This is a genomic window from Sporosarcina sp. BI001-red (assembly GCF_003384035.1).
GTDB lineage: Bacteria > Bacillota > Bacilli > Bacillales_A > Planococcaceae > Sporosarcina.
Genome location: NZ_QQAK01000001.1, coordinates 1 through 95,851 on the forward strand (window position 1 = coordinate 1; position 95,851 = coordinate 95,851).

The 95,851-nt window shown below is 40.1% G+C and carries 89 protein-coding genes and 1 pseudogene; 63 read left to right on the top strand and 27 right to left on the bottom strand.

Features of this window, described 5'->3' with window-relative positions:
- Nucleotides 1-381: 381 nt before the first annotated feature.
- The 3 genes from DVB69_RS00005 (at nucleotide 382) to DVB69_RS00015 (ending at nucleotide 3,060) form a co-directional block, all read left to right on the top strand.
- Nucleotides 382-1,278, top strand: a complete 897-nt coding sequence (locus DVB69_RS00005) for an RCC1 domain-containing protein (RefSeq protein ID WP_116015322.1) — start codon at nucleotides 382-384, stop codon at nucleotides 1,276-1,278.
- Between the two features lie 233 nt (nucleotides 1,279-1,511).
- The gene (locus DVB69_RS00010) at nucleotides 1,512-2,285 is read left to right on the top strand and encodes a GNAT family N-acetyltransferase (protein WP_116015324.1); all 774 of its coding nucleotides are present in this window, start codon (nucleotides 1,512-1,514) and stop codon (nucleotides 2,283-2,285) included.
- Nucleotides 2,286-2,859: 574 nt separating this feature from the next.
- Nucleotides 2,860-3,060 (top strand): cold-shock protein, encoded by a 201-nt coding sequence (locus tag DVB69_RS00015; protein ID WP_025783429.1) that lies wholly within the window; start codon nucleotides 2,860-2,862, stop codon nucleotides 3,058-3,060.
- A 356-nt stretch (nucleotides 3,061-3,416) separates the two neighbouring features.
- Here DVB69_RS00015 and DVB69_RS00020 read toward each other — a convergent pair whose 3' ends face one another.
- Nucleotides 3,417-4,622 carry an MFS transporter gene (locus DVB69_RS00020; RefSeq protein WP_116015326.1) on the bottom strand — a complete coding sequence of 402 codons (1,206 nt, stop codon included), beginning with the start codon at nucleotides 4,620-4,622 and terminating at the stop codon, nucleotides 3,417-3,419.
- A 342-nt stretch (nucleotides 4,623-4,964) separates the two neighbouring features.
- Between DVB69_RS00020 and DVB69_RS00025 the strand changes: the two genes are divergently transcribed.
- The 3 genes from DVB69_RS00025 (at nucleotide 4,965) to DVB69_RS00035 (ending at nucleotide 6,755) form a co-directional block, all read left to right on the top strand.
- Nucleotides 4,965-5,414, top strand: a complete 450-nt coding sequence (locus DVB69_RS00025) for a DUF1569 domain-containing protein (RefSeq protein ID WP_116015484.1) — start codon at nucleotides 4,965-4,967, stop codon at nucleotides 5,412-5,414.
- Nucleotides 5,415-5,520: 106 nt separating this feature from the next.
- Entirely contained in the window at nucleotides 5,521-5,982 is a 462-nt protein-coding gene (locus DVB69_RS00030) for a GNAT family N-acetyltransferase (RefSeq protein ID WP_116015486.1), read from the top strand.
- Nucleotides 5,983-6,059: 77 nt separating this feature from the next.
- A complete protein-coding gene (locus DVB69_RS00035; protein WP_116015328.1) occupies nucleotides 6,060-6,755 on the top strand; it encodes a Type 1 glutamine amidotransferase-like domain-containing protein in 696 nt (231 codons plus the stop codon).
- A 480-nt stretch (nucleotides 6,756-7,235) separates the two neighbouring features.
- Here DVB69_RS00035 and DVB69_RS17740 read toward each other — a convergent pair whose 3' ends face one another.
- The 4 genes from DVB69_RS17740 to DVB69_RS00055 form a co-directional block, all read right to left on the bottom strand.
- On the bottom strand, nucleotides 7,236-8,690 hold the full coding sequence (locus DVB69_RS17740) for an autotransporter outer membrane beta-barrel domain-containing protein (protein ID WP_483315843.1): 1,455 nt from the start codon (nucleotides 8,688-8,690) through the stop codon (nucleotides 7,236-7,238).
- 900 nt (nucleotides 8,691-9,590) lie between these two features.
- A complete protein-coding gene (locus DVB69_RS00045) occupies nucleotides 9,591-10,289 on the bottom strand; it encodes a pseudouridine synthase (protein ID WP_116015330.1) in 699 nt (232 codons plus the stop codon).
- 363 nt (nucleotides 10,290-10,652) lie between these two features.
- Nucleotides 10,653-10,991: a Spo0E family sporulation regulatory protein-aspartic acid phosphatase gene (locus DVB69_RS17905; protein ID WP_370452899.1), complete on the bottom strand. Its 339-nt coding sequence runs from the start codon at nucleotides 10,989-10,991 to the stop codon at nucleotides 10,653-10,655.
- Between the two features lie 137 nt (nucleotides 10,992-11,128).
- Nucleotides 11,129-11,848: a toast rack family protein gene (locus DVB69_RS00055; protein ID WP_116015334.1), complete on the bottom strand. Its 720-nt coding sequence runs from the start codon at nucleotides 11,846-11,848 to the stop codon at nucleotides 11,129-11,131.
- A gap of 317 nt (nucleotides 11,849-12,165) precedes the next feature.
- Between DVB69_RS00055 and DVB69_RS00060 the strand changes: the two genes are divergently transcribed.
- On the top strand, nucleotides 12,166-13,098 hold the full coding sequence (locus tag DVB69_RS00060) for an HD-GYP domain-containing protein (RefSeq protein WP_116015336.1): 933 nt from the start codon (nucleotides 12,166-12,168) through the stop codon (nucleotides 13,096-13,098).
- A gap of 253 nt (nucleotides 13,099-13,351) precedes the next feature.
- On the opposite strand, the gene DVB69_RS00070 is transcribed toward DVB69_RS00060, so the two are convergent.
- Nucleotides 13,352-14,716: an FAD-binding oxidoreductase gene (locus DVB69_RS00070; RefSeq protein WP_116015340.1), complete on the bottom strand. Its 1,365-nt coding sequence runs from the start codon at nucleotides 14,714-14,716 to the stop codon at nucleotides 13,352-13,354.
- Nucleotides 14,717-14,972: 256 nt separating this feature from the next.
- On the opposite strand from DVB69_RS00070, the gene DVB69_RS00075 reads away from it, so the two are divergent.
- From DVB69_RS00075 to DVB69_RS00095, 5 genes are all read left to right on the top strand, one after another.
- On the top strand, nucleotides 14,973-15,893 hold the full coding sequence (locus DVB69_RS00075; RefSeq protein WP_116015342.1) for an HNH endonuclease: 921 nt from the start codon (nucleotides 14,973-14,975) through the stop codon (nucleotides 15,891-15,893).
- Nucleotides 15,894-16,174: 281 nt separating this feature from the next.
- A complete protein-coding gene (locus DVB69_RS00080) occupies nucleotides 16,175-16,483 on the top strand; it encodes a hypothetical protein (protein WP_116015344.1) in 309 nt (102 codons plus the stop codon).
- 160 nt (nucleotides 16,484-16,643) lie between these two features.
- Nucleotides 16,644-17,075: a hypothetical protein gene (locus DVB69_RS00085; protein ID WP_116015346.1), complete on the top strand. Its 432-nt coding sequence runs from the start codon at nucleotides 16,644-16,646 to the stop codon at nucleotides 17,073-17,075.
- Between the two features lie 99 nt (nucleotides 17,076-17,174).
- Nucleotides 17,175-17,771 carry a hypothetical protein gene (locus DVB69_RS00090; RefSeq protein ID WP_116015348.1) on the top strand — a complete coding sequence of 199 codons (597 nt, stop codon included), beginning with the start codon at nucleotides 17,175-17,177 and terminating at the stop codon, nucleotides 17,769-17,771.
- Between the two features lie 56 nt (nucleotides 17,772-17,827).
- On the top strand, nucleotides 17,828-18,280 hold the full coding sequence (locus DVB69_RS00095; RefSeq protein WP_116015350.1) for a GNAT family N-acetyltransferase: 453 nt from the start codon (nucleotides 17,828-17,830) through the stop codon (nucleotides 18,278-18,280).
- A gap of 82 nt (nucleotides 18,281-18,362) precedes the next feature.
- On the opposite strand, the gene DVB69_RS00100 is transcribed toward DVB69_RS00095, so the two are convergent.
- On the bottom strand, nucleotides 18,363-20,315 hold the full coding sequence (locus DVB69_RS00100; protein WP_158540997.1) for an alkaline phosphatase family protein: 1,953 nt from the start codon (nucleotides 20,313-20,315) through the stop codon (nucleotides 18,363-18,365).
- Between the two features lie 431 nt (nucleotides 20,316-20,746).
- Nucleotides 20,747-21,055, bottom strand: coding sequence for a hypothetical protein (locus DVB69_RS00110; protein WP_116015356.1), 309 nt, complete (start codon nucleotides 21,053-21,055; stop codon nucleotides 20,747-20,749).
- A gap of 156 nt (nucleotides 21,056-21,211) precedes the next feature.
- On the opposite strand from DVB69_RS00110, the gene DVB69_RS00115 reads away from it, so the two are divergent.
- The gene (locus DVB69_RS00115) at nucleotides 21,212-21,772 is read left to right on the top strand and encodes a hypothetical protein (protein WP_116015358.1); all 561 of its coding nucleotides are present in this window, start codon (nucleotides 21,212-21,214) and stop codon (nucleotides 21,770-21,772) included.
- A 20-nt stretch (nucleotides 21,773-21,792) separates the two neighbouring features.
- Nucleotides 21,793-22,371 carry a DUF3221 domain-containing protein gene (locus DVB69_RS00120; protein ID WP_116015360.1) on the top strand — a complete coding sequence of 193 codons (579 nt, stop codon included), beginning with the start codon at nucleotides 21,793-21,795 and terminating at the stop codon, nucleotides 22,369-22,371.
- A gap of 422 nt (nucleotides 22,372-22,793) precedes the next feature.
- Here DVB69_RS00120 and DVB69_RS00130 read toward each other — a convergent pair whose 3' ends face one another.
- Complete coding sequence (locus tag DVB69_RS00130; protein WP_116015362.1) at nucleotides 22,794-23,573, bottom strand: serine hydrolase; 780 nt, start codon at nucleotides 23,571-23,573, stop codon at nucleotides 22,794-22,796.
- A gap of 807 nt (nucleotides 23,574-24,380) precedes the next feature.
- Here DVB69_RS00130 and sstT point away from each other — a divergent pair.
- The 11 genes from sstT (at nucleotide 24,381) to DVB69_RS00185 (ending at nucleotide 38,653) form a co-directional block, all read left to right on the top strand.
- Nucleotides 24,381-25,610: a serine/threonine transporter SstT gene (gene sstT / locus DVB69_RS00135; protein ID WP_116015364.1), complete on the top strand. Its 1,230-nt coding sequence runs from the start codon at nucleotides 24,381-24,383 to the stop codon at nucleotides 25,608-25,610.
- A 315-nt stretch (nucleotides 25,611-25,925) separates the two neighbouring features.
- Nucleotides 25,926-26,147: a heavy-metal-associated domain-containing protein gene (locus tag DVB69_RS00140; RefSeq protein WP_116015366.1), complete on the top strand. Its 222-nt coding sequence runs from the start codon at nucleotides 25,926-25,928 to the stop codon at nucleotides 26,145-26,147.
- Between the two features lie 28 nt (nucleotides 26,148-26,175).
- Nucleotides 26,176-28,062 (top strand): heavy metal translocating P-type ATPase, encoded by a 1,887-nt coding sequence (locus DVB69_RS00145; protein WP_116015368.1) that lies wholly within the window; start codon nucleotides 26,176-26,178, stop codon nucleotides 28,060-28,062.
- Between the two features lie 13 nt (nucleotides 28,063-28,075).
- The gene (locus DVB69_RS00150; RefSeq protein ID WP_116015370.1) at nucleotides 28,076-28,783 is read left to right on the top strand and encodes a Crp/Fnr family transcriptional regulator; all 708 of its coding nucleotides are present in this window, start codon (nucleotides 28,076-28,078) and stop codon (nucleotides 28,781-28,783) included.
- Between the two features lie 248 nt (nucleotides 28,784-29,031).
- On the top strand, nucleotides 29,032-30,624 hold the full coding sequence (locus DVB69_RS00155; protein WP_116015372.1) for a type I restriction-modification system subunit M: 1,593 nt from the start codon (nucleotides 29,032-29,034) through the stop codon (nucleotides 30,622-30,624).
- The gene (locus DVB69_RS00160; RefSeq protein WP_116015374.1) at nucleotides 30,614-31,822 is read left to right on the top strand and encodes a restriction endonuclease subunit S; all 1,209 of its coding nucleotides are present in this window, start codon (nucleotides 30,614-30,616) and stop codon (nucleotides 31,820-31,822) included. Before DVB69_RS00155 ends, DVB69_RS00160 begins: the two co-directional genes overlap by 11 nt.
- 23 nt (nucleotides 31,823-31,845) lie before the next feature.
- A complete protein-coding gene (locus DVB69_RS00165; protein WP_116015376.1) occupies nucleotides 31,846-35,013 on the top strand; it encodes a type I restriction endonuclease subunit R in 3,168 nt (1,055 codons plus the stop codon).
- Nucleotides 35,014-35,276: 263 nt separating this feature from the next.
- Nucleotides 35,277-36,128: a hypothetical protein gene (locus DVB69_RS00170; protein WP_116015378.1), complete on the top strand. Its 852-nt coding sequence runs from the start codon at nucleotides 35,277-35,279 to the stop codon at nucleotides 36,126-36,128.
- A 330-nt stretch (nucleotides 36,129-36,458) separates the two neighbouring features.
- On the top strand, nucleotides 36,459-37,037 hold the full coding sequence (locus DVB69_RS00175) for a hypothetical protein (protein WP_116015380.1): 579 nt from the start codon (nucleotides 36,459-36,461) through the stop codon (nucleotides 37,035-37,037).
- A 240-nt stretch (nucleotides 37,038-37,277) separates the two neighbouring features.
- Nucleotides 37,278-37,562, top strand: a complete 285-nt coding sequence (locus DVB69_RS00180; RefSeq protein WP_116015382.1) for a hypothetical protein — start codon at nucleotides 37,278-37,280, stop codon at nucleotides 37,560-37,562.
- A gap of 254 nt (nucleotides 37,563-37,816) precedes the next feature.
- The gene (locus DVB69_RS00185) at nucleotides 37,817-38,653 is read left to right on the top strand and encodes a cell envelope integrity TolA family protein (protein ID WP_116015384.1); all 837 of its coding nucleotides are present in this window, start codon (nucleotides 37,817-37,819) and stop codon (nucleotides 38,651-38,653) included.
- Nucleotides 38,654-38,725: 72 nt separating this feature from the next.
- Here DVB69_RS00185 and DVB69_RS17870 read toward each other — a convergent pair whose 3' ends face one another.
- On the bottom strand, nucleotides 38,726-38,848 hold the full coding sequence (locus DVB69_RS17870) for a hypothetical protein (protein ID WP_255415287.1): 123 nt from the start codon (nucleotides 38,846-38,848) through the stop codon (nucleotides 38,726-38,728).
- Between the two features lie 33 nt (nucleotides 38,849-38,881).
- Nucleotides 38,882-39,190, bottom strand: coding sequence for an AbrB/MazE/SpoVT family DNA-binding domain-containing protein (locus DVB69_RS00190; RefSeq protein ID WP_116015386.1), 309 nt, complete (start codon nucleotides 39,188-39,190; stop codon nucleotides 38,882-38,884).
- 223 nt (nucleotides 39,191-39,413) lie between these two features.
- Between DVB69_RS00190 and DVB69_RS00195 the strand changes: the two genes are divergently transcribed.
- Both DVB69_RS00195 and DVB69_RS00200 read left to right on the top strand, forming a co-directional pair.
- Nucleotides 39,414-40,220 (top strand): aldo/keto reductase family protein, encoded by an 807-nt coding sequence (locus tag DVB69_RS00195; RefSeq protein WP_116015388.1) that lies wholly within the window; start codon nucleotides 39,414-39,416, stop codon nucleotides 40,218-40,220.
- A gap of 483 nt (nucleotides 40,221-40,703) precedes the next feature.
- A complete protein-coding gene (locus DVB69_RS00200) occupies nucleotides 40,704-40,904 on the top strand; it encodes a hypothetical protein (RefSeq protein ID WP_116015390.1) in 201 nt (66 codons plus the stop codon).
- Nucleotides 40,905-41,148: 244 nt separating this feature from the next.
- On the opposite strand, the gene DVB69_RS00205 is transcribed toward DVB69_RS00200, so the two are convergent.
- Entirely contained in the window at nucleotides 41,149-42,000 is an 852-nt protein-coding gene (locus DVB69_RS00205) for a DegV family protein (RefSeq protein ID WP_116015392.1), read from the bottom strand.
- A 308-nt stretch (nucleotides 42,001-42,308) separates the two neighbouring features.
- Here DVB69_RS00205 and DVB69_RS17745 point away from each other — a divergent pair, with 308 nt between their 5' ends.
- The 7 genes from DVB69_RS17745 to DVB69_RS17750 all read left to right on the top strand — a co-directional run bounded on the left by DVB69_RS17745 (nucleotide 42,309) and on the right by DVB69_RS17750 (nucleotide 49,932).
- A complete protein-coding gene (locus tag DVB69_RS17745; RefSeq protein WP_233505279.1) occupies nucleotides 42,309-42,467 on the top strand; it encodes a hypothetical protein in 159 nt (52 codons plus the stop codon).
- Between the two features lie 27 nt (nucleotides 42,468-42,494).
- A complete protein-coding gene (locus tag DVB69_RS00210) occupies nucleotides 42,495-43,070 on the top strand; it encodes an AIM24 family protein (RefSeq protein WP_255415288.1) in 576 nt (191 codons plus the stop codon).
- Between the two features lie 190 nt (nucleotides 43,071-43,260).
- Nucleotides 43,261-45,309 (top strand): transglycosylase domain-containing protein, encoded by a 2,049-nt coding sequence (locus DVB69_RS00215; RefSeq protein ID WP_116015394.1) that lies wholly within the window; start codon nucleotides 43,261-43,263, stop codon nucleotides 45,307-45,309.
- A gap of 219 nt (nucleotides 45,310-45,528) precedes the next feature.
- Complete coding sequence (locus tag DVB69_RS00220) at nucleotides 45,529-46,461, top strand: NADP-dependent oxidoreductase (RefSeq protein WP_116015396.1); 933 nt, start codon at nucleotides 45,529-45,531, stop codon at nucleotides 46,459-46,461.
- Nucleotides 46,462-46,888: 427 nt separating this feature from the next.
- Nucleotides 46,889-47,491 carry an ECF transporter S component gene (locus tag DVB69_RS00225; RefSeq protein WP_116015398.1) on the top strand — a complete coding sequence of 201 codons (603 nt, stop codon included), beginning with the start codon at nucleotides 46,889-46,891 and terminating at the stop codon, nucleotides 47,489-47,491.
- Between the two features lie 15 nt (nucleotides 47,492-47,506).
- Nucleotides 47,507-48,274, top strand: coding sequence for an energy-coupling factor transporter transmembrane component T family protein (locus DVB69_RS00230; RefSeq protein ID WP_116015400.1), 768 nt, complete (start codon nucleotides 47,507-47,509; stop codon nucleotides 48,272-48,274).
- Nucleotides 48,271-49,932 (top strand): ABC transporter ATP-binding protein, encoded by a 1,662-nt coding sequence (locus DVB69_RS17750; RefSeq protein ID WP_116015402.1) that lies wholly within the window; start codon nucleotides 48,271-48,273, stop codon nucleotides 49,930-49,932. Before DVB69_RS00230 ends, DVB69_RS17750 begins: the two co-directional genes overlap by 4 nt.
- A gap of 291 nt (nucleotides 49,933-50,223) precedes the next feature.
- Here the strand turns inward: DVB69_RS17750 and DVB69_RS00240 are convergent, their stop codons facing one another.
- Nucleotides 50,224-50,532 (bottom strand): hypothetical protein, encoded by a 309-nt coding sequence (locus DVB69_RS00240; RefSeq protein ID WP_116015404.1) that lies wholly within the window; start codon nucleotides 50,530-50,532, stop codon nucleotides 50,224-50,226.
- A 601-nt stretch (nucleotides 50,533-51,133) separates the two neighbouring features.
- On the opposite strand from DVB69_RS00240, the gene DVB69_RS00245 reads away from it, so the two are divergent.
- The 3 genes from DVB69_RS00245 to DVB69_RS00255 all read left to right on the top strand — a co-directional run bounded on the left by DVB69_RS00245 (nucleotide 51,134) and on the right by DVB69_RS00255 (nucleotide 53,027).
- A complete protein-coding gene (locus tag DVB69_RS00245) occupies nucleotides 51,134-51,376 on the top strand; it encodes an ATP-dependent Lon protease (RefSeq protein ID WP_116015406.1) in 243 nt (80 codons plus the stop codon).
- A 172-nt stretch (nucleotides 51,377-51,548) separates the two neighbouring features.
- Nucleotides 51,549-52,163, top strand: a complete 615-nt coding sequence (locus tag DVB69_RS00250) for a hypothetical protein (protein ID WP_116015408.1) — start codon at nucleotides 51,549-51,551, stop codon at nucleotides 52,161-52,163.
- Nucleotides 52,164-52,265: 102 nt separating this feature from the next.
- The gene (locus tag DVB69_RS00255) at nucleotides 52,266-53,027 is read left to right on the top strand and encodes an AAA family ATPase (RefSeq protein ID WP_116015410.1); all 762 of its coding nucleotides are present in this window, start codon (nucleotides 52,266-52,268) and stop codon (nucleotides 53,025-53,027) included.
- A 66-nt stretch (nucleotides 53,028-53,093) separates the two neighbouring features.
- Here the strand turns inward: DVB69_RS00255 and DVB69_RS00260 are convergent, their stop codons facing one another.
- Entirely contained in the window at nucleotides 53,094-53,396 is a 303-nt protein-coding gene (locus DVB69_RS00260) for a hypothetical protein (RefSeq protein ID WP_116015412.1), read from the bottom strand.
- A gap of 459 nt (nucleotides 53,397-53,855) precedes the next feature.
- Nucleotides 53,856-54,524 (bottom strand): 2OG-Fe(II) oxygenase, encoded by a 669-nt coding sequence (locus tag DVB69_RS00265; RefSeq protein WP_233505281.1) that lies wholly within the window; start codon nucleotides 54,522-54,524, stop codon nucleotides 53,856-53,858.
- Between the two features lie 420 nt (nucleotides 54,525-54,944).
- Here DVB69_RS00265 and DVB69_RS00270 point away from each other — a divergent pair, with 420 nt between their 5' ends.
- Nucleotides 54,945-55,457 (top strand): hypothetical protein, encoded by a 513-nt coding sequence (locus tag DVB69_RS00270; RefSeq protein ID WP_116015416.1) that lies wholly within the window; start codon nucleotides 54,945-54,947, stop codon nucleotides 55,455-55,457.
- 96 nt (nucleotides 55,458-55,553) lie between these two features.
- On the top strand, nucleotides 55,554-57,023 hold the full coding sequence (locus DVB69_RS00275) for a hypothetical protein (RefSeq protein ID WP_116015418.1): 1,470 nt from the start codon (nucleotides 55,554-55,556) through the stop codon (nucleotides 57,021-57,023).
- Nucleotides 57,024-57,240: 217 nt separating this feature from the next.
- Here the strand turns inward: DVB69_RS00275 and DVB69_RS00280 are convergent, their stop codons facing one another.
- Both DVB69_RS00280 and DVB69_RS00285 read right to left on the bottom strand, forming a co-directional pair.
- Nucleotides 57,241-57,891 carry a hypothetical protein gene (locus DVB69_RS00280; protein WP_116015420.1) on the bottom strand — a complete coding sequence of 217 codons (651 nt, stop codon included), beginning with the start codon at nucleotides 57,889-57,891 and terminating at the stop codon, nucleotides 57,241-57,243.
- 186 nt (nucleotides 57,892-58,077) lie between these two features.
- Nucleotides 58,078-59,160, bottom strand: coding sequence for a leucine-rich repeat domain-containing protein (locus DVB69_RS00285; protein ID WP_116015422.1), 1,083 nt, complete (start codon nucleotides 59,158-59,160; stop codon nucleotides 58,078-58,080).
- A 569-nt stretch (nucleotides 59,161-59,729) separates the two neighbouring features.
- Here DVB69_RS00285 and DVB69_RS00290 point away from each other — a divergent pair.
- From DVB69_RS00290 to DVB69_RS00315, 6 genes are all read left to right on the top strand, one after another.
- Complete coding sequence (locus DVB69_RS00290; RefSeq protein WP_116015424.1) at nucleotides 59,730-60,248, top strand: RNA polymerase sigma factor; 519 nt, start codon at nucleotides 59,730-59,732, stop codon at nucleotides 60,246-60,248.
- Nucleotides 60,226-60,843 carry a hypothetical protein gene (locus DVB69_RS00295; RefSeq protein ID WP_116015426.1) on the top strand — a complete coding sequence of 206 codons (618 nt, stop codon included), beginning with the start codon at nucleotides 60,226-60,228 and terminating at the stop codon, nucleotides 60,841-60,843. Before DVB69_RS00290 ends, DVB69_RS00295 begins: the two co-directional genes overlap by 23 nt.
- Nucleotides 60,844-61,284: 441 nt before the next feature.
- Nucleotides 61,285-61,974 carry a FadR/GntR family transcriptional regulator gene (locus DVB69_RS00300; RefSeq protein ID WP_116015428.1) on the top strand — a complete coding sequence of 230 codons (690 nt, stop codon included), beginning with the start codon at nucleotides 61,285-61,287 and terminating at the stop codon, nucleotides 61,972-61,974.
- 62 nt (nucleotides 61,975-62,036) lie between these two features.
- Nucleotides 62,037-63,209, top strand: coding sequence for a CynX/NimT family MFS transporter (locus DVB69_RS00305; protein WP_116015488.1), 1,173 nt, complete (start codon nucleotides 62,037-62,039; stop codon nucleotides 63,207-63,209).
- Nucleotides 63,210-63,997: 788 nt separating this feature from the next.
- A complete protein-coding gene (locus tag DVB69_RS00310) occupies nucleotides 63,998-64,690 on the top strand; it encodes a hypothetical protein (RefSeq protein ID WP_116015430.1) in 693 nt (230 codons plus the stop codon).
- A gap of 149 nt (nucleotides 64,691-64,839) precedes the next feature.
- Nucleotides 64,840-65,556: a dihydropteridine reductase gene (locus tag DVB69_RS00315; protein ID WP_116015432.1), complete on the top strand. Its 717-nt coding sequence runs from the start codon at nucleotides 64,840-64,842 to the stop codon at nucleotides 65,554-65,556.
- Nucleotides 65,557-65,791: 235 nt separating this feature from the next.
- On the opposite strand, the gene DVB69_RS00320 is transcribed toward DVB69_RS00315, so the two are convergent.
- Nucleotides 65,792-67,456: a sensor histidine kinase gene (locus tag DVB69_RS00320; protein ID WP_116015434.1), complete on the bottom strand. Its 1,665-nt coding sequence runs from the start codon at nucleotides 67,454-67,456 to the stop codon at nucleotides 65,792-65,794.
- Nucleotides 67,457-67,463: 7 nt separating this feature from the next.
- Nucleotides 67,464-68,162, bottom strand: coding sequence for a response regulator transcription factor (locus DVB69_RS00325; protein ID WP_116015436.1), 699 nt, complete (start codon nucleotides 68,160-68,162; stop codon nucleotides 67,464-67,466).
- Between the two features lie 93 nt (nucleotides 68,163-68,255).
- On the opposite strand from DVB69_RS00325, the gene DVB69_RS00330 reads away from it, so the two are divergent.
- From DVB69_RS00330 to DVB69_RS00340, 3 genes are all read left to right on the top strand, one after another.
- Nucleotides 68,256-68,966, top strand: coding sequence for an ABC transporter permease (locus DVB69_RS00330; protein ID WP_158540998.1), 711 nt, complete (start codon nucleotides 68,256-68,258; stop codon nucleotides 68,964-68,966).
- Nucleotides 68,966-69,859 (top strand): ABC transporter ATP-binding protein, encoded by an 894-nt coding sequence (locus DVB69_RS00335; protein WP_116015440.1) that lies wholly within the window; start codon nucleotides 68,966-68,968, stop codon nucleotides 69,857-69,859. Before DVB69_RS00330 ends, DVB69_RS00335 begins: the two co-directional genes overlap by 1 nt.
- A 65-nt stretch (nucleotides 69,860-69,924) precedes the next feature.
- On the top strand, nucleotides 69,925-71,067 hold the full coding sequence (locus DVB69_RS00340) for a DUF418 domain-containing protein (RefSeq protein WP_116015442.1): 1,143 nt from the start codon (nucleotides 69,925-69,927) through the stop codon (nucleotides 71,065-71,067).
- A gap of 176 nt (nucleotides 71,068-71,243) precedes the next feature.
- Here DVB69_RS00340 and DVB69_RS00345 read toward each other — a convergent pair whose 3' ends face one another.
- Both DVB69_RS00345 and DVB69_RS17480 read right to left on the bottom strand, forming a co-directional pair.
- Nucleotides 71,244-72,305, bottom strand: coding sequence for an aromatic acid exporter family protein (locus DVB69_RS00345; RefSeq protein ID WP_116015444.1), 1,062 nt, complete (start codon nucleotides 72,303-72,305; stop codon nucleotides 71,244-71,246).
- A gap of 181 nt (nucleotides 72,306-72,486) precedes the next feature.
- Nucleotides 72,487-72,648: a hypothetical protein gene (locus DVB69_RS17480; RefSeq protein WP_158540999.1), complete on the bottom strand. Its 162-nt coding sequence runs from the start codon at nucleotides 72,646-72,648 to the stop codon at nucleotides 72,487-72,489.
- 20 nt (nucleotides 72,649-72,668) lie between these two features.
- On the opposite strand from DVB69_RS17480, the pseudogene DVB69_RS00355 reads away from it, so the two are divergent.
- The 4 genes and pseudogenes from DVB69_RS00355 (at nucleotide 72,669) to DVB69_RS00370 (ending at nucleotide 76,249) form a co-directional block, all read left to right on the top strand.
- Nucleotides 72,669-74,123, top strand: a pseudogene (locus DVB69_RS00355) (IS1182 family transposase).
- Between the two features lie 492 nt (nucleotides 74,124-74,615).
- Nucleotides 74,616-75,164 carry a DUF2441 domain-containing protein gene (locus DVB69_RS00360; RefSeq protein ID WP_116015490.1) on the top strand — a complete coding sequence of 183 codons (549 nt, stop codon included), beginning with the start codon at nucleotides 74,616-74,618 and terminating at the stop codon, nucleotides 75,162-75,164.
- A gap of 116 nt (nucleotides 75,165-75,280) precedes the next feature.
- Entirely contained in the window at nucleotides 75,281-75,592 is a 312-nt protein-coding gene (locus tag DVB69_RS00365; RefSeq protein ID WP_116015492.1) for a YqhV family protein, read from the top strand.
- A gap of 333 nt (nucleotides 75,593-75,925) precedes the next feature.
- Nucleotides 75,926-76,249, top strand: a complete 324-nt coding sequence (locus tag DVB69_RS00370) for a hypothetical protein (RefSeq protein WP_116015448.1) — start codon at nucleotides 75,926-75,928, stop codon at nucleotides 76,247-76,249.
- 115 nt (nucleotides 76,250-76,364) lie between these two features.
- Here the strand turns inward: DVB69_RS00370 and DVB69_RS00375 are convergent, their stop codons facing one another.
- The 3 genes from DVB69_RS00375 to DVB69_RS00385 form a co-directional block, all read right to left on the bottom strand.
- On the bottom strand, nucleotides 76,365-77,789 hold the full coding sequence (locus DVB69_RS00375; protein ID WP_158541000.1) for a DHA2 family efflux MFS transporter permease subunit: 1,425 nt from the start codon (nucleotides 77,787-77,789) through the stop codon (nucleotides 76,365-76,367).
- A 153-nt stretch (nucleotides 77,790-77,942) separates the two neighbouring features.
- Nucleotides 77,943-78,416 (bottom strand): MarR family transcriptional regulator, encoded by a 474-nt coding sequence (locus DVB69_RS00380; RefSeq protein WP_116015452.1) that lies wholly within the window; start codon nucleotides 78,414-78,416, stop codon nucleotides 77,943-77,945.
- 119 nt (nucleotides 78,417-78,535) lie between these two features.
- Nucleotides 78,536-78,832 carry a hypothetical protein gene (locus DVB69_RS00385; RefSeq protein WP_116015454.1) on the bottom strand — a complete coding sequence of 99 codons (297 nt, stop codon included), beginning with the start codon at nucleotides 78,830-78,832 and terminating at the stop codon, nucleotides 78,536-78,538.
- A gap of 682 nt (nucleotides 78,833-79,514) precedes the next feature.
- On the opposite strand from DVB69_RS00385, the gene DVB69_RS00395 reads away from it, so the two are divergent.
- The 6 genes from DVB69_RS00395 to DVB69_RS00420 all read left to right on the top strand — a co-directional run bounded on the left by DVB69_RS00395 (nucleotide 79,515) and on the right by DVB69_RS00420 (nucleotide 87,569).
- Nucleotides 79,515-80,903, top strand: coding sequence for a TldD/PmbA family protein (locus DVB69_RS00395; RefSeq protein WP_116015458.1), 1,389 nt, complete (start codon nucleotides 79,515-79,517; stop codon nucleotides 80,901-80,903).
- 2 nt (nucleotides 80,904-80,905) lie between these two features.
- Nucleotides 80,906-82,249 carry a TldD/PmbA family protein gene (locus tag DVB69_RS00400; protein WP_116015460.1) on the top strand — a complete coding sequence of 448 codons (1,344 nt, stop codon included), beginning with the start codon at nucleotides 80,906-80,908 and terminating at the stop codon, nucleotides 82,247-82,249.
- 184 nt (nucleotides 82,250-82,433) lie between these two features.
- Complete coding sequence (locus tag DVB69_RS00405) at nucleotides 82,434-82,685, top strand: phage holin (protein ID WP_116015462.1); 252 nt, start codon at nucleotides 82,434-82,436, stop codon at nucleotides 82,683-82,685.
- 313 nt (nucleotides 82,686-82,998) lie between these two features.
- Nucleotides 82,999-83,511, top strand: coding sequence for an RNA polymerase sigma factor (locus tag DVB69_RS00410; RefSeq protein WP_116015464.1), 513 nt, complete (start codon nucleotides 82,999-83,001; stop codon nucleotides 83,509-83,511).
- Nucleotides 83,492-84,124: a hypothetical protein gene (locus DVB69_RS00415; RefSeq protein ID WP_116015466.1), complete on the top strand. Its 633-nt coding sequence runs from the start codon at nucleotides 83,492-83,494 to the stop codon at nucleotides 84,122-84,124. Before DVB69_RS00410 ends, DVB69_RS00415 begins: the two co-directional genes overlap by 20 nt.
- A 319-nt stretch (nucleotides 84,125-84,443) precedes the next feature.
- Nucleotides 84,444-87,569 carry a DEAD/DEAH box helicase gene (locus DVB69_RS00420; RefSeq protein WP_116015468.1) on the top strand — a complete coding sequence of 1,042 codons (3,126 nt, stop codon included), beginning with the start codon at nucleotides 84,444-84,446 and terminating at the stop codon, nucleotides 87,567-87,569.
- A gap of 101 nt (nucleotides 87,570-87,670) precedes the next feature.
- Here the strand turns inward: DVB69_RS00420 and DVB69_RS00425 are convergent, their stop codons facing one another.
- Entirely contained in the window at nucleotides 87,671-88,726 is a 1,056-nt protein-coding gene (locus tag DVB69_RS00425) for a M42 family metallopeptidase (protein WP_116015470.1), read from the bottom strand.
- A 297-nt stretch (nucleotides 88,727-89,023) separates the two neighbouring features.
- Between DVB69_RS00425 and DVB69_RS00430 the strand changes: the two genes are divergently transcribed.
- Nucleotides 89,024-89,500: a glutathione peroxidase gene (locus DVB69_RS00430; RefSeq protein WP_116015472.1), complete on the top strand. Its 477-nt coding sequence runs from the start codon at nucleotides 89,024-89,026 to the stop codon at nucleotides 89,498-89,500.
- Nucleotides 89,497-89,949, top strand: coding sequence for a MarR family winged helix-turn-helix transcriptional regulator (locus DVB69_RS00435; protein WP_233505282.1), 453 nt, complete (start codon nucleotides 89,497-89,499; stop codon nucleotides 89,947-89,949). Before DVB69_RS00430 ends, DVB69_RS00435 begins: the two co-directional genes overlap by 4 nt.
- 115 nt (nucleotides 89,950-90,064) lie before the next feature.
- Here the strand turns inward: DVB69_RS00435 and DVB69_RS00440 are convergent, their stop codons facing one another.
- Nucleotides 90,065-90,757 carry an LrgB family protein gene (locus DVB69_RS00440; protein WP_116015474.1) on the bottom strand — a complete coding sequence of 231 codons (693 nt, stop codon included), beginning with the start codon at nucleotides 90,755-90,757 and terminating at the stop codon, nucleotides 90,065-90,067.
- On the bottom strand, nucleotides 90,748-91,131 hold the full coding sequence (locus DVB69_RS00445; protein WP_116015476.1) for a CidA/LrgA family protein: 384 nt from the start codon (nucleotides 91,129-91,131) through the stop codon (nucleotides 90,748-90,750). Before DVB69_RS00445 ends, DVB69_RS00440 begins: the two co-directional genes overlap by 10 nt.
- 313 nt (nucleotides 91,132-91,444) lie before the next feature.
- On the opposite strand from DVB69_RS00445, the gene DVB69_RS00450 reads away from it, so the two are divergent.
- The 3 genes from DVB69_RS00450 to DVB69_RS00460 all read left to right on the top strand — a co-directional run bounded on the left by DVB69_RS00450 (nucleotide 91,445) and on the right by DVB69_RS00460 (nucleotide 95,540).
- The gene (locus DVB69_RS00450; protein WP_116015478.1) at nucleotides 91,445-93,565 is read left to right on the top strand and encodes an ATP-dependent Clp protease ATP-binding subunit; all 2,121 of its coding nucleotides are present in this window, start codon (nucleotides 91,445-91,447) and stop codon (nucleotides 93,563-93,565) included.
- Between the two features lie 257 nt (nucleotides 93,566-93,822).
- Nucleotides 93,823-94,725, top strand: coding sequence for a DMT family transporter (locus tag DVB69_RS00455; protein ID WP_116015480.1), 903 nt, complete (start codon nucleotides 93,823-93,825; stop codon nucleotides 94,723-94,725).
- Nucleotides 94,726-95,165: 440 nt separating this feature from the next.
- On the top strand, nucleotides 95,166-95,540 hold the full coding sequence (locus DVB69_RS00460; RefSeq protein ID WP_116015482.1) for a VOC family protein: 375 nt from the start codon (nucleotides 95,166-95,168) through the stop codon (nucleotides 95,538-95,540).
- Nucleotides 95,541-95,851: the final 311 nt, after the last annotated feature.

Genomic DNA, 95,851 nt, shown 5'->3' on the forward strand with positions numbered 1-95,851 from the left:
ATTTGATTCGACACCAATACAGTAGAGAAATTTTGGAAGGCTGGCAAGCCTTTTTTTATTATTTTACAATTGCAGCGTTATGTACTTATTCCTTTCAAAACTCTGTACTTCTATCTTGCACTACACAGACCTATATTCCTTAATCCGTTTCGTTTCTTTTATCTGAAAAAAATTCAGGGTAAATGATTAACTTACAATCAAAATGAAACATCAAAGGACATCGCATTTAGGGGTGTTTTCTTTTTTCATAAAGCTTAATTACATTGGTATAGTGTCAGCGAAGTACTAGGATAGTTCACTTTACTATGAATACGAGCTGAATAATGGAATAAACTAAAAGCAAATAAGGATAGAGATTCCCTAAACTCAAGGAGGTATCGGATGGATTATCTGTCATCGAAAGAAGCGATGTTAAGGACGATACTGCGACCAAAAGTTACCTTAGCGGCGGGACGTCGTCATTCTGTTGGGCTTAAATCTGATGGCACTGTAACGGCTATAGGGGATAATAAATGTGGTCAATGCAATGTTAGTACTTGGTACGGGGTTGTAGAGGTAGCAGCTAGTAATGTTCATAAGGCGACGAATACAGGTAATGCTCATACAGTTGGGCTAAAATCTGATGGCACAGCCATGGCAGTGGGGTGGAATAGACAAGGCCAATGCAATGTCAATGACTGGTGCAATATTGTAATGATTGCGGCAGGGTGGCGTCGTACGATTGGACTAAAGTCAAATGGGACCGTCGTTGCTGTAGGAAGAAATAATGAAGAGCAATGCAACGTAAATGATTGGCAAAATATTGTAGCGATTACAGCAGGGGATTGGCATACCGTCGGTCTCAATCAAGATAAAACGGTTATAGCCGCAGGAAATAATCGATATGATCAATGTGATGTCAGTAAGTGGAGCAACGTTATTGCGGTAGCAGCGGGTTATCTACATACAATCGCTCTTAAATCTGATGGGACCGTGGTGGCTTCAGGCTTGAATAAACATAACCAATGTGATGTAAGCGGATGGTCAGGTATCCAGGCGATAGCAGCGGGCAGTTACCACACACTTGGCCTGAAATCCGACGGTACTGTGATGGCAGTGGGGTTGAATGTATATGGCGAATGTAACGTGAGTGATTGGCAAGACATTGTAGCGATAGCAGCGGGGTGTGCCCATACCGTAGGGCTTAAATCTGATGGCACAGTAGTTGCTGTTGGTGATGATGAATATGGACAGTGTGATGTAAGCGGCTGGCGTGACATCCAACTGCCAGCCTTTTAAGTTTCATCTCAGTACACGATAATTAGTGAAGCTGAGAAGTACAAAAGTAAAAACCACAAGTTGATTAATATTCAATTACTACATCGTTCAGCATCGCATTCAGCGGTGCTTTTTATTTTTCATAAATGTCTATAGAAGTATCTCTGATATACTGTTATTGGAGTGTTTGAAAGGTTCACAGTGTTACGAAAATTTATCGGAGTTCAATAATAAATTAAGAAAGTAGGAATTAGATGATCTATGAAGCAAATGCAGAAGTAAGGAAAAAATTAGTACCCATGTTTGAAGGTTTTGATAGCACTATTGTTCTATCGTATCTACAAGGCCATATGGGTACAGCTTGGGTAGATAACCTTGAGAATCCGGTCGTTGCCCAGATCACTGTAGGGATTTTTGTGTTTTATGCTGGAGATTCAAGTAAAAAGGAAGCAGAAGAATTACTATATAATCTCCCTGAATTCACATTAGCAATTGTTGATTCGGATGAATGGAAAAAACGCTTAGAAACAGTTCATAGCGGTGCAGTTAATAAATTCCCGAGATACAGTTTTGATAAGAACCCAGATCACTTAAATAGGTTGCATATAGTACACTTAATGTCTTCGCTGCCCGAGGATTATGAAATTAAGAAGGTTGATCACCATATAGCAAATGCACCGTCTTTTAATGAGCTATCTGAGGACTTTGTAAGTCAGTTTGAATCCATAGATGATTTTATAAATAGAGGTGTGGGCTATGCCATCCTTCACGAGGATGAAGTTGTTGCTGCAGCGACATCCTTTAGTATATATGACGATGGTATTGAAATTGAAATTGCTACAAACCCCGAATACAGAAGGAAAGGTTTAGCGACTATAGTGGCCTCTGCACTGATCTTAGATTGCCTGGATAACGGGAAATACCCAAGTTGGGATGGGGCGAATTCTGAATCTGTTGAATTAGCCAAAAAACTTGGGTACATGTTTAAAGAATCGTATGATACTTATTTTATTAACCATGTAAAGTGATTTTTTGTTAGGAAATGTATCTTGAGTATTGTTCTATCCACGAGAGGGTTTTGAAAAGGGGTATACCTCAATCGGGAAATTTAGTTGAAGAGCGTATATAATCCTACTGACTTTGTTTGGATTAAAATGGAAGTAGTAAGATCGAAACTTAAAATGGAAAATTATAAATGCCGTTCACTGACCAGGAAATCGTTCAGAAGTACGGAATGTATTGGGACATAGAAGTCTTTTTTCTTGGAGCCGATGTTTCTCTTGAAAAATTCAAACGGAATTCAAAAAGCGCTCATATGATTTGCTATCCGTCCGACAACTAATGTATTTGCTCGCTCTATTGTTTTATCAGGGTTAGTTTGAGGAGTTCCCTCTGCAGAAGTTGAGTCACAATGTGAATGTTAATATCTTTTTATAAGAATGAAACGAACTAGTTGCTTTTTAATCATATACCTGTTATTCTTAAGAAGTATTATTTTTGTTCTTTCTCAGATAGAGAAAATATTTTGTTTTTCGTCTAAGGTATTTGAGCAAGCATAGTAACAGATTTGTGTGGATATCCACACACCAGGAGGTAATAATTATGGAACAAGGTACAGTGAAATGGTTTAATGCAGAAAAAGGTTTTGGCTTCATCGAGCGTGAAGCAGGAGAGGACGTATTCGTTCACTTCTCAGCAATCCAAAGTGAAGGTTTCAAATCTTTAGACGAAGGTCAAAGTGTAACATTTGAAATCGAACAAGGACAACGTGGCCTACAAGCTACAAACGTTCAAAAAGCTTAATTATTGCTAGAAAAAGATCCTACGTGTAGGGTCTTTTTTTATTTGCTTAAATTAATGTATTCTATTAGTAATCTGTGTCACACTGCTCAATCTTGTGTGCTGTTTGAAGTGGTTGTTTAAAATAAAGTCAAAATGGTTGTTAAAAATGCACCTTTTTACTCCTTTTGGACATGTAATGCCCAAAATGGACGAAAACTTACTTTTCATTAGGGAATAATCTTCTGCAGTAAGGATAGAAAGCCGTGTTTACTCAGGCCATTTTTTGAATAGAATCAAAAAAACGATCGGACAAGTGTCCAATCGTTTTTTTCAGTTAACCTGCGACGAAACCATCTTTGATAAGGTTTTCAAGTAAATCATTCAGTTGTAATGATGAAATCGCGACGACGAATAAATGCAAATAGAGCACCGAGTCCTAACAAAGTTGCTGCAAGGATAAATGTGACCCTGACATCCCAAAGCTCTGCAATCGCCCCGAAACTTAGGGAGGATATACCGAATAACAGTGAAATTATGGCACTTTGAGCGGCGTATATTTTAGGAAGCTCGTCAGTAGTTGCAGACTTTTGAAGCATGGTCTCACTAACGATGGTTTTTAATTGTTGGACAATGCCATTCACTATAACTATTAGAATGGAAACCCACGGAATGGTCGTCACTCCGAAAAGAAGAGTGACGCCGCTAATGCCAAGTGATAACAGAATGAGCAAGCGCTTTAGATTGTTTTCAATCCCAACTACAAATCGAGAGCATATGACACCGCCAATTATCATGCCAAAGAAGAAGGCTGTATTCATGTACCCCCACCAAGCTTCTGTCTTACCGAGAATTTCTGTCACGAAGATGTAAAGGATTGAAGCGATCCATACAACATTGGCCATTGCCTCAAAAATAATGATCACATGTAAACTCCTGAAAAGCGGGTTTCTCCAGATGATCTGCCAACCTTCTGTTAGCTCACTCGTTCGTTTACCTTCCACTTCCTTTTTTCGAAATGGCGTAGGATCGCAAATGCCGAACATCATCATCGTTGCTATTATATACAGCACAACGGTACCGAAAATAACAAAATGCCCACTCGTTAATGCAACGGCTACCCCTCCGAGTGCCCAGCCTCCTAAATTCACTGTTTCAGAGACGATGGAGAAGAAACTGTTCGCTTTGACGAGTTGTTCTTTTGGTACCAATCGTGGTAGCATAGCATGACTTGCCGGTGATGCCCAGCCATCCAAAAAGGCAATACCACCCACAAAGGCCAGAATGATGAATAGACCAGACATTGTTTCGGATATCAAGAAAAGCGATAGAATAACTAGTAGCATGGTCTTGCTAACTTGTGAATAAATGAGCAACGTCTTTAAAGGAAAACGATTCAACAACCACGGAGAGATGATTCCACTTATGAAACGGCCGAGCATATTGATGAAAGGTACCAATGCTAATGCAAAAGGCGATTCTGTAAGTGAATATAAAAAAGAAATGATCCCCACAATATAAAGAACATCGCCTAGATTAGCCATTGATTGGCCCATCCAAAGAAAACGAAATGATTGATTTTTCATTCTTACTACCCCTTTACTATCAAATTGAAATCTGATTTCTTAGGGTAGTTTTACACTCGTAGTATTCCTCCTCTAAATAAGAACAACTTCATAATATCAACACAGAAAAACCTTTAACTTTGAACTTTAGATTTGCTAACTAAAAGAAGAGTAGTAAGAATGAAAGATAGTTCACATAAATCACATTATATCAATAAGTTAAATATATTACTATCCTATTGGTATTGCTTTAAAAGTGTAACCAAATACTACATTATTTGTTGGAATAAAGGACGCGAATATGGAATAGGGCTAAATAAGTTAAGATGGTCGACTCAGTATAATAAAAGGGGAACGGTACTAATGAAAAGTATTTATAATCAAAAAGATATGGCAGAAGTTTTAGAGCGTATTGATAATTTGAGTCCAAATTCGCAGCCACAATGGGGAAAAATGGATGTTGCTCAAATGTTAGCGCATTGTTCCTCATTTCAAGACATTGCTATGGGAAATTCTTTTCCACCAAGGAGCTGGTTAGGAAGAATAGTCGGGAGGTTTGCAAAGCAAATCTTTTACAATGAAAAGGCAGTACCCCGTAATATGTCTACCATTCCAACTATTTTGATTGCGGATAATAGAGAACTTAGCATAGAAAAAGAAAAGCTTAAACAAAAAATTATCGAATTTCAACAGAGTGGACCCTATAAGTGCACAACACATCCGCATCCTTTTTTCGGGAAATTTACTTCTGAGCAATGGGGGATAGGAATATACAAGCATCTTGACCATCATTTAAAACAGTTTGAAGTTTGACCATTGAAAAACATGAACGATTTGCATCATTAGTTGCCGAAAGCATCTCTAAGCTTAATTTCTACTCTATTTCATTGGATGATCAGTTCTAGGAGGGGACAAGGTGATGACGTCATATAAAATAAAGAAATTAACGATTGAAGACTATAATAAGTGCAGCAACATTTGGGATATGGTCAAACAACCAAAAATGGCGAAAATGTTTTATGATGAATTAGTAAGCGGAAACAGAATTACTTTTATTTATTTGGAAAAAAACGAATTTATCGGAGAAGGTTCATTGGTTTTTAACAACAATGACCCGGATTATACGATTCAAAATAAACGGATTTACTTATCTCGTATGATAGTTAAAGAAGGATGTCGCAATCGTGGAATAGGCGGCATTATCCTTGATTACCTAATTGACTATTCTCAGCAACTTGGCTATGAAGAAATTACGCTTGGTGTTGATACGGATAATTTAAATGCTCGCCACCTATATGAAAAATTGGGATTTACTAACGTATTATTTGTTGGAGAAGACAACTATGGTGAATATGTGAAGCTTCTAAAAAAGTTAAAGTAGTTTATCTCGAAAATAGTTCAGTAATGGATTATATATTATTTGTAGACGCTAATACCTTTTTTGGAAGGAGTACGCAGATGAGACAAATAATCGCTCTTGGTGGTGGAGGGTTTTCAATGGAACCAGATAATCCATTACTAGATTTGTATATATTGAAACAAGCAAAGAAAGTGAAGCCGAAAATTTGTTTTATCCCTACGGCCAGTGGAGATTCTGATAATTATATTTCCAGGTATTATAACTTTTTCAATCAACAACACTGTGAGCCATCCCATTTATCTTTATTTAAACCTCCGAAAAGGGATCTTGGGAGCTTTATTTTAGAGAAAGACATTGTTTATGTAGGTGGTGGAAATACTAAGAACCTTTTAGCTTTATGGAAAGAATGGGATTTAGACGGTATTTTAAGAAAAGCGTGGGAACAAGGCGTTATTTTAGCGGGGGTAAGTGCAGGATCCATTTGTTGGTTTGAAGAAGGGGTTACAGATTCGTATGGGGATGAACTTGAACCAATTGAATGTTTGGGTTTTTTAAAGGGGAGTAATTGTCCGCACTACGATGGTGAAATAGAAAGAAGACCTGCATATCACAAGCTTATTAAATCAAAAAAAATACAGCCTGGGATTGCGACAGATGATGGGGTTGCAATTCATTATAAGGAGCAAGGAATTATTAAAATAGTTAGCTCGAGGCCAAATGCCAAGGCCTACAGTGTTTCTTTAGAAAGTGAGATTATAGAAACAGAGCTTCAAACTGTGTTTTTGGGTTCATAATGAACGAGCGGCGCTGCTGGACAAATTCTGTTGTAAGCGTTTATACAAGAGATACAGAGGAGTATTTAATTGCTTTATAACTGATCAGAGTTCGGTAATGGGAGTGGAGGAACAGTTCCAGTCTGGCGGAATGGAAAATTATTTTCCAAGCGTTCATAGCACCGTTAGGGTAGGGAAGTGAGTATTTCCTAACGCGAGCTCTTAGTAGGAAGACATGAAGCGTCTATCGAAAATGATTATGTTACCTATTTTATTAGGAAATATATTTATGATTTTTCAATTAAAAAAGACCCCGCAGAGATTTACCTCCACAGGATCATACTTTTACCAGATACTAAATTACTCTGTTGTAAGAGCAGTGTTTGAATTATGAGTTTCACAAGAATCACTCACGAATTCATTCCGATCACTCAATTAAAAGCTCGGAAAGTACCTTGTATTTTCACTTTATTCTTGTGAGAGTTCTATATTCAATAGAACCTAACTTAATAATTTAATAACAATAGAAGCGTTTACGTTTGCTTGTGTGCCCCCTATGATAGAGGCAAGGCCAACTGCTGCTGCAGACGAATGGTTTCGAAGAGTTAAAACATCTCCAGCTGACATGATGAGTATGACCTGCCCGTTGTTCTGTTGGGTGCCCGCACCTGAACCATAAACTGTGCCCGAAACTAGTGCGCCATTTTGGAATAATGCGAATTGGTTGGGCTCTGTACCCGACACGGAGAAAGTAACCTCGTAGTAACCCGGAGTAGTAACTACTATGTCAGTAGTTCCTAGGATATGCGTAATCCCAGGTGTTAGTATTCCGTTAGAGTCAAAAATAACATCTTCCTCTATAGCTACTGTTCTAGGGGTCAAGTTGTAAATATATCCAAATTCAGATAATCCACCAGCCGCTCCTGTTGCACCAGTTGGTCCCACATCGCCAGTTCCTCCGGTAGTCCCGGTTGCGCCAGTCGGTCCAGTATCACCAGCCACTCCAGCAACTCCAGTCGCTCCAGTAGCGCCAGTTGGCCCAATATCGCCAGTTCCTCCAGTAGCCCCGGTTGCGCCAGATGGTCCAATATCGCCAGCAATTCCCGTAGCTCCAGCCACTCCAGTCGCGCCAGTTGGTCCCACATCGCCAGTTCCTCCAGTAGCCCCGGTTGCGCCAGATGGTCCAGTATCGCCAGCCACTCCAGTCGCGCCAGTTGGTCCCACATCGCCAGTTCCACCAGTAGCCCCGGTTGCGCCAGATGGTCCAATATCGCCAGCAATTCCCGTCGCTCCCGTCGCGCCAGATGGTCCAATATCGCCAGCAATTCCCGTCGCTCCAGTAGCGCCAGATGGTCCAATATCGCCAGCAATTCCCGTCGCTCCAGTCGCGCCAGATGGTCCAATATCGCCAGCAATTCCCGTCGCTCCAGTCGCGCCAGATGGTCCAATATCGCCAGCAATTCCCGTCGCTCCAGTCGCGCCAGATGGTCCAATATCGCCAGCAATTCCCGTAGCTCCAGTAGCGCCAGTTATTCCAATATCGCCAGCCACTCCAGTCGCTCCAGTATCGCCAGTAGGTCCAATATCGCCAGCAATTCCCGTAGCTCCAGTATCGCCAGTCGGTCCAATATCGCCAGCAATTCCCGTAGCTCCAGTATCGCCAGATGGTCCCACATCGCCAGTTCCTCCGGTAGCCCCGGTTGCGCCAGTCGGGCCAGTATCACCAGCAACTCCAGTCGCTCCAGTATCGCCAGATGGTCCAATATCGCCAGCCACTCCAGTCGCTCCAGTATCGCCAGTAGGTCCAATATCGCCAGCAATTCCCGTAGCTCCAGTATCGCCAGTCGGTCCAATATCGCCAGCAATTCCCGTAGCTCCAGTAGCGCCAGTAGGTCCAATATCGCCAGCAACTCCAGTCGCTCCAGTAGCACCAGTCGGTCCAATATCACCAGCCACTCCAGTCGCTCCAGTATCGCCAGATGGTCCAATATCGCCAGCCACTCCAGTCCCCCCGGTTGCGCCAGTCGCTCCAGCTGGTCCTTCATATCCTCTTGGTCCTCGACAACCGCCTAGCCCGCAATTACAATTACAACATTCTAAAGGGCTGCAAGGTGAATACTTGTTACATTTACCATGTTCTGAGGAACTGCAAGGTGAACACTTGCTGCAATTATTATTGTTTCTCCTACATTTGTAAAAGTTATCATTGAAATTCATTATTACACCTCCCTCCCTTCCTATCTTATTCAGTGAAAGGAAGAAAGGACGGGCTAGCAGGAATAGGCAGTTGAAAAGTGCAATTTAAAAAAACTGCTTATGGATGGCTGAAAAGTTATAACCTAGAAACTTCTCAGAATTAGATCTTACACAGGTATCTAATACTAGAATTGGTAGGATGACATAAATCAGACTAACTTGTTGATGACAGTTCGCTTTATTTTGCAAATCATGATTAGGTCCCAGTGCAATTCTTGTATATTAAATTCCTATTTCGACTCCTAGAGATGTTACTTAAAGCATGTATGAAATTAAGTGGAGAGTAATGATACAGATCTTTGATCGAATGTCCAGCATGGATTAGTTACAGTGGGGGGAAAGGAGCTCATTTCAGACCATGGAGAATGGATGAGCATTCCAAAGAAAGTACTTTTCTTTTTGATAGAATAGCAAAAAATAGGGGAACAAATACAGAAGACACTACTAATGAGAATCCCCTTTCAGGAGAAGGCAAAACGCTTTACTAGAAACATTTAGACTCATGAAATTGAGCGCTGAAGATAGATAGACATCAAATTTGCTAACTAGTTATGTTTCATTCAAGCAACTATCTGTTATCCCTTTTTAGGGAATAAATATTTACCTATGTAAACCTGCTATTTCCTCTTTAGTCAAGAAGCGCCAATGACCGGATTCTAATGAACCGAGATGAATGTGCTTAATTCGAATCCTTTTCAAGTGAGTAACTGTGTATTGAAATCGTCTGCACATTCTACGGATTTGTCGATTTAATCCTTGGGAAAGTGTTATGCGAAACGTATAATCATCCATTTGAACTACAGCGCAAGCATTTGTTCTCGTAGTGCCTTTTTTTCTTGGATTATAAATCTCTACCCCGTTTGATAAATCTTCTATAAAAGAATCTGTAATCTTTTTATCGACGGTTACAATGTATTCTTTTTCATGGTTATTTTCTTCTTTCATTAACTCATTTACAATGCTTCCGTCATTTGTTAACACAATAAGACCTTCAGTTTCTTTATCTAGGCGTCCAACAGGAAAAATACGTTCAGGATAGGAGACAAAGTCAATAATATTATCAACAACGTCAGGAGAAGCGGTACAAATAATCCCGCTTGGTTTGTTAAGTATCATATAGACCTTGTTAAAAGAATGTTTAATTTTATGGCCATCTACTACGACTAGATCATGATCTTCAACGAAACAAACGTGAGGTGCGATCTCGCCATTCACTAAAACTTTTTCAGCAGTAATAAACCGCTCCGCTTGTCTTCTAGAACAGAAACCAGAAGAACTAATGTATTGATTCAATCTCAAAGACTCCGCCCCTTATCTATCTGCAATTCACTTTCCTTATTGTAACATGTTCGCACTTTCGCTTAAGTTTAAGAAAAGTGGTGAAGTAGAGGGATACGCTTATTTTGAGATACAAGCCTAGTCCAAACTTTGCATATTAAGAGCCTTTTCTAACGGGATGAGGATGACCTAAATCCTCGCTGGAGTAGATAATCACGAACCTGTAACTTTACTAGGGAGCAAGTGTAGGTGAATGATCGACTTGAATCAGATTCTCTAGACAGCCATTATGTTTTACAAGATACGAAAAAGACAGTTCCGAAAGATTGGAACTGTCTCAGGCTAGCGATGTCTTATATGATAACGGAAATTCAATAACTAAAGTTATGTACAAATTCCCTGAAATCTGTTCAATAAGGTATCTAGTTCACAACTACATTTTACAACGCTTGGATGTGTAAATCCGAAGTGTCCTGCTTTCTTATACATCACTATTCTTTTTACTCGTATTCTAAACAATAGAAGTTTCTTTGTGACAAAATTTTTCAATTCTACACCTCCATATGAAAGATTATTCTTCAAATCATGCAGCAAATTTCTTGTAAGTATAAAAGCAACGTGTTCATCATATAAAACGAGCAATGAAAAGTATGTCGCATTTTGGGGTGCGAAAAAATTGTTGTTGGGTTGTGACAAAATTGTGTACGGTGTTTGACTATTCAACTATCAATTCAACGAAATTGAAGGTTTTCTTCTCTTATCATGACTCCAGTACTATCTCGTTCGTATAGCTTAATATTTAAAAAGGTGCCAGTGTATGAAACAAGTAAGAACGTTTCACGCACTGACACCTAAAATCCCTATTCTACAAGGTCCACCTTCAAACTTCCTACACCTATATCGACATCCAATTCGATACTTGTTTCGCTATTATCATAAGCCTCGTTGATGTATACGTTATTACCTTGTGCGATAAAATCTTGCAAGTCTAGTTTACCAAGGCCTTTATCTATACTCAGTTTGATGCCGGTTTGTTTTGGCAGCAGTAGTGTCATTCGACCAACACCGATATCAATCTTCCCTTGAAAACTATTCTGCAATTCGCCTCCTAAGTCTATTGTAGAATCACTGACGCCACCGTCAATTGTCAATTTGTTCAACTGAATTCCTTTCAAGTTCAATGTTGCTTTTGATACTCCCATGTCAACGTCCAGTTCTATAGGGATCGTATTAGTAAGTTGAATGTCCCAATGGTTTAGTTGATTGGTTCTATTCATACCGAAGAGCTTAGATTTTGGTTTAACCGTTAGGACACTTTTATCTTGTTTTTTAACATACTTTACTTTGGGAATAGCGCTCTTATTCTTAAATTCAAAGATAGCATCTAACCAGTTTTCAGATCCGCCTTGAATATCTAAATCACCTGCATCAAAATTAATTTTCACGGCTAATGATTTTGTATCATCTTTTTCAATCGTAACTTCTTTTTCTTTTGAAGTGGCGATGAACCATTCATAGCCCAAGATACCTAGAGTAACTACCAATCCTGTGATTAACACTGCTAATATAGCCTTCTTCATGATTCATACTCCTTTTAGATGGATTCTATTTTTATGTTCGTTTCAAACTTACGGTCAATCTGATTTACATCTAATAATCTAGCAGGCTAACGAGATCTGTATGTATCATTATGAGAATCAGGACTTTGTGAATCAAAATTCATTATTACATATTATACGGATTGAAAGCATCTTATCGGACAATAGATTGGATGATTCAGTTACAAATAATTTTATCCTTGTTTATGGATGGATAGGTAACGTTTTGAAGTTTTGCTATACTAGCAGTGTAGTGATAGTTGAACATCGTATGTACTATTTCCTGGGGGTGTAAAAACATGAGGAACAATCGATCGTACAGCAATTATGATGAAAAAGGGTATCCCGAACTTCATCTGGGGTATGCGGATGTGATTTTACTCGGGCAATGGGATGGACTTTCCAACGCGTTGTATTCGTTACACGAAGGGGAGAATTTATGGGTTCAATTAAACTTAGATACAGATGTCGGAGTTGTTGAAACGTATACGCTTTTAACTGGAACTGTTGAAATTCAATATGAAGGAATACGTCGCAGTTTTCAACTGGGTGAAACCATTGACGCATCACAATATGAAAAAACTATTTTATTTCACGCGCTGTCAGATGCAGAAATACTCATTAAAACCACAGTGGAAATATTTGAACCTGGCTTTTTTGAAACGCAAGTTTTACAAGAAGAAGCAGATGCAATTGAAAAACTAGATGGCTATACATATATGCATTGCAATCGAATAAAGAACTACTCTATCGAAGTGTGGACGGAACTCGATATGCCAAAGAGTCAATTACTGACGCTGAGATGGGGAGCTTATTTTCATGACATTGGAAAACTTGCAGTTCCACTAGAAATACTCAACAAGCCAGGGCCTTTGACGTCTGCAGAATGGGACATTATGAAAGCTCATACAATTGAAGGTGCTAAAATGATTCGCAATCACAAAGTGGACATGCTTAGGGAATCAGCTTTCATTGTCGAACAACATCACGAACGATATGACGGTACAGGGTATCCGTATAGACTGAAGGGGGACGACATATCACTGGAAGCATCGATTGTAAGTGTTGTCGATTCGTTTGACGCGATGACGACGGACCGTATTTACAGAAAAGCATTGCCCACTAAAGATGCCGTTCAAGAATTGGTTAAGGGAAGAGGTACACAATTCAATCCAGAAGTTGTGGACGCATTTCTTTCTGTTCTTAAGAAAAGGCGAAATAGATGGGAATAGCTTTTAAAGTAAATGAGATATACAGAACGACTGATGTGGCTGATCAGCATCCTAAAAAGCTGCAGTCTTCTACTTTGCACGAAGCAATTTGGATACCCATCAGAATATCGTACTCCCAAGAGCAAAAAAGCCTAACAGAATTTTTAAATCTGCTAGGCTTTTTCAACTTTCGGCTTGCGAACTACCCAGATTCCAATTAGGAATAAACTTCAACAGCGTAAGGAACAGTATTTGTAAACCACCTATTATAATTTTAACGCGGATGATTAAACGGAGGAATACTTTGAGGATAATTAAAGACGTTCGAAGGGTCATACTTCGTTTTTACTTTACGAAGTCTGTCAAAGTTTCTTCCATAATAGGTTGGACCGAAATCTTTAATGTTAAAGTCCGGAACGTTTACATAAGAGCCTTTAATGAAAGGATCTAGATTCTCACGGGTTTTAGTCACTAATGCGATATTTTTACGCGCTTCAGAAGGGTCCATCCAGGAGGCACTCCATTCTGTGTAAAATTTAGGCTTACGCCAAAAGAATGCTGTTTTATCCGATGGAATTTCGCTGACAGCACCGCCCCAGTTTAAAAAGTAGAAATTGGATTCAGTTCCAGTTGCTTTTTCAAGAAAACTGCGCATAGATCTGATGGCTCTATCCGGCCAAATTTCTTCTACCCAAGCGGATGAAAACTTTGAACTACTTGGATCTGGTATAGGATCAGCTGGTAGCAAATTGTTGACAACTACACGCCACGGTAGGTTTTGAATGTTGACCTCTGTCGGTGTTCCTGTTGATGTTATTGGTTCAAGTAGGTTTGTTAACTCTGCTTTTGAACCAAGAAACAGCCCTGAAGCATGGAGTAAACCATTGCATTTACCGCCAATTTCCAGACTGGTACCCAACCGATGATCTACAAAGGGAGCCCAATTCTGCCAGGCGTCAAAGACTTGCTCCAGCTGTTCCCATGGCCAAACAATTTCAAATGTCGTTGCTTTTGCTGGAGCACAATGAAGATTGAACTCATATTCAGTTGCGATTCCGAAATTGCCTCCACCACCACCGCGTGAAGCCCACAGCAGATCGGAATTTTCTTCTTCGTTAGCTATTAATAATTTCCCCTGGGCATCTACCATCTTTACGCCAATCAGATTGTCACTGATCAATCCTATCGAACGGCAAAGCGGTCCTATACCTCCACCAAGGGTAATTCCACCAATTCCTACACTTGGGCTATCCCCAAAAGGAAACATTAACCCTTTTTGTGCCAAAGATTTAACAATTTGTCCTACAGTTCCTCCGGTTTCTACAAAGGCCACTCCGTTTTCTCTGTCTAACCGGACGTGATTCATATCACTGACATCAATCACAATCCCATCTTTTACTTGAGACATCTCTCTTTCCAAAGCATGGCGACCGCTTCGGGCACGGAGCGGCACTTTGTTTTCTTGAGCCCATATTATTGCGTTAGACACATCCAGATGATTTTGCGCGAACACAAAAACAAGGGGATAGGAATCAGAAAAGGGATTCCAGTTCTGTCGTGCTTCGTGATATCCAGGATCCCCTCTGAAAATAACACGGCCTGTTAAATATGTTTTTGATTGAATGATAAACACCTCCATTGTGATTTGCTAAAAATTATTTAGCAATCACTATAGTCTATGCATAGAACTAAATGCCCGAATGATGCAGAACCCTAGTAACAACCATTGCCTGTACAAGAAGAATTGATGAGTGTGTAAATAGACAGTAAAGTTTGTACACGCCAAATGAGATATAGATTTGTCATTACTAGAACGAGAGATGCAACTTGCTCCATTAACAGCTATGATTAAGGTAGAAAAGAACATGCACCAGTTCGTAAAGGAGTGAAGATACATGCAAAGTTTCATAGTGATGCAAGGACGTACCTATCACGAAGAGAAAGAATTAGGCATCCTCTGGTCACTGCAGCATGACAGCGCAGGCAATGTCCAGCATTTTTGGGAGCGAATGAAAGAAGTCAATGAGGGAGATCGCATCTTCCATTACGTAAAAGGAGACATTGTCGCAATCAGCATTGTGAAATCTGGATACAGGGAAGAACAAAAACCCACCACAATCGATCTGCCGGACAATGAAAACGATAGCGGCTATTTAATTGAGGCTGATTATTATGAACTCGAAAAGCCATTAACGGTCATTCATGTTTTCGATGATATCCTCCCACTGCTGCCCATAAAGTACTCTCCATTTCAAGAGAACGCTAATGGGAATCAGGGATACTTATATCCATGCAATGATGAGCTCACCATTAAACTAGTCGAGCTTATCAGAGATTTAACTATCTATGAAATTGACGATGAGCAATTAGAATTCGTGATGGGTACGGTACGAAAGAAGGAACATGATTTCCTCACCCCGCTCCTTGCTGAAACCGAAGCGGAAACGAAAACCAAGATACGTCTAGGACACCAGCTATTTCGTAAGGACCTCATGCCACTCTGGCACGACAAATGTGCATTGTGCGACATTGAGTTATCTGAACTGCTGCAAGCAAGCTACGCAAAACCATGGAAAGACAGCACCAACATCGAACGGCTTGATCCAAACAATGGGATTCTTCTCTGTCGCAATCACGAAGCTTTATACAACCACGGTTTAATTGCGTTTGATGGTCAAGGGAAGATCCATATATCATCGGGCATCCCTAAAGAGGATTACACGAAGTATGGGCTTGATGGGAAGATGAGAGTACATAGAACCGAGGAGAGTAAACCCTATTTGAAGTGGCATAAGAAGCATATATTTAAGGAATAGTTTTGGCGAGTACCTGTGTGAGAAACAATCATGAATGTTTCAACAAACACGAAAACGTGACACTCGGGGTTCCTGACACCAAAGAACTTGCATACGCAAAAGAATAAATTCTTGCACCTCTATACCACTTGCCGTATCTCAGGCAGGTGGCTGTTTGTCATAGCGGAACGTCAGGAGAGAGTATTTCACCTAGTTTCCAAATGATGTATGATGAAGATATAGAGGATTTATAGAATAAACTAAATTATAAGGCTGTCTTTAAAAGTAAAGGAGTAGATATCTTGAACAAACGAATCAGAAATGGCGCACTGTTTGGGCTAATTATTTCGATTGCCCTTGGTCTTTTGTTGGCAAACTATACTGCCACAACGTACGAAGGGGACCTCACAATTATCCACTACTTGCCGGTTTATGATTATGTGGTGGCTGTCTTGCGGTTCGGGGCAATCGGAACACTAATCGGGATGTTTATCGCCTGGCGGAAAAACAAGGCGGAAGACGAAGGACCGAAAACTTATTACGGTGAAGTATTCCTCGGTGTCTTTTTCATGTTCTCAGCTATGGCCGCACTTACCTATTTGTGGAGTTGAGATTGAAAGCATACGGGAATGGAGGGCAGTTCATTCTGAGATAAGATTAGGGGCTCTCTGGTAGGTCAAATCGGGTTTGAAGATGAAAGATATGATTGAAGCGGCATTCGAGACGTGACAGCATCCATTTACGGACAACATGCAAAGAAAGAGGTGACTTATGATGAAATCATTAAGGAAAGCAATGTTTCTCTTGGCACTGGGCATCCTGCTAGCCGGTTGTTCCGCGTTGTCTGAAGAAGAGGGAAAGGGAAACCTTGTCCGGATTGATATGCAGCGGGTCGACAAGAACGGAACGAAAAGTGAAGAACGGATTCTTGTAGAAGATGATGACTTGGAAGTTGCACAAAAAGCAATGGGCAATACAGAGTGGCAGCCGAATACGAAACCAGACATGGCAAGGGTAGAAGACGTGCTTGCGATTTTCTTTTACAAGGAAGACAAGAACATGCCCGAAGCTCTCGTCCAATATCAAGTCTGGTTCGAAGTAGATGACTCCGCGACTATTATTAGCAATGATGAAGACGAAAACTACGGCAAACTGAATCCGGAAAACGCCCAGATTCTGAAGAATCTTTTTCAAGTGGATTAAGGTGAAAACCCATTGTTTTATGGTTCGAAGTCGGAATTGTCACTGAATTTATGATCATTAAAGTCCTAATGCAAATGAAAATTAGAGGAGGTTATACGAATGAAAAAAATGCCTTTTGAACGACCAACGAACTATTATGAAGAACATTTGTACCCTATTGATGAACAGATTTGTGCGTTATTAAAACAACGTAAGGAACGGTCTGTTAAACAACCTGCTCTTCCGTCGGATGAGATTATATCTTACTTGGCTGCAAAGTACGATTTCTATGAAGATTATTTAAGCTCTTTATTCGGGACGTTGAAAATGGAGAACTTATTTAAACCTCGTGTGGAGCCGTTTGGGTTTAGAAAGCATTTGCCTGTTCTGCAATCAGTTGAACTAGATGAACAATTATATTCCGTTACTTTTATTCGGCAGTTTGAGAATGCTAGCGTTGTGAACCTCAATATCGATTGGGATGGTACAAATGATCTTCCACACGAACTGGATCATAATAACTTTGAATTGTCAGTAGGAGAACCGTACGATTGCCGAATGGAAAGCGGAGGGGGCTCGACAGGGTATTACCACTACAATTATATTGTTTCTCCACCATTACCAGACGATTTTTCCGGAATGGACCTCGTGTTTACAGAGTATAGGGACCACTTTCGGGAGGAGCCGACAGGTGTCGAATTCGTTCTACATTTATAATGCATTTCAAGTAGTAGGCGGGTAGACATTCAAATAATGGACAGGTGATGGAGCATATGATTTTCGAAATGAGAAAAATTGAAACAGCTGATATACCTTTCTTGCGTGACATGCTGTACGAGTCAGCGTATGTTCCAGAAGGACAAGAACCTTTCCCGATATCTATTTTAGATGAGCCATCTGTCTCAAAGTTTATAGATGGATGGGGAGAGCGATGCGGTGATATTGGATTGATTGCCGAGATAGATGATCAATCGATTGGTGCCATTTGGCTTCGTCTATTTGAGGAAACACCCGAGATTGGAATTGCCATTTGTAAAGAGTTTCGAGGTAATGGGGTTGGAAATGCGTTGATGCATGCGCTCGAAACAGAAGCTAAAGACAACGGGTATCGGAACCTTTTTTTAAGCGTAGATCCAAGAAATCCGGCTGTACGATTATATGAACGGGTTGGATATGTCCAGGTTGGTTGGGAAGATTCTTTTTGGAGAATGGAAAAGAGATTGTAAAAAAGTACCTGTGTAAGATCCAGTCTTGAATGTTTAAACAAACAAGAAAGTTTCCTACACAGGCACTCAATAATAATTAAATCTATTTTGTATTCCAAATTGGTTGTCCCTCTACAAAATCAGGGGCTTGTAAACCTAATAACTCATATAGACTGGGTGCAATATCGGTCATTGTAATTCTACCGCTCAACTCACCAGGTGAAATATCAGGTCCTGATGCATACAAAATAGGTCGTAATCTTGGACGCTCTGGATTTCCGCCATGACTCCCCAATTCCTGTGCTGGTTCAGCAGCAATTTTCGCTTCTTTTCCCATTAAAAATCCTGGAGCGGCAGACAAGAAGACATCTCCGCTATTTCCATTAATTATAGATGAATATTCTTCATCATCATCTGTCCAGATTTTTTCGTAAGGTGTAACTTCTTTTGAATTATAAGTTGAAAACAACGTCACCTTGGGATATGGATAAGGTTTATAGGATGTAACACCATTTCCGGTCAACCATTGTAAAACTGGATGTGCTACTTTCCGTGGGTCTTGAGAAAGAGGCGTGAATACTGTACGATTTGTGAAAACCGATACAATTTCTTGTTTCACCTGTTGGAATTCTGAAGGCTCAACAATTCCTTTTGTCTCTCGACCTTTTAAGTTTACATAAACATGAGCAATCGTTCCGCTCGCTTCGGCGTAAGCTTTTGTTTTGGACGAATCGATCGTACCATGCTTATCTTTCACTAGGAGACCTGCTTTCTCGAGTTCCTCATTTGGAGATAATCGTGTATGGATCGGCTCCAATCCGTGGTCAGAGATGAGTAGCAAATGATCGTCAGTGTTCAGATTATTTTTGATTCTTCCAATTGCTTGATCCGCTTGTCTGAATGCCCAACTCACGTACTTCTCTTTCTCTTGTACAGTTTCCAAAATATAGCCAGGCTGTTCAGGTTCTCTCAATAAAAATTGATGCAGTTCGTTATCCACAATAGGGTAATAGTAAAACAGCAGGTCGGGTTGATAGGTATCTTTGATGTATAAACTGACATCTGTCACATACTTAGTAAACCGTTCTCCAGCCTGTTCATATTCTTCTCTTGTAATCGTTCCAGCAGTAAATGCACCTAATTCATCAGCAGCTGGATAAAATCCGAATTTCGATTCTATTTGTTCCGCGAAATTATCTGGGCCACGGTAAATTCCAGCCATCACAGTGCCTTGGAATAATTGAAGTTCGTCCTTATTTGCGATATCTCCTTTCAGCTTTACATAAAATCCTGCGCTGTCAAAAGGCGGTAAATCCAATTTGATGGCGTTCCAGTCGTTTACCAAAAGCTCTCCTCCTATTTCCTTTGGATTCGTAGAAATATAGAGTTTCGGCTCTTTTTCATCTGTTCTCAGTAGGAATAGCTGCTGAGTGGGATAGTCTTTAATGTCCAATGTGATAACGGCCACTTCAACACCTATCGACCCCGCATCCAGCTGATGGACTCGTTCATCTTCTACAGTTGAAAACTTCAAATTGTGCAGCTTGGATTCCGCTAACGTTCCTCCTGAATAGACCGCATATGTAGCAGCAGAAGAATTGTCTGGATTAGAGTCTGGAAAAGCCACAGTCGCAGTGACTTTTCCTTGATCTTTCGCTTCTTTCCAAATCGGCGTCACACCAAGCGTCTGTGAAAATCCACTTTGATCGTCTTTTACTTTTTTTCTTGGATTATGAAATTCATTGCTGACGATGCCAGTATTAGCCGGTCCAGCACCTGTTGCCATCGCTGCATGTGACGGGGCAGTTAATGAAGGCATGACGGTGATGAAATTAGTAGCGTAGGCTGCTTCTTGTTGAAACTCCTGCAAATTACGCATAATTCCTTTATTCATATAGCGCTGTGCGTCCATATAACCTAACCCGTCAAAAGAAACTACGCTGATCGTACCTGATGTCTCCGCCGCATAAGCAGGGTGAATGCTAAAAGAAATTATACTGATAAGAATAATGATACTAAAAACTTTTATGTACGTGTACATAGCGTCATCCCTCACTTCAGAGAATTATTCCCCCTATAATTAAAAGGTAAACTGAGTTGGATGGATTACTCTATTTTTCGTTATTTCTTGATTGTCTTTCATGCAAAGATTTGTGATGTTGTATAACTCCACTAGGCCCTTTCGGAATTAAATACGGAAATGTTGTTGCCATTCTTATCTTCAAAGGCAACAGTGAACTCGTAGGTGGATTCTTCAAATTTATGGTAGGTGGTATCCGAATAGTTGTCGAAGATCAGTGCTTCGGTTTCCGTCTTTCCGAAAGGACTCACTTTCCGCACGAGGTTGATGAGAAAACGTACAGTAAACAAAAGGAAGAACAGAACGGTAACGCCGGCAATCCCCCAGCCTGCCTCTTTTTGTTTTTCTTTCTTGAGTTTCTTTACTTTGTTCCTTTCCCGTTTCACGTATCGCTTGGAAGATGTTTTTTACTCCAACCTATCGAGTGCTAGTATGGAAAGAACCGATGCGATGAGGCAGCAGAACGCCATAAACCCGAGTATGAGAATACTGGCCAGATAGAAGATACTGTCTGCGACAATATCATAGATCGTTGAAAAATTAGACCGACCTTCCGAGTAACCGGAAAGTGAATCGCCCCTCTCAAGTTCCAACATTTGCTTCTTTGAAATCCGATTGAGGTATTCGGAATCCTCGCCGTTAGGCAATTCAATCCTCACATAATAGGAGGGAATAGTGAATAAACCCTTCGCCCCGGTCTTTTCAGTAACCGTCACTGTCGCCTGCTCCGATGATAATAAGTTGTAATCTTCCAAGTAGGAGGACGCTTGATTTGACGACGATCTGTAAAAAGTAAAACTAAATCGCTTGGTCGCCGATACCTGTAACAAACCACCTGTTTCTCCGTCTAACTTATCAGAGGGGGCTGAACTATGAAAAAGATGGTTTTCATAGCTATTTTATCTGTTCTATTATTGATAGGCGGATGCGGGACAGAGGGGACAGACGGGAGAGCAGACGACAGTTCTGCCGAACAGGATAACTGGGGTGCAATCAAAAACGTAAGCGACCGTGATATTATTGCAGAACTAAAGCAAACTGTTGAAGAGTCGCCGCAGCGGGAATTGGCATCTCAAGAGCAACTGACGAGTATGGAATACACAGAAGGTTTTTTCGGGGACCCTTCTAAGGAATTGGAAGAGGATATGACTGTTCAAGCGATTGAAGGGCCAGCTGCAATAGAAGCGGTCCAAAAAGTGTACGGTGGTGATGACGGATTTGACAAAGAGGGTGTGCTCTTCTTCGAAAATCAGCAGAATGGTGCTACGCAGTCAGGAGTTTGGATCGGTTTGAAGGCTCCTGATGAGCGGTTGCAACAGGTTCTCGATATCTTGCAGCAGAAAGGAGAAGGGGAGAGATCTTATCAGAACCTATCTATATTTTCCTCAGTCCGCATACGCAGGTTGAATTACATGTTCAGCAAGACAAAGTAGCGAAAGCGGTGGATGGATTGATGGACGGACGGGGTTCTTATACGGTATCCACAGACATAATTACAGGAGTCATCGAAATAGGTCACGATTTTTTGAAAACCGGACAGCAGAAAAAACTGGAAAAACAGTTTCCTGATTATGCGTTGAATTTCAAACAGGATGGCAGAATGGTTGCAGAGCCAGGACAGTCCGCAATTATCAAACCGAAAGAGAACGAAACTAAGACTCCTGCAGAAGAAGGTGGATTTGTATTGGAGACTTCAGACGGCAGTTTTTTTGTTGCGGGAGGTACGGAAGGTGCGACGGACTATTCTTTCCCTGAAGCTAATCAGCTCACAGTCGGCCGGCGTGTGAGAGTCGAAGCAACTGGCGGAATTGCTGAGTCATATCCCGCGCAAGGTGCAGCGAAATTCGTTGAAATTCTTCCTGATTACCATCCGGTAAATGCAGTGCTTTCCGAATCACAAGCTGTTGCAAAAGCGATTCAGCAGAATACACGCGATTTTATCGTCATAGAAAAAGTGAGGTATGAAGCAACGCGCAGTGTTTGGATACTGACACTTAACGATGAGCGTATGATAGAGATTGAAGATCGGTGAAAGAGGATTAGAAAGCATTCCTGCGCACGGCAAAACTTAGATGCAAATTGAAATTCATGGTGCGACTATTTGTTTTGTGAAGCTTGAAGGCTAGAATTACAAAAAAACACATAGTAAATACAACTTATATAGAACTTATCAACTTCCATGCTATCTATTAATACCACTCGCATGTAGTTTGCTAGGAGTACCGAATGAATGTGCCAGGCAAGTCGTTGGTATAGGTTTAATCATTGGTATGGTTCAAGACTTTTGTGAAACTGCACTGAATTCATAGATTGCGGACTACTATGCTAAAGAGTATAAGGAAAGTAAGGGTGGTTAAGCGTCTACTGTGAAATCTTTAATAGTAAAGCAAAATCCACAACTACCGCGATTTGGTAATTGTGGTTTTTTTGCTTTACAAGTATTTTCACTTCTTCTTATAGATACTCAATGATCGCTTTGCCGATCTGAGCAATTGTCTTCTGACCGTCATGGTTATAGTCCCAGTTGGACGTCAAAACGGCGATATCAACGCGTCTGTTGCCCTTTTCAAAATATGCGATGTCGTGCTCAACGCCGGGAAGGGTGCCGGTTTTGTTGCCGATGATCAATGTTTCGTCGAAAATTGGCTGATACGCAGGGAGCTTATCGATCAGCTGTTGGTCGCGCATTATCGTTTTCAGTTGCTGTTTGCTTGTCAGCGATAGAAATTCGCTCGCTGGATCCAAGCATGCTAGGAAGCGAACCATATCTCTCGCCGTAGCGACATTTTCCAACCCTTTTGCCAAAGCATCATAGTCCATGAATTTCCGGCTTACTAGTGAGTGTTCGGCACCAACTTGTCTGAAAAACGCTTGGATGCGCTCAAGACCGACGTATTCGATAACGAGGTTGGCTGCTGTATTGTCTGAGACAATGATGGATAGTGTCAGTGCATTGCGCAACGTCATGTGGTCCATGTCGGTCATATACGCCAAAACACCTGATCCGCCAACTGGCTCCTCGATCTTCAGTTGTGCATCCAAATCGATTTCACCTCGATCCGCTGCTGCGAGACAAGCCATGGCAATCGGAACTTTCAAGATGCTTGCTGACCGCTGCACCTCATCCGGACATATTGCAATCGGCCCGTCAGGAGTACTTGCATAAAGCGAGACGGCTCCAGATGCGTCACTAGAGATTCTTTGGAGTTCCTGTTTCAATTGTATGTAATTCATGTCCTTCACCTGCCCAGTTGAGTGTAGAGTTCCAAGATAAGTAAAAATAATAGGGAATTGATATTACTTTGCAAAGGGAATTCTGAATTGTGCATTAACCTTCGCTTTAATGGTAGCACTCGTCAAACAAAAAAGCTCTTTCTTTTTTGTTTGGTAGAGTTAGGCGTACCTGTGTGCTAAACAATCATCAATGTTTATATCAACACGAAAATTCGCGACGTAGGTACATTTCACCTTTTTATATAGGGCGATGTCGGCCAACGAAAACCGAGTGAAAGTAGAAGTTGCCGCAGTGCTGCTTAAATCACAGGTAGTTGAGAAAGCGATACAGGAGTGGGGGATTGGCTTTAACATCAAAGAAAAAGTGGGCTAGAATTACGGTGCGCAGTGCTTGGCCGCTAACACAGAACGATGAACTAGTGTTGAGGAGTGAAGATCAGTGAAAGTGAGATAGAATGCTTTCTCTGTGTACGATACAACTCAAGAAAAGTTAGTGACTTTTCTGAAATGGAAAGGTTAGCATTTGGATTTATGAAATGGAAAAGCTGAGATTACTAAAAATTAAATAGTAATTTCAGCTATTTCAGCATATAATTATTTCAACACTTTCAATTAATAGAGAGGGAATTGCGAGTTGGCTCGGAAATATTCTGATATTAAAAAACTATTGTTCAATTATAAACCTATGTGCTAAAATTAATTCTCAGTCAACTTTGATGAAAAAATTGCATATGTTTACTTAGTGGATAGGGACGATTGCACGATTCTATTACTGGGGTTTTTAAAAAAGGTTTGGGGGGGAAAATGATGAAGAATCTATTTACTAAATGGAATCAAATCAGTCTAGTAAAAAGAATTATTGTTGGTATTATTCTTGGTGTTATTTTAGCTCTTACGGTTCCTAATGCAAGTTGGATTAATATTTTCGGTTCATTATTTGTCGGTGCTTTAAAAGCTGTAGCACCCGTTCTAGTATTATTTTTAGTCATGTATGCACTTGCTGCGCATAAGCGCGGTACGAAAACGAATATGAAAACGGTTCTTGCTCTTTATGCAATTGGTACACTTCTAGCAGGGGTTGTCGCTGTTGCGGTAAGTTTTATATTCCCAGTCACACTAACGTTGACTAAAGGCGCAGAAGGACTTACACCTCCAGAAGGCATTGTCGAGGTTCTTCAAACAGTCCTCTTTAATATGGTATCCAATCCAGTCGACGCATTACTAAATGCGAACTATCTAGGCATTTTAATGTGGGCAGTTGTTCTGGGTCTTGCGTTAAAAAGTGCGAATCAAAACACGAAAGACATGTTAGGCAGTTTTTCAGATGCGATCACTAAAGTGGTACAGTGGGTCATCAGTCTAGCACCGATTGGTATTATGGGACTTGTATTTGATGCGATTGTAACAACTGGCCTTTCTTCTTTACTCGTTTACGGAAAGTTAGTAGTAATACTAGTTGGATGTATGCTGTTCATTGCACTTGTTGTGAATCCGTTGATCGTATATGTCTATATACGCAGAAACCCGTATCCACTAGTGTTCAAAGTGTTAAAAGAAAGCGGTATCACGGCATTCTTCACACGCAGTTCGGCTGCAAACATCCCTGTGAATATGAAATTATGTGAAGAACTTGGCTTGGATGAAGATACGTATGCCGTATCCATTCCTTTAGGAGCCACGATTAATATGGCGGGCGCAGCCGTTACAATATCTGTGCTTACACTTGCAGCAGTCCACACGCTTGATATTCATGTGGACTTCATGACTGCCATTCTGCTTTCTGTTATAGCAGCCGTTTCTGCAGCAGGTGCGTCAGGTGTAGCGGGTGGATCACTTCTATTGATTCCACTGGCATGTAGTTTGTTTGGTGTACCAAATGAGATTGCGATGCAAGTCGTAGGTGTAGGCTTTATCATCGGGGTTGTTCAAGACTCTTGTGAAACTGCATTGAACTCTTCGACGGACGTATTGTTCACAGCTGCAGCGGAGTATGCTAAAGAGTATAAGGAAAGTAAAGCTGCTACTGTAAAATCTTAAGGATAATAGGAATAAAAGAGGCTACAATTACCGGAGATAATCTGGTGATTGTAGTTTTTTTATTGTGGAATGCTGGTGAGTGAAACAAACATAATCGTTTTGATCAGGCTTTTTTATAAAGAGTGAGGCAGGGTATGAAAATCTAAAATAAGCTGTAACTGACTATCCAACGGGTGCCATCACCTCGTTGGATAGTAGACCAATCATAAAAACATGTGAATATCAGAATCTTGAGGAGCGTCAAGGTTTCAAATCAGAAACCCTCTTATACTACAGGTAGAAGATAAGTAACCAACTCATAGGAGGATGAAGATTATGAAAAAAGGTGTATTTACATTAGAACCACTTAGCTGCCCGTCGTGTATTAAGAAGATTGAAAGCGCGTTAGGAAAAATGGAAGGGATTCAAGAAGTGAAAGTCCTGTTTAACTCGAGTAAAGTGCGTACTCAGTTCGATGAAGACAAAGTCACAGCGGATGAAATCCAACAAACGATTTCAAAGCTAGGCTATCCAGTACTTACACAAAAAGTATCTTGAACGACCACTCAGGAAAGGAGGACCCGTCATGAATGCAAAAAGAACGTATCAAATCACAGCTGTAACAGCGATACTACTGCTCCTCGCAATTGGGCTCCATTTTTCAGGCTTGGCAGAAAGTCAGAAATGGACGCTGATTACAGCGACTGTCATTGCAGGGACACCTATCGCATGGAAAGCAAGTCAAGCACTTCGAATGAAAGCGTTCAGCATTGAACTGCTCGTAACCATCGCAGTCATCGGTGCCTTATTCATCGGAGAATATGTTGAGTCCGCTGCGGTTACATTTCTCTTCTTGTTCGGGGCTTTTCTTGAAGTTCGGACACTCGAAAAAACTCGCTCGTCACTCAAATCACTCATTGACATGGCACCACTTGAAGCAACGGTCATCCGGGAAGGCGAAACAATGACGATTTCAATTGAAGACGTCATAGAAGGAGACCGCGTGATCATCCGCTCTGGAGAAAAAGTCGCAACGGATGGCGTCATCGTCACAGGAAACGCAACAGTCAACGAATCAGCGATTACTGGGGAATCAGTACCCGCTCGAAAAGCAATAGATGACCGCGTCTTTAGTGGGAGTATCGTCGATAACGGATTCATCGAAGTGATCGCTGACCGCGTAGGTGACGACACAACTTTCGCACAAATCATAGAACTTGTAGAAGAAGCACAAGAAACGAAATCGAAAACACAAAAGTTCCTCGATCGTTTTGCAACAGTGTACACTCCAGCGATCGTCATATTATCTATACTTGTCTACATTTTTACACGAAATATTGAAATGACACTGACATTCTTAGTCGTCGCGTGTCCAGGTGCACTCGTCATCTCTGCTCCCGTATCCATCGTCGCAGGCATTGGAAATGGAGCTCGACACGGTGTGCTCGTCAAAGGCGGCGAAATCATGGAAAATCTAGCAAAAGTCGACACCGTTGTGTTCGATAAAACAGGAACACTTACAAAAGGACGTCCTGAAGTGATGGATATCTACACTGTCGAAGGCGATGAAAACAAATTACTGCGTCTTGTCGCTGAAGCCGAAATGATTTCCGAACATCATCTAGGTCAAACGATCGTGAAAGAAGCTCAAAAGCGAGGAATCACGTTAATCAATCAACCTAACGACGCTGAAATCATCGAAGGCAATGGTGTGCGCGTGACAATTGAAAACAAAATCCTCACAGTCGGCAATCGTAAACTAATGGCGGCTAGAGACATTGTCATAGAAGAATCCATCGAAGCGTACGCAGTTCAACGAGAAAAAGCTGGCAGTACAGCCATCTTCGCAGCCATTGACGGAGTCGTGCAAGGTATCATCTCCATTGCAGATCAGATTCGTCCGGAAGCAAAAGAAGCGATACAAGAGTTGAGAGACAATGGTGTCAAACAAGTGATTATGTTAACGGGTGACAATCGGCATACAGCCGAATTGGTCGGCAAACAGCTCGGACTTGATCACATTCACTCAGAGCTATTACCGGAAGACAAAGTAGCGTGGATCAAGCAGTTAAAAGCAGCTGGCCACATCGTCGCGATGGCGGGAGACGGCATTAACGATGCACCCGCAATCGCGACAGCAGACATTGGACTCGCCATGGGGGAAGGCGGAACCGACATCTCGATGGAAACGGCCGATGTTGTCCTTATGGCAGACCGACTCGACCAGTTCTCTCACGCCCATGCATTAGCAAAAGCAACCATCCTAAATATGAAGCAAAACACATATTTCGCAGTTACAACGGTATTCATCCTACTTGCGGGTGTCCTTTTCGGAAAAGTTTTTCTTGCTTCAGGCATGCTCATCCACGAAGTGAGTGTATTGCTCGTCATCCTCAACGCAGTTCGCTTAATGCGGTATACGAAGAAGGAAAGGAAGCGAAATATACCGAATAGAGTACTACAACCGGAGTGAAGGGAGAATTCCAATGACTGAACACAATTCCTGCGGACATGAAGCGGCAAGTAACGAGGAGATGCGTCATTCCTGTATCGCGACTGTACCGATTTTCAACCATTTAACTGCAGAGGAAATGAATGAAATTGTAAAAACGACCAACTCCGTCGCGTATGCAAAAGGAGAAGCCATCTATCACGCAGGTGAACCTTCTATCGGACTGCAAATCGTGCACAAAGGACGACTCAAAATCTATCGATTATCGGAAACAGGAAAAGAACAATTGGTTCGCATACTCGGTCCAGGAGACTTCACAGGGGAACTGTCGCTCTTCAGCGAATCCGTGAACGATGCATACGCAGAAGCCTTAGAGCCAATAGAAATATGTGCCATGAATCGCGAAACCCTCCAACAGTTTTTATTGAAATACCCACCCATCTCACTGAAGATGTTAACCGAGTTTTCTTTACGACTGTTAAAATCCGAACAGCAATCGGCCAGTATCGCAATGGAGACCGTTGAAATGCGAATTGCGATGTATCTGGCAGACCAAACCGAAGAACAACGAAGTCAATTGATCACACTACCTATGACACGTAAAGACTTGGCTTCGCATCTCGGAACGACACCTGAAACGGTGAGCCGTAAGTTGACGGAGTTTGAGGAGGCAGGGTGGATTGAGCAAGAGACGCAGCGGGAAATTCGGGTGTTGGATTTGGATGCTTTGTTGTTGGCTTGAAATCTTTTGAATAGCAAAAATTATTCTGATCAATGTGAGATTCAACCATGAAAAATTATTGCATAAGTGCCTTAACTAGCTCCTTCCTATTCAGGAGGGGTCTAGTTGGTTTTCTGATATAGCGACATGGTACAGATATGATACAATCAGAGGTAGAACCATCTTTTTTACAGGAACGAGGAAATGAAGCAATCGTAAGATGAATTCTACCAAAGAACAATTACATACAGAAAAGTGAGGAACACATTATGTCCGAGTTAAACTCAAGATTATTTAGTGCGGCAGATAATCTGCGCAGCAAAATGGATGCATCCGAATACAAAAATTATTTATTAGGTTTGATTTTCTATAAATATCTATCCGACCTGCTGCTTGTAAAAGTTGTGGAGCTAGCAGATGAATCAATAGAAGAATTCGATACTGCAGAAAAACAGACACAACTGTATACCGAGTTGTTGGCGGATGATGATGTGAAGAGCGACTTGATAGAGACATTAGTCGACACAGTGGGGTATGACATTCAGCCGGAATATTTGTTCAGTTATTTAACGGAGCAGGCAAAGCAAAACACATTTCAGTTAAATGAATTAACAAAAGCGTTTACGGATCTATCAACAAGATACCTACAATTCTCAGGACTGTTCGATGACGTCGATTTGACATCGAAAAAGCTAGGTTCTGATCCCCAGCAGCGCAACATTACGATTTCAGAGGTCATTAAAAAACTGAATCCGATTAATCTATTAGGTCATGGCGGGGACGTGATTGGTGATGCATATGAATACCTCATTAGCCAATTCGCATCTGAAGCTGGAAAAAAGGCGGGGGAATTCTATACCCCACACGAAGTATCTGTCATGATGGCGCGTATTGCCGCAATGGGGCAAGAAGACAAACAGTTGTTCAGTGTTTATGACCCAACGATGGGGTCGGGCTCACTTATGTTGAACATCCGGAATTATCTCAATCATCCTGAAAACGTGAAGTATCACGGACAAGAGCTGAACACGACAACGTTCAACTTAGCGAAGATGAACCTGATTCTACATGGCGTTGATAACGAAGACATCCGTCTTAGCAACGGCGATACATTGAATAAAGACTGGCCGACAGACGAGCCGTATACATTTGATTCCGTATTAATGAATCCGCCGTATTCAGCGAAGTGGTCATCCGATGATACGTTCTTAGACGATTCAAGGTTCAACCGATATGGCCGCCTAGCACCAAAGTCAAAAGCAGACTTTGCTTTTCTATTACACGGTCTGTATCACTTAAAAGACTCGGGAACGATGGCAATCGTATTACCACACGGTGTGTTATTCCGCGGCGCTGCGGAAGGAATTATTCGAAAGAAACTACTAGAAGACGGCAGCATTGACGCAGTCATTGGCATGCCATCGAATCTATTCTTCGGGACGTCGATTCCTACGACAGTGATCATCTTGAAGAAAAACCGAACAACACGTGATGTATTATTCATCGACGCAAGTAGTGAGTTCACAAAAGGTAAAAACCAAAACAAATTATCGTTGGAGAATCTCGATAAAATCGTTGAAACGTATGAAAAGCGAGAAGATGTTGAGAAGTATTCGCACGTTGCGAGTTTTGAAGAAATTAAAGAGAATGAATTCAACTTGAACATCCCACGTTATGTCGACACGTTTGAAGAAGAAAAGCCTGTTGATATGGCGGCGGTTGGGGCAAGTATTAAAGATATTCGTAAAGAGAAAGCTGAATTAGAGAAAAATCTATATAAGATGATTTCTTCATTGGAGTATGGTGAAGAGAATGAAGAATGGATTAAAGGTGCATTAGAGGTGTTTAATCGTGGGGAATAAAAAAATTCCGGAAGTTAGTTTTTCAGGATTTGATAAGGAATGGAAAGTAGAAAAGTTAGGGGATTTAGTATCAATAAAATCAGGTTGGTCTCCATCGAACTTTAATGAAACTCATAATAAAAAGGGCTCTTTATTTATAAAAGTCGATGATTTAAATTATTCATCACGTGAACAAATGAATTCTCGTATGAAAGTCGAAGATACTCAACGATTTATGAAAATGAAAAAAGGTAGCACTATCTTTCCGAAAAGAGGTGCTGCCATAATGACAAATAAGATTAGAATTCTAGGCTTGGATGCCTACATGGATACAAATATGATGGCTCTAGAACCATTAAGTATAAATGGAGAGTTTCTTTATACATTTATATCAAAAACTGGATTATATAAAATTGCTGATACATCTACATTGCCACAAATCAATAATAAACATATTGAACCCTACATTATTTTTCTTCCTACTGAAAAAGAGCAAAAAAAGGTAGGAGAGTTTTTTAAAACACTTGATAAAATTATCACTCTCCACCAACAAGAACTAACTACCCTCAAACAAACAAAACAAGGGTTCTTGCAAAAGATGTTTCCGAAGGAAGGCGAGACAGTTCCGGAAGTTCGGTTTCCGAAGTTTAGTGGAGAGTGGGAAAATCGGACACTGGACCAAGTTTTCAAAGAATTTATTGTACCAATGAGAGATAAACCAAAAGAATTTTCTGGTGATATACCATGGACGAGAATTGAAGATATTGAGGGCAGATATATTAATGGCACTAAAAGTGGCCAATATGTTTCTAAAGAAACCATCGACTTAATGAAATTGAGGATTATACCTAAAGGATCTTTAATTGTTTCGGCAAGCGCTACATTTGGAATCGTGGCTATAGTGAATAACGATTTAATAACTAATCAAACTTTCATAGGTTTAGTACCAAATACAAATAACAATATAGAGTTTTTATATGCTTTTTTCAAGTCGGCTAGCATCACCAAAAAATTAAAAAGAGAATCTGCAGGTTCAATCATATTTTATATATCAAGAAAGCAGTTTGAGAATTTAGATGGTAGCTTTCCAGGATTCGAAGAACAAACCCAAATCGGCAATTTCTTCAAACAACTAGACGACACAATCTCTCTCCATGAACAAGAACTTGAAGCATTGAAACAAACAAAACAAGCATTTTTGCAAAAGATGTTTGTCTGAGTAGCTGGAAAGGAGGAGTACGGATGTCAAAACTTCAGTATAACGATGAAGCCGAAGTGGAACGCCGCCTGATTGAAGTGTTAGGCGAAGGTCATAATCAGTGGAATTACAGGCCGGATTTGAAGTCGGAAGAAGATTTGTGGAACAACTTGAGAAAGATTATTACGCAAAATAATTTATCTGAAATTGGAGAAGTGCCGCTTACGGACCATGAATTTGAAACGATTCAAACGGAATTGATGCTAGTGACGAAGACACCGTTTGAAGCAGCTAAATGGCTGAAAGGTGAAAATGGAATTGCGCGGATTACGATTGAACGAGAAGACGTGTCGCTTGGTTCCCTATCACTCGTGTTGTATTCGAATCAGGATATTGGTGGCGGCATCTCAACCTATGAAGTGGTAAATCAGATTGCGAAACAGAAAATAGACGATACGGGACGTGACCGTCGATTCGATGTCACGTTGTTAATCAATGGACTGCCGATTGTGCAGATTGAGTTAAAACAAGTGACTGCGAAAGATGGCGTTTATCAAGCGTTTAATCAAATCAAAAAGTATGCCGAAGAGGGCGTATTCCGTAACAACATCTTTGCGACGCTTCAGTTGTTTGTTATCTCGAATGAACAAACGACGCGTTACTTCGCAAATGCAATGCCGAAAAATCTTCATCGGAAATTCATTTTCAGCTGGCGCACACCCGACAATGAAAAAGTAGACAACTTGTATGACTTTTGTAAACAAGTACTCAACATTCCCGATGCACATCGTCTCATAGCGAACTATACGATCGTGAGTGAAGATCAGGACAATAAAGTGTTGATGGTCTTACATCCATACCAAATCCATGCGATTGAAGCGTTATTTGCTTCTGCCATGAAGCACGAATCGGGGTATGTCTGGCATGCGACTGGTTCTGGTAAGACGCTGACGAGTTTTGTGTCGACCAAATTGCTTGCTCGAAAACCGGGTGTCGATCGTACAGTCATGCTTATCGACCGGAAAGACTTGGACAATCAGACAACGAGTGAATTCACGAAGTTTGCGTCAGAATACAATACCGGAATTTCATCCGGTACAGCAAGATCGAACAGCTTAATAGTCGGTACGGGAAGTTCAAGAGAGCTCAGTGAAACATTGCTATCGAGTGCAAACTCAAATGCGGTCATAGTCACGACGCGTCAAAAGCTTGAATCTGCATTGAAACATGCGAAGCGAGTAGAAGAAGAGCGAGGGACGAACCGATTTAAAAAGCTGATCGGTGAGCACATCGTTTTCGTCGTAGATGAATGTCACCGTGCGTTAAGCGCTGAAGGCATGAAGTCGATTCAAGAATTCTTCCCGAATTCCACATGGTTCGGTTTCACAGGAACACCGATATTTGAAGAGAATAAAAAACAAGCTCAAGGTAGTCTTGCGCGCACGACTCATGACCAATACGGAGAAGTACTGCATACGTATACCATTAAAAATGCATTGGAAGACGGTGCGGTATTAGGATTCCAAGTCGAGCATGAAGATACGATTGACGGAGACTCGCTATATGAAAATATCTATGACCAGCTGCGTCAAAAAGAGAAGTATGCGAATCTGTCGAGTGATGAATTGGCCAAATTTATTGACGAAATGGATCCGATTAAAAAAGAAGAGTTTCTGGAGACCACGACGTTTGAGACAGATGATCATATTCAAGAGGTCCTTCATAAACTATTGAAACCAGACAATGCGTATACAAAGTTTGATTTTAAAAATGGGCGTCCGACGAAATCAGCTATTTTGACAACGAGCTCCATTAATATGGCGAAGCGCTATTATCACGCCATTAAAAAGATGACGGCAACTCCAGAATGGATGGCAACGGAATTTGCTGCTCATCCACTGCGTAAAGGACGGACGATGGATGATCCTGATTTTCCACGAATTGCGATTACGTATTCCCTTTCAGAAAACGAAGAGAATGCCAACGATTCCCAAGAGGAAATGAAAGCAATCATCAACGACTACAATGCCTATTATGGAACTGCCTGGTCGTTGGAAGACATTGACCGTTACAACGGGGACATTAACAATCGACTCGCACGAAAACGAGCGGAGTTTAAAAAAGTCGGTAAGCAAGTCGATTTAGTCATTGTCGTCGATCGTTTATTGACTGGCTTTGACGCACCGACAGTTCAAACGTTGTTTGTCGATCGGAACCTTAGTTATGCGAATCTAATACAAGCCTTTTCCCGAACGAATCGGACATATCCAGATAAGACTAAAGGATTGATCGTCACGTATCGTAAACCTGCGACTATGCAGAAAAACGTAGAAGAAGCGACGAAGTTATACTCACAAGCACAGGAAGAAACGATGCTTGTTTATCCGTCTTATGAGAAGTCAAAAAAACGCTTTGACACAGCACATCAAGAATTCAATACTTCTGTACCGGATATTGCAAATGTGGACGAACACTCCCCATTGGAACATCGTGTGGAATTTGTGAAAGCGTTCCAGGAGTTAAACAATGCGTTCGAAGCACTTGTCACGTACGATGACTACAATGATGACATGGAGAAATCGGAAGTATTGCAAGAACAAGTAAAAACACTGGAAGAGTACGTAGGAATTTATAATACAGTGAAAGGTTCACTTATAAATGAATCTGACCCAGCTGACCCAGCAGATCCGATTGAGGACTTCTCGGAAATCGAATTTTATGGCGATAACACAGCGAAACTCTATGACATCGATTCCGCGTACATTGACCAGTTGTTAGAAGCATATACACCGAATAATAAGGACACGCGCGAAGAAATTGAGCGAGCGCTGCAGAAGATGAACAAACCAGAAGCCGTTAAAAACATCTACCACAATATGCTGAACGAAATCGATACGAGATTAGTCGAACCTGACGAAGACATCATGGCCATCAAACGGAAGTACTTCAAAGAGGCTTCCAATGCAGCCATCGAAAACTTATCGAACACGTGGTTCGTCAACGAAGACCAGCTGCATTTATCGGCTATTCAATATGTCCCGGGATCCGATGATATCCCAAACATCAGCGGTATTCTGGATAGTAAACGATTCGACAAGTATAAAGAAATCCATCCAACAGCGAAGCCATTGAAATATGGGCCGCAGATGAAACGTGAGTGGTTAAAGATGTTGCAAGATGAGATTGTGCCTTATGGGGATGAGTTGCGGTAGGAGAAAGCTAGAAGTTTTATTAATAATTAGAAGACCCAATCTGCTGAATTACAGGTTGGGTCTATTCTATTTTTAAAATGATTCGTTTTAAAATTGTTGTAGAATTCATACGTATTGTGTCAATTTTTAGAAAGTGGTATGATATGAATAAAGTGTAATTAAATTGGAAATTTCATATCTGTTTATAGATATCTCAACCATTGTTGAAAATAGCTATCACTTCGCAATTTAGAAGGAAGGAACACAAAAGGAGGAAATACAAGATGATCACATCTACAGAATTTGATGATTTGCCAGAGTTGCAATATGAAAAAAGATTAGTACTTTTTATCGATATTTTGGGTTTTAGTAATTTAGTATCAGAAAGTTCTTCAAATCAGATTAAGTTGCAAAAAATCAGACGCATTTTAAAAGTCTTGGAAAGGGAACTTCACAGAGATAAAGAATTTCAAGAATCTCATGAAATTTTTACGAGAAAACTTCGAGGTTCTTTTCCGCTATCTGTGGAGGCAAATGATAAGCATTATGTAAATCCAAGTAAAATTGAATACACTCAGTTTTCAGACAACATTATTATTAGTTCCCCGTATATTAATGCTCAATCACTTGTTTCATTAATTTCAAACATCTCTCTACTACAAGCTAGATTTTTACAAGAGGGTATTTTATTCAGGGGTGGAATTGCATATGGAGATATGTACCATAAAGAAAACTTATGTTTTGGGCCAGCATTTAACAGAGCATACTTTCTTGAAAGTAAGGTTGCTGAGTATCCGAGAATTGTAATTGATACTGATATTATGAATGGACAAGCACAACCAACTAATTGGAGCAATCAAGAAAAATTTGAATTTAAAGTTCTGATTCAAGATACTATGAATTATTCAAACCCTTTTACTTTAAAACAAAAAGATAATTATGATAATGATGTACATTATATTAATTTTATGTTATTGCAAACATTTAAAAGTGCCGAAACAAAAATACTTGAGATATTTAGCACTCAAAAGAAGGACTTAAACAGAAATCATGACGGTGAAGAAAGTATATATCTTAAACTTGATTGGCTAACATCTACTATTGAAAAACACATGCGATCCTTCGAAGATTCGTGAAATCGAAACCAGTACATTACTTTGATGAATCTGCTGGATGATGTGCTGGCTTCTTTAATTAAAAAAACTTGGCTATGCACGACACAAATCCAGAACAGTTCTGAATAATGTTTAAGTTGTGCAGTGTACAGGCAACCCAATGCGAAAGGGGGACAAGGAAATGAAAGTATTTATAATTTGGTCTGGAGAGAGATCTCGACAGGAAATAACGTACCTGGACCACGCAATATTCTGAATAGACACCAAATTGTATATGATCCAGGTACCGATTAGTGGGTACCGACTAACTTTAATTGAGGCAACACTAGTAATATTGAAGCGAGGTAAAAAATGGGGATTTCAAATAAGATAATTCAGTTTTTATTATCTATATTTATTATTGTAGGATTCATAGGTTTAGTGTGGTATATCTTTAATCGGATTTGGAGTCTTTTTTCCAACTTGAATGATGGAGTACTTGCAGCAATTGTAACCGCTATAACTACTTTTCTAGTAACTTTTATTTCAATTATTTCGGCAAAATATTATGAGCGCAAGTTATTAATAGAGAAAGAGATGCGAGACAAAAAAATACCTGCCTACAATGAATTTATAGAATTCATTTTCAAAATTTTGGATCAAGAGAATAAAAAGAAAAAAATAACAGAACAAGAAATGACACAATTCTTTAGCACTTTTACAAGACAAATTTTGGTGTGGGGTTCTGATGAAGTTATTGCTCAATGGTCAAGTTATAGGAGGAGTGCTTTATCAGAAGTCAGTGATGGAGCTAGTAATAATTCAATGTTTGAACTGGAAAAGCTATTAATTGCTATTAGAAAAGATACTGGGCATAAAAACTCAAATATTAAAAAAGGTGATTTATTGAGATTGTTTATAAATGATATTGATAATTATATAGAAGAGTAAGTTGCGGAACTTGAAAAAATCTTATTAATCAAAACCTGTGACTATGCGCGAAACAAACACATAAGATTCTGCATATACCGCCGAAATAACGTACCTGGACCACATATGATTCTGAATAGTGTCTGAATTGTATGTGGTCCAGGTACCGATTAGTGAGGTACCGATTAGTGTGATTTGAAAGATGATTAAGTTCAAACTTTTGTCTATGCTTGCTTAACGGGGCAAAGTGCTGCAGAAGTAGTGAAATCCACTGGAGTAAAAATAGGTTTAAAAGTCGGAGAAGCTCAAGTAAAAAGAATTACAGGAAAAGTTTTAGTGAAAATTAATCAAAAGGTTGGTTTTCGGTTGGTTACTAAATTCGATCAAAAAGGCGTTATAAACTTAGGGAAGATGGTACCAGTTTTAGGTTGCGTAATAGGCGGTAGCTTTGATGCTGTAAGTACTAGAACTATTGCGAAAGCGGCTAAAATGACTTTTATAACAGAAGGATATAGTAAAGATAAAAGCATTATTGAATCGTTATAAGGTGTACGAGCTATGATGTATCGACAGAAATGAATTCAAGATTAGGTGTGTGCAAAACAAACATGAATATTTAAATAAACACGAAAGATTATTGCACAGGTACCTCGAATTGGTAACACAATAAAACCTCGCTTTTGTTGAATGTAAAAAATAGACACATATTTCCATGCCTTTTTGATAGTATCCAAGTATAGGTCTTTTTGTAATAAATCCTATATTTTTTCATAAAAAATTTACAGAAAGCAGGGATTTGTATGATAGTGTTTGGTGGACTTTTATTTCTTGTCGCACTCATTGCTAGTGTTATATTTGTAATCTTAACAGTCATGTCTTTAATTAAAAAAGATGGAAAAACAAAGAAAAGGCTAATAGGCATCGCAAGTAGTTTTGTGGTATTTGTTGTTTCCTTAATCATTATTGCGACATCTGTAGAAACAGACACAGAAAGTGCCTCTGAAGGAGAGAAAACACCTGTCAGTAAAGAAGAGAAAAAAGATGAGCCAACTGCAGAAGACTTAGCAGTGAAGAAAGATGAGAAAGAAGCTCTAGAAAGAGAAAAAGCAGAAAAAGCTGAAGCTGACAAGAAAGCCAATGCAGAAGCGATAGCAAAGAAAAAAGAGGAAGCAAAGGCTACAAATAAAGCAAAAGCAGAAGAAGAAGCAGAAGCAGAAGCAGAAGCAGAAGCAGAAGCGAAGGCTAAAGAAGACACTACTTGGGATGATTTGAAAGAGCATGATAAAATCGTAGGCAAAAGTGATAAAGATTTCAAAAAGGTTACAAAATCTAAGCCAAGCGAAGTGAGAAATGATAAAACAGGAAATTGGCGTATTCTAAAAATGGCGGAAAATTTAGATATCGAGGAGTATGCTCTCTCTTATGCTGAATTATACATGAAAGACAGCGAAGTGCATTACATCGTTAATTTCAACTACAATACAACAACGTGGTTGAATAAAATGGGCGGTCTTTTATATGTAGAGGTAAGAGAGTATGTAAAAAGAGAAGAGCATGACGCCAATAACCTAGGATCGGGTATGACTCTGAAGGGTTATACAATTTATCCAGATGGAGATATCGAAGTGACGTACTGAAGTTTGAAATAACGTAACTGGATCACATATAATTCGGCACTGTGTCCGAATTGTGTGCGGTCCAGGTACCGATTAATGTTTCTGATTCGTGATTGGATAAAAGACAACAAGTCCAGTAATTTTATTAAACGATTTTGGTGGCAACAGAATTCCAGTTCTTCTTCCAGCTTGCTTGTGGATTGAAACTGATGACAATGAAATCACCTCTTCCAGGAATAGGTGCAAACATTATATCATTTCACGTCCTTCACTACCCAAATCGATTTCCGCATGTCGATTCTCATCCGTGATCTGTGTTAACAATTCTTCAAGCGAATAGTTCTTTTTGGGTTTCTTAGTTTTTAAAGTAATCGTATTTTCATTCCCGAAAACTTGCAATTCAAGTTCAGAACCTGGTTTAATTCCGATGCTGTCTGCAGCTTCTTTGGGAATACGGATACCTAAACTGTTTCCCCATTTTTGAGCGGTTATGGTAGATATGAAATCAAACTCTTTATATTGGATTTGGTTAGTTCGTGTATACTTGTTTTCATCCATTATATCATCTCCAATTAAATATTGGCTGTCAGTGCACGACACAATTTCAGAGCGGTTCTGAATAGTGTTCGATTAGTGCAGTACAGGAAGCGATTCTTAACTAAATATAACCTCCTTTACTTTGCTTATTTTAAAATCATCCTTTCTTAGTTGCCAGAACAAATAGATTGCATATGAACTTTAGGATACGTAAAGTTAGAAATATAGGATAGGAGTAGATACCGTGAAGAATATCACATTAAATAATGGCGTTGCTATGCCCATCATTGGAAGTGGCACCAATACGTACGGGAAAGAAGGAAACGAGTATGTAGGTGCTTTAAGAGGAGACACGCAAGAAGTCGACTGGGCTATTGAAAATGGGTACCGTCATTTTGACACTGCTCAAGTCTATAATAATGAAGAAGTACTTGGAGAGGGGATTGCGAAATCTTCTCTGCCGCGTGAAGATTTCTTTATTACGACAAAGCTGAATACATTCAAAGGATTTGCTGGTGCAGACTGGGCTCATGCTGAAATTGAAAAGAGTTTAGAGAAACTGCAAACAGATACAATCGATCTATTTCTTCTTCACAGTCCGTGGGACAATTCTGATGAAATGTTGGAAGCGTGGGGGATTTTAGAAGACTATTATAAACGTGGCGTGTTTAAGGCAATTGGCGTTTCGAACTTTAAAGAAGCTGACCTCGATGTATTTCTTGAAAATGGGACTGTGCGACCCGCGGTAAATCAAATAAAGTCTCAAGTCGGTACTTGGAATGACGCATTAATTGCGTATAACAAAAAGAATACTATTGAAGCTGTTGCCTGGTCGCCGCTCGGTGGTATCAATGAACCAGCTAAACAGATTTTAGAAGAGATTGGTAACCAATATGGGAAAACATACGCACAAGTTGTGTTGCGTTACAACATTGAGCGCGATGTAATTGTTATTCCTAAGTCTCATAATAAAGAGCGCCAAGCACAAAGTTTAGCGATTTTTGACTTTGAACTTACTGCAAACGATCGTGAACGAATAAACAAATTATAAGAGTTTCGTTAGATTTGATGAAAAACACCACAGTGGAAATAACGTACCTGGACCACACATGATTCTGAGTAGTGTCTAAATCGTATATGGTCCAGGCACCGATTAGTTAGTGAAATCAAAAAGAGTCTTACTAGGAGAATTCTATGTTCCTACAACAATTTATGACTCGTCAATTTCCTAGATTAGAACTTCTAGCGTCACTTTTCTGTTCTTGACCGTTCGGTATCCGTTTTGAACTTGGAATTAGTGACGGGTCAGCTAATATCCATGGGCAACCATCCTACTAATATTGGCTGCCTGTGCATGACACAACTCTGGAGCGATTCTGAATAGTGTTCGAGTTGTAGGGTGCACAGGCAACCCAAAATGAAAAGGCTGCCGGTGCACAGGCAGCGCTGGCTAGAGTAAAAGCTAGGCCATGGTTATACTGTTGAGCTAAGGAATGTTAAATTAAGAAAACTTCTAAAATAAGGAGGAGATCGGATGGCAAAAAAAATTCATGTTTATGACATTACCGTTTCAACCGGAGAACAGTTTAAAAATGTACGAATTGAAGGCTCAATTAGCAGAAAATATACAGGCATTGCGACAGATTTCATTCCTGTAAAGAATGAGGAAGGTCAAACGGTCGAATTAACAAAATATCAAATCGTTAAAGCCGTATTGGTGAATGTTGAAAAGTAAAGGATACAATTGTTCGCCGGACGAATGCTTTACTAATAAAATAGTAGTGCTTCAAACCAGCAATTTAAAATGAGCTGCCTGTGCACGACACAACTTCAGAACGGTTCTGAATAGTGTTCAAGTTGTGCGTTACAGGCAACCGAAAATTCGTGTTCGAGTTGTGAGGTACACAACAGGCAACTCAAAACCCGATAGCAGATTTGCTATCGGGTTTTTGAGTGGAAATTTATGATGAAGCAGCTACTTACACTTCCAGCCCTGCAATACCAAATCCTCCAGGACCGGAATGCGTCGAGATCATCGCTCCAGCCTCAATCCACATACTATTTTCGAATCCTTGTTCCATCGCAATTTCATCGATCCGTTGTTTGATTGTCTCGCTGAGTCCAATCGAATAAATGAAATAAATCTGCTGTCTGTCGATGTTGTATTGCTGTAGATAATCATGAAACAGACTTACAGTGACCTTCTCCATCTTACCGCGGTATTTCCTAGTCGACATAAGCTTACCGTCCACTAATTCAATACACGGCTTGATTTTCAGCAACGCGCCGCCAAGATACGCCATATTGCTGACTCGTCCGCCAGCCCGCAGAAAATCCAGGCTGCCGGGAAGGAAGGCTAGTCGTGACTTCGGAACCTTAGCCTCAATCATCTCCACCAGACGTACAGGATCGATGTCAGGCTCTTCTTCGAGCAAGGCAGCCGCATACATCACAACTGCAATCAATCCGCCCGTGACGTTCAACGCATCAAGTAAATAAATATCCTTTATATCTTCCGCAGCCGTCAACGCATTCTGATAGGAAACAGACGCTTTTGATGTATAACCTATATGAATAATGACGCTTTGAGGAAACTCCGTCCGGATAGTTTTGAAAAACTCCTGGTACTCATGCATATTCGTAGCAGCAGTGGAAGGGATTTTTTTCGTGCGGTTATAAAAATCAAAGATATCTGCTACAGGCAAATGACCGTCCAAATAGTCTTTGCCGTCCATGATGACGTGCATCGGTACTATATGTATATTGTGCTTCTTCGCTAGAGATTCCGGCAGATCGGCACCGCTTTCGGTTGTTAGGATGATTCTTGCCATTATGTGTCGCCTCCAGTTTGTGTTGTGTGGGTTCGTGTATGTAGTTTCACTATACAGGATATGTGGGTCGGGGATGTTTGATTAATGAAATAAATGAAGTGTGCTTAAGAGGAATAGTAGTTGCTTGTGTGTATGACACAACTCCTGAACGGTTCTGAATAGTGTTCGAGTTTTGCGGTACAGAGGCAACCCAAATGCAGGCACACAAATTTAGTTTGCAAGAAGAGGTAAGTGTAATGTCTAAATGCTATATTATAATTACCATAACCTTGGAAATAGATTAAAAAATCAGAAAGTAGGCGATTATTATGTTTACGATCAAAAACTTTGAAGACAATGAGAATGTAAAAGTCAGGGAAGAGCTAGGCCCTTTTAAAGTAGTAGAGTTTCAAAGAGAATTAAGTATCGATCGTGCTAGTGCTCAATCGGCTTATTATGCTTCTGAAATGAATGTACGAAGAAGATAGCTAGTATGCGATGTTAGTCAGTCGAACATAACGATTCAGGCAGGAGCCATGCAATGGATGGCAGGAGATGTGAGAGCGACCACTGGCATTAAGGGTGTAGGAGACTTTATTGGAAAAACGATTAGGGGCAAAATGACCAAAGAATCGGGCATCAAACCTGAATACACGGGAACCGGTACACTTGTTTTGGAACCGACGTTCAAGCATATATTACTATTGGATGTTGACGAGTGGAATCAGTCACTCGTCATTGAAGATGGACTCTTTTTGGCTTGTGATTCAGGATTAAAACATAAGGCTGTGATGCGCACTAATCTTTCTTCTGCTGCATTGGGCGGGGAAGGTCTTTTCAATCTTGGACTGACCGGACAAGGAACGATTGCACTGGAATCTTCCGTATCGAGAGATGAACTTATAGAAATCGAGTTAGAAAACGATGAGTTAAAAATCGATGGAAATATGGCGATTGCTTGGTCCGGCGGTTTAGAATTTACTGTCGAGCGTTCTGGCAAAACAATTATGGGTTCGGCGGCTTCAGGCGAAGGATTGGTAAATGTCTACCGCGGAACAGGCAAAGTATTAATGGCGCCGTTCCTTCAGTAAAATCGGGTGTGTGATACCTGTGTGAAAAACAAACGAACCTGTTTGTTTCTTACGCAGGTATTTTTATTCATAAACTTCCATGGAACCTCCGTGAAAGTTGAAGCTCGCAACTTTCAAACACCCTCCCTCGTCCATACTATGCTGTCCATTACGACTAAAACTTCGCAGTCAAAAAAGCAGGAGAATCGATATGAAAAGATCCGAATATAAAGAACAACATAAAAAAACAATGAAAAAGAACCGCAGCATGAAGAAAAAGATCATTCGTTTCGTGTGTGTCGGTGTCGTGCTTGCTGTCCTTTGTGTACTACTTGTACTGAATCTCTTCATCACATTCAGCGATGTCAGTAAACTCGAAGAACCCGCACCGCGATCGACGGTTATTTATGATCCGAATGGAGAAGTGATCAGCACGGTGTCGAATTCGAAAATTGAGGGTGTATCGATCGACCAGATTCCGAAAACGCTGATTGAAGCTGTTATTTCCGTGGAAGATCAACGGTTCTACAAACATCACGGTATTAATTATTTGAGGATGGGGCGCGCGTTACTGGAGAATGCGTCCAAAGGAAAAATTGTATCGGGAGGCAGTACGATTACGCAGCAGCTTGCGAAAAATGTGTTTTTGACGCAGGAGCGTACGTACTCTCGTAAGTTCAAGGAGCTGATCCTCGCAAAGAAGATTGAACGGGTGTATTCGAAAGAGGAGATCATGGAACGGTACTTGAACCAAATCTATTTCGGGGATGGGGCATGGGGTGTCCAACGTGCGGCACAGACTTATTTCGGTAAAGATGTCAGCGATTTGACGTTAAGCGAATCTGCGACACTCGCAGGGATCATTAAAGCTCCTTCGAATTTATCGCCTAAGAAAAATATGGAAAAGTCGGTGAAGCGGCGCAATTTAGTGTTGTCGCTGATGTTGCGTGAACAGTATGTTAGTCAGGAAGAATATGATGAAGCGATTGGACAGAAGCTGGAACTGGCCGATTCGACAGTGCCGCATGATGAAGAGAACTATCCGTATTATATCGATCGTGTAATAGACGAAGCGGTGAATACGTACCAGTTGACGAAGGATCAAGTACTGTCCGGTGGATTGCATATTACAACTGAAATCAATCCGGTCGTTCAGAATGCGCTCGAAGACGTGTATGCAGACAACAGCAATTTCCCAAAGAGCACCCCGGATCAGCTTTTACAGAGTGCCTCTGTTTTCGTAAATCCTAAAACGGGCGGAATCCTCGCGTTAGTCGGTGGGCGAGGAGAGTATACGCAAGGACGCTTCAACAATGCGACCGATCTCATCCGGCAGCCTGGATCTGCGCTAAAGCCGCTTGCCGTTTATACTCCGGCACTTGAGAACGGGTACCATATGTCAGATTTGCTTATGGATGAACCGATCGATGTGGGTGGATACTCTCCGAAAAACATAGATCAGCACTATAGAGGGGAAGTGACGATGTACGAGGCGCTTGCGCAATCGTATAATGTTCCTCCCGTCTGGTTGTTGAATCAGATTGGCGTGCAAGAAGGCGTGGATTCGGTGGAACGGTTTGGGATTCCATTGACAAAAAACGACCGTACGCTTGGATTGGCACTTGGAGGTCTGGACAAAGGAACCTCTCCCTTACGGATGGCGCAAGCGTTTTCCGCGTTTGCGAATGATGGCGTGATGGAGGAAGCTCATGCGATTACAGAAATTAAAGATTCGGAAGGAAAAGTGCTCGGGAAGTGGCAGGGAGAGTCCGTGCAGGTGACGGATGCGGAAGTTGCCGAGCAAATGACTCATATGCTGCAAGGCGTTGTAGAGGAAGGAACTGGGAAAAAGGCACAGATTTCCGGTATGGACGTAGCGGGGAAAACGGGCACCACACAGCTCCCGTTTGAAGGAGTGGACGGTTCCAAAGATCACTGGTTCGTCGGCTATACTCCTGACATCGCCGGTGCGGTCTGGCTCGGATATGATCATACAGACGCCGACCATTATTTAACCTCTACCAGTAGTTTTACCGCACCGCCCATTTTCGCGAAGGTTGTTTCACAATCAGCCAGTGAATTATCTACGAAGGACTTTGACTTGTCGTTAATTAAAGATGAACTAAAAGAGCTGGAGAAGCAGAAGAAAAAGACGAAGAAAGAAAGAGGAAAGAAAGAGAAGAAAAAAGAAAAGGACGAGAAGCGAAAAGACTTTTGGGAGAGTATCGAAGAGTGGGGACAGAAGTGGTTTAACGATTAAAAAGTGGTACTTAGTAACGTACCTGGACCACGTACAATTCGGAATAGTGTCTGAATTGTATGCGGTCCAGGTACCGATTAGTCATAAAAAATGATAACTGTTGAGTTCTGTTACGACTTAATGCATTTCGTGTAGCGATGTGGGATTCAGGGTATAGATAACTTGAAGCATATTGAAGGAATCATATGAGAGTAATTACGAGAAGGAGTGTGTATTGATATGAAAGCAATTGTAATTGAACAATATGGCGGCTCGGATCAGTTAGTCGAGAAAGACCTCCCAAAACCAGATATAAAAGATGATCAAGTGTTAATTGAAATGCATGCGACGTCCATTAATCCGATTGATTGGAAAGTAAGAGAAGGCTATATGAAAGACGGGATGCCGTTTGAATTTCCGTTAATTTTAGGATGGGATGCAGCAGGAGTGGTCAGTGAAGTAGGAAGTAAGGTGACTACATTCAAAAAGGGAGATCAGGTATTTGCACGTCCTGCCATGGAAAATGGCACATACAGCGAGTATGTCGCTGTCGATGAAGACTTAGTCGCGTTAAAGCCAGATCACCTGAGCTTTGAAGAAGCAGCTTCTGTACCGCTTGCAGGTTTGACGGCTTGGCAGTGTCTGGTAGACTTCGGACAAGTTAAAAAAGGAGATCGAGTGCTGATTCATGCAGGTTCTGGCGGTGTGGGGAGCTTTGCTATTCAGATTGCTAAAAGTTTCGGAGCGCACGTTTTGTCTACAGCGAGTGGTAAAAATGAAGCCTTTTTGAAAGAGCTCGGGGTTGATGAATTCATTGATTATAAAACAACTGATTTTACAGATGTTGCAAAGGACGTCGATTTGGTTGTGGACACAATGGGCGGTGACATTTTAGAGAAGAGTTTTGACGTAGTGAAAAAAGGTGGCCGTCTCGTCTCCATCGCGGGTCAGCCAGATGCTGAAAAAGCGAAAGACAAAGGAATCACTGCGGAATCTCTATGGCTGAATCCGAATGGAAAACAACTCGCAGAACTTGGTGAACTGATGGAAGAGGGAAAAGTAAAAGCACATATTGGTCATACGTTTCCGTTGACAGAAAAGGGACTGCGGGAAGCGCATGATTTAAGTGCAACGCATCATGCCAAGGGGAAGATTGTGATTAAAATTCAATAAGATTCCCTGCTGGAGTCTTTAACCGTTCAATTGTGCTGTCGGCCTTCTTTAGATACTGCTATCTGAAGAAGGCTTTTTTCACGCAGACATTTAGTCTTATCGACAATCGCAAGCGGTTAAGCATATCCTTAAACTGCCTCCATACTCAGTGACGAATAATAGAATCGAAAAGACTGCCTCTGATGTATCAATAGAGGTGGTCTTTTTTGTGTTTGCAAGATTGATGTGCAAAGTGAAGAATCCCTTTTAACTTTGTCAGTACCTATTAGAAACGTTTACTGAACGCAAAGAAAATCGTCTGAAATAAAAGCTATGTATTTGAAATTCTATAGTCTATAATAGTCATGTCTTGTGTAAAGACAGCAGTAAATATAAATCGTTCTGCAAAGATAAAATAGTTTCACAAATTGAATGGGGGAATTACTCAATGACGAAAAAAAGTATGTGGTCTTTAAAGTTTTCTACAGCTGCACTTGTCCTAATTCCAGCGGCAATCGGCATTAACTATCTTGGGAAGTTATTCGCTGAACTATTAAGATTGCCACTATGGCTGGACTCGATTGGAACAGTGCTCTCCAGTATGTTAGCGGGTCCCATTATTGGCGCACTCACAGGGATCATTAATAATATCATCTATGGCTTTACCGCTAGTCCAGTATCGTTTGTCTATGCAATTACATCAGGGGTTATCGGCCTAGTTGTCGGAATCATGGCTTATAGAGGTTGGATCGCTTCCATCGGACGGGCGCTTGTTTTAGGGCTCGTGGTTGGCGTGATTGCTGCCACAGTTTCTACACCGCTGAATATCCTGTTTTGGGGAGGACAAACGGGTAACATCTGGGGAGATGCCTTATTTGCAACAATGATTGCGCATGACTTGCCTTTATGGTTCGCTTCGTTTGCTGACAGTCTTGCTGTAGATGTACCCGACAAAGTTGCGACAGTTATAATCGGCTTCCTGATATTCAGAAACTTGCCTAAAAACTTAACACATATGTATGATAGACGTTCAGAAATTGACCGACTGTAAGCGAGGAGGAGTACCATGAAGAATGGGACGTTCTATGTAGAGAAAGCTTCGATTGTTCATAACGTCGATCCATTATCCAAATTGCTATTCGTTTTTGTTTCCGTGGCGATAACGTATATGTTATCCAATCAACCAGTTGTTTCAGGCGTCCTGGCCTTTACACTTTTGCTGTTGCTGCTTGGGAAAGTCCTGCATAATGTCCTTCCGATTATCGGACTTAGTCTCGTTCTCATTTTCTCGATTATTGTCGTCCAAGGATTTTTCCACCCTGATCGGTCGACTGTCTGGTTCACGATTGGTTCTGTTCCTATTTATAAAGAAGGTTTTTCTTATGCACTTTTGCTGACACTTCGCGTTTTGAATATGGTATGTGCGTTCGGAGTTCTGATTCTGACGACTAAGCCCGATGATTTGGTCCAATCGCTCATTCGTAAAGGAATGTCACCCAAAATAGGTTACGTCCTTTTATCAGTACTACAAATCCTCCCTCAAATGATAGCAGCAACTGGCAAAATCACAGATGCACAGCGCGCTCGCGGAATGGAAACTGAAGGAGGATTATCAACACGTGTAAAATCATTCATCCCATTACTTACTCCCGTTGTATTGAATTCTATCAATGATACCCGGGATCGTTCGATAGCTCTTGAAATCCGAGGATTCAACTCAACAAGCGAACGGACCTTTCTTCATGAGACCAATCACTTTAAATATGGGTTCGTAATAAAAATTCTATTGGCGGCATCATTGGCCGCAGTAATTGCCTGGAGGATTTTCATATGAAAAGTATCAGAGTGGAACAGCTGAAATACAAATATCCCGGGAGTGATCATTTCGTATTGGATGATATCTCTTTCGCAGTCGAAAAAGGGGAATTCATTGGGATCGCCGGTGAGAATGGAGCAGGAAAAACAACGCTTTGCTATGCCCTCAGCGGCTTAGTTCCTCATTTTTTCAAAGGGGGTTATGGCGGGAATGTTTTTATCGGAGATATGGAAGTGTATACACATGCAATGAGTGAACTCACAGCGAGGGTTGGCCTCGTGTTTGAAAATCCGTTTTCACAAATGACGGGAGCCAAATTCACAGTCTACGACGAAATCGCATTCGGTCTTGAAAACTTAGGTGTGCCGCGTGGGGAAATGCATCGTCGCATACAAGAGTGTATGAAGCAATTGAAGATTGAAGAGTTAGGGGATGTAAATCCATTTTCCCTTTCTGGCGGTCAATTGCAGCGTGTGGCGATTGCGAGTGTGATGGCCATGAAGCCTGATATCCTTATTTTGGATGAACCGACGTCGCAGCTTGACCCTCAAGGCGCTGAAGAAGTCTTTCAAGTAGTTGAGCAACTGTCTGCGCAAGGCGTAACTATCATAATGGCTGAACAGAAAATCGAAAAACTGGCTGCGTATTCTGATCGGATCTTCTTAATGAATCAAGGGAAACTAATCCACAAAGGGACACCTGCAGAGATTTTTTCCCGAGACGATTTGGATGTCTATGGAATTGCGCCTCCCGTATATACATCAGCAGCCAGATCACTAAAATTTAGACAAGACCCTACAGCAAATCTTCCTGTTGTGTTAGAAGAGATGCCGACATCCGGTTTGGAAAAGTTTTCTTTGCCTACCCGGCATGTGGAAGTCGTTGATGTGAAAACTGCCGAAATTGTTGTTTCAGACCTTTGTTTTGGTTATGAAAAAGATGCTGAAATTATTAAAGGAATCGATCTGGAACTGAGCGGTAAACCACTTGCAATTATTGGACAGAACGGTGCGGGTAAAACAACGTTCGTAAAATTACTAAAGGCATTATTAAAACCTCATAAAGGAAAGATAACTGTTGTTGGGGTGAAAACGACAGACACTACTGCTGCAAAACTGGCTGCTGCTATCGGGCTTATCTTTCAAAATCCCAATGACCAGATTTTTAAAAGCAAGGTGATAGACGAAGTGATGTTTGGTCCATTAAACATTGGCCAATCCCCGGAAACCGCCGAAGCTAATGCATTGAAAATGCTAGATCGTGTCGGCCTGGCGAGTAAAAAATATGAAAATCCTTATGATTTGAGTCTTGCTGAACGAAAACTAATTGCTGTAGCTTCGATTTTAGCGATGGATACGAAAGTTATCATATTCGACGAACCGACTATTGGTCAGGATGCCAAAGGAAAAGTGAAATTAGCTGCAATCATCAATGAGTTATATGCACAAGGGAAGTTAGTAGTCTGTATTTTACACGATATGGATTTTGTCGCGGAAACGTTTGAGCGTACAGTTATTCTTGGGGATGGACGAGTATTGTTCCATGGAGAAACACGCGCTGCGTTTGGTCAGGAAGAACTTTTGAGGGATGCTGGGCTTGAGCAACCTCATATTACACAACTCGCCCATCGAATGGGGTACCCGGGGATTCTATTAAGAAAGAGTGAATTGCATTAATCGGTTGCTAAAGTGTCTGTGCGGATACTTGTATGCAAAACAATCATGAATGTTTAAACAAACACGAAAGCTTCTTGCACAGCACCTAGCACGAATCTGGTGGGGGAACAGCAATCAATGCAATTGATCGTGATTGTTCAAAACATGATTATGAACTCCAAGGCTCAAATCGAAAACCAAGATGTACTGCTCATAAAAACTAGATTAACTGTATGGATGGTTTAAAAGGGCCTGGAGATTCTACAATCCGTGCCGGGATCAGATATGATGCATTTAGGAATGATTGCGGACTTATTTAATAAGCAACTCGCGTATGAATGGGGAAACATACCCCAAGGCAATAAAAACGATGGCAACGTAAAGAACAGTTCCAGCTAATGGAAGATACCATTTTTTCTTCTTGGATTTGAATTGGAGCCAAAAATTAACTGCCCACAAGATGAATATAAAACCAGTAGAAATGTTTCGAGATACTTTATCGATGGGATCATCTATAGGTGCGCTAACACTAAAACTAGCGATTAGAAAAAAAAGACATATAAATCCCAGTAGTATAACATTTACGATAGCAACGAGAATCTGATAATTAAATTCTTTCATAAAATCTACACCTCCAGAGATTTTGAAATCCTATTCCGAATATACAGTAAATTACATTTATTCTCAAGGTTATATTTTATCAGAGTGATAAAAAAGGCTGACCTTCAAATGTGTATGATTTAACACTTACGATTGCAATTAAATGCACAATTGTAAGTGTTTTTTTATATGTTTTGTCACATATATCTCATATTATGCTTTTACGATAAATCCCCACCGGACTTTGGTTCCCTATAAAGTTATTAATGAACCATTATCATTTGAAGATTCATAAAGTCGGTGCCTGTGCGTGAAACAATCATGAATGTTTAAACAAACACGAAAGTTTCATGCACAGGCACCATAACAACTTCACGAGCGAATAACAATAAACGGAACTCCTAAACTAAATGGAGGTCCGTTTTTATGGTTGTTTACTTGTGAATTAGTAATTTGATCTTCAAGAAAAGACGGATACCATCTGGAAAGAAGATGATATAATAGAGTGTGAAGGGAAGACTTGGAATATTTGTGAATAACCATCCTTTCTCTTGTGAGCAGGTATCTGTTGCGGGTAAAAGTCATGAATGTGATTGTAACTCAGTTGAAGGGGGAAGTGTCATTGAATCTGTTTCTATGTATGCTCACAGCCGGCGTTTTAGGTATCTTGGTGCTAACTGGACCGATTGGAACTTTTGTAGCCGCTATACTACTTGTCGGTATCCTGTTCCGTACCTGTCTTTTGGTAAAAGATATCCATACACAGACCGTACCAAAGAAAAGTAAAGAAAAAGTGCAGGACAAAGTGCAAGACGCATATGAACGGTACATAAAAGAGAGGGACGCAAAAGAGATGGAAAGATAATGTATTAAAATAGGTGTTGTGTAAGATAAGACACAACTGTTTTTCTCACAACGTACCTGTAGGTGGAATTTACGTTCAAAGGCGTCAGTTCTTGTTGACGGGATAAGAAAACGAGCCTATTTGGTGAATATAGAAGGTACAGCCAAGATATGAAATGAAAGTGGGAATGAGCATGAAAAAAAGTTATATAGTTGCAGTGCTACTAGCTGTGATCATCTTCATTTCTGTATTGGTCGTAGATAGTGGCGGTGATATGAATCCTGAGTTAGAAAATACGATTGTACACGAGGCTCCTTCAGGACCAGGTGAGGTATCCGATTATACGGATCCACCTGCTTTGACTGAACACCAAGTGGCACTGAACGATCTTTACGTGAAGATCCCAAATCAAAAAAGTGATGTAGATCTGACGAAGAGAACAACAGATAAGTACATCATTGTGGACATTACTGACAAAGAAACCGGGGAGTTGTTATACACGTATGGTGAGTCAGCAGGTCATGGGAATGAGAAATTGGTGTTCAGAGAGGTTCCGACGAAAGAGGGGAAGGTTCGCCTGCAGATGGTAGTGGATATTGATTCTGTGGACTCGTTAATAAGTAAAGTCGTTGAAACGAAAGTAGTGTATGACCCTAAACCCAAGAAAGTTGAAAACGAAGCGATCACCGCTATTTCGCGGTCTGGAGAGCTTCCGGCAGAGAATATTGAAGTCTCGGCGAGACTCTATTTGAATTGGGGAAACGAAACTCAGGATTTGTACGAAGGTTATGAAATTGGCATTATTTAAAAATGAACGTCAGTGCCTGTGTGTGAAACAATCATGAATGTGTAAATAAACACAAAAGTTTCATGCGCAAGCGTCATAACAATAGAAAGGAGGGCTTTGCCAGTGGCCTTACTGACAAAGGATACACAATACATACGAAACCTTTATCTGAAAAGAGACCAAATCAAGTCCTATGCGCGCTATCCGCTCAATCTCCCGTTCATCCGCGGCTTGGAGGAGTTGGCATTCCATCCGAATGTCACCTATATCATCGGGGAAAATGGGATGGGGAAATCCACGCTATTAGAGGCAATCGCAATCAGCCTGGGTTTCAATCCTGAAGGAGGCACGCGCAATTTCAATTTTTCGAGTTATGACTCGCATTCCAATCTGGACCAGTACCTTCGTATTGTTAAAGGTGTTCATCGGGCGAATGATTCTTTTTTCTTCCGTGCGGAGACGTTTTACAATGTCGCCACCCACATAGAAGAATTGGATTCAGAACCATTGGGAGGACGAAGGATCATTGATTCCTTCGGTGGCAAGTCTCTTCATGAGCAATCGCATGGGGAATCATTTTTTGCGGCGTTCATCGAGCGTTTCCAGGGGGATGGACTGTACATACTGGACGAGCCGGAAGCAGCACTGTCGCCAACCCGGCAACTTGCGATGCTTTCAAGAATCCATGAGCTCGTGACAGAAGGTTCGCAATTCGTCATCTCCACTCATTCGCCGATTCTGATGGCATATCCGAAAGCATTAATCTATCAGTTGGAAGACGAAGGGATGAGGGAAGTCGAGTTGGAGGATACCCCACACTTTTCGATCATGAATCAGTTTTTCAGCGACCGAGAACGGCTACTGCATCACCTATTTAAGCGTTGAAAGACAAATTGTTCATACGTATGAGATCCTGAATATAGGAAAAATAGGTATTCAAACACGCTTTCTTTAAGAAATAAAAAAATTGTTTATAAATGGAAAAACAAGCAGTAAAAAAAACGAAACGATGGCAACGTAAAGGACGGCTCCAGCTAATGGCAGATACCATTTTTTCTTCTTGGATTTGTATTGGAGCCAATAATTAGCTGCCCATAGGACAAACATAAAAATAAACATACAGAATTGAGTTAACTTTAAGATGGGGTCATCTTCGACTGGGCTAACACTAGGAAAAAGCCAGAAAAGACATATGAATCCCAAAAGTATTACATTTACGATAGCAACGAGAATCTGATAATTAAATTCTTTCATAAAATCTACACCTCCAGAGATTTTGAAATCCTATTCCAAATATACAGTAAATTACATTTATTCTCAAGGTTATATTTTATCAGAGTGATAAAAAGGCTGACCTTCAAATGTGTATGATTTAACACTTACGATTGCAATTAAATGCACAATTGTAAGTGTTTTTTTATATGTTTTGTCACATATATCTCATATTATGCTTTTACGATAAATCCCCACCGGACTTTGGTTCCCTATAAAGTTATTAATGAACCATTATCATTTGAAGATTTAAGTACAAAAAAAAGTAATCACCCACCGCTAACGACTATGAGAGCAGGGTGATTACTTTTTCATATCTTTTTTATATTAAGTTTAACGCAAATATAAACAATCAGAGAATAAACTTGTTCTATGGAGTAGAAATCTATATTTTTCCATCATTCAGATAAGGAAAATTACAAATGAATTAAGTAAAACCATTTACCGTATTCGCTGTTTCCGCATCCATTGTGTTGCTACCCACTTTTCGCCAATCTCCACAGGTGCTCCGCCATGCAGCGTGATATCATTTAACGTTGGATCATTATAGAAATACTCAAAGTAGACGGCCATCCCTTTTTTGGGCGAGACGGAAAAGTTTAGGTGGGGGAAGAACGTTTCGCCACCTTGCTCTACATCATTCAGATACATGATCAGCGTACTAATTCGGTTGTTTGTTACCTTACTAGTCGATGAGAAGAAATCGTGATGTGCTCTGTATTCTTGACCCGGCTTGTACTGAAGAATTTGCAGTCCTTCCCCATGTTCAATCGGGATATTCATAACCGCTTCAATTCTTTTCTCGATTCGTGCAACAATTAGATTTTCGCTTTCTTCAATAAACATACTACTGCTTGTTCTCAACTCATTTTCTTCACGTACTGTGCCGATTTTTGAACGTTTCATCTTGTCTGTAGATAATCTGATCAGTTCATCGCACTCTTCATCACTTAACATATTGCCTAAAACGACGATCAATGGTTCTTCGATTTTCGCGACTATGTCAATCTCTCTATCCGTCAGTATCTTTTTACCAACGTGATTAAATATCGTTTGCTCTTTATTCTCCGCTATCAACTTCGAACCCCTCTTCAATTGTTTGATTTTCAAATCAAATATGCCCTGGGGCTATGAGTGTACAGCTAATATCGGACTTCTTGTTCGGTTCACACTTCCTCTTTGGATGTAAAGTTAATTTATTTTAGCATGCTGGAATAGTTATCGTAAATTAGGAATGTAGTCAAAAAGGTAGTTAAATATTCCTGTTTTTCGTGATGTCTTCGCCATTCTGTCAAATCTTAACTGACATAATAAATATTGGTGAAGGAACAGTCTTCATCGGTTAAAAAATAGGTGCCTGTGTGCGAAACGACTATGAATTTTTAAGCAAACACGAAAGTTTAAAAATAATACTACGTCATCCGGAACATCTTACTACTTTAGTAATGCAGACTATTTGTAATATTGGATAAAGGGGCGTAACATTATTACAAATTCATGACAAATAAAAAGAAAAGGGAGTTGAATAGGATGAGTTTACACAAAAAAGTTATATTGGGGTTCGCACTTAGCGGAAGTTTGTTAATCGGTGCTTGCAGTAATGGCGATGAAGCCAGTAAGGAAGCCCAGTCTGAAAATAATAATATCCAAGTCTTTGGTGATGTTGTTTCTGAGAATGATGGGTGTGTCTTACAGAGTCAATTTGAATCGGGGGATAATATAGTTTTCCGTATGGATGCTATCGATCCTAATACCAATGAGCAAATCAGTAAAGACGCCAAGATGACTGTACATCTCTCGACAGGGGAAGATTTAGAAATGCACCATGCGCAGCATCCCTCTGGAGATACGGATCCGGTGCCTGAATTTTGGACAGTCATGTATAAAGTGACTGACGATACGCCAACAGGGATTTTAAACTATTCCGTTACAGCTGAAACAGACGGCAAAAAAGGAGAGTTTGCCCCATTTGATGTAGAACCTTCCCTATTAACGATAGTGGACCCAGCCGAGGAAGGAACAGGGGACGCAGGAGAGAAATAAGTCCCTCAGCTAATCTTCTTCCCTCTATCAACTTTCGGAAAATATCATAACCCCACCAGTTTATATTTAGAATTCCAGAAATGGAGAGTGATTAGATTGCCGATAAAAAAAGAGATTGTCATAATTGGTTTATTTTTGATAACGATTCTCTCAGCATGTACGAATACGGAGCCTGCCGAGAAGTCATCCAATGACAATAATGAAAAAGAACCTGCATTAAAAAACAACATCGAACTGTCAGTTAAAGAAGCGGCTATCAATGAAGAAGTGCACTTTACAATCGACGATCTCGATGCCAACACAGATGTCCAATTAGAATGGACCGAGGTCGAGGGAACGTACAAAATAGAAAACTTATATGAATTCATTGGAACCAAGTATTCTTCAAAAGATGTACCTTTGGTGACAGGGACTAGCGATGAGAATGGAAAGTGGGAAGGAACATTCAAAGTACCCCAGGGTTTCGGCGGGAATCATACCCTCTATATAACTAGTGATAATAAAAAGATTGGGCAGAAAGGGTTCTTTGTACGGCCGAAATTTTCGATTACACCTGAATCGGGTCCTGTCGGAACAGAAGTGGCGCTTGAGGCTGAAGGGTTAGACTGGAAAACGTATAAGTCTATGTGGAACTTAACGTATGATAATAAATATACAGGTATGGTTTCAGGCGTTTCCACGCAAGGGAAGACAAAAGCAATTTTCCGTGCGTCAGGAAGCGTAGGCAAACACTTTTTAAGTCTTCGTTCTGGGTATTTGGGGAGCCCATATATCAACCATGAATCCTCTCCTCACACCGGATGGCCAGCACCAGATTTCGTTTTTGAAATCACGGATGAGGATCCAATTGCAGCACAGTATGTCGAAAAAACACCAAAGGCCGCAAGTGGCGGCGTTGAAATGCCAAAATTAAAAAACAAAAAAAACGTAGAAGTATCAATGGATAAAGAAGAAGGGATTGTTGGCGAAAAAGTGGCTCTGAAAGCTAGCAATTTACCAAAAAATAAAGAAGTAGAGCTTGTCTGGAATACGATGAAAGGTAGCAGAGTAACTGATTCTGGATTCGATGAAGAAAGCGCTGTATTAGATACTATAAAAACAGACGCAGAAGGAAATGCGGAATATAAGTTTGAGATTCCTGATGACCTAGGGGGCCTTCCGCATCGAATCGACTTGCAAATCGGAGATGAGATCTATGGTCAAACTTATTTGCGTATCACACCATCGATTGTTGAAATTACACCGTCTTCAGGCCCTCAAGGAACAGAAATAAGTGTAACGATTAAAGGCGGTGGTTGGACGGAATATGACAACGCCTATTATTTAACTTATGACAATGCGTATTCTGGCTACATGTGTGCATTCAATAGTCAGGGCACCTTGGAATACAAAATCATTGCAACTGGAGAACTGGGTTATCACGTCATTGATATGTACCCAGGCATTTACCAGCAGCAAGAAATTGAAACGGATATGACACTTATTCCACAATTAACTTATAGAGAAGATCATCCTGGTTCGGCTATGCCAGCAATTCGGTATGGATTCGAAATAACGGAGAAATAAGACGGAAACCGCCCTTTACAAGTTGTAAGGGGCGGTTATTTGTACATTGCAAAGCTAATTAGGTGTTCGACAGTATCTGACAGCTTATAACTACTCGGAAAATGGTAATGTGACATGACAGGTTGAGAACATCTATAGGCGAGTGAAACAATCATGAATGTTTAAACAAACGCGAAAGTTTCTTACGCAGGAGTGTTTTACAATGACTGTATACTGATTACTCCTTAAATTCCCCTGGAAGAACGGCGTAGGAAGTAAACTCGGATTCATCTTCACTAGACACCGCTCGGATATGAAAATGGCCCTCCTCAGAAGGGAATCTTTGTTTAAATATTTCGCTTGTAAATTCAAAGATCGGCAAGCCGTTTTCCATTTTCACCTCACCCGTCATTTTAGAATCGGTAGGGATGTGATTTTTAGCATGCGCTAGAACTTCATCCTTGTTGGGCAACGGTTCATCACCGTTGAAGTGTACATTGGTTCCAAAGATGACCATTTTATCGTCCGCTTGTACAGAGAATCTGTCATAGTTTGATTCCAAAATTGGGTGTACGTACCCTTCACCTTTTTCATGAAATGCGATAACTTCGTCTATTCTAGCGTTCCAGTCATGCTCGCCATCCGATCCCATAATGTTTTCAAGAACAGGCAATGTATCACCTAACCCTCCGTCCTTCGTTACTTGTTCTTCATAAATCGCAGAATCGATGGAATCGTCAGTCTCATCGATATCTGTTTTTTCTACTGATTTATCCACCGATTCTTCTGATGATGGTTTCTCTTCTGTTTCTTTTGGTTCGGAAGACTGACAGCCTCCGAGTAAAAGTCCCCCTAGAATAAGCGGCACCATTGCATAAGTTAACTTCAAAATTAGTCCCCTCCAAAAATATTTTTTTGAAAAATTTATTTCAACGCAATCAAACTTAAACATGTATAGCAACTAATTACCGTTCTTGAAATTAAAATAAAAGTAAAACTTCTGTGTGTGAATTCATGCTAATTATTTAAACAAACAAAAACAGTCTCTTGCTTGATGATCATGAACTATTTTCTATTAATATCTGACGTCTACATCACTAAGCTCAGATTCTATTTTCTTTCCATCCAGGTTTTCATTGTCGCTTATCGATAATTCTCTTAAATTTGGAAGAGCTGTAATAGGCTTTATATCTGTGACTTTTGTTTTGGATAGATCCAAAATCTCTAAATTTTGTAACTTTTCAAGGGAAGTCAAGTCACTAATATCTGTATTAGATATGTTTAGCCAAGTGATGTTTGATAACTCTTCAACAAAGTCAATACTCGTTAACTTATTCTCATTCACACTTAACACTTTCATCTTTTTTAAGTCCTCGATCATATTAGCATCGGTCAGGTTGTTATAAGATACATCGAAATATTCTATGTTGGTTAAAGTGCGTAACGATTCGAGGTCATCAATGTCATTAGTAGCAAGATATAATTTTTTAACACTGGTTAAGTTTGCTAATGGTGAGACATCCGATATCTTATTACGTCCGAGATTGATATCATCTAAATTTTCTAAATCAGCAAGAGGGGATAAGTCGTGAACGTCATTACCATGTAATTGGATGAAACGAAGTTTTGGTAAACTTGCCAAGACACTTATGTCTTCTATTTCGTTACCATCTAATCTGAGATTTTCTAATATATTTAAATTTTTAATAAACGAAATATCCTGTAACCCATTAGAAGATAAATCAAGAGAATAAAGTTTTGTTAAGTTTGTCATCGGCGTATAATCGGTAATTTCGTGATTTCTGAGTTCGAGAGCTTCCAGGTTTATTGCATATTCTAATCCTTTCAAAGATGTAATCTTTTCATCATCTTCTAAAATCGTACTGCTTGTTTTCACGAAGTGGAGTTCCTCCATGTTTTCCTGAGTGGGTTTGGACTTGTCTCCAGCTGCATCTTCCATTCCTAGCTCGTCTAAGATAAGTGTACGCAAATGCTCATCTTCAATCCCTTCGAAAGGCTCACTCGGCTTAGATACAGATGTTTCAGCCTCATCTCCAGACACGACTTCAACGTCCTCAGTAGATTCATCTTGCGTTGTATCACTGCACCCTATTAATAACCCAAGGGGGAGTATCATCATAAATAATAACTTCTTCAATTCGACATTCTCCTGTCATTTTTTTTATTTTTAAACATTTGAAGGTACAACACTAATGCAAATAGATTGAAAATACAATAAACCGAAGTAGCTATTTACCTTCTTGTCCACGTGTTACTTAAGTACAAGGGATTGTTTAGAAAAAGGTGACTATAACTGGTGACGGTATGTAAAATAATCATGAATGGTTAACTAAAGACATAAGTTTAATACACTATTACAAAAATAGAATCATAGAAAAACACCCAATCTGTTGGCAATATAACGGATTGGGCGTTTTTTCTTCCAACATAAGTGTGGAAACTCCATAGCAAGAAAATGAAAATCTTGGCACCTAAAAATTCTTATTACTTTAGTAATGGGGACTATCTGTAATATTGAATAAATTGGCGAAATATAAAGGAGGTATCTGTCCGCGGAACAATCATGAATGTTTCTTGTACAGACACCTAGCCTAGGAGCGTTATTTTATTTGTCTCTATTCGTTTCGGACATCATATGGAATAATTGTGTATATATTCGTTACTAAATTTAGAAATCTGTGTCTATGTATATAGAAGAGAGGTGACATGATGTCCGCAGAACAATGGTTTGAGGATTATGCCAGTGCCGTATACAGCTATATCCTCATGCAAGTGCGAAACCGGCACACAGCAGAGGAACTAACACAGGAAACATTCGTGAAAGTCGTGGAAAAAGCGCATCAGTTCGATGGCCGTGCCGCGGTGAAGACGTGGATCTTCCGGATCGCCTACACGACCACATTGAACTACTACAGGAAAAAGCATCCCCTAACGCACTATTTAGATAAGGACTTTCAACTATTTGGCAGCCAGCCGTCATCCGAAGAAACAGCCGTCCTTAATGCGCAGGAGGCAGATTTTTATGAAGCGCTCCGCCGCCTTAAGAAGAGCCAGCAGCAAGTCATCTTGCTCCGTCATATCCAGGGATTCTCAACGAAAGATACAGCTTCTATTCTGGGTAACACGGAAGGCAAGGTGAAGATGAGCCTGAAACGCGCATTGGACGCATTCAAAAAAGAACTTGAGAAAGGAGGCATGTCACATGAAACTATATACCGACGATGAACTGACTCAAAAACTCGGATCCCTTAGTGAACCGTTCCAGCCCACGCAAGAACAAAAAAAGACCATGCATCAATCGGTCTTCCACGGGAAAAACGTACGAACCAATCGCCGTACTTTACACTGGAAACCAGCTTTCGTTTCGATGTTGATGCTCATCTCAATCGCTTTTATCGTGACGATTCTAATCGGCAAAACGTACTCGCTCAGTTCTGGCTTTTTTGCTAAAGATGTAACCGATTCATGGGAAGGCATCATTATGAAGCAGCAAGATTCGTTTGAAGTGACAAATTACTCCATTGCTTTCGATGGAGAAACAATGGGCATCCAAAACAATTTTATGGGGGAGTCCTTCATTGGGACTGATAAGAGCGATATGGAAATCAGAAAGGCCGCAGATGATTATCAAGCGAAACTGTCCAAAATGAAGCTGCATGAAGGAAAATTCCAAAATTACACGGTCAAAAAAGAAAAAGAACGGTACACCATTACCGTACCCGGCGAAAATGGTTTCACGTACACCTTGGAAAAGACTGCACCACGCCAATACGTAGGGGAAGATGGCATTCGATATAGCGTGAACAACTATACCGACTAAAATTGACGTTCCCTGCATACGATACGACACTGAATCATTTATGAATAGTGTTCGATTTCCACGGTGCGCAGGCAGCAATCACGGGCTCGAAACAAACAAGAACTTTTATTGCACAGGGACCTAGCACAGAATCGTGTTGAAGTTGTGATGTGAACAGTGATGAACAAAGTTAGATGAAAAGCTATGAGTAGCTCTCATCTAACTTTTTTAATTTCATCTACATTCGGGAACTTAGAAATAGGTATCGGTGTATGACACAACTCTAATTAGATTCTGGATTTTATCGAAATCATACATCTATAGTAGAAAGCTTACTTGGTTAGCTTTAACAGTAAGCTTTTCAGTGGAGACTTCTCATATTTACATCTAATTATTTTAGTGTTATATTGACTAAGTCCAATCATCCTACAACTTTTCAAAAAAACCTTTGGAGGTGCACTCATGCTGAAAAAGACAGAACGTTTGTCGTTGGTTGAACAAGTGGTGATTCAAATTGAACACCTAATCGAAAGTGGTCATTGGCAAATTGGTGATCATTTGCCTGCTGAGATGCAATTGATGAAAGAGTTTGATGTGAGCCGGAATACACTAAGAGAAGCGATCCGTGCTCTCGTTCATGCAGGATTACTGGAGACCAAACAAGGGAGCGGTACGATTGTGAAATCGTCTAGTGCCTTTGGTGTAGCGCTTCATAGACAAGTTGAAAAGTCGAGCATCATGGAAACTTTAGAGGTGCGTCTTGCTTTAGAAAGAGAAGCAGCACAGCTTGCAGCCATACGGCGTGATGATGTTGATTTGGAAGCGATGACGGAGTGCATTCAGTTATGCAAATCGGCATCAGAAAAAGGAGATGTACAAGAATTTATACAGGCAGACATTTTATTTCATAAAGCAATGGTTAAAGCATCCCATAATATGATGTTAGAACGTCTTTATGAGCATATAACTGAACCCCTGCAGTCTTCGATTGAAGAAGTGATGGTGGCAGATGACTACTTTAACTATAGCAAAGAGATTCACTATGAATTATTAGAAGCCATCAAGAAGCAAGATGTTCATGCAGCAATTAGTTATGTAAATCAATACATAAACGATTTCAGAGAGAAGATTAAACGCATTCAGGAGGACTAAACTTGCAAAAAGATACAACATTACAACAAACAAAAGCAGATTCAAAGAAAAAATGGCTTTTAATGATTGGCGTCATCTTAATTGCTGCCAATTTAAGAGCGCCACTCACATCGATTGGTTCGTTAATTACATCCATACGAACAGATCTAGGGATTAGCCATGCGCTGGCGGGAACGATTACAACGCTTCCCTTACTCGCATTTGCCATCCTTTCACCTTTCGCACCGAAAATAGCTCATAAAATAACGATGGAAAAGACAATTTTCCTATCATTAGTCGTCTTGGCAATTGGTATTGTCATAAGATCATTATTTGGAACAGGGGCATTATTTACAGGAACTATTCTAATTGGTATTGCGATTGCGTTTGGTAATGTGTTGCTGCCTGGATTTATTAAAATGAACTTTCCATTAAAAGTTGGGATTATGACCGGTATGTATGGGGTGTTTATGAACGTCTTTGCAGCTTTAGGGTCGGGTTTAAGTGTACCGTTAACAACTGTCGGCGCAATTGGTTGGAAAGGATCTCTCGCATTTTGGGCCATTCCTGTTATTATTGCGATTGCGGTTTGGGCTCCACAAATGAAAAAGGGGAAAGATCCAACTGACTATTCAAAAGCCACACCAAAAGAGAAATTATCGTTAGCTCGTTCACCGCTTGCGTGGTCGATTACGATTTTTATGGGACTACAATCTTTAATTTTTTATACGTTAGTGACGTGGTTGCCGGAAATCCTACAAGGCATTGGGTATAGTATGAGTGCAGCTGGATGGATGTTATTTTTAATGCAATTTGCTATTATTCCATTTACATTTATTATTCCTTTACTCGCCGAACGTTTGAAAAATCAAATCCTACTAGGTGGGGCGACTGCGGTTTTGTTTATTCTCGGTATAACTGGCGTCTTAATTGGAAATCATTCTTTGATGCCTCTATCAGTAATTATGATCGGTATGGGAGCAGGTAGCGCATTTAGCTTATCGATGATGTTTTTCAGCATGAGAACAAGCAATGCCGTTGAAGCATCTGATATGTCAGGTATGGCACAATCGTTTGGCTACTTACTAGCAGCTACTGGCCCAATGGTATTCGGTGCTTTACACGATAGGACAGATAGTTGGACAATGCCTCTTATTATGTTAATAGCTTTGGCTGTGGTCATCTTAATAGTCGGTATTGTGGCTGGAAGAGATCGAGTAATTGGAAATACAATTTCAAAAGAGTCACAGATCTAAGAGTGGTTACTGTTAAGAATTCGGTGCCTGTTTACTTTACACCTCACTTGCAGTTCTGAGGACTGTCTAAATTTCGCGCTGCACAGACGTGAAAAAATAAAAGGCTAGTTGAAAGCTGTTATTGCAGCTTGTGACAGCCTTAAACTAATGAGACAACTAAAAACACCTTCCGTTGAAAATAGGGTAGTAACCTTATTCAATCAATGTGGAGGTGTTTTTCTAGTGCAACACGAGATAGTTTTCCTACAGAACTGTTACCTAAGACACCTCGCAGACCGTAAAGTAAGAATCTACGCATCTTTAAGCTGCTAACCGCAACTGAGGAAAGCGGCACTTTTGAGTGTAGTCAACCGGTGGAGAAATGTATTCCGCACAGTTACCAAGTGATGTATGATGAAAGTACAGAGAATTCTCACAATAAAACATGTCTTATAATCTGACCTCAAAAGTAAAAGCGATTCCAAAAACAAACGAAACTGAAACAGCGCGCTGAAGGAATTCATTATTTCACTTACGCTCGGCCTGCCGGTGGTGAACTATATTGTTACAATCTACGAAGGGGATTAACAATCATTAACTACTTACCTGTTTACGAGTATGTAATTGCGGACTTGAGCTAAAAAGTACTATCACAACATGAATCGGGAAGTTCATCACCATAACGATTGACCAACAACATACTGACGTGAAGTATGACTCGGCTTCTTTTTCCCCATAGCTATATTCCTACTTGCTAGTCTGTTGAGTTGAGATTGAAACTATGCGAAAACTTTAGGAGGATTAACAGTATGAAAAAGAAGTGGTTATTGGTAATAATTTTGTCTATGTCTTCACTAAGCGCAGGGTGTTCGTTCTGGGATGGTATACGGGGATGCCCAGACGGTCAAATCGATTGGACGGATGCCCTTATGATGAACGATATCAAATATGGCAGTGGGTTTATACATCAAGAGGATACTTCTCTTCCGGAAACAGGAGACAGTCTTGGTAAAGTATCGTATATGCTAGACGGTCATGCGTGCTCCAGCCATAAGCTGAAAAACGGTGAGGCTACTTATGTTTCTGTGGGAACGCCAGTTTACGAAGTGGTAGGTTACCAGCCGGAATTTCGTGTAATTGCAGACGGCCGTGTATTTCAAGTGATCGACAATCCGAATGCAGAAACGCTGAGTGACCTCGCAGACATAGAAGGGAAAGTGACTAAAATTAGTATCCGGAGGGATGAGGATGATACGTTGCTTGGGGAACTGGACCCTGAACAAACTAAGGAATTTCTTAAAGAATACTTGTCTCTTCCTTATAAAGGGGATATAGATCCGAAAAACGAAAATAATAGGCACGCCCGGGTCCTGATCTATTTCCAACTTGAAGACGGAACCACTTTCCATACAATCTACATCCTTGATGAAAATATAATCGGTTATGATGCATTCGGAAACGAGAAGATGAAGGGGATTATTGAATCGGTCGTGAATGAGTGACATCATATTCTGAATTGCGTTGGAGTTGTGTAGTGCACACCTTCACACTCATATCATTACAATCTGGAAGGTATTTAATTGAGAATTATTATCAGTTATAGTATATTAGACAAGGAAAGATACTTATACCTACTAAAGGGGGATTTATAATGCAGATTTACTGGACTAAAATCAATAAGATTATAGAAGAAACGCCTGAGGTTAAAACCTATTTACTTGATTGCCCGGAAGACTTTACTTGGGAAGAAGGGTCTCACACTCACTTCGCGCTGGAAGGTTTTAATGCCGGTGAGAAACCGAATCGCAGCCTGATTCGACATATGTCCATTTCCACACTACCGCATGAAAAGTCAATCGGTATTACAACCCGCATTAAGGAACAGTGTTCAGAGTTTAAAACGATTTTAAGAAACCTTGGTGTAGGTGATGAAGTCGCAATATTTAAAACGCATTCAAATGTACCACTAAAAAGAGAAGATAAAAACGTGTACTTGCTGTCCTCAGGTGTAGGGTTGGCAACATTCAGACCGTTGGTACTTGATTATTTCGAACGTGCAGACAATGTCAATCAAATCCATTCACTGAACATTGATTCTTCAAAGGATTTTTTATTCACTACTGTGTTTGAATCCACGCCTGACAAGAAATTCACATCCCAGTTCGTCGACAATCGAAATGACTACTATGAAGAAGTGAAGCGACTTGCTTCGGACAAGGATGGTCTCTTCTATGTGGTCGGAAGCGATGAATTCCTCATGCAGAATATTGAAGTGCTTCGTGAGCAGGGCGTTGAGCCAGAACAAATTATGCTTGATAAGCATGAAGAGTCTCTTCCTAAGTTTTTATCATTAGATTTGTCAATTTAAATGAGGCAATAAATTCATAGTGATGCCTGTGCACGACACAACTGTGGGATAAAAGTGTTAAAAGTAACCCTCTCATCTACTTAGCATGGTAGAGGAGGGGGTTACTTTTTTTGTTTCGTGTATAGAGCAATCATCGCTACAACCACTGTTCGGTGTTGCTACAAGGAACATTCCGAATTTAATACGCTTCATAGATAAAGATTCCATCGGGTGTTATTTCTCTGTTTGTAATGACCTACACGTGCAGAAGCCTAATGGTGATGGTTGTCCCATAGTTGTTTGAATCCACACTAATTTTACCACCATGTGCTTCGACTAATTGTTTGGCTATCGTCAAACCAAGACCTGTTCCAGAATCACCTGAGGTCGTGTTCGTTCCTCTATAGTAGCGATCGAATAGATTCTCCATCATCGTAGGGGACATGCCTATGCCTTCGTCTCGAACTTCAAGCAAAACCCAATCATTTTCTAGGTTTATGTCTACATGAATTGGCGTACCTTCTGGGTTGTGTTTAATCGCATTGCCAATAACATTGTCTAACACCCTAGTAAATCTCCTTGGGTCAATGGCGACATAAAAAGATGCGCCTACTTCAGGAAAGTTAACAGTTTCCGTCTCGATTTTCCTAGCGTATTCATGTATGAATTTCCCCAACTCAATCTTTTCTATTTCAATTAACACGCCGTCATTTTTCAACTGATACGTATAGGTTAAATCATTAATAAGTGCATCCATATAGTTTGCTTTTTCTTGCATTACTGACGCAAACTTCTTCACTTCTTCACCCGTCCAATTATGACTCGATTCGAGCATCACCGAGTAACCGTAAATTGAACTAAGTGGCGTCTTCAAATCATGCGATAACCCGGTAATCCAATCTTCTCGAAGTTGCTCAGTCTTTTGTAGTTTTCGTTCATTCTCTTCCAGATTATTAGCCAATGTGATCAAAGATACATCCACATCTTCATAAACTCTATATTTTTTCTTTAATCGTCCATCTTTCTCGTTTCGTATTTTGTGGTCTTTTACATGTCCATAATCTTTTCTAGACAACTTTTCAATCTTTTTCATGAAATAAAAAACAGGTCTTCCAAATCTTTGACCTATCCAAAGTGAAAATAGAATAATAAATAGTAGAAGAATGCCGTGAAAAAGAGCAATGCCTATTAGAAACTTTTTCAAAAAATTAATCATAGTAGTATCAAAGGGTGCATAATGCGGATTAGGCATTCTAACGACAGCAGTTGTTCCATCCTCAAGTGTTTTAGATGCTTTTATCTCTTTTTGTTCAGCTAGAACTTGTGACATTTCAAGCAATTCCATCCCATTCAACGCATCTTTCCCATTATCTTTAGATCTATGGATAAGACTACCGTCTGCGTTGTAGAGCTCGAATACAGCTTTATGCTCTTCTAATAACCTTTTCTGATCATTAGTAATCGAGGGAAAACTTTTAGAAGTTATAAGTGTTTCCAACAGTACATCGCTATCTGTCCGTTCAATGAATAACAGCGAACGGTCTTTTTTCAGCAACCATATATACGAACCCTTATCAGCAGACATTTCATTGAAATCCGTAAACGTATACTTCGAATGTTTTTCACTTTCCTCAGCAGAAGAACTAATTACGTTTCCTTCTTTATCAATAAGTTCTAAGAATCCACCGCTCTCTTCCGCACTTTTCTTTATTGCATTTGAAAACAGGAAGTTTCCCTCTGAATCCCTCTCAATGTGACTCTCGATGGTGCCTATATCTGCTTCCCGGATATTTGTATATGCATTAAAATCACTAAACCCTTTAATTGCCAATAAGATAATGATAAGTATAGAAGCGACGGCAATACTTAAATAAAAGATGAAGAAATAACCAACAAACCGGAGTGTAATCTTGCTAGACACTACTCTTTCACTCTCCCTCAGTATGGAGTTTATAACCAATGCCACGTACTGTTTTTAAATAGATTGGAGAGCTTGGATTGATTTCAATTTTTTCTCGTAACCTGCGAATATGTACCGTAATCGTATTATCATCTATAAAACTATCCAACCCCCACACAGCTTCATAAAGTTGTTCTTTCGAAAGAACTTGATTCGGATGCTCACAAAACAGTTTCAAGAGATGAAATTGTTTTCCTGGAATCTGAGTGACAACTCCATTTACAAATAATTCTGCAGCTTCTACATCTAGTTGAACATGTCCAAAGTCATATCGGTTTCTTCCTTTATTTACTGTAGACAGGTAGCGGCTTGTTTGCACTTTAACACGTGCTGCCAGTTCCATTGGATTAAAAGGTTTCGTTATATAATCATCAGCACCGTGTATGAAACCGCGTAATTTATCTGCATCAGACGATTTTGCTGTCAAAAAGAATATCGGCGCGTCTGATTGCCTTCGGATTTGTTCTGCTAGTTTAAGACCAGTTCCATCAGGCAACATAATGTCCAATATATATAGATCATAAGACTTTTTAAGAATGAGAGTTTCTGCTTCCCGATAAGTTAAGCACACATCAATATCGAAGAATCCTTCCTTACGCAAAATAATATCTACCATGTCCCCAATCGCTTGTTCATCATCTAACACAAGTATTTTTGCCTGTTCCACTAAATTCCCTCCATATGTAAGATTCTGTTAAGGTTCCAGTCACATTCGTTTAAGATTCACCCTTTATAGTAACAAATGAAAGGGTGGTTTTGTATGTGGGTTATTGCTAAGCATGAAAGTTTACAACTATTAAAAAGCGTTAAATCAATTCTCGTTCTACTATTTCTACTCGGCTGTGCGTATGCCGGCGTAAGTGTTACTGAATTATTAAAGAGCTCCTTCGACATGATGAACGGAAATGATTTATCCGTATCTGCAAGTGAGGCGATGATCCATTCGATAGGTTTATCGTTTGCCATTTTCATTTTCGGTCCATTATTTGCATTCATACTTACACATGATGCGATGAATCGAGATATTGAACAACGGACCATGCGTTTTTTAATAACAAAAACCGAACGCAAAAAGATCGTTCTAGGAAAAGTGATAGGCCATTTACTATTTTGGTTTACCATTCTTACACTATCATACTTACTCATTTTCATTTTATCTGGCTATTTTTCATTTTTCGCTTTTTTTCAATCTTTTTCATTCATATCTGTATTTGTTGGATTGGCATTATTGCTTTCTTTGATTATTAAGAGGCCAATCTTCTCTTCATTTATTAGCATTCTGTTAGGGATTGCACTTCCCATCTTGAGCTTATGGGCGATGATTAGTGAAAAATGGGTTTTCTCAATTTTTAAATATGTTTCTCCTTATAATTACTTGAAAGATGATAATATGCTTTTTCTTGTTAACTTTGCTTTTACAGCTGTGTATATAGGTTTGGCAATTTATTTATTTAGAAAGAAGGATGTATAATGAATGCCATTTCAGTTCTAAATTTAACAAAATCATACGGTCGTACTAAAGCAGTGGATTCAGTAAATCTACACATCAAAAAAGGAGAATTATATGGATTTTTAGGGCGTAACGGTGCCGGAAAGTCGACCTTCATCAATATGCTAACAGGGATTATTCAACCAACAACAGGCGAGATTACCTTACTCGACGTAAAAAACAGCAGCATACTATTCAAACGAATCGGAGTGTTACCGGATTACACCGCATTTTATGAATCAATGACTGCCCTACAACACTTAAGCTACTTTTCCTCATTGCAAGGGGCTAAAAAGTCGAAAATGGAGTGCCTGACAGTTTTGGAAAAGGTCGGACTTGTCCCACATGCAGCTGTAAAAGTCGGCAAATACTCATTCGGTATGAAGAAAAAGTTAGGCATTGCACAAGCAATCATTAATGAGCCCGACTTGCTTATTCTTGATGAGCCCACTTCAGGAGTGGACGCGGAATCAGCGATTCATATCCAACGGCTTCTCGTTGACCTCAACAAAAAAGGAACGACTATTTTCATGACCTCGCATAATTTGGACGAAGTTGAAAAGATCTGTACGCGCATTGCAATTATGAAAGATGGACGTATTGTAAACGAAGGAACGCTTTATGAACTTAAAGAGAAGTATACAAAGTCACTTGAAGTGTCCATGGCTTTATCCGAAAGGCCATCCAGTCAACTTCTCTTGGAGGCTACTCAAATCACAGGCCCTATAGAAACTTTAGAATCTACCCTGAATTTCAGAGCAAGTAATGATGAGATGATCGAGGAAGTCGTTCGACTGCTCGTAAACTATGGGATTGGCGTTCATCGAATCTCAGCCAACCAACCAAATCTTGAAGATATTTTCTTGAATGGATAATAACGAGATACAAGAAAGCATATGAACATATATTTTTTAAAATCACATGTAGGGGGAATAATACTGTGTCGACAACAATTAAAAGAGTAGGAACAATCGATGGAATCAGGGGGTGGAGTCTATTTGGGATTCTTCTAGCGAACTTACTCATCTTTCAATACGGGATTTTCGGAAAAGATGAAATAGGCTATTTCAATCTTTCATCTACTAACTTAGGATTTTACTATTTTACTAAGATCTTTATAGAAGGTGCTTTCATGCCCATCTTTACATTCATTTTTGGCTATTCCCTCATATTAATGAAGAAAAGTCTTGAAAGAAAACAACTACGAGTTAAATGGCATTTATTCAGAAGGTCAATTATATTAATGGGACTTGGACTCTTACATAGCACTTTTTTATGGGAGGGGGATATTTTATTGATGTACGGAATTATGGGGATTTGCCTTTTACCTTTTGTTATGCGAAAACCAAAAACGATACTAATCTGGGTCGTCATTCTATTTTCTCTAATTACGGCAGTAAGCTTAGTCGATTCTGATGGAGATTTCAAATTAACAAGTGAAGCCAAAATGACATCTTATCTAAATGAAACAATGACTATTTATAGTTCTGGAACATATAGCGAAATTAAAGATCATCGTCTGAATAAAGATCCTATGGAACTTGGGGTAGGAGAGGGAGCAGTCATGCTTTTGCTGTTGCCACTTCTATTAAGTCCGATGTTTTTATTCGGGATGTATGCGGCCCAAATGAAATGGTTTCTGAATCCTATAAAAGAAAAAAGAAATTACTTAGCTGGCTTATTAATACTCATACCTATAGGTCTATTATTAAAAAGTACACCCTATCTTTTTGATGAACTTAATATGGAACCGCTTGGTGGGATTGTTCTTCCAATCGGATACATTTGCCTAGTTGCATTCGCTTATTCCAAATTCCCAAGAGCGTTAACTGTTTTTGAAAACGTAGGGAAATTATCGTTAACCAATTACATCCTGCAAACTGTTATATGTACTTTTATCTTTTACGGGTATGGTTTTGGTTTGTTTGCGAAACTTGGGGTTGCAGCTGGAGTTGTTTTAGGAGTCGTCATCTTTACTTGTCAAATAGTCGTCAGTACTTTGTACTTGAGATACTTTAAACAGGGTCCCTTAGAAAGGTTAATCAGAATCGGGGTTTATTTGCGACTACGGGGTGCGCAGTAAGTCATCAATAGTATTTGCGGTCACTTAGCATCTATTAAATCCCTGAATTTATTGTCTGTACGTATAAATGGTTGCGATTCTGTTAGAGAAGTAGAATACCTGACTAAAGAATGTACTTCTCACAACATTAACGCTATTCAGAGTCAGGTCCTACATAGACAACGACGGATTGTCTCTTAATCAGTTTTACTATTTGTGTTCGACTTCTCATGTGACGATGTGCGCTCAGGATTGTAAAATCGATCCACTAAATTGTATATCGTAATAAGTTCATAAAGCATAACTAATTCCGGTGGAAATTGAGTTGGATGGATTTCATTGTTATTTGTTATCTCTTCATTGTTTCTCCAGAAAAGATCGGTGAGGTTTTTTAAGTGCAGCTGGTGCTTTTCGGAATTATAGGCCGCTGGATGCTGTAAGTCATTGGCAAGTTCCGCTACGGCGTGCATGATGATATCACGCTCTGAATTCGACCATGAAATCTGATTTGAAGGTAAATAGTCTAAATTCCCTAAATGATAATCCAAGTTATGCAAATAGGCCATTTGCCTTTCAGCCATGAGAAGCCCCTCATGATCCCCACCTAACAACGTGGGCAAGTTCGATTCATCCCGTTGAAAACGAATGAGTGTTTCTGTTTTCATGATTTCCTTATTCAGTTGGTGAATGATAACCCGATCTATTTTACGATTTGTGTGTTCGTCATAAAGAATCGTGCGGAAAGTTTGTTCCAAAATAGTTCCTGCCCGCGCCCCAATATTCTGGATGCTAACTAAAATATCTTTCCGATAATCTGGGCGGAAGACGATCATGTTCACAGCAGTGGATACCAATAGACCTGTCGTGGTTGTCCCTAGACGGATGAAAAAGGAGATTAAATAATTGCTGTGGATGACCTCAACCATGGCGACAGCAGTCAATGTTGCTACAAGTAGCCCAGCATGGAGGTTTAGTTTGTAGCAGGTTAAAATGGTGAAAACTGCAGCCAGTGTATATGTAATTGGAGAGTTTCCGAAAAGTGCAATAAAAAAAACAGCATATGCTGAACCAATAGCAGATGCCGGGAATCGGACGATGCCTTTTTTTATGGAATCACTTACGGTCGGTTCAATAGTGACAATTGCCGTGATCACAGCAAATACGGGCGGCCAGTGAAACCATTCACAAATAATAGCTGTTAAAAATATAGCAATCCCTGTTTTTACTATTCGGATGCCATGGAAATGAAAGTTTCGCATATGATCTTGTCCCCCAATACATTTATTTTAACATAGAAAAACAGTTGGCTGTGTACGGAGGCCACTGAAAAAGTCCATTAATAGTTGGTTAAGCGTGGGAGACTGTTGATTTGCGCTCCAGGCGGACGCTTTCCGAGGGGCTCGATTTCAGCCTCCTCGTCGCTTCGCTTCTGCGGGGTCTTCAATCTTCGCTGATCCCTCCGGAGTCGCCGCCTTCTGCTCCAATCAACGGGGGTTCGTCATTCATCATTAGACAGTCAAAACCTTCTAATTGAAAAATATTGAGCTCATCATCCGTGAAACGGGTGATGAGCTCTTTACGTTTGTTGTATAATAAATGCATTACATTCAGGTGGTGTCCCAATGCTCTCTAACCAAGAAACCGTACAACTCAGTCCTTATATGGCTATCTACGATCTTGTTGTCCCTGCGGACAATATGCTTCGTCAAATTAATGAACTGGTTGATTTCACATTCATTCTAGAGGAATTAAAAAGTAAGTATTGCCTGGTGAACGGACGCAATGCCGTGCCACCGATTCGCATGTTCAAATACCTCCTGCTAAAATCAATCTTCGATTTATCGGATGTAGATATAGTAGACCGTTCAAGGTATGATATGTCCTTTAAATATTTTTTGGACATGGCACCGGAAGAAGGTATGATCGACCCTAGTTCATTAACAAAATTCCGTAGACTCCGTCTTCAAGATGAGGTTGGACATGCTCATTTGTAAGACGATCGAGATTGCACTGGAAAAAACCTGATTAAAAGTAAAAACATGATTGTGGATGCCACCCATACGAAATCACGTTATAACCAAAAATCACCGAAGGAATTTCTAACGGAGAAATCGAAAAATGTACGAAAAGCAGTCTATCAAATTGATGATTCGATGAGAGAAAAGTTTCCTGAGAAGACTAACTCTGACGAAGTGGAAGATGAACTAGATTATTGCCGAGAAGTTATCTCAGTCATTGAAAAGGAAGAACAGATTGCGCGAATTCCTTCTGTTCAGGAAAAATTGAATGTGTTGAAGGAAGTTGTCGAGGATTATGAAGAAGGGCTTACGTTCTCAGCCGATCGAGATGCCCGAGTCGGACATAAAACAGCGGACACCTCTTTAATTGGTTATAAAACCCATATTGCAATGAACGACGAACGCCTGATTACGGCTGCGATTGTCACAACTGGCGAGAAAAGTGATGGTAAATATCTACAGGAATTAATCGTGAAGAGTCAGAACACAGGAATGGAAATCGATACGGTCATTGGAGATGCCGGGTATTCAGGAAAAAATAATATACAGTATGCAAAAGAAAATGAGCTTCAATTGGTTTCTAAATTACATCCTTTTATCACGCAGGGCACCCGAACAAAAGAAGAGGAATTTGAATTTAATAAAGATGCCGGCATGTACGTCTGTAAAGCGGGGCATATGGCCATTCGCAAAGCACGGATCGGAACGAAAAAACTCAGGACAAATAAACTGCAAACGTATTATTTTGACGTAGAAAAGTGTAAGGTTTGTCCACTCTGCGAAGGCTGTTATAAAGAAGGAGCGAAAAGCAAGACCTATTCTGTCTCTATTAAGTCAACAGAACACGAGGAACAAGAAGCATTTCAAAATAGTGAGGAATTTAAGGAGAAAGCGAAATCTCGCTACAAAATCGAAGCGAAAAATAGTGAATTGAAAAATCGACACGGGTATGATGTTGCCACATACCAGGGTCTATTTGGCATGCAGATGCAAGGAGCCATATCGATTTTCGCAGTCAATCTGAAACGGATTATCACCTTAATGAAGGAAGCGAAGTAATAAAAACTAAAGGAAGAGGCACCATTTTGTTCAAAATTGAACGAAATGGTGCCTCTTTTTTGTTCTTACAACTTGCTAGCTTAAAAAAAGTAATTTTTTCAGTGGCCTCCTGTGTACGAGCGCTTTTTGTTTCATTATTGATTACTACTATAATAACTGGGTCAGTTCTACGAAAACTCAGGTTGTGGTGGTTTATCAGGTATTGTGATAATTCTAGTTTTCTGGTAGGATGTGGATGCATTTTAAGGAGGTTTGCATGTGAACGATTCGTCTAATAAGGATGGTTTAGAAATGATTGAAGAAGGAGCGAGGCACGAAGGTACTGGTTCAATTAAGACAACAAAAATTACTACTGAACAATATGAGTGGCTTGTTAATCAGGCTAAAAAAGTAGAAAGACTGAAGAAAGAAAACGAAAGGTTACAAAAGAAGAGTAAGTATACTCTTGAACCAGAGGAGTTTTTTGCGTACCACTTAGTTACCAACCAAAGGATGAGTCTTGGGCAGCAACTTCACTTTGACAAGCATCAAAAAAACACACTATATCGGTTCTTTTTTGAAAAGGAACGGTTATCGTCTACTGGTGAAGACTTTATGCAGATTTTACACAGTCATTATACAGATGCAGGATTAAACCTAGATGATGAGTGTGCCAACGTAGTTGTTGGTTATGCAAATCAAACCATTAGAGCCATTCGAGAAGTGATTGCAGAAATGGTTAGACTACAAGAATATCCTGAATATCCTTCAAGGTTATCTTGCTTATATGCAGCGAAAAGTTATGAAGATTCTCTGAAATGGAAGGAGTTATTTGATTCGTACAATCGGAAGGTCTTGCAGATTGTTAAACTAAGAGTCGTTGGGAATTATTTCGAGGGGGACGGAGACCTTTTACCGAAAAACGATGGTGTTGCTTTTGTTCGGAAAATTGAACAAGCAAAAGAGTATTGGAAGGGGGATGTGAAAAGTGAGCTCCCTGAGATGTTGATTAATGGAAAAATAGAGGTGGTGGAAATTGTTAACGAATTTCCATCCCTATAAAAAGTTCTGATTTTCGAATACTTATGAATGTAGGCTCAACAGGCATTCAACTCATGACATCACTCAGAATAGTTTCCAAGTGGAACATTGGAAGGCTTTTCAAATAATGTATGGACATGTTGCATATAGTAAGTGTGAATACTATTGGGGATGTGATCACAGTTATTGAAAGGGCTTTGCTTTTCATCATCTTGTTACGGATAATTTCAGGAAGTATCGAAATATCAGCCGCTGCATTGATGTACAAATTCAATGATTTGGAGAAGGCATTCTACATTAACAGCATGCTGGCTTTAGTTGGGCCGGTTATCTTGATTGTCACGACAGGACTTGCACTTAGCGGCCTCACTGAAAAGATCTCTTTGACGAGAATGGTCTGTCTGTTTTCTGGAGTTTTACTCATCCTGTTTAGTTTAAAGGCCAAGTGAGAACTTTTCGGAAAACGGGATACATATGAATTATAAGTGAAAAAGTATCCGTTTCCGAACACAAACATTGAATCTTGAAATGTAGTATGCGCAACAACTTGAATGGAGTGTAGACAAAATTTGATAGTCGTCCCCCTTTGCCTCCTTAAAACGGAGGTTTTTTTATGTTTATCTATAGAAAAAGAGGTACCTGCTCACGATACTATACCGAATGATTGAACAATCACCAATTTTCGAGACACAAGTACTCTATTGTTTTGTATAATGGATAGGTGAGATGGAGACAGTGTTTATCAATCGAAAACAAGTGGGAATGAGCAGGAGGATTAGCTAATGGCATTCGGAATTAATCGTACAGAATTGATAGCTTGGAAAGACGCGGTTCGTGCAGGGGAGATTGCCTTTCTTACCCACTACTGGCTCGATGACCGTTTTGCGGGGTGTAAAACCGTGACAAAGGTAGGGTGTGCGAATCTTAATCGACTAATTGAATGGGGAAAAGCCTATGGCCTCAAGCCTGAGTGGATTGACTACAAAAAAGATTATCCCCATTTCGATCTTTTCGGCAAAATTGAAGTTGAAGCTCTACTGGACGCAGGTTTAGAAGACAGATTGAAACGTTTTAACTTGATGAAAAGCCCAACGAATGATGAATAGATGCGCGTGTCAGAAGCTAGCACGAATGTTTTATACATACAAGAAAGTTTCTTACACAAACATCCAAAGATAAAACAGCCTAGCAGATATACTCTGTTAGGCTGTTTAGTTCGCGTCAATTTACAGCTTTCTTACTACTCAAGAACCAAGCGGGAAGGAACATCAAAAGCGTGAATCCCGCAGCCCAGGAAAAGCCTGTGTTATACGCATGTGTCATCGTCAAAAGTGACGTTGACTTAGGTGAGGTGATGGCAACGTTGACAACGATTGAAGCTAAAATGGCCGAACCGGCTGCTCCACCGACTGACTGCAAAATATCCGTAGTGACTGTTGCTTGACCCATTCGTTGTTTAGGGACACCAATATAGGCAGCACTCATCACCGGCACCATCATGATTCCCATACCCAGTCCACGCACGAACAAAATTGTAACTAACCACCACGTCGACGTACTCACGTCGACCCAAATGAATGGCAACGTCGCTAGTAAAGTAATGAGTAGACCTGTAATCGTCACCCATTTGGGGCCGATGATATCCGTTAATTTTCCTCCTTGCGAACGCATTACAAGCATCCCGATTGCCTGGGCACCCATGATTAGTCCGATATTCATGATGCTTTCTCCACGAATGTTTTGAAAATATAACGGCAAGAGCATCAGTGGTCCATTGGTGGTAATACCAGCCAGCATCATCAGTATCGTAGCTACAGTTAAGTTTCTATATTTGAAAATCGTTAGAGGCACAATTACTTTGTTAGGTTTAACTTTCGCATAGATGATATACAGAATGATTGCCAACAAACTTACCCCTAGCTCGAATAGCATGTTAGTTTGAGCTAAGAAGTCTATGTCGGAAGAATAATGAGAGATACCGAGTATAATACCAGTGAAAAATCCTCCCAATAGGCCAATTCCTATATAATCAATCTTTAACTTTGGATGGATGGCGGGTAGATCGGGAACGCCAAAGAATACGAAAAGTAAGCTGACTATCGTGATGGGGATGTTAACCCAAAACATCATATGCCAGTTGGCGTGGTTAACAATAAAAGCTCCTAGAACTGGACCAATCACGGGACCAATCATAATAGGAATCCCGATTGTCGCCATCAAGGTACCAATATTTTTACCATTGGCTGCCCGCATCACTAAAGTGGAAAGCGCCTGCATTAGTAGTCCAGCCGCAGCCCCTTGGATCAGTCGGCCAATGATGAGTGAAGGAACGGTGGTAGACATCGCTGCAAATAGCGAGCCAATTAAAAACATTAATAAGGCCGAACTATAAACCGATTTTCCATTGAATCGATCAGTCGCCCAACCTCCAAATGGTACGGCGATGCCCATCGTTAGCGTGTAACCGGTAATCGCCCATTGCATGATGGCAATCGAAGTATGCATGTCTTTTGACATTGTCGGAATCGCAATATTGACCATCGTTGAGTCAAAAATTGGAGCGAGCACACCGAATGCAAGAATTAAGCTGATGCGCAATACTGTTGGATCGATTCTCTTTTTTTGTTTTATAGGTGTTTCAATCATATTAAATCCCCTTATCGCATGCGTAATGAGTATTTGTTTCCTAGGAAACATTGTTATTGTACCTTATTTTTGTTTCCTGTTCAACAAAATAAATCAAAAAGAGGCAGCCCTCTCTCTATGGAGAAGGGCTGCCTGTGGTTTCGTTATTCGAATCTATTCCGACTTGATGTCAATACCTTGTTTCTTTATTTCGTCATCCAAATGTTTGCTATACCTTTCTACAAAGGTGAGCATTCTAGAAAATTGTTCCTCAGTTACTTCCTCAAACACGGCTTTATCACGCTCTTGAAACTCTTTGTGCAGGTCATCATGGACGTTGTTAATTACTATCCCTTGCTCAGTAAGTCTGAAATAGATTTCTTTTTTGTTTTCCGGCTTCTGATAGCTTTCAATTAACCCTTTTTCTATAAGTCTTTTAGTCATTTTACTCGTAGCACCGCGCGTCATATAAAAGGCTTCTGCAAGTTTGGTCACATTAGAGTCTAAATGACTTCCAATGTATTCGATGCAATGTACTTCAGAAGGCTTATGACCCTTTAGGCGGGCATTCATCTTAGACTTATTTAGATGAGCCATCTTATTAAATAAGTCTCTGAACCCAATCATGACCTGATCCTCTTTGTTCATAACTGATCCTCCCAAGTATTGGTACATTATCAGTACTATATTAAATATTGTTTTGAGTTCCATGATATTGAGATAATGGGTAACTTCAAACGTCCTTTGAAATAGAGGTCTTCTTGGAACTACTTGTCCAACCGATGAAATTCATCAGCCACTACAAATGCAAGATCGTCATTTCCGAACATTTGAAGAACATCCAGCATCGTTTCATTATCGATGTGAAGTTCATCGAATCCGTCATCGCTATCCATGACTTCAGATAAGAGTTCATTAAACGATTGAGCAGGGTATGCTTTTTGATAGAGACTTTGTGGATCTAAGTTATAATTTGTGCACCATTGTACAAATAAGCGAACCATAAGAGTCTCATCTTCTTTATACTTCTGGATAACTTGTTCGTCGATATTTTTAAATTCCATTGTCTAATCCTCCATTGTTACGCTATGATTCTAAGTATAAACGATAAAAGAGATTTCTAAAATGAATGTCAATCACAGAATGCATGCTAGCATCAAAAAACTCATTTGAAAAATCTAACGGCAGGATAGACCTTCTTTAAAGGATGGTGAATTAGCAATGAAAAAGTTTATTTTATATAGTGTCCTTTTCATTTGGTCCGTTTTCTTTTTATACTTTTTCAACATGTTTATGCCCAAGAATATTTTTTACTTTATTATAGGAATTCCAGTGTTGTACGTTAGCGTAATGCTTATTTATAAAGCTTTTAGTAAATCCAACAAAGATGTTGAAAGCGAAAATGACTTATTAACGTGAGCTTTTCGTTCAACTGAATCTTAAAGTTGCTAGGTAGAAGTTCAAAGTAAAACCAGTGACTTGAAAATTGTCATTGGTTTTTTCTTTATTTGCTACCGATATAAGATTTAGATTCATTCGTGAATGATTAAGCAATGATGCGAGTATATTGGGAAGCTGTCCAACATTAGGCAGATAGTTATGTATGGAGAAGAGAGTTACAAATTCTTATTGGAGGGTATTTCTCCATGATACTACTATTGTCTGGTGATAAAACTGAATAGTTACCTAAATCAGTGGATTCTAACAAAATGTAGGTTATAATCCAAATGGAGGGGGAATGAAAAAATGATTAAGCAATCAATAATAGAAAACGTGTTGGAAGCCGCCTTATCGACTGGCGGTGATTTTTCAGAGGTTTTCATAGAAGACAAGTTTGTGAATTCGATTGAATTACAAAGTGATAAGATCGAAAGTAGTATTTCAGGTCGAGACTTCGGAATTGGAATCCGGATTTTCTCCGGTCTTCAAAATGTGTATACGTACACCTCTGACTTTAGTGAAGAAGGACTGATTGAAGCGGCGAAGCGTGCGGCTTTAGCAATTAGTGGAGGTGGGAATGGGATCATCCATCCTTTACAAAAGGAAATCGTCAAACCAATTCATATGATTGCTCAGCTACCTCAAACTGTGGAGCACGCACGAAAAGTGGCAGTGATGAGAAAGGCGAACGAAATTGCCAAGAATTACGATGAGCGCATTCGTCAAGTTGGGCTTCGTTATGTTGATGAGGAGCAAAATGTCTTAATTGCCAATTCTGAAGGAAAGTTCGTAGAGGATAAACGTGTCCATTCACGACTTGCGATTCAATCGACAGCTACGGATGGTGTAGAAATGCAGAGTGGTTTCTATGGTCCAGGAGCACATGCGGGGTTTGAATTCATCGAGAATCTGGACCTTCAGCATTACGCAGGAGAGGCGTCACGCATTGCAGTAACGATGCTCGGTGCGGATAAGTGTCCTAGTGGCAAGTTCCCGGTGATCATCGACAACGAATTTGGTGGAGTGATCTTCCATGAAGCGTGTGGTCATGGACTTGAGGCGACTTCGGTGGCGAAGAACAACTCCGTATTTGCGAATCGAATCGGTGAAAAGGTTGCACCTGATATCGTGACATATATCGATGATGGCACACTCCCTAATGAGTGGGGCTCCCTGACGATTGATGATGAAGGAGAGAAGACTCGTAAAAATGTGTTGATCGAAAATGGGATTTTAAAAGGATATATGATCGACAAATTTAATGCGCGTCGCATGAATGCGGAAGCGACTGGGTCTTCTCGTCGTCAGTCGTACCGATTTAATCCTACTTCCCGGATGACAAATACGTATATCGCTCCTGGTAAATCGACTCCAGAAGAAATCATCGCATCAACTGAAAATGGGATTTACGCGAAATACATGGGCGGTGGGTCAGTCAATCCAGCAACAGGCGATTACAACTTTGCTGTAGCAGAAGCGTATTTAGTAAAAGATGGTAAGATCGATCGCCCAGTTCGCGGAGCCACGCTAATTGGAAACGGTGCAAAAACACTACAGCTTGTTGATAAAGTAGGCAATAACTTAGCTCATGGTGCTGGAATGTGTGGGTCTGTCAGTGGTAGTCTTCCTGTAAATGTGGGGCAGCCCATGCTACGTATCAGTGAAATTACTGTTGGTGGGACAAAGGGGGAATAACAATGGAAATTCAACGATTTCAGGAAGACCTATTAAAAAGAGCACAGGAAGTTGGTTTTGAGGAAGCTGAAGTTTATTATGAAAAATCGAATGCATTCCAAGTGAAGATATTTGAAGGGGAAATCGATAGCTATGAAACTTCTGAAGAAGGCGGTGTTGGCTTCAGGGGATTATATACCGGCAAAATGGGTTATGCATATACAGAAAAAATCGATGACGATTCCGTTTCTTTCTTAATAGAAAGTGCAAAAGCGAACGCAGATGCTTTGGATGAAGACGATGGCACAGATACTTTTGAAGGAAGTGACCACTACTCACACCATTCCCGTTATAGTGATGCGCTTGCCAATATCCCAATTCCAGAAAAAATATCGTTCATAAAAGAAGTGGAGAAGAAAACGTTAGCTTATGATCCACGAATTGTTTCAGTCAATCACTGTGTGCTCCAAGATTTCGAGGGAGAACGAGTTCTAACAAATAATAAAGGGCTCTCCTTGCACGATAAAATGAATGGGCTCGTTGTTTTCGTTTATGCAGTTGCCAAAGAAAGAGATGTGATGAAGACAGGTGGCGCAGTCCGTTTGACTCGGGATTTCAGTTCCTTGGACGCAGATGAGATTGCAAAAGAAGCAGCCGAAGAAGCGCTCTCTTATTTAGAAGAGAAATCAATTCCATCCCGAAAGTATCCGGTCATCATGCGACACGATGCATCGGCTTCCTTATTAGCGGCATTCACACCCATCTTTTCCGCCGAAAAGGCACAAAAAGGTCAGTCTTTGCTGAAAGACAAAATCGGTGAAGGAATTGGTGCGAAGAATTTCAGTCTCGTTGATGATCCCTTCCATCCTGAAGCATTGTTAGGTAGAAACTTCGACGGGGAAGGGGTAGCGACAGAAAAAACGATGGTCATTTCAAATGGCACTCTGAATACTCTTCTTCATAATCGGAAAACCGCTAAAAAAGATGGCGTTGACTCAACAGGGCACGCAAGTAAGTCTTCTTATAAGAGTACATTATCCGTTGCACCTGACAATTTATACATTGCACCAGGCGAAGAAAGCCAGGAAGAGCTTCTGGCCACTATCAAGGAAGGGGTGTTCATCACGGAATTGTCTGGCCTCCACTCCGGTACGAGTACCATTTCTGGAGATTTCTCGGTTGCGGCAGCAGGCTTCTCTATTATAGATGGAAAAATCGCTTCTCCTGTGAAGCAAATGACAATCGCAGGAAACTTCTATGACTATATGAATGCAATCGAATCCGTTGCTTCTAACTTAAAGTTCGTTCCGGGGGGTTATGGTTCGCCTTCATTAAAATTGAAAGAATTATCGGTTACAGTGGATTAATAGAGTGATTGTTTACAACGCAAATGGACAACGGAACTCTAAAGATAGGTTTAATAGGACATCCCACATAGGATGTCTTTTTTTCTATGCATAAACTAGATAATAGCCAATGTGAGATCTATAACCATTGGTACACATATGACCAATTCTCTTTTAAAAAGCAGCTAAGAAAGGAAGGATTCAAGTGAATGCAGATAAATTAAAACAGTATATCGGGTTGTTTGGTGGTTTGGCTTCCTCTATCTTTTTGTTCTTACACACGATTGGTATTCAGTTCACCTGGTTTAATCCAGCAAGCATTGATGCCTTCTCAGGTGTACTAGTAGCGGCAATCCCTTTTGTTCTAATCGTTTATGGTGTTTATAAAAACTCATATATACTCACAGAAAAAGCTAAGGAACAAGAGAAGGAATTGAAACGAAAGGGACTAAAATAAGACAACTATGTCCCCGCAACGTCATTGTTTTTTTGTTTCTGCTCGTTGACTGCAGAAAGATTGATTACCCCGAAAGAGAGTCTCTTCATCATTATCCCCACTTTAAGAATTTAAATTGACCAGCGACCAGAAATGGTAGCTGGGTTTTTCACTGTAGTATACATACTTATGTACCTACGATTTTACATTACAGGTAAGATTTTTATACAAATACTCCCAAAGAGATTTTGATAGCTTATGTTAAAATGAATAGTCAGACATTTAGTGACCGATTTAAATATTTTGCGTCTAAGTACATAAGAGAGGTGAAAAGATGTCCAGTCACAATTGGTTTGATGACTACTTTGATGCGGTATACAGCTATATTCTTCTTCAAGTAAAACACGAACAGACAGCAGAAGACTTAGCTCAGGAGACTTTTATCAAAGTGATTACAGGCGAACACCAATTCAAAGGGCAGTCGTCGGTGAAAACATGGATTTTTCGTATTGCCTATACAACTGTCATAAGTCATTTTCGAAAGAAACATCCGTTGACTCACTTTATTGATTTGCCAATCAACAATAGTCTCCTCGATCTATCTGCAGAAAAGACAGCACTTCTAAACTTTCAACATAAAGAATTTTACGATGCACTCGGGAAACTAAAACCAAGTTACCAGCAAGTGATCACCTTGCGCAAAGTCCAAGAATTTTCCACTAAAGAGACGGCGGTTATTCTAAACTGCACGGAGAGCAAAGTGAAAATGAGCCTGTCCCGTGCGCTCACAGCATTTAAGCAGGAATTGGAGAAAGGAGGTTTTACAATTGACACACTTGTCCGATGATGACATTACAAAAGAATTGAAAACCCTAAGCAAAGCAACAGAGCCATCGAGAGAGCAAAAAAGAAGGGCACGCAGTCATGTCTTCCAACAAGCAGCACGTAAAAATGCCCGCCGACCGCCCAAATGGGTCCCAGTACTAGTGTCATTCATTGTTTTTTTATCACTCGCAGGTGGCCTTTATGCCATTCTGTCTCCAGTTTCCCCTAAGACACCTGCTGTAGAATCGATTGGGAATGATGTGACGGAATCTTGGAGGGATGTGTACTTACTGCAGACCAGTTTTACAAGTCCAAGTAATTTCAGCATTGAATTCACGGATCACTTACTGATCATTCAAGATGTTTTTATCGACAACCAAAGCGCATTCATGGTTGAGAAAGACGATGACGAGTCTGAAAAGTACAAGAATCCCTACTCCATTCCGGAACCATCTTTGCCTACCGGCAAGTTTGATGATTTCAAAGTCGAAAGAAATGGAGATTACTATACGTTTCGCGTAAGTGGAGAAAAAGGATTCACTTACCAATTAACTAAAATCGCTCCTCGAAAGTATAGAGGGGAAGATGGTATTGAATTTAACACACCCTTCTATATCGACGGTCAACCCGAGTGAAATGACCCTGCATCTCATGTGAGAAGCGGGGGTTTTCATAACTATTGCTCGTGTAAGGTACAACCCCAACACGATTCGCGATTGTTATGCACAGAATTTTGTTACGAACCTCATGACAGAGATGCAAAAGGCTGAGTAGTTCCTTTAAATCAATCTACTCGTCTTCTAGCCATGAATGTTTAAACAATTATGAAAGTTTGATACGATACATATAGACATCAAAAAACATGATGCCTTGGGCTCTATATATATTGTGTTGATATAAAAAACTAGTTTTACGCACAGCATAGTTTCCGGTGGCTAGAGAGGTGGCGTCGTTGTGGATAATCATATTTCAGCATGGGCTTTTTTAGAGTCTATTTTACCAGGAGAGGTACCAACGTTAAAAGAAGACATCAATGGAAGTGAATTTAAGGATGGGAAAACTCGGAAGCGTGTTAATTCGAGGGATGTATTTGAAAATCGAAATGAAACACTCATTCCATTCAATACAGAGAAATATGTACTATCCTATAGTTACTACTTGGATTGTTACGAACAGGATTCTCTTGTTCAGTTATTTCGTAATTTCTTTAATAGCGATGAAGAAATAATTAATAAAACGTCTAAGCGTTGTTATAGTTTTACATTTAAAGTGAACGAATCCAAAGAGTATGTGGAAGGTTCATTGTTTATTCCACATGTGCAATTGGTCATGCACGACATCTTAAATAAGGAATCTATCCAATATGATAAGTTCTCTGATCGATATGAAGAAGAGAAGAACAGAGTAGAAGAAGCTGCGAAGTCTATTTTTAGCGATGGTGTGAATCCTAAAGGGATTTGTGAGTTCCGGCAGGTATTTAGAAAGCATTTTGGAACTCTTTCTAGCATAGAAGATGATGGATATATCGGAATTAATTTTGAAAACAAAAAGAATCCTCAGAGTGCTCCTTTGTTTAATAGTTTCTATTTAAATGACTTGCATCGTATTTTACAAAAAGGTACAAACGAAACGTTACAACAGTTTCTTGATGGAAAGCAGTTAGAAATAGATATAGATGAAAATCAGGATGCAATTGAAGACGTGTTACTTCCTGAAAATCTACCGCTAGGACGATGGCCATCACCCGTAGCTCATCGGCTATCCCTTATGCAGCAAGTGGCGGTTAACCAACTATTAAATGGCAATGAAAAAATCAGTTCAGTGAATGGTCCACCTGGAACAGGGAAAACAACTTTATTGAAAGATGTTTTTGCTCAACTTGTTGTAGAAAGAGCGATTCAGATGACAACTTATAACAAACCTAGTGAAGCTTTTACCCAAATAGGCAAGTTGAAAATTGAACATATGAACTTTAATATGTACGAACTAGATGAAGAACTTGCTCAGCACTCCATCGTAGTTGCTTCCAGTAATAACGGCGCAGTTGAAAATATATCTAAGGATTTACCCAAGTTGGATTCAGTTGTTCGTAATAGTAAGGAGCCGACGGAACAAGAATGTCGTGAAGAGTTTGCACGTTCAGGAGCAGACCTACTCTATCAGCACCAATGCGAGGTAGCTTACAGAGAAGAAGCGACGGCTTTAGACTTCTATCCTGAATTGTCTGCTGAAATCATTCAAGATGAGCAAACGTGGGGATTATTCTCTGCTGCACTCGGTCGTTCATCTAACATTACATCCGTCAGTAAAGCATTAAACGGTATACGAGCAAAAACAAATGAGGGCGAAGAACAAAAACCAAAGTTGACTTCTTTAGTGAAGAGATTCGAAGAGCCTTTACCTGATAGTGCGTGGAGTGAAGTAGTCAACGAATTTAATGAGTTGAAGCAATCAGTTGAACTCAAAAAACAGGAGTTGCAACAGTTTGTCGAGCTCATGAAGCAGGCAGAGGATATACTTGCACGCAAGAAGCAAAATGCCCAAGAACTTGAGGACACGAAAGTAGATCTGCAGCGAGCCAAGCAACAGATAAGCAGAGTTGAACAACAGAAACAACTCGTCCAGGAACAACTTAATATTTTGCCAGCACCTTCTGTCTGGCGAAAGATTATGTCTCTCTTTTCTAAAAAGGCAGATGAAGAAGAACAGAAGATTCGAGAAGAACTTAATGTACTAATTAAAGAACAAAAAGAATTAGTGAAAAGCATCCATAACTGCGAACAAAAACACGAAAAGTTAACAGCTAAAGCACAACACTATAAAAAAAGATTAGATGAGCTAGCTATATGGAAAGAGAAATATAGTAAGCAACAATTAATCCACTCGAATGCTGAATTCTGGGGAGAAGAGATGTATGAAGAACGTCAAATAGCAGTATTATGGCAAACAGATGAATTAAATTATGAAAGAGGTTTACTATTTTTAAAGGCATTAAAGGTTCACAAAGTATTTATAGCGATGAACCCAAGACAAATTAAAGCAGCACTAGCAGTTTTATCGAACAGACAGGGGATTAATTTAAATATAGATGAAAACAAAAAATATATGGCCAATATGTGGAATGTCCTACACTTAGTCTTTCCTGTAGTCAGTACTACCTTTGCTAGCTTTAGTTCGATGTATAAAGGCATTGAAAAAGATTTTATCGGTTATTTGTTTGTCGACGAAGCAGGTCAAGCAAGTCCCCAGCAAGCTGCTGGAGCTTTATGGCGATCCAAGCGGGCAATTGTAGTTGGAGATCCGATACAAATCGAACCAGTTGTCACGTTGGACGAAACAATTTTGCATGATGTGCGGAAAGCATTTGACGTATCTGAGGCTTACATTGGGACGACGGCATCTGTCCAAACGTTGGCCGACTTTGCGAATCCAATTGGAACTCTTAAAGGAGAAGGGGACGAACGGCAGCGTATTGGAATTCCACTTTGGGTACACCGCCGCTGTATTGAACCTATGTTTTCGATTGCAAACAGCATCGCTTATCAGAATAAGATGGTACTACCTATCAAAAAGATTGGAGAAGGGGAATGGTTTGACTGCCCAGGTAAAGCTGTACAGGGTCAGTATGTTCAAGAGCAAGGGGAGTTGATTGTAGAGAAAATAAGAGGTCATTTTACTGTCGCAGAAGGAACGAATAAAATGCCTAGCGTATTTGTCATTACACCGTTCACCGCGGTGAAAGACGCCTTGAAAAAAATAGTGAAACAGCAACTTAACGGCGAGTTCGAAGCGTTGGATGATTGGATCAATCGTTCAATTGGAACTGTACATACGTTCCAGGGGAAAGAAGCCGATATTGTCTATTTCGTCACTGGAACAGACGCTGAAACAGATGGTGCGGCAGATTGGTCTTGCATGAAGCCTAATCTATTAAACGTAGCTGTGACTCGAGCTAAAAAAGAGTTTTACGTTATTGGTGATGCCAAGCGTTTTCAAGCAAAAGATCATTATAATCTAATTCAGCAGTCTTTTAATGAGTTCACCGAAAAAAAGAGGGAACTGGTACAATCAATTGATTAACGAGAAGTTAGTAGTCTTGTTAAAAGGATATTGATAATGATTACTTGAAGAAGAAAAACCAGCGATCCATAACAAGGACGCTGGTTTTTTTATTTTGGCTATCAATACTGCTGTAACTCTGACTGCACATAATAATAAAGCAACTGCAGCGTACATTCCAAGGACTCCTCATGAGTACGTTCAAATGCATGAGAAGAGTCAATACCTGGACCGATCAGACCATGGATAATATCATGTCCTGCTTTGATGGCTGCGGATGCATCCGATCCATAGTACGGATAGATATCTAGCTTGTAGGCAATGTCACGTTGTTTTGCTAACTCAACGAGAGAGTTGCGAAGTCCAAGGTGGTAAGGGCCGCTAGCGTCTTTTGCACAAATCGACACTGTGTATTCATCCGTAGATTGACCATCTCCCATAGCACCCATATCGACCGCTAGATATTCAACCGTTTCTTCTGGGATGTTGGAGTTCCCACCGTACCCAATTTCTTCATTGTTAGAAATCAAGAAATGCGTGGTATAGGGTAAAGTAATTTTTTCTTCGTGTATTTGTTTAATAAGCTGCAACAAAATTGCGACACTGGCTTTATCATCCAAGTGGCGGGACTTAATAAACCCATTTTCGCAATTCTCTACACGTGGATCGAGTGACACAAAATCACCGACTTCAATGCCAAGTGCACGGACTTCCTTCTCATTCTTCACTTTAGCGTCAATACGCACTTCCATATTTACCTGGTTTCTTTCTGCTTTACCAGCCTCTTTATAGACATGTACAGACGTTTGGTGCAACAAAATCGTGCCTGTAATCGTTTTGCCTGAAGCTGTGTGGATTTGGCAGTATTCGCCTTCAATAGAATTGTAGTTATAGCCACCTATCAAATCTAGTCGCAGACGTCCATTACTTTTCACTTCTTTTACCATAGCGCCAAGTGTATCGACATGTGCCGTTAGCATACGGTGCTCCTTATTATTGTTACCAGGTAATGTTGCAATCAGACCCCCTTTACGGTTGCGCTTTGTTTCCACGTTATATGGCTTCAAGTATTCCTCTACAAAAGAAATTACCTCTTTTGTGTAACCTGAAGGGCTTGGAATTGAGACGAGTTGTTGAATAAGTTCTTTTGTTTCAGCAGTGTCTGGTTTATACGTCATATGTATTCTCCTTTCAAAATGGTTCGTCACTCTAAGTTTATCGTTTTATGAGAATTGTCACAACTATTGGAGTTGGAAAGTGAGTGAAGGAAGCAAAAAAATTGCAAGCGACATTTATATCGTATAAGATTTAATCGTACACGACTGTTTTGTCTTTTCATCGCATACAATCGAAGGAGTGGATCATTTGGTTGCTTTAGAATATGCACATAAAGCGCACACCAACTGTCCGTATTCTAAAGAAATGCAAGGTAATATAGAAGTTGAGATTTCTGTAAACTAAAAGGGGGAATTCGAATGAGTACAATCTATGATTTTGAAGTGAAAAAACCGAATGGAGAGATGGTGTCCCTGAAGGAGTATGAAGGAAAGCCACTCCTCATTGTCAATACAGCGAGTAAATGCGGCTTTACGCCTCAGTTTGGCGGATTACAAGAATTATATGAGGAATATAAAGATCAGGGGCTAACCGTTCTCGGCTTTCCTTGCGATCAATTCAACGATCAGGAATTTGATAATATTGAAGAGACCACTGAATTTTGCCAAGTCAATTATGGAGTTACGTTCCCGATCTTCGCAAAAATTGATGTGAATGGGGACCATGCAGACCCGTTATTCAATCATTTAACTACTGAGAAAAAAGGGATGCTTTCCAAGAAAATCAAGTGGAACTTTACTAAATTTTTAGTGGATCGAAATGGACAGGTTATTGAACGTTACGCACCACAGACGGCGCCTGAAAAACTAACGGAAGATGTTAAAAAACTTCTATGATGAAAGATTTTCTAACACTCGATAAACAACTCTGTTTTGCTGTCTATGAAACCGCTGGAGAATTCAACAAACTGTATACGAGTGTGCTAAAACCTTTTGGGCTGACCTATCCTCAATACTTGGTTTTGTTAGCCTTATGGGAAAAAGACGAAGTGACGATGAAAGAACTAGGGGAGCGAGTGAACCTAGGTACGGGAACACTAAATCCAATGATTTCTCGAATGCAGGAAAAGGGCTGGGTGCGTAAAGACCGCTCAAAAGATGATGAGCGTAAAGTATATGTGACACTTGAAAAGAAAGCGTTCGAGGAACAAAGCAACATCACCCAACGAGTTGGCGAAGAAATTCAGCTGTGCGACATTAGCTTGACTGAATATGAAGAACTGATGGGGAGATTGAACGATCTTCATGGCAAGCTGAAATTACGATCTATTTCGATGGATAGCTAAGAGTAGATGATACATGGCTATAAAAATAGCAGAGACCGTATTCTATAGGTCTCTGCTTGTTCTTATGTAGAATATATCCACATACTGCGGACTTCTATCTGTCCTTTATACAAATTCATCCATAAAATATCAAGGCAATCACTGGCCCAAATATTGATCCGAAAATTGCCGAAAGGGTCATTGCGACTGAACTCAATGATGCTTCCTGTTCACCGTATTCAATCGCTTTAGACGTTCCGATGGCGTGGGTGGCGACGCCTAACCCAATTCCGCGACCAAGTGTGCTATCCAACTTGAAGAACGCGAGGAAATATTGACTAAGTAGGACACCGCTGATTCCCGCAATGATGACAAAAACAGCTGAAAGTGCTGGAACGCCACCGATTTGTGTAGCAATTTGCATGGCAATCGGAGTTGTAATGGATTTAGGCAAAATGGATAACACCAGTTCTTTTGAAAACCCCGCACTTTTCGCAAGTACCACGCCACTAATCATTCCTGTCAAACACCCAACCAAAACTCCAGTAATAATCGGGTAGATATGACGCTTCAACAATTCTCTCTGTTTATATAAAGGAATTGCCAACGAGACTACGGCAGGGCCGAGCAGCTTATCAATCCATTGTCCGCCAACCATATAGGTGTCATAAGGAATATTAAACAGAACCAGAATGAGGATAATTACAATTGTAGTGGTGATAATGGGTACTAAAAATGGTAAGTGAACCTTCATATAGAGGACAGTCATTGCAAAATAGATCGCAATCGTCAATAGTATGAATCCCAATGATAGAGTGATCAGCTGCATTCAGATCCCGCCTTCCTCTTAGCTATCCGTTTTGCGACCGATTGGCTAACAAAACTAGCTACGCCCATCGTTAAAAACGTGCTAACGATTGTAATCGGGATTAATAAGCTGCCTTTGCCTGAAAAGAAGTGGCCATAATTCATAACAGCAACAGTCGCTGGGATAAAGAATATAGGCAGAACCGATAACAGGGAATGTGCTCCAGATTCAATCCATTTTAAATTTAGAACCTTCATGCTCAAAGCTCCCCATACTAACAATAAACCAATAATACTGCCTGGAAGTGGGATGTGGAGGATGTCGTGTAGCCAATTTCCAACTAGATAAAAACCATAAAGAACGGCTACTTGAAGTAGCTTAATTAGAATTTTCATGGACTACTAATTCCTTCTTTCATTAATTTCGAATGAGGTTGTGCTAAAAGATTCAACTAGACGTTACTCTCAAAACGATTTTACACGATTCTTTTATTATATAAAACCGATCCTTTCAAACGCAAAAGACATTGTTTTCAGTGTTTACCAAAAAACTTATCATGATTCGTATTTTAAAAGAACAAGTCATAACGGTTTTAAAACTTGAGCAAGCACATTTCTTGAATGTCAGATTAAGTCAGTGTAAAATAGGAGTAAGGTTAAAGATAGTCAAAGTCAAACAACGGATTGAAATGTTAAGGAGGAACTTACTATGAGATGCCAACATTGTGAAAAAAACCAAGCAACTATGAATTTACGGCTTCAAGTGAATCAGCAAGCGATGCAGGTAAATCTATGCAGTTCCTGCTTTCAAGAATTACAAGGTCAATTGAGTGCGGGGAACGAACCGTCATTCTCGAATGAATTTTACCAGGCGAATGGTCCGAAACAAACATATACGCAAGTAAGAGAACCTGAAAGTCACGAGCCAGGGTTATTAGACCAATTAGGAAAGAACTTATCTGATGATGCACAAGAAGGTTTGATAGACCCAGTTATCGGGCGTAATCAGGAAATTAAGCGCGTGATCGAAACATTAAATAGAAGAAATAAAAATAATCCAGTCCTGATTGGGGAACCTGGCGTTGGTAAAACTGCGATTGCTGAAGGGCTTGCAGTGAAAATCCAAGAAGGTGATGTACCAGCGAAGTTGCTGAACAAAAAGGTATACGTGCTGGATGTTGCATCACTTGTTACGAACACGGGAATTCGAGGACAGTTCGAAGAGCGGATGAAGCAACTGATAGAGGAATTGGAAACGCGTCAGGATGTTCTATTGTTCATCGATGAAATTCACTTACTCGTTGGAGCTGGAACAACCGAAGGATCTCAGATGGATGCTGGGAATATCTTAAAGCCAGCTTTGGCGAGAGGTACGTTACAACTTATCGGGGCAACTACGCTTAAAGAATATCGACAAATTGAAAAAGATGCTGCCCTTGAGCGTCGATTCCAGCCAATTATCGTTAAAGAACCCTCTGCAGAAGATGCCATTAAAATATTGAACGGTATTAAAGATCGATACGAAAACTTCCATGGCGTAAGCTATTCAGATGAAGCGGTACAAGCATTTGTTACGCTATCACAGCGCTATATCCAGGATCGATTTTTGCCAGATAAAGCAATTGACTTGATGGATGAAGTGGGAGCACGACTGAATCTGGAACAGATATCCGCGGGTGATTCAGACTCACTTGAAATGCGCTTGCAGGAAATCGTTTATCAAAAAGAGCATGCCGCAAATCAGGAGAATTATGAAAAAGCAGCGAACTTAAGAACAGAAGAAGTACATTTACGGGACAAGCTAGAAGAAGCCAAACAAAATAAGGAATCCGGGCATACAGTTGTAGCTTTAGCAGATATTGAATTGATTGTTGAAGAGAAAACAGGTATTCCGGTGACGAAACTTCAAGCTGCAGAGCAGGCGAAAATGAAAGGACTTGCAGATAACCTCCGTAAAAAAGTTATTGGTCAGTCTGAAGCGGTTGAGAAAATTGCAAAAGCAATCCGTCGCAGTCGGGCCGGTTTGAAATCCAAAAATCGTCCAATCGGGTCTTTCTTGTTTGTCGGTCCAACAGGAGTCGGTAAAACAGAAATCACAAAAGTCTTGGCGGAAGAATTATTTGGTACTCGCGAGTCCCTGATTCGTCTAGACATGAGCGAATACATGGAGAAACATGCGATTTCCAAAATCATTGGGTCACCTCCGGGTTACGTTGGTCATGAGGAAGCGGGTCAATTGACGGAACAAATTCGCAGAAATCCTTACTCCATTTTGCTGCTCGATGAAATTGAAAAAGCGCATCCGGATGTGCAAAATATGTTCCTTCAAATTATGGAAGACGGCCGATTGACTGACTCACATGGCCGTACCGTAAGTTTCAAAGATACAGTCATCATTATGACAAGCAACGCTGGAACAGGCGTCGCTAAAAAAGTGAGCGTTGGATTCAATCAGACAGAACATGAGTCCGTGGCGATGTTAGAAACATTGAGTGAGTATTTCAAACCAGAGTTTCTGAATCGTTTCGATGCAATTGTTGCATTCAACGAGTTAACAGAAGAGAACCTTCTGGAAATTGTAGATTTGATGCTTGTAGATCTTCAAGAAACCATTGAAGAAAATGACATCAACCTCTCCATTACACAAGAAGCAAAGCAAGCTCTTGTAAAATTAGGCTATGACAAACGCTTCGGCGCTCGTCCACTACGAAGAGTGATTCAAGACAAAATTGAAGATCCTTTGACAGATCTTTTATTAGAAGAAGAAACCGTTGGAAAAGTAAGTGTGGATGTAGTTGGGGAAGAATTTGTAATCCTAAAAGTGCAGTAAACAGTCGTTTCTAATAGATGATGGTGAATAAATGAATTTGAGTAACCACCCTGTATGCTTGCTATGAGTATACAGGGTGGTTACTTTTTGTTTATTTATTAGAAAACGACAGAAAGTATTGTGACATATACATAAGTGAATCTATAGTTCTTCTATAAAATTTTGTGTTTGTTTCTAGGTTAGTCTATATATCAATGTTTGAATATTGTATGATTAAAATCGGCAAATACATAGATGTATGAGTAGGGGGAGAAGGGATGGAAACTCAGCCTGGAATTAGAGTCTATCTGATGACCATTGCGGGAGCAGCATGCTGGGGGCTGATTGGGCTATTCATTGCTCCGTTGTATGAAAGAGGTTTCACAGCTTGGGATGTCGTGGCCATAAGGGGAATCTTTAGTTTTATCTTTTTACTTCTAATCATGGTTTTGTTTTACAGAGATCAGTTACGCACTCGATTAAAGGATCATCTCTTTTTCGTAAGTGCCGGGATTTTCAGTCTTGCACTGTTTAACTACTTTTATTTCGAAGTATTTTCTCAATCAGGTTTGTCTCTAGCGGTGACGCTTTTGTACACGGGCCCTTTGTTTGTAACAATTTTGTCCCGGTTCTTCTTTAAGGAACCTCTTACGATTCGCAAAGGTTGGTCACTTGCGTTTGCGATTACCGGGTGCGCATTTGTAGTCGGACTACTTCCGCTAGGATCAGAAGGTATTCCAGGTAAGACGCTACTCATGGGAATTCTTTCAGGTTTTTGCTATGCATTATATAGTATTTTTACGAAGCCTGTCACAAAACGGTATTCAGCGTTGACCATTACGACATATACCTTTTTCTATACAAGTATCTTCATGTTACTGACGAGTGGTATTGTAAGTAAGGTGGACAAATTTCAGTATGCTGATGTATGGGTGTCTGCTTTGCTATTGGCATTGGTCTCAACGGTTGCTGCGTATGTATTGTATACATCTGGACTAAAATATTTGGAAGCAGGGAAGGCATCCATTTTGGCGACGATTGAACCAATAGTGGCTGTATTGATGGGTGTCTTATTTCTACATGACCAGTTACGAGGATGGCAAGTTTTCGGAATCGTTCTGGTGCTGTATTCTGCCATTCTTGTGGCGGGAGGGCGGTACCGAAAACTGAATAGAGAGTAATAACCTTCATTCAGCTATCGTTAATAACACTGCGTTGTATCAAATTACTTTAATGGATATTCAGGATAAACATGATATCACAGTAGCATGAACGTATGAAGGGCGATTAGCCATGGCTTACAAAAAAGTTATTAAAAAGAATAACCCCCATTTAGTTCCTTGTGTAAAGGGACTGGGGGTTATTTTTTTGATTGGTTAGGAAGACAAGCGTTGCAACAATGCCGGAAGCTACTGTTGCAACTGTTATAAGTAACTGTGTCCTAACATTTAATAATTCACGATAAAGATTGATTATTTTAAAAAAGTTGGATAATTCACTAGAAAATTTGATACAATAGTGTCAACAAATGGATAGAGAGACAATTCAACAAAAGAGACATTATTGCAGAAAAAAATATGATATTTTCAATTCGTATTGATTTTAAAGGGGAGTGGGAATTATGAACAGTCCAATAACAAATAAAATCAACACAATTTTTGTGCACGTCAGTGACCTGGAGAACTCTGTAAAATGGTATTCTCAACTACTTGGTCAAGACTATGATTTAGCTAGCATTGAAAGACCCGTATACAATATTAAGATTGCTGACTATACTGGTCTAACCCTAGATGCTGGGCCGAAGGGGATCACAAAGGAACAAACGTCTAATGAGAATCCCCTGTTTAATTTCCATACGGAAAACATTGATGACTCATATACTTATGTAAAAGAATTAGGATATAAAGTAAAATCAGAAATCGTTCGTTTTAATGATTTTTCATTTTTCACCATACTTGATCCTGACAGAAATGCAATTATGATTTGCACAGGATAACAAACTATTCACCAATCGGGCCAGATTAAGGATTTACAAAAGAGAGGGAGGAGCCTATGAAAAGTAAAACTAACAGCAAACGGAACATTATTCAGTGGATTGCATTTGGAATCGTAATTCTTACACTTGTTCTAAAGTTAGTGTTATTGGGCTGAGGAATTGATCCTAATTTATCATCTAGCAAACCCTCTCTGTTAGGCTAGTTGTCGTATAGAACTCTCCTGTTATACTTTAATTAAAGATGGAGGTCGTGCGATATGAGTAATGAAAGTCGAAATAGATACAGTCAGGAAATGAAGGACGCTGTCCTT

Coding starts and splice junctions, on each gene's coding strand:
- DVB69_RS00005 (WP_116015322.1), top strand. CDS start 382: ATGGATTATCTGTCATCGAAAGAAGCGATGTTAAGGACGATACTGCGA.
- DVB69_RS00010 (WP_116015324.1), top strand. CDS start 1,512: ATGATCTATGAAGCAAATGCAGAAGTAAGGAAAAAATTAGTACCCATG.
- DVB69_RS00015 (WP_025783429.1), top strand. CDS start 2,860: ATGGAACAAGGTACAGTGAAATGGTTTAATGCAGAAAAAGGTTTTGGC.
- DVB69_RS00020 (WP_116015326.1), bottom strand. CDS start 4,622: ATGAAAAATCAATCATTTCGTTTTCTTTGGATGGGCCAATCAATGGCT.
- DVB69_RS00025 (WP_116015484.1), top strand. CDS start 4,965: ATGAAAAGTATTTATAATCAAAAAGATATGGCAGAAGTTTTAGAGCGT.
- DVB69_RS00030 (WP_116015486.1), top strand. CDS start 5,521: ATGACGTCATATAAAATAAAGAAATTAACGATTGAAGACTATAATAAG.
- DVB69_RS00035 (WP_116015328.1), top strand. CDS start 6,060: ATGAGACAAATAATCGCTCTTGGTGGTGGAGGGTTTTCAATGGAACCA.
- DVB69_RS00055 (WP_116015334.1), bottom strand. CDS start 11,848: ATGAAGAAGGCTATATTAGCAGTGTTAATCACAGGATTGGTAGTTACT.
- DVB69_RS00060 (WP_116015336.1), top strand. CDS start 12,166: ATGAGGAACAATCGATCGTACAGCAATTATGATGAAAAAGGGTATCCC.
- DVB69_RS00070 (WP_116015340.1), bottom strand. CDS start 14,716: ATGGAGGTGTTTATCATTCAATCAAAAACATATTTAACAGGCCGTGTT.
- DVB69_RS00075 (WP_116015342.1), top strand. CDS start 14,973: ATGCAAAGTTTCATAGTGATGCAAGGACGTACCTATCACGAAGAGAAA.
- DVB69_RS00085 (WP_116015346.1), top strand. CDS start 16,644: ATGATGAAATCATTAAGGAAAGCAATGTTTCTCTTGGCACTGGGCATC.
- DVB69_RS00090 (WP_116015348.1), top strand. CDS start 17,175: ATGAAAAAAATGCCTTTTGAACGACCAACGAACTATTATGAAGAACAT.
- DVB69_RS00095 (WP_116015350.1), top strand. CDS start 17,828: ATGATTTTCGAAATGAGAAAAATTGAAACAGCTGATATACCTTTCTTG.
- DVB69_RS00115 (WP_116015358.1), top strand. CDS start 21,212: ATGAAAAAGATGGTTTTCATAGCTATTTTATCTGTTCTATTATTGATA.
- DVB69_RS00120 (WP_116015360.1), top strand. CDS start 21,793: ATGGACGGACGGGGTTCTTATACGGTATCCACAGACATAATTACAGGA.
- DVB69_RS00130 (WP_116015362.1), bottom strand. CDS start 23,573: ATGAATTACATACAATTGAAACAGGAACTCCAAAGAATCTCTAGTGAC.
- sstT (WP_116015364.1), top strand. CDS start 24,381: ATGAAGAATCTATTTACTAAATGGAATCAAATCAGTCTAGTAAAAAGA.
- DVB69_RS00140 (WP_116015366.1), top strand. CDS start 25,926: ATGAAAAAAGGTGTATTTACATTAGAACCACTTAGCTGCCCGTCGTGT.
- DVB69_RS00145 (WP_116015368.1), top strand. CDS start 26,176: ATGAATGCAAAAAGAACGTATCAAATCACAGCTGTAACAGCGATACTA.
- DVB69_RS00150 (WP_116015370.1), top strand. CDS start 28,076: ATGACTGAACACAATTCCTGCGGACATGAAGCGGCAAGTAACGAGGAG.
- DVB69_RS00155 (WP_116015372.1), top strand. CDS start 29,032: ATGTCCGAGTTAAACTCAAGATTATTTAGTGCGGCAGATAATCTGCGC.
- DVB69_RS00165 (WP_116015376.1), top strand. CDS start 31,846: ATGTCAAAACTTCAGTATAACGATGAAGCCGAAGTGGAACGCCGCCTG.
- DVB69_RS00170 (WP_116015378.1), top strand. CDS start 35,277: ATGATCACATCTACAGAATTTGATGATTTGCCAGAGTTGCAATATGAA.
- DVB69_RS00175 (WP_116015380.1), top strand. CDS start 36,459: ATGGGGATTTCAAATAAGATAATTCAGTTTTTATTATCTATATTTATT.
- DVB69_RS00185 (WP_116015384.1), top strand. CDS start 37,817: ATGATAGTGTTTGGTGGACTTTTATTTCTTGTCGCACTCATTGCTAGT.
- DVB69_RS00190 (WP_116015386.1), bottom strand. CDS start 39,190: ATGGATGAAAACAAGTATACACGAACTAACCAAATCCAATATAAAGAG.
- DVB69_RS00200 (WP_116015390.1), top strand. CDS start 40,704: ATGGCAAAAAAAATTCATGTTTATGACATTACCGTTTCAACCGGAGAA.
- DVB69_RS00205 (WP_116015392.1), bottom strand. CDS start 42,000: ATGGCAAGAATCATCCTAACAACCGAAAGCGGTGCCGATCTGCCGGAA.
- DVB69_RS17745 (WP_233505279.1), top strand. CDS start 42,309: ATGTTTACGATCAAAAACTTTGAAGACAATGAGAATGTAAAAGTCAGG.
- DVB69_RS00215 (WP_116015394.1), top strand. CDS start 43,261: ATGAAAAGATCCGAATATAAAGAACAACATAAAAAAACAATGAAAAAG.
- DVB69_RS00220 (WP_116015396.1), top strand. CDS start 45,529: ATGAAAGCAATTGTAATTGAACAATATGGCGGCTCGGATCAGTTAGTC.
- DVB69_RS00225 (WP_116015398.1), top strand. CDS start 46,889: ATGACGAAAAAAAGTATGTGGTCTTTAAAGTTTTCTACAGCTGCACTT.
- DVB69_RS00230 (WP_116015400.1), top strand. CDS start 47,507: ATGAAGAATGGGACGTTCTATGTAGAGAAAGCTTCGATTGTTCATAAC.
- DVB69_RS17750 (WP_116015402.1), top strand. CDS start 48,271: ATGAAAAGTATCAGAGTGGAACAGCTGAAATACAAATATCCCGGGAGT.
- DVB69_RS00240 (WP_116015404.1), bottom strand. CDS start 50,532: ATGAAAGAATTTAATTATCAGATTCTCGTTGCTATCGTAAATGTTATA.
- DVB69_RS00250 (WP_116015408.1), top strand. CDS start 51,549: ATGAAAAAAAGTTATATAGTTGCAGTGCTACTAGCTGTGATCATCTTC.
- DVB69_RS00260 (WP_116015412.1), bottom strand. CDS start 53,396: ATGAAAGAATTTAATTATCAGATTCTCGTTGCTATCGTAAATGTAATA.
- DVB69_RS00270 (WP_116015416.1), top strand. CDS start 54,945: ATGAGTTTACACAAAAAAGTTATATTGGGGTTCGCACTTAGCGGAAGT.
- DVB69_RS00290 (WP_116015424.1), top strand. CDS start 59,730: ATGATGTCCGCAGAACAATGGTTTGAGGATTATGCCAGTGCCGTATAC.
- DVB69_RS00295 (WP_116015426.1), top strand. CDS start 60,226: ATGAAACTATATACCGACGATGAACTGACTCAAAAACTCGGATCCCTT.
- DVB69_RS00300 (WP_116015428.1), top strand. CDS start 61,285: ATGCTGAAAAAGACAGAACGTTTGTCGTTGGTTGAACAAGTGGTGATT.
- DVB69_RS00305 (WP_116015488.1), top strand. CDS start 62,037: ATGATTGGCGTCATCTTAATTGCTGCCAATTTAAGAGCGCCACTCACA.
- DVB69_RS00310 (WP_116015430.1), top strand. CDS start 63,998: ATGAAAAAGAAGTGGTTATTGGTAATAATTTTGTCTATGTCTTCACTA.
- DVB69_RS00315 (WP_116015432.1), top strand. CDS start 64,840: ATGCAGATTTACTGGACTAAAATCAATAAGATTATAGAAGAAACGCCT.
- DVB69_RS00330 (WP_158540998.1), top strand. CDS start 68,256: ATGTGGGTTATTGCTAAGCATGAAAGTTTACAACTATTAAAAAGCGTT.
- DVB69_RS00335 (WP_116015440.1), top strand. CDS start 68,966: ATGAATGCCATTTCAGTTCTAAATTTAACAAAATCATACGGTCGTACT.
- DVB69_RS00345 (WP_116015444.1), bottom strand. CDS start 72,305: ATGCGAAACTTTCATTTCCATGGCATCCGAATAGTAAAAACAGGGATT.
- DVB69_RS17480 (WP_158540999.1), bottom strand. CDS start 72,648: ATGCATTTATTATACAACAAACGTAAAGAGCTCATCACCCGTTTCACG.
- DVB69_RS00360 (WP_116015490.1), top strand. CDS start 74,616: ATGAGTCTTGGGCAGCAACTTCACTTTGACAAGCATCAAAAAAACACA.
- DVB69_RS00365 (WP_116015492.1), top strand. CDS start 75,281: ATGTTGCATATAGTAAGTGTGAATACTATTGGGGATGTGATCACAGTT.
- DVB69_RS00370 (WP_116015448.1), top strand. CDS start 75,926: ATGGCATTCGGAATTAATCGTACAGAATTGATAGCTTGGAAAGACGCG.
- DVB69_RS00375 (WP_158541000.1), bottom strand. CDS start 77,789: ATGATTGAAACACCTATAAAACAAAAAAAGAGAATCGATCCAACAGTA.
- DVB69_RS00380 (WP_116015452.1), bottom strand. CDS start 78,416: ATGAACAAAGAGGATCAGGTCATGATTGGGTTCAGAGACTTATTTAAT.
- DVB69_RS00385 (WP_116015454.1), bottom strand. CDS start 78,832: ATGGAATTTAAAAATATCGACGAACAAGTTATCCAGAAGTATAAAGAA.
- DVB69_RS00395 (WP_116015458.1), top strand. CDS start 79,515: ATGATTAAGCAATCAATAATAGAAAACGTGTTGGAAGCCGCCTTATCG.
- DVB69_RS00400 (WP_116015460.1), top strand. CDS start 80,906: ATGGAAATTCAACGATTTCAGGAAGACCTATTAAAAAGAGCACAGGAA.
- DVB69_RS00410 (WP_116015464.1), top strand. CDS start 82,999: ATGTCCAGTCACAATTGGTTTGATGACTACTTTGATGCGGTATACAGC.
- DVB69_RS00425 (WP_116015470.1), bottom strand. CDS start 88,726: ATGACGTATAAACCAGACACTGCTGAAACAAAAGAACTTATTCAACAA.
- DVB69_RS00430 (WP_116015472.1), top strand. CDS start 89,024: ATGAGTACAATCTATGATTTTGAAGTGAAAAAACCGAATGGAGAGATG.
- DVB69_RS00435 (WP_233505282.1), top strand. CDS start 89,497: ATGATGAAAGATTTTCTAACACTCGATAAACAACTCTGTTTTGCTGTC.
- DVB69_RS00440 (WP_116015474.1), bottom strand. CDS start 90,757: ATGCAGCTGATCACTCTATCATTGGGATTCATACTATTGACGATTGCG.
- DVB69_RS00445 (WP_116015476.1), bottom strand. CDS start 91,131: ATGAAAATTCTAATTAAGCTACTTCAAGTAGCCGTTCTTTATGGTTTT.
- DVB69_RS00450 (WP_116015478.1), top strand. CDS start 91,445: ATGAGATGCCAACATTGTGAAAAAAACCAAGCAACTATGAATTTACGG.
- DVB69_RS00455 (WP_116015480.1), top strand. CDS start 93,823: ATGGAAACTCAGCCTGGAATTAGAGTCTATCTGATGACCATTGCGGGA.
- DVB69_RS00460 (WP_116015482.1), top strand. CDS start 95,166: ATGAACAGTCCAATAACAAATAAAATCAACACAATTTTTGTGCACGTC.